We start from the raw sequence: 111,852 nt of genomic DNA on the forward strand, positions 1-111,852 counted from the left end.
GCCTGCGGAACCCCTTCCAGGTCAAGATCCCATGTTTGGACCTTCGGGTCTTGTCCGTTTTGGCCTCAGCCCGTGGCATTCATTTCCCGTTCGTTGTCGACGATAAAGTCCCGGATGATCGGCACGGCTTCGCGCTCTTTCGACAAAAGCAACTGCATCACCATGTTCGATCCGTGCAGGAACCCGAGCTCCGCCGCACACAGATAGAATTCCCACATCCGGCAGAAGCGTTCGTCGTAAAGATCGGCTGCCTCTTGCCACTTGTCCAGGAACCGCACCCGCCAATCCCGGCAGGTATAATAGTAATGCAGACGCAGGATTTCTGCGTCGCACACCCATAGCCCAAGGCGTTCGGTCGATGCAAAGACTTCCGAAAGCGCGGGCACATAGCCGCCGGGAAAAATGTACTTGCGGAAGAACGGACCGGTGGTTCCTGGAGGGGTCATGCGACCGATCGAGTGGATCACGGCAAAGCCGTTGTCGGTCAGGCAGTCCTTCACCTTGGCGAAATACTCATCCTGGTGACCGATCCCGACATGCTCCATCATGCCGACGGAAATCACCCGGTCGAACTGGCCTTCAAATTCCCGGTAATCCTTGAGGACAAACGTGACCTTGTCTTCAACACCGGCTTCGCGAACGCGTTCCTCGGCGATCTTTACCTGCTCAGGTGATACGTTCAGCGAGGTGACTTTGGCGCCGGCCTTCGCCATTTGGATCGCGAGCGACCCCCAGCCGCCGCCGATTTCGAGAACTTCCATGCCCGGTTTCAAGTCGAGCTTTGCGACCAGATGTGTCAGTTTGGCCGCCTGGGCGTCCTCAAGGCTGTCGTCCGGGCTTGTGTAATAGGCGCAGGAGTAATTCATCCCGTCATCGAGAAACAGGCGGTAGAGGTCGGTTGAGAGATCATAGTGATGCCGCGCCTGTTTCTTGGCTTTGTCGACGCTGTTGGCTTGCTGGCGGCGGCGGAAAGCCTTCCAGCCCTTGCGAAGGAGCCCCTGGACCGGATGCGCTCCCAATGGTGCCCGGTTGATCGAAAACAGAAACAAAAAATCGTAGCAGGTCGACCCTTCCTCCATGGTGAGTGTGCCGTCCATGTAGGCTTCGCCTGCTGCCAGCTCCGGATTGAGAAACAGCGACGTGTAAAGTTTTTTGTCATGCAGCCTGATTGTGACAGTCGGTCCGTTCTCGCCGGATCCGAATTCATGCAACGCACCGGACACATCATAAACGCACATGCGTCCGTTCTTGATGAAGGTGCGGAGCAAGCTGGACAGCAATTTCATATGTCAATTCTCCAAGGGATTACAGCCGGTGCGGCGGGTAGGCAGAAGCGGACTAATTCCAAAGACAAGTCTTGACGATACAGCGATTTCGCTTCAGGGAAACCCCATTGGCAAAGACTGTAAACCCGGCTCGGGAGCCCTCGTGTGACATTTGACCTGAAATCCCATCTGGCGGCGCAGGCCGGACGCATCGAGACGGCTCTTACCAGCCTGCTTGAGAACTGCCCGAGCGATGGTGAAATTTCCCGTCCGGAGCGGTTGATCAATGCCATGCGTCATGGCGCGCTTAACGGCGGCAAACGTCTGCGCCCGGTACTGGTCATGGATGCGGCAGGGCTTTTCGGCCGGGCAGATGACGGGGTGGTGCAGGCGGGCTGTGCCCTGGAACTCATCCATTGCTATTCGCTGGTTCATGATGACCTGCCAGCCATGGATGATGATGATCTGCGCCGTGGGCAACCGACGGTGCACAAGGCCTATGATGATGCGACCGCCATTCTTGCAGGTGACGCTCTTTTGACGCTGGCTTTTGATGTCATCACCGATGAGTCGGTGCATCCGCAGGCAGGAACCCGGCTAAGATTATGCCGGGAGCTTGCCCGGGCGTCCGGCATTGGCGGAATGGCCGGGGGGCAAATGCTGGATTTGGAATCGGAGCACCGGGACCGGTCCGAGGCCGAGATCCGCCACCTTCAATCGATGAAGACCGGTGCGCTTTTGCGCTATGCATGCCGGGCAGGCGCCATTTTGGGCGATGCTTCAGATGCCGATGTGGACCGCTTGACCCGCTTTGGAGAAATCATCGGCCTCGCCTTTCAGCTGGCAGACGATCTTTTGGATGTCGAGGCAAGTCCGGAAGCCATGGGCAAGGCAACGGGCAAGGACGCAGAAGCGGGAAAGGCGACGCTGGTTGGCCTTATGGGCATAGAGAAGACCCGTGCAGAGCTGCAGGCGCTTCTTGAGGAAGCCAATGGTCTGATGGCGCCTTATGGGAACAAGGCCACTGCGCTTAACGCATTGGCGGACTACATCGTCACGCGCTCAAATTGATGGGTCCTGACCCTAAAGCCCAATCAGTCGCCTGAGTGGCGACCGAAGTCTGGTGCATCGGTTTCCTGACCTGCCTCGATGATTGAGCGGCGGATGCTGCGGGTCCGCTCAAACATATCGAACAACTTGTCGCCGTCGCCCCAGCGGATGGCCCTTTGCAGGGCCGACAGATCTTCCGAAAACCGTGCCAGCATCTCCAGGATGGCGTCCTTGTTGTTTAGACACACATCCCGCCACATGGTCGGGTCAGACGCGGCAAGACGGGTGAAGTCCCGGAAACCGGAGGCCGAATACTTGATCACCTCTGATTTCGTGACTGCTTCCAGATCGTCTGCCGTGCCAACGATGTTGTAGGCAATGACATGCGGCAGGTGAGACACGATCGCGAGCACGAGGTCGTGGTGCTTGGAATCCATCAGATCGACATCAGAACCGCAGCCCTGCCAGAAAGCCTTCAGCTTTTCCAGCGCGTCCGGGTCGGTGTTTTCCGGCGGTGTCAGAATGCACCAGCGCTGATCAAACAGGGTTGGAAAGCCAGCGTCCGGTCCGGACTGTTCGGTACCCGCGATCGGATGGCCCGGGATGAAATGCACACCTTCCGGCACATGCGGCGCGACCTGCTCGACAACGGATCCTTTGGTCGAGCCGGCGTCTGTCAGGATCGCCCCCTTTTTCAAGGCGGGAGCAATCCATTTTGCGATCGCTTCATTTGCCCCAACCGGCACGCAGAGGATGACAAGGTCTGCCCCTTCGACCGCAACAGCGGCATCGACCGAATAGCTGTCTCCAAGCCCCAACTCCTCAGCCCGCTGTAGCGTCGCTTCGGAGCGGGTGGAGATGGCGATTTCTTTCACAAGGCCGCGCTGGCGGGCGGCCTGGGCAAGGGACGACCCGATCAGGCCAATCCCGATCAGGGCCATGCGCTCAAAAATGGGGGCGTTGGTCATAAGGTCTTTTTGTTTTTAGGCTTGCGCCAGAAAATCCTTCAGATGCGCAACCACGGTGCGGTTGGCTTCTTCGCTGCCAATGGTCATGCGAATTGCGTTCGGCAGGCCGTAATTGCCCACCAAGCGCAGAACACAGCCGCGCTCCAGAAGATAGGCATCCGCATCTGTTGCCCGTTTGCCATCAACGTCCGGGAAATGGACCAAAACGAAATTGCCTACACTTGGAGTGACGGTCAGACCGAGTTTTTCCAATTCGGACGTCACCCACGGCAGCCATTTTTCATTGTGCTCGATCGATGCGGTCACGAAAGACCGGTCGCGGACAGCCGCTGCGCCTGCGGCAATCGCAACACCGGAGACATTGAACGGGCCGCGGATGCGGTTCATCGCGTCAATCACGTGCGCCGGGCCGAAGCCCCAACCGAGACGCAGGTTGGCAAGGCCGTAGATCTTCGAAAAGGTCCGGGTCATGACAACGTTGTCGGCAGTCGCCGCCAGCTCGATCCCGCTTTCATAATCGTTCCGGCGGACATATTCGCCATAGGCGGCATCCAGAACCAGAAGAACATGTGGCGGCAGAGTCTGATGCAGGCGCTTGACTTCCTCAAACGGGATGTAAGTGCCTGTCGGATTGTTCGGATTGGCCAGGAAAACCATCTTTGTTTTGCTGGTCACCCGTTCCAGGATCGCGTCCACATCGGCGGTAAAGTCTTTTTCCGGTGCAACGACCGGTGTTGCCCCAGCGGCGCGGATTGCGATCTCGTATACGAGAAAGCCGTGTTCAGAATAGATCGCCTCATCACCTTCATCGAGATAGGTGTTGGCGAGCATGCTCAGGATTTCATCTGATCCTGCGCCGCAAATAATCCGATCCGGATTGAGGCCGTAAACATCGCCGATCGCGGCCCGCAATTCGGTCGCCCCGCCGTCCGGATAGAGCTCCAAAGACTTTGCAACGCTTTCGACTGCTGCGGACACCGCGTCGCTGAAACCAAGCGGCGTTTCATTTGACGAGAGTTTATGAAGCGTCTTGCCATGAGAGCCCTTGGATTTGCCCGGAACATAGGGGGCAATATCCAACACGCCTTGTTTCGGCTGCGGGCGGCTCTGAACGGCCGTCTGATCGACTTCAGTCACTGCAATCGTCATGTCATTCATCCCAAGTCCCCTGCATCTGCAGGGTCAAACACATCATCTGGATCGCTGGCCCCGTCAATTGGCGCTGCATACCCGCCAACTGGCCTCAAGACGTCTGGTGCGGCACCGGCTTCCAGGCAAGCTGCCAGGACAGCGTCCTCCGGCAGATCGCCGGAAACGGCAAGCAGTGCATCCACACCGGTCGCTGAGCGGTAGAAGCTCAGAACTTCGATCCCCTGGTCCATCAATTTGCCTGGCAAACGGTCAGACCAACGCGCGTCATAAACCGCAATTTCCGGCTTGTCGATAATCCTGTCGGATTTGGCAAGAACCAGCGCCGGCAAATCTGCCGGTCGTTCATCAACAAGAACGAGGGGCAGGCGCGCCCGGATCTGAGCACCGCTCTCATTCAGCCCGCGCCACCAAGGCAGATCCGCCCGGTCGGTCAAGGCCACAAGTCCAATGTCTGAGACGGCATCGCTCACAGCACCGGCAACATCCGCGGCATCACTTCCCGGCACAAGGTCCGCCGAAAACCCGAAATAATAACGGGCAAGATCCAGCATGCCCACGAGATCACCGCTGCCGTCCAGATGGATCGCGGACCCAGCGGGCGGGTTTAGGCTTGTTGCGAGGATTGCGCGCCAGATTTCTTCAAGAGCAACCAACGGCAATGCGCCTTGATTGAGCTCTGCCAATGACCGGATAAGGTCGGTGTCACGGTCAAAGTCTGGGGCTCGGGAGGAGGTGTCTGCGCCCTCCTGCAGAGCGGCGAGATTGGTCTCTGTTTGGTGACGTTCCACCAGCGCATCGTGGATGCGCGCATCGATTTCAGCGAGACGGGCGCGGGCGGTATCGATTGATGCGCCGTTATCCGGGCTCCGGGTCATTCAAAAATTCCTCAAAACAAGCGTGTGCAGGCGCGGCCTAGTCATATGTATCCGGTCGCAAAAAGGCAAAAGAATTCCGGACCTGACGCTACTGCTCCGACCGTTCCCGGCGCACTGGCTTCAGCCCGGTCGCCGCACCATCTGGAATGAACACGGGACGCAGAACCCGGAGGCGGCTCTTCTTGCCATCGACCGGCAAACTGCGGAACACCAGTTTTTCCGCTTCAAGGATCAGGATGCCGGCGAATGCCGGCCAGAATCGGCGCCCAAGGTTCTCCCAGGTCCGCGCCGTTCTCTGTATGCTGACCGCCCGCGATGGCGGCATGAAGAGGGCTTCAGAATCGCTCAAGACATTGAACTGGCAGTTCTTCATGAGTTCCTTCAGCTGGCTTCCCGAATACGGCCGGCCATAGCCAAATGGGGAGAGTTCCGAGCGGGCCCACAAACCGCGCCGGTTGGGCACAACAACGATCACTCGGCCGCCCGGGGCGAGCACGCGCCACACTTCCCGGAGCATCGCCGATGGATCGGAACAATGATCCAGTGCGTGCACCAGCATGATTCGATCGAATGTCGCGTCGGAAAACGGCAAAGCCTCATCTTCGACCAGGGCGCAGGAATTGGCATGTTCCCGCGGCCAGTGGATGGCGCCTTGGGGGGCTGGCATGGCGGAGATCACCCGTTCAGCCGATCCATGATACCGGCGCATGAACGGACCGGCATACCCGAGACCCAATAGGCTTTGACCTTGAATATCCGGCCACATCTGCGCGACCGGTGCGCCGATCAAGCCTCGCAGCAATTGCCCAAGTGGAAGATCATAAAAGGCCCGTAAATGAACGACGTCGAGATACATAAAATTCGCCTGATGGAAGCTTGGACGGCGATTGAACAGGGAACTGTAGTGGAGCGCAAGACTTGAAATCCCGCCAAGCGGATACACCTCAATGGCTTGCCCGCAGCGCCGGTCTTTGCCACTGTGGCGCGCATTCCGATCCCCGGCCGAGGAGCTTCTCATGTCTTTAAGCGACACCACCGAAATTCATCAGTTTGCCTGCCTGGACGACAATTTTGGTGTTCTCATACATGACCGAGCGAGCGGCACGACCGTGGCTGTCGATGTGCCTGATGCGGCAGCCTATGAGGCGGCCTTGGCGGAAACCGGTTGGAAACTCAGCCATATCCTGATCACCCACCATCATTGGGATCACGTGCAGGGGCTCGGAGAGTTGAAGACCAAAACCGGTGCGGTGGTGATCGGTCCGGAGCGGTCGCGTCAAAAGATCTCCGAGCTCGACCGGACCGTCGAAGACGGTGATGATGTCTTGTGCGGACCTTATGAGGTCAAGGCCATTGCCACGCCTGGCCACACGCTGGATCAGATTTCCTGGTACATTCCCTCAATCAAGGTTGCCCATACCGGCGACACACTGTTTGCGCTGGGCTGCGGCCGGGTGTTTGAGGGTGACAAGGAGATGATGTGGGCCTCGCTGTCTCATCTGATGCACCGGCTGCCGGACGACACCACGATCTACTGTGGACATGAATACACCGAGGCCAATGCTAGGTTTGCCTTGACCATCGAGCCGGGCAATGACGCCTTGCAAGCGCGTGCGAAGGAAATTGCCGACATCCGCGCTCTGGGCAAGCCGACACTGCCGACGACAATGGCAGCGGAAAAGGCAACCAACCCGTTTCTTCGCGCTGGTGAAGCGTCGGTTGCGGACGCGCTGGGCATGGCGGGGCAGCCGGCAGAGGCTGTGTTCACTGAAATCCGTACGCGCAAAGACAATGCCTGATCGTGGTGCAGTGTCTTGACGCTGCATTCACCACCCGCTTGATGGTGCGGCTCGATCAAGAAACTTTGACTGGACCGCTAAAAACGCAGGCCAACCGCTCCTATATCCAAGTCGTTATGATCCTGTAAGGGGCAGAAACCATGACGACTGACAGGTCTTTAGACCCATCCGGACGGACTCCGGAACAACGCGCCCAGGATGTGGTGCAGAGAATTGCAAGCCAGGCCGAACCCATTCCACTCACCCACGGCGGTGGCCACCGCCTCGATATGCAAGTGCTCTACGAAGAAATCGTCGCCGCTCTCCGGGAAACCGTCGATGACATCGCGTTTTGCACCGAGTCCAAACCCAATCACTGACATTATTGTCCAACTCCCAATAAATCTCCGGCGCGGATTGGAAACACCTGTTATTCAGGTGTTCCAATTGCCTTAGCCCATGGGACTGGTATGCCGGTTGATCCAACTCTTTCCGCCGACAACATCGTTGACCTCCTGAAGATGCAGCCGCATCCGGAGGGGGGGTTTTATGCAGAAACTTTTCGTGATGATGTGACGGACGCGCAGGGGCGTGCGGCCTCCACGCTGATCTATTTCCTGCTGCCGGACGGCATCGTATCACGCTGGCATAAGGTGGACGCTGTAGAGACTTGGCATTGGTATGCCGGTGCGGCGCTGGAATTGTCCATCAGCACAGACGGCACTAGTACGCAGGTGGTCCGCCTCGGCAATGACTTGCTTGGCGGAGAGCGCCCGCAGGGCATAGTGCCGCGTGAGGCCTGGCAGCAAGCCCGCTCACTCGGAGCATGGACACTCGTCGGCTGTACCGTCGCGCCGGGATTTCAGTTCGAAGGATTTGAAATGGCGTCAGAAGGGTGGGAACCGGGAGGTTAAATAGGAGGTGTAGTTTTTGATTTTGTAATTACGAGGAAACATGAGTTTAACACGTATTTCTATTGTTCTCTTTGGCCTTCTTATGTCCTATGCTTTTGCAATAATATTATTGACGTCTCCGGTTCTATTTTCCTCTGTAAGCGCTTTCCTTTATGCATTGATCCTTATGGCTATGTTTGTGATACCGGCGACATTACCAGTTACGCTCTTACTTCTTGTTTTTGCTGAATGGAGAGGAATTGGGAGTTTTTTATACTATTTTTTTGCGGGTGGATTTGTGGCGCTTTTCGAAGCCATGAGTATTTCGGCTGGAACGGTTCCATTTTTAGTAATCGGATGCATGTCCGGCATTGTGTATTGGATTTCCGCTGGAAGACTGAACTCAAATTCCAAAATTGCCGCCATTGATAGAGACGGCAGATATGACGACCCAGAATACTGGTGATCTCAATTGAAGCTGATTGCCTATTCAGCTTCTTATAAAAATATTGGGAACCGGGAGCGTAACCGTGTCCCGGATCCCGTAGCGATTGAAGGTCTTAACCGGCCATTTCCGCTTCGCGGACCGCCATTTCAATTTCCTGCACCAGACCCTCTTCAAGACCAAGACGGGCGGCCAGCATCTGGAGATAGGCTTTTTCCGCCGGATGGTCCGGGTCAATGGCGAGCCGGGACGCCGCGTAGATCTCGGCGGCCGTTTCCGGACAAGTTGCGCTGGCAACGACCTTGTCGAGATCAAGCGGTGAACGCAGCTCATCCATCAGGAACGCCTTGGCTTCGCTATCGAGACCGGCTTCATCAATCTTTTCAAAGATCCGGTCCTGCTCGTCCCGGTCGATATGGCCGTCAGCCTTGGCGGCTGAAATCATGGCGGTGAGAAGGTTGACTGCGAACTGATTTTCGCCGCCCGGCTGCTGCGCCGGGTCAAAGGCGGTGCCGCGCGGGGCTTCCAGCGGGATCGGCTCGTCTTGCGGATAGTGCGGGCGTGGCGCGTTTTGCTTGTTGGCCTGATGGCCCTGATAAGCCTTGTAGGCAAGACCGGCTACCAGCGCCAAACCGCCATAAGTGACTGCTTTTTTACCGATCTTCCGGCCGGATTTTGAACCAAGCATCAAACCGGCAAGGCTGCCAAGTGCCAGGCCGCCACCTTGTGAGGACAGAAAATCCTTGCCTTGGGAGAGAAGATCACCGGATCCGCCACGCTGGTTCTGACCAGGATATTGGCCGCCTTGCCCGCCGGGGGCGCCGCCCTGGCTACCCAAAAACTGATCCAGCAAGGATTTTGCATCAAACATGTTTGGCTCCCTATGTCCGCCGAGGACGAAATCATCGTTCTTCAGATGGGATTTTTGCGCCCGGTCGCAAGGTTATGCCGTGATTCATGACGGTTTTTCATCAAACAGTTTGGGTAGCGACCGCCGTGTCTATATTCACGTCAAAGGCAGCAAATTGTCGTCCTTCAACGTGTCCATCGCAATGGAGGACTTCACGTGCTGGACAGCTTCTTGGGGCAAGAGCTCGTCGTTGACGATCCGGCTGAGAGCTTTCAGGTCCCGGACGACCACTTTCAGCATGTAATCGACGTCGCCGGTCAGCGTATGTGCTTCTTGAACCTCCGGCATGGCGGTGACCATATTTCTGAATTTACGGGCGTTTTCCCGGCTGTGCGCGCCCAAGGTCACCCCAACGAAGGCTGTCACGGTAAAGCCCAGGGCTTCAGGATCCAAAGCTGCCCGGTACCGGCGGATGATGCCGTTGTCTTCCAGTTTCTGCCGGCGCCGGGAGACCTGGCTGGCAGAAAGGCCGATCGTTTCGCCAATCTCCGCATTGGTTGCTGCTGAATTTTCCTGAAGGGCGGCGAGCAGCTTCATATCAAAGCTGTCCAATGCAATTTGCATGCTAATTTTTCTCCAACTGCGCACGAAACACGCATCACTATACGGCAAATCACGCAGATTGCACACACCCTGCGCGCGGTCCCGGGCATTCTAGACGTAAAGTTTGCACTTTCCAGGAGGATCCGCCATGGGACCGTTCCCGCATAATGCGCCGCCGGCGCAAATCACCCCACAGAACCCGGCCGGCACGGATGGTTTTGAGTTTGTCGAGTTTGCCCATCCGGAACCGGAGAAGCTCGATGCCTTGTTCCGCAAGATGGGCTATGTGCCGGTCGCGAAACACAAGACCAAAGAGATTACGCTCTACCGTCAGGGTGACATTACTTATGTTCTGAATGCGGAGCCTGGCACCCACGCCATGCGTTTCGTTGAAGATCACGGACCGTGTGCCCCGTCCATGGCATGGCGAGTGGTCGATGCGCAAAAGGCCTATGATCACGCCATTTCCAAAGGGGCGGAGCCCTACGCGGACAATGACAAGACGTTGAACGTTCCCGCCATCAAGGGTATCGGCGGCTCGCTGCTGTATTTCATCGAAGCCTACGGCGACAAGGGATCAGCCTATTCGGCGGAATTTGATTGGCTTGGGGACGTGGACCCGAAACCGGAAGGTGTCGGCTTCTATTACCTCGATCACCTGACGCACAACGTCTACCGCGGCAATATGGACAAGTGGTGGGATTTTTACCGCGACCTCTTCAACTTCAAACAAATCCATTTCTTCGACATTGATGGCCGGATCACTGGCCTTGTCAGCCGGGCGATCACCTCGCCGTGCGGCAAGATCCGCATTCCGTTGAACGAATCCAAGGATGATACCAGCCAGATCGAAGAGTATCTGCGCAAGTACAAGGGTGAAGGCATTCAGCACATCGCGGTTGGCTCGGACGACATCTATACCAGCACGGACAAGCTGGCGGATAACGAGCTGAAATTCATGCCGGGCCCGCCGGACACTTACTACGAGATGTCTCGTGACCGGGTGCATGGCCATGATGAACCGATCGAGCGGATGAAGCGTCACGGCATCCTGATCGATGGCGAAGGTGTCATCGATGGCGGCATGACCAAGATCCTTCTGCAGATTTTTTCCAAGACCGTCATCGGGCCTATCTTCTTTGAATTCATTCAGAGAAAAGGCGACGAGGGCTTCGGCGAAGGAAATTTCCGGGCTCTTTTTGAATCGATCGAGGAAGATCAGATCCGCCGGGGCGTGCTGGCAACAGACGCTGCAGAATAAGGGCGGCACCTAAAGAAATGTCCCCTCAGGCCGAGCGACTGAGAGGGCTTCCTTGTCCGATATCCAATCAAAAACGGTAGTTCACGCCGAGGCGCGCGAGAAAGCCTGTGTTGTCGGATTCTGCAGCATAATCGATGCCATCCAGCGCGCCGACCGAACGCACAGCTGCATTCCCGGTGGCTGTGACATTGCTGTCTGCCAGATCATAGTAGAGGCCATCGAGCTTCATTGAAATGTTTTCGGTGACTTTGACTTCCGCACCGCCGCCAAGGGTCCAGCCGAATTTCAACTCGTCATCGCTGCCGTTCCATGCAAGTGCGGGCGCATCGACACCGTTGACGGACGTCTCCAATTCAACCTGACCCATGGCCAGGCCGCCTGTAGCAAAGACCATAAAGCGGTCGGACGCCGCGTAGCCGAGGCGTCCGCGGACTGTACTGAAAAAGCTCATCCGCTTCTTGGCGGATGTTGTAAGGCGGGTTCCGAGAACCGCAGCACCTGTAAACGAGCTGCTTTTGTTGATGTCAGCCCAGGAAATGTCGCCTTCAAGACCGGCCACAAAACTGTTGATCTGATAATCATAACCAGCGGTTAGACCGCCCAGGACCCCATTTCCCGAGAGGCCAAGGGAAGACGGCACAATCGTGCTGCCAAGGGATTGAAAGCCGCTGGTGCCCGTTGTGGTCGCATCATCATCTGACCATCCCCAGCCCAAGAATGCGCCAGCATAAAAGCCAGTCCAGCTGCTGACGGGAGGAACCTCAATAATTGGTTCCAATGTTGGAAAGTCTGCCGCATTCACGGAGTATGGAATCAGGGTTCCGGCGACTATGGCAGCGGCACTCAGTATTTTAACATGATACTGACTGGGCATGTCGTCTCCATGGATTGTGAGTTGTGATATTCAAATCAACTGGGTTCAGATCTTACTCTGCGTCATCTATTTCGATTACGCTAATTTTTCTTGGTTAACAAAACTTTTCCGCTAACGGTTTAGCAACGGTCTTGTTCTCGTTTATTCTTTTTTTTTGGCAGTGAGTTATTCTTCTAATTTGTTCCGCATTAACCTGAGGCGGTTTGTGTCTTGCCGTATGTAGGAGATGGTCAGCCCAAACAGGAATTCGCGTCACATTCTGGAAAAACGACTCAATTCAGTCCTCAAATGCACACGGGCCGCGGTCTGCCCGAATCGTGAAAAGCGACATGGGAAATGCGAACCGCAAACTTTTTTGGATTAAAGAAGGAATAACCAATTCATCCGGGTGTTTTAAACACAGAGGCTCCTGAACAGGCCCTCTATTGCATTGTCTAAGCACACACTTCAGCCCTCACACCTTGGTGTGAGGGTTTTTTTCTTTCTGCTGTAGCCCGGACTGCGGTTCAGTCCTTGATTTTTTGCTCCAAGACATCCCAGACTTTTGCCGCGACATCCGGGCCGCCGAGGTTCTGGATGGCGCGGATGCCGGTTGGGGCGGTGACGTTGATTTCCGTCAGCATGCCGTCGATCACATCAATGCCGACCAGGATCAGGCCTTTTTCGCGCAGAGACGGTCCGAGGCGGGCGCAGATTTCCCGTTCCCGTACTGTCAGATCACTGTCTGTCGGCGCGCCGCCACGCACCATGTTGGAGCGGAGATCACCAGCCGCCGGAACACGGTTCACTGCACCGGCAAACTCACCGTTGACCAAGAGAATGCGTTTGTCGCCGTGTTTGACGTTCGGCAGGAACTGCTGAATGACCCAGGGTTCGCGGAATGTGGCGGCAAAGAAGTCGTACAGCGATCCGTAGTTCAGATCATCTTTTGTGATCCGGAACACCGCCGCGCCGCCATGGCCGAAGAGCGGCTTCATGACGATATCGCCGTATTCTTCCCGGAAGAGATCGATCTCCGAACGGTCCTTGGTGATCAGGGTCGGTGGCATCAAATCCGGAAATTCGGTGACGAACAGTTTTTCCGGCGCGTTGCGTACTTCCGTTGGATCGTTCACCACCAGAGTGTCCGGGTGGATCTTGTCCAAGATGTGCGTTGCCGCGATATAGGACAGATCGAACGGTGGGTCCTGCCGCATCAACACCACATCGATCTCGCGCATGTTTGTGCGTGTTCGTGCGCCGAGCGTGAAGTGGTTGCCCTTTTCATCGCGGACCATAACGGGCTCCAACGCGCAAAACACTTCGTCGCCGCGCATTGCCAGCCGGTCCGGTGTGTAGTGGTAGAGTTCGTGGCCGCGCTTTTGGGCCTCCAGCATCATTGCAAAGGCGCTGTCGCCGGCAATGTTGATGGATTCGATATGGTCCATCTGGACCGCGACTTTTATCGGCATGAGGCCACTCCCGGCGGGGCGCTATCCGTTTGAAACGGCGCGCTTGGGGCAAAAGACTGTTCGCGGCAGATATGCGGTCCGTGAGAGGGTTTGTCCAGAGGCCTGGTGTCAGTCTCTCGCCTCAAAGGCGTTCACGATCCGCTCAGGCAGGGCCCACGGGCGAATGATCATCACGTCGAACCGGAGCGTGAAAAAGCCGGCTTTCGGATGCTCTGCAACGAAGATCTTTGCGGCCCGGACGATCCGCTGTTGGCTGGCCGGTGTCACGGCCTCAAGCGCGGCTTGCCTGGATTTACGAGTCTTGACCTCGATAAAGGCGACGGTCTTGCGTTTCTTGGCGATCAAGTCAATTTCGCCCGCCTTCGTCTTGTAGCGTTGCTTCAGGATGCGCCAACCGGTCAGGCGCAAATACCAGGCCGCATAAGTCTCTGCGGAAAGGCCACGCGTATGAGCTTTGCGGCGGCTTTCTGTTCCGTGGCTGTCGCGCTTTGCCACGGTCAGCTACCTGCCTTGAGTTCCAGCGCGCGTTTGTAGACCTCGCTGCGATCCAGACCCGTTGCCTTGGAAACCTGTTTAGCGGCTGCGCTGACGGGCATATCCGAGAGCGCTTCCCGGAGCAGGGTGTCGAGGTCTTCTGCATCTGCTTCCGGTTTTTCCTCTGGCGGTCCCACCAGAATGACGATCTCGCCCTTCACCGTTTGATCTGCGAACCGGTTGCCAAGCTCTTGCAGCGTTCCCCGCTCAAAGGTCTCAAAGCGTTTGGTGAGCTCGCGCGCGACCACCGCCTCTCGCGTTCCGCCGAAAACCGTTGCCATAAGTTCCAGGGTTGCCGCGGTCCGATGGGGAGATTCAAAGAAAATCAGTGTCGCCGGTGTTTTGGCGAGTTCTTCAAGACGTTTGGTCTTAGGGCCGCCTTTTTGCGGTAGAAAACCGGCAAACAGAACCGTGTCGCTGGGGAGCCCGGACGCAACCAGACCTGCGAGGGGGGCGGAGGCGCCAGGGATCGGAAACACCTTGTACCCGGCGGCCACAACGTCCCGGACCAGCCTGTAGCCCGGATCAGACACCAGCGGCGTGCCGGCATCGGACACAAGGGCAACCGCGTTACCGGCTTCGAGTTCTCCGAGAATTTTCGGCCGCTGCTTGTCGGCGTTGTGTTCGTGGTAAGGAAGAAGAGGGGTCTTGAGGCCGAATTTCTGCGTAAGCGTCGACGTTATCCGCGTATCTTCACACGCGATCATGCTCGTGGCCGCGAGAGTTTCCAGCGCGCGCACGGTGATGTCACCGAGGTTTCCGATCGGCGTGGAGACAACATAGAGCGCGGGTTCCAGATTGGGCGCCGTGAAGGCGTATTCCGACAAGCTGTAACGGTTTTTGGAACCTGTTTGTCCGCCGCCTGGCTCTGTCATCACGGATCCCTTCACCTCAATTCAAATCTTCGGTTCCGATCTCAAGGACGTCCCGATTGTCTTGCGCTACCTGCCCGAAACACGCAATGCAAGGCAAATCCACCATTCATGCCGCGTTGCGCGGCTGAAAACTGGACAGCGCATTCGTTAATCCTTAAGTCTGGGGCAAAGGGTGGATGGAAATCAGACACATGGACGAAACGGACGTCGTTGTTCGGCATCGCCGACGCACATTCTTGAAAACCGCTTTGGCCGGTGCCAGCACACTGGCGCTTGGGGGCTGTTTGGGCTCATCCCTAGGAACGTTGCCCGGCGAACAGATCCAGCCGGGCGCCCAACCGCAGGTAACCGGTGAAACAATCGGTACTGGTGCGGTCCGGGTCGGACTTATGCTGCCGCTGTCCTCAAGTGGGGGCAATGCGTCGATTGGAACTGTTTTCAAAAACTCCGCTGCGCTGGCGCTTCAAAACTTTCCAAATTCGGATGTGCAGCTTCTGGTGAAAGACACCGGAGGGACAACGGAAGGGGGCCGCGCTGCCGCGCAACAGGCGATCTCTGAGGGTGCCGAGCTGATCCTTGGTCCCGTCTTTGCGCCGGCAGTGTCGGGCGCTGGTTCAGCTGCAAGGGCGGCAGGTGTTCCGGTTATTGCGTTTTCGACAGATACGTCAGTCGCCGCGCGCGGCATCTACCTGTTGAGCTTCCTTCCGGAAAGCGATGTGAAGCGCATCATTGGTTATGCCAGCAGCCAGCAGAAACGGTCTTATGCAGCCCTCCTGCCGAACGATTCTTATGGCAGTGTGGTTGAGGCGGCGTTCCGTCAGGAAGTCGGCCGCACCGGAGGACGGATTGCAACGATCCAGCGCTACAACGTCAGTGGTTCGGACACGTCCGACCTGGTCGCCAAAGCCAACGCCCTTCAGTCTTCTTTGACCAGCATCGACGCTCTCTTTGTCCCGGCGGGCGGACCTGTGCCGGGCCTCGTGATGCAGACATTGATGGGGCTGAATGCCGAGATCGGCAACATCAAGTTGCTTGGCTCGGGCCAGTGGGATACGCCGCAGGTCAAGAACAACCCCACACTGACCGGATCCTGGTTTGCGGGTCCTGAAGACAGCGGGTTCCGCGGGTTTGCGCAGCGCTATCAACAGACCTACGGCGCGCCACCGCCGCGGAACGCCAGCCTTGTCTATGACGGCGTCACACTGGCGGCGGGCCTGATCCGCTCCGCTGGGCCGCAACGGTTCCAGCAGAGCATCCTGACAAACCGGGACGGATTCCTTGGAATTGACGGCTTGTTCCGCTTCAAGCCGAATGGTCTTAATGAACGCGGTCTTGCGGTGTATCAGGTGACGGGTTCCGGCAGTCAGGTTGTGTCCGCTGCTCCGCGCGATTTCCGTTCCGGTTTCTGACCTCCATCGCCTCCTGGGAGTATAGTTCCGATGCTTGCCGGCAAAGAGATTGTGCTGATCATTAGCGGCGGAATCGCTGCTTACAAATCTCTGGACCTGATCCGGCGGCTGAAGGAGCGTGGGGCGCGGGTTGTCCCGGTCATGACTGATGGTGCGCAGGAGTTCGTGACGCCGCTGGCGGTGGGCGCCTTGAGCGCTGAGAAGGTGTTCACCAATCTGTTCGACCGGGAGGCGGAGCATGATGTGGGTCACATCCGCTTGGCGCGGGATCATGATCTGATCCTTGTTGCGCCCGCAACGGCCAATATGATGGCCAAGATGGCCCATGGCATTGCCGATGATCTTGCGACGGCCGTTTTACTTGCAACTGACGTACCGGTTTTGTTGGCCCCGGCGATGAACCCGAAGATGTGGCAAAACCCGGCAACACTGAAAAATGCGGACACCTTGCGTGAGCGCGGCATTGCGTTCATCGGCCCTGCCAGCGGTGAAATGGCGGAAAAAGGGGAAGCCGGGGTCGGTCGCATGAGCGAGCCTCTGGACATTGCCGCAGCAGCTGAGCTTCTCTTGCGGGATCAGGCGATTGCAGCCGAGGAACTGCCGTTGGCGGGAAGGCATGTCCTGATCACGTCCGGGCCGACACATGAGCCGATCGACCCGGTGCGCTATATCGCGAACCGGTCTTCTGGCAAGCAGGGTCATGCGCTTGCCGAAGCCGCATTCGCAGCTGGGGCGCGGGTGACACTGGTTTCCGGTCCGGTGACGATCCCCGACCCGGGTCATGTTACGACGATCCACGTTGAATCCGCGGCAGAGATGATGGCAGCTGTTGAGCAGAACCTGCCTGCGGATATCGCAATCATGGCTGCAGCTGTCGCTGACTGGCGCGTTGTCTCGGAAGGCGATCAGAAGATCAAGAAAGACGGCAGTGGCAAACCGCCTGGCTTGGAACTCACTGAGAATCCGGACATTTTGAAGACCGTCGGGCACCACGAAACGCTGCGGCCATCACTTCTGATCGGCTTTGCCGCCGAAACCCAGGACCTCATCAAAAACGCGACCTCGAAGTTGGAGCGAAAACGGGCCGATTGGATCGTCGCCAACGATGTCAGCCCTGCAACGGGCATCATGGGTGGCGACGCTAACACAATCAGATTGGTCAGCGCCAACGGTGTGGAAGACTGGCCGGCGATGGACAAGAAAGATGTTGCTCGCCAGCTGATTGCCCGGGCTGCAGAGAAACTGGGCCTAGAGCCAGAGTGAGGGCGGCGGCAGCTCTATTCAAGTTCAGCTGTGTCGTGGGCGGATCACTGGAACCGATAGTAACTCATGCTGATTGAGCCGTACTCGTAGCTCCGGTGCAGGAGCTCTGGTTTTTTTCCTTCGCCGGCAGCGCCAAACGGGAAGAACAGCGGCAACAGGTGCTCTTCTGTCGGGTGGTTCTGCCGAAAATTCGGTGCAGCTTCCAAATTGTCGAAGTAGCTCAATTGCCCTGCATCCAGTCCCTTGTCGAGCCAGGCATCAAATCCCGTTGCCCAGTCGGGAACCTGCGATCCATCCGGCCCAATGGCTCTTAAATTGTGGGTGGTGCTGCCGGAACCGGCGATCAGGACACCTTTTTCCGACAGCGGTGCCACGGCCGCTCCAAGCGCGTAGATCGTTTCCGGAGAACTGTCGTTTGGAAGCGAAATCTGAATAACAGGGATGTCTGCGTCCGGGAAGGCCAGTGACAAGGGCACCCAGGCCCCATGATCGAGACCCCATTCAGCGTCTTGCTCAGGCTCCAGTCCGGTAGTCTTTAGGACAGAAATCACCTCTTCGACCGCACTAGCGTCTGCCGAAGCGGGGTAGGAGATTTCATAAAGCTCGTCCGGAAAGCCTCTGAAATCGTGATAAGTGCGCAAAGGTCCAGGAGCTGAGACCTTCAGTCCTTCTGTTTCCCAGTGCGCAGACAGGATCAAAATGAAGCGCGGCTGCTGCATATCCTTGCCGAAACTCTTCAAGAAGCGGCTCGCCGGTGTGTCCCGTACAGCCAGTGTCGGCGCGCCATGGGCGAAAAAGACAGGTGAAATTGGCGTTTGATGATCCGGCATTGATCTACTCCATGCTTACGGCCAAGGCGGCCTCATCATAGAAATAAACCGTTCGAGCCTTTTCTGAAGATCAGAGCTGCTTGACACATTGTTCATTAAAGTCAAACAACGAGCACGAAATATCGAAATTAGATATTTTGAGTGACGTAATCAGACGTGCGGCACATGGTAGTGCGGGCGCTGAGCACCCGCACCACTATAACTTAGTTATAGCCCATATTGATGAGCTGCACCCGGCGATTCACGGCGGCAAACGGGTCTGCCGGATCGCGCAATTGCTCTTCGCCAAGACCAACCGAGAAGAGGGTGGAGCCGGGTACCTGGAATGTCGTCACTAGGGCCTCACGAATGGCTTGGGCGCGCCGCTGAGATAGTTCCAGATTGTATGTCCGGTCCCCTTTGGCGTCGGTATGTCCGACGATGAAGAACGTCTGGCCTTGGAGATACGGCGTATGCAGTGCATCGGCGATCAAGCCAACGGCTTCATAGGATTCCGGCCGGATGCGCGCTGAGTCGAAATCAAACGTGATTTCGATGTTGAACTGACGCAAGGACGCGAGCTGCTGATACATCGGGATGGTTTGCGGTGAATCCGCACCCGGATACTTCTGGATGTTTTCCAGAGCGGCGCGCTGAAGCGCATCCGCGCTCACTTCCACCTTCTGTTGGGCGCCTTGAAGCGAGTTGATGATCTGATTGCGGCTTAGTTCAGTTTGAGCGCTGGCAACTGTTACCGAGAAGCAAAGTGCACATGCAGCCGCGCTGGCAAAAAACAGGTTTTTCATGAAAAATCTCCTTAACCCAGCTTAGCGGTATCCGGCGAGGTCAATTGCGGTGTTGCACTTCTCGCTGACCGATGGTTGTGCCTTGAGTAGGCAGCGCAGGATGTGACCGGCACCAGGTTTGACGCCTTTGCAATACTGGGTGGCATCGCGTGCGCAGATCTCCGGCGCAGCGGCTTGAGCGGCCAGCCGTTCTGCAATAAGCCCGGCCACAACGGCCCGGTCTGCATTGCATTTTTGCGAGACCTTGGCCTGGTTTTGATCAAGGCACTGGCCAATTCCGTTGTTGGCAAGGGTCGCAGACTTGCAATACTTGTCGATGTCTGCGCCGCAGCTGACGGCGAGGATCTTGATTGCATCGGCAAACCCAACGGTTTGCGCCTGTGCCGTCATGCCTGCGGCGAAAAACATTCCCGCGGCAATCGCGCTTAGCAAATACTTCATTCTTAAGGTCTCCCAGCTCGAAAAACTTTCCGATACGGCAGATAGTTTCAGGACAGCGTGACGGCTTCAAGTAGCCTTTTGATATTTTTCGCTTATCCGCTTCATGGCCGAGCTGTGCTTGACAGGTTCCTGCGAATGTCGTCAACCGTTGCCAAACGAAATGGGACGGCTGCATGACCATCAAGCTTGAAATCAAACGCCTCGATCATGGGCAGGATTTGCCCCTACCGGCCTATCAAAGTGATTTGGCCGCAGGCCTGGATCTGCTTGCAGCCGTGGACGACGATCTGACGCTGCAACCTGGAAACCGGGCGCTGGTGCCGACGGGCCTGGCGATGTCATTGCCGGCCGGCTTTGAAGCCCAGGTTCGTCCCCGGTCCGGTCTTGCCGCGAAAAACGGCGTAACGGTGCTGAACACACCGGGTACAATTGATGCGGATTACCGCGGCGAAGTTAAAGTGATCCTGATCAATCTCGGTGATACGGCGTTTGAGATTTCGCGTGGTGATCGCATAGCCCAGATGGTGATCGCGCCCGTGCTGCAGGCTGAAATTGAAGAAGTCGAGATCCTGTCCGAAACAAGCCGGGGAACCGGTGGTTTCGGGTCGACTGGACAGCGCTAGGACTGAGACACAAGGGACTTCACCATGAATCCGAAACTTGTCATTTTCGATTGCGACGGTGTTCTGGTGGACACCGAGCGGATGGTGAATGCCAGTCTTGCGGAGATGGTGACGGAACTCGGGTTTCCGATCACCGGTCCAGAGTGCCAGCAGCGCTTCATGGGCCGGACCCTGGAAAACGTCAAAGAGATGGTTGAGGCGTTGACTGAGCGGAGCCTGCCAGACGATTGGCCCGATCAGGTGCGAAAACGCGATCTGGAAGTGTTCGCAGCGGGCGTTCCCGCCATTGCGGGCATTGCAGAAGTTCTGGACGAGCTTGACCGGCGCAACCTGCCGTATTGTGTCGGCTCGTCCGGCAAATACGCCAAGATGAAGACAACGCTTGGCAGTTCGGGGCTTTTGCCCCGCCTTGAGGGCAAACTGTTTTCCGCAGAAGACTGCGCCAACGGCAAACCGGCGCCCGATGTGTTTCTTCTTGCAGCAAGTACGATGGGATATCCGCCGGAAGACTGTGTTGTCATTGAAGACAGTTTGCCGGGCGTGCAGGCGGCGCGGTCCGCCGGTATGGCTGTTTATGCGTATGTCGAAGATCCAGCCTGCGACCGTGAAGCGCTGTCTGATGCCGGTGCGCATCTCTTCGACGACATGGCCGCACTTCCAGGTTTGCTGTTTTCTAAGCCGTGAGCCTTTCGTGAAAAGGCATTTTACGGAGGGCGCGCTCTCTAGGGGTTCTTCCCCTTATATCTCCCGCGGTGCCGTACTATCTTGAAGTCACAATTTAGAAAGGTGCGATTGGCACTGCATTCGTTTTAGCTGGGAGACTTCCATGACAATCAAGACGCACGGACGCGGTAAGATCTACTCCTCGATCACGGACACCATCGGTGACACGCCGTTGGTTCGTTTGGATCGTCTGGCGGATGCTCATGGTGTCAAGGCAACTCTTCTCGGCAAGCTGGAGTTTTTCAATCCGATCGCCAGCGTCAAAGACCGTATTGGCGTTGCGATGATCGATGCCATGGAACGCGACGGCAAGATTGAAGCGGGCAAGACGACCCTTGTGGAGCCGACGTCCGGAAACACCGGGATCGCGCTCGCCTTTGTGGCGGCGGCCAAGGGATATCGCCTCATTCTCGTTATGCCGGAAACCATGTCGGTGGAACGCCGCAAGATGTTCAAGATCCTGGGTGCTGAGCTTGAATTGACGGAAGGGGCCAAGGGCATGAAGGGTGCAATTGCCCGGGCAGAGGAACTCTTGTCCGAGATCGATGGTGCTGTCATGCCGCAACAGTTCGAGAATCCGGCCAACCCGGAAATTCACCGCAACACCACGGCGGAAGAGATCTGGAACGACACCAGCGGTGCGGTTGATGTCTTTGTTTCCGGAATTGGAACCGGCGGCACCATCACCGGGGTTTCGCAGACCCTAAAGGAACGCAAGCCGGACCTTCATGTGGTGGCTGTCGAGCCGGAAGACAGCCCGATCCTCTCAGGAGGCCAGCCGGGTCCTCACAAGATCCAGGGCATTGGCGCGGGTTTTGTGCCAGGTGTGCTGGATACAGGTGTCTTCGATGAGATTGCCAAAGTGAGTAATGAGGGCGCCTTTGCCATGGCCCGCGAAGTCGCGAAAACCGAGGGCATTCCGGTCGGCATCTCTTCCGGCGCGGCACTCTCTGCAGCCATCAAGGTCGGTCAGCGGGATGATATGGCTGGCAAAACCATTGTTGTCATTATCCCCTCCTTTGCAGAACGCTATCTCTCAACTGCGCTTTTTGAAGGACTTTGAGCGTAGCGCCCCTTTAGCGTCATGTCCGGACGTGTTCCGAACATCCATAAGGTATCCGAAACCTGGCTCCTCGGCATTTTGCCGAGGATGACGCGGGAAGGAATGAGACTTTTCTTCAAAAGAAAAGCGCGGTCCCGAAAGACCGCGCTTTTTTTATTCCGTTTAAGTTCGTCAGAACTTAAGCAGCCAGGGCACCCTGAGCCTTGTCAACCAGTGCCTTGAAGGCATCCGGCTGGCTGATGGCGAGGTCGGACAGAACCTTGCGGTCGACTTCTACGCCAGCCTTGTTCAGGCCGTTGATGAAGTTGCCGTAGGTCATGCCGTGCTGGCGGGTTGCCGCGTTGATGCGCTGGATCCACAAAGAGCGGAAATTGCGCTTCTTGGCCTTACGGTCGCGATAAGCGTATTGACCCGCTTTCTCGACGGCCTGCTTGGCGACGCGGATGGTGTTCTTGCGGCGGCCGTAGTAACCTTTAGCAGCCTTCAAAACTTTTTTGTGACGAGCGTGGGCGGTAACGCCCCTTTTGACGCGTGACATCTAGGTGATCTCCTTAAAAGGCTGGCGTTAGGCGTATGGCAGAAACTGCTTCACGATCTTTGCATCCTGATCGCTCAGCGTGGTGGTGCCACGGGCGTTCCGGATGAATTTGTTCGTGCGCTTGATCATGCCATGGCGCTTGCCGGCCTGTGCGGTTTTCACCTTGCCGGTTGCAGTCACCTTGAAGCGCTTTTTAGCGCCGGACTTCGTCTTCAACTTGGGCATTTTGCATCCTTTCTTTGGTGTGCCTGCAAGCAGACACTTCATTGTTGGTGCATTCAGAGCCGACACGGCATGCCCTTGGTTGTTTTGAAAGGTCCTGCGCATGAACGCAAAAATCCAGTCCAAAACGAGCCGGACGACTCTGGACCGGGCGCTTATATGGGAGGTTTCTGGGAAAAGCAACCGGAAAGGGTTGCTGTTTTCGCAAGTCCGGCGAGGACTTTTTGTGCCAACGCAGTCACGTACCTTAGCCACAACTTTTCACAGAAAGAGACTAGCGATAGCCAAATCGGAGAGAAGAACTCTACACATAGTTGAAAAGAACGAGTGTTCAGATATTTCGTAACATTGTAATTAATATCAATATTATAATATTTATTCTTCTATAAGTTGTTTATATTGGCGGAAAAATCTATCATAGATAGTGTTTAATTGTATTTTGTACGCATGTTGATCAAATTGGTGATTCATAGATATGCCGCAACCAACACTTGCCTTTAAATCACTCCGAAATCCAAACATCTGTGACAAACGAAAACTGATTTTTGTCCATAACCCAAAGGCCGCAGGGAAAAGTTTTCGAAAGTGGTTAGGGTTTGAGGGGCGAATAAATCATGGGTTTCCGAGTTATGACACACCGGTCAATCTTTGGGACGAATACACAGTAATTGTATGCGTCCGTGAACCGATAAAACGTGCATTGTCACTCTATAAATTTATGACTCATGAATCATATCAAGGAACAATGTTAAAGGCGTTCCCCGACATCCATTCCTATGATCCGCTAACTTTTTTCACCACGATATTGGCCCGTCAGCGACTGTTTCTAGCCAAGCAATACAAATACACTCATCATTTTGGATCGAACAAAGAGCCAGACTATGTTTTGCGAGTTGAAGATCTGGATGTTAGCGAGATCGCCGAGCGTTTCGGCATTTCCAACCCCTTCCCATGGGAAAATTCGGGCAAGAACTCAGAGCCAGTTGAGCTTGGAGAAGATCTGTACTGGTATTTAGTGAACCATTTTAAGGCTGATTATTTCTTCTTTGGGTATCGGCCGAAACCGTATGACGAGTTCATGGACACTCAAAAACTTGCCGCCTGAGGTTAATGGGTTGGGCATTAGCAGTTGAAAGTTTGCTCGTCTTCCTGCGACTTTCCAGCAAAAATGTAATTGCTGCGAAGAGTTGTTAAAGACTTGGGACCAGCTTGGGTTTTAGACAATACCGTGCATGGTATCCTGGCGCTGTTTTATCGCTCTTCGACATCGCCAGGAGTGCTTGTTGCTGTGCCTTGGACATTTATGCACTCGACATCTTCAGATCTCAGAAATGCCAGCAGGAGTGTTAGATGGGGCTGAACGAAGTTCGCAACTCAGAACGGTTCAGTAGAGTGGTAGCCTTCCGCGCCGTATGTGCGACAACAATCGCACGTCTTGCTTTCACCAATCCCTGGAATCCGTTTTCGTCCATGGCAAATGTGTGTCCAATGCGGCAGATCTGGTCCACCCAAGCCTTGAGGGCTTCCGGAATGGTGAAGTTGTATATCGGAACCGCAAGCAACAGCGTATCCGATGCTTGAATTTCGGCGATCAGCTTATCAGACAAGGCTGTCGCCGCTTTTTGGTCTCCCGACAGATTTTCTTGAGGAGCATAGAACCCTTCTATGGTTGATTGGGCGATGAAAGGAATGGAACCATCTGCGACATTTCTTGTGATGACAGTGCAGGCCGGATGTTTTGCGCGAAAACCGGCTTCAAATGCATCTGCTATCGCGGCTGAATGAGAACCGGTTAAGCGTGAACTGGAGTTGATGCGGAGCAATTGTGTCATGACTTTGCCTCCTTCTTGTCTGGCAAAGGAGACTTAATTTCATGCGCGAACTCGAAAAATAGGTCGCTGATCACTGAAGTCGTGCGTATTGTGCATGAATGGATCTTGCAGCCCTTAAAACCGCATTGCTCGTTCGGGACCTAGGAAGTTTTGCAGCCGCCGCACGGATCTTGGATCTCGACGCCTCCAGCGTTTCTCGTGTCATTGCCCAGCTGGAACAGGATATTGGATTCCGTTTGTTCCAGCGCAGCACCCGCAGTCTCGCGGCAACAGGTGAGGGTGAACTCTACCTCAATCGAATCGCGCCACTGGTTGAAGAGTTGGAGGCAGCAGGCGATGAAGCTCGGACAACCGCTGTGTCGCCACGTGGCACTTTGCGAATGACAGCAAGTATTTCGTTCGTACAAGAGTGCCTGGTGCCGGTTCTCCCGGAGTTTCGGGACAGATTTCCTGATATTGAGATCGAACTCCTGGCTTCTGACGCCAATCTGGATCTTCGTGCCGACAGTATTGATCTGGCCGTCCGGTTCGGATCCATGCCTAAGGGCGACTGGATTGTCAGCAAGTTGATGACGACACGCTACCGGGTCGTTGCGTCTCCGGAATACCTGGAACGTAAGGGGCGCGTTGATGATCCAAACGATCTCTCCGACCGGGATTGTATTCGGTTCGCTATTCCCGGTTTCCGCACGTTGTGGCAATTCAAAAAAGGCAACGATGAGCCGTTCAATGTGCCGGTTGGCGGTGCAACGGTGATCTCAAATGCCTTGTCGATTCGGTCTGCAGCACGTCTTGGAATGGGGGTCGCGCTGTTGCCGATCATGCTCGTTGAGAGAGATTTGAAGCGGGGGAGCCTAATCGATCTCTTTCCGGACTATGCCTGTGCGGCGGCATCCTTTGAGACAGCGGCCTGGTTGGTTTACCCGAGCCGCTCGTACCTGCCGCAAAAAGTTCGGGCGATGATCGACTTTCTAAGGGAGAAATATGGGCGGCCAGAAATCTAGCCGCCCGATGTCTCTTATGCGTTCAAGTCGACGACAACACGGCCTTTGACCTGGCCTTTCAGGATGTCCTTGCCGAGGCCCGGTAGGTCTTCAAGGGTCGCCGGGTGGATCATTCCGTGCAGCTTGTCGAGCGGCAGGTCCTTGGCGATCCGCTGCCACGCGCGGACACGGTCGTCATAAGGACGCATGACGCTGTCGATGCCGAGGAGGTTTACACCGCGCAGGATGAACGGGATGACGCTGGCTGGAAGGTTTGCCCCACCGGCAAGACCTATGGTGGCGACCGAGCAGCCGTATTTCATCTGTCCCAGGATGCGGGCGAGCATTTCACCGCCAACGGCATCAATCGCGCCGGCCCAGACCTCTTTCTCCAGTGGACGCTTGATGGTTTCGGCAACATCATCCCGCGGAACGATGGCACTGGCGCCGAGGGATTTCAGGTAGTCCCAGGTGCTTTCGCGGCCGGTAACGGCATGCACTTCATAGCCAAGGTTGGCCAAGATCGCGACCGCGACAGAGCCGACACCGCCCGCAGCACCCGTGACCAGAACCGGACCGTTTTCCGGCTTCAAACCATAGTCTTCCAGTGCCATGACGGCAAGCATCGCGGTGAAACCGGCTGTGCCGACCGCCATTGCATCGCGGGTGGTGAGGCCATCCGGCAATGGCACCAGCCATTCGCCCTTGACGCTGGCCTTTTGGGCATAGCCGCCCCACCAAACTTCTCCGACGCGCCAGCCGGTCAAAACGACCTTGTCGCCTGGCTTGTACCATTCGTCAGAGGATTCTTCGACGGTGCCGGCAAAATCGATGCCCGGGACATGCGGATAGTCCTTGACCAGACCGCCGCCCGGTCCAACACAAAGGCCGTCCTTGTAGTTCAGGGTCGAGTACTCAACCGCAACCGTGACATTGCCGTCCGGCAGTTGGTTCTCGTCGATTTCCTTGACGGCGGCGCTGGTTTTGCCGTCTTCGTTCTTGTCGACAACAAGTGCTTTGAAAGTCATGTGAAATATCCCTGTTATGCGGTTTCACTTGAGAGTGTCCGGGCCTCTTGCCGCAGGACAAATTTCTGGATTTTGCCGGTGGCCGTTTTCGGCAACTCCGTAAAGATGATTTTCTTGGGCCGCTTGAACCCGGCCATGTTCTCCCGGCAAAAGGCGATCAGGCTGTCTTCGGTTGCCGGGCTACCTTCTTTGAGCTCGACAAAGGCGCAAGGGACTTCGCCCCATTTCTCGTCGGGCAAGGCGACAACAGCCGCAAGGACCACATCCGGATGGCGGTGCAGTACTCCTTCGACCTCGACGGACGAGATGTTTTCGCCCCCTGAAATGATGACATCCTTCAGTCGGTCACGGATCTGCACATAGCCGTTTTCGTGCCGTACGGCGGCGTCGCCGGACTTGAAATGACCGCCGGAAAAGGCCTCATCCGTCGCGTCCCGGTTCTTGTAGTAGCCTTTCATGACCGTGTTGCCGCGAATGACGATCTCGCCCTGCGTTTCCCCATCCCATGGCACCGGTTCGCCGGTCTCGCGATCAATGACATCAACGCTCTCGGTCATTGGGAAGCCAACGCCTTGCCAGGACTGAAGCTCGGCCTGTTCGTCGGAGGAAAGGTCGTCCCATTCCTCCCGCCACAGGCATTGGGCGACATGACCATAGGTCTCGGTAAGGCCATAGACCTGCATCACTTCAAAACCGAGCGCCTTGGTGGCGGCCAGAACCGCTGCTGGCGGCGGAGCGCCGGCGGTCATGATTTTCACTGGGCCAGGCAGGGGTTTCCGGTCTGCCTCTGGTGTGTTGACCAGCATGGAGAGCACAATGGGCGCACCGCCCAAATGGCTCACTTGGTGCTTGGCGATCAGGTCGAAGACGGCAGCGCCAGTCACCTGCCGGATGCAAATGATCGTGCCGGCCATCAAAGTCATGGTCCAGGCATGGCACCAGCCGTTACAGTGGAACATGGGCACGGAATAGAGATAGACCGGATGGCGCGGTAGCTCCCATGCGATTGGCGTCCCCATCGCCATGAGATAAGCGCCGCGATGGTGGTAGACGACGCCTTTCGGTCGGCCTGACGTGCCGGACGTGTAGTTCAGCGCCAGCGCTTGCCATTCATCGGCCGGACCTTGCCAGGGAAACGCCGGATCGCCCCTTTGGACCAGATCTTCGAATACCTCGTCGCCGATCAACGCGCCGCCGGGGCCGTCCGGGTCGGCAATGTTGATGATCGGCAGAGCCTTGCCGTTTATGTCGAACGCTTGAGAGATCACGCCGGAAAAGGCGGTGTCCGCGATCACCAGTTTGGCATCGCTGTGCTCAAGGATATAGGCGACTGTTTCCGGTTCGAGGCGGGTGTTGATCGTGTTCAGCACCGCGCCGGTCAACGGGACTGCATAGTGGAGCTCAAACAGCTCGGGTGTGTTCGCCGCCATCACAGAGACTGTGTCGCCAAGCCCGATGCCGCGCTGCTTTAAGCTCGAAGCGATCCGGCGTACCCGCTCCAGAACATCGTACCAAGTGTAGTGGCGGTCGTTGTATACAACAGCCAGCCGATCCGGGAACAATGCTGCTGTCCGCGCCAGAAAAGAAAGCGGTGATAGCGGAACGTGGTTGGCGGTTTGCGGCGGTGGGGCCTCGTAATGGTCTCTCACTCTAGCCCCCCTGGTTGCAGAACGGGGTTTCCCAAACGGTCGCGCTGCGCATACCGTGCGGCGTGTCGACCTGAACCTTCGTGCCGTCGTCCCAATGGGTCATGCGGACCATGCCGATCGCGACATTGGTTCTGAAATCCGGAGAGTAGGCGGCCGAACTGATTGTTCCAACCTGCCGGCCACCACCGATGATGGGCCATAACTCGTTACAAGGCGGTACGGGATCGCCATCAATCGCCACACTGCGGATCTGGCGGACAGGTCCTTCGACCGCAACACGGAGCAGCGCGTCCCGGCCGACACAGCCGATCGCTTGCTGTGTCTGACAGAACTTTCCAAGTCCACATTCGTGCGGCGTGTTGTTGCGGGTCATGTCGTTGCCGTAGGACAGAAGTTGCCCCTCGATCCGCTCGATCAGGTTGGGGCACCCGGCCCGGACATCCATGTCCGCTCCCGCTTCCATGAAGGCATCCCAGACGGGTTCGCCCCATTTGCTGCCATCGACATAGAGCTCAAACCCGCCCTGCTTTGAGTAGCCGGAACGCGCCAGCACCATGCGCTGCCCCTCAAACTCCACATAGTCATAGTGAAAGAACCGTATGGATCGGATGCGTTCTCCGAAGACCCGGGCGACAAGGTCCTCAGCTTTGGGGCCCTGAATGGCAAAAGGCGAAACGTCCGGCTCATCAACATCGACTTCCAGGCGGAACGCGTGCGCAAGCCCCTTGATCCAGAACAGAAGATCACTGTCGGCAACTGAAACCCAGTATTTGTCTTCAGCAAGTTTCGTTGTGACCGGATCGTTCAGCATTCCCCCGGTCTCATCGACCATCGGCGTGTAGTAGCACCGGTTGAGTGCCATGTCCGACAGGTCCCGCGGTGTCAGCATTTGCGCCAGACGCCCGGCGTCCGGGCCCCAGAGTTCGACCTGGCGTTCGCAGGACACGTCCCAGATCTGAACTTTTGATTTCAGATGCTTATAGTCCTCTTCCACCGACTCAAAGACAGTCGGAAGAAGCATATGGTTGTAGACGGTGTAGGCTTTAACACCGGCTTCCTGGACACGGCGCGAAAACGGTGTCTTGCGCGTGCGCCGGGAGATGGACAGAGACGGGACCTGCATGCCGGGTCCTCCCTATGCGGCCTGTTCGACGGCTGGGCCGGACCAGTCGATCTGACAGATTTCGGCGCTGCGGCCGTCAAAGTCCCAAACACGGCCATAGGCACGGACACGGCCCTGAGTGGCGGTTGCGACCGTGATGTCCGAGCCCATCCAGTACTCGGTGTTTGTGACCACGATATCCTGGTCCGGATCAGATCCGCCAACCGGAACGACTTCGCCCTTGATTGCCTTGCCAACAATCAGGCGGCGCTTCTTGCCTTCGTTTTCGTAAGTCACGGGCGCGCGTTCAGCGCCGAGGAATTCGCTCACCAGGACCTTGAAGAGACCTGTTGTGCCCTTGGCCTGACCGGAGAAGATCTTCAAAAGGCCATCATAGGCGGCTTCCGAAGCGCGTTCGTCGATATAGGCAGCGGCTTTCCAATTCCCGCGGGCCATCAGACCAGGGATTTCGAGGACAAGGCCGACATTCAAACCGGACAGATCTTCGCCCATATAATGACCTTCATCGATCCGGACACCAGCCCAGGCCTGGCAGTAGCCCTCTGTCGGCGCGTGTTTTCCAAGCGAAACGACGCACGGGCAGAAAACGGTGCAATTGCAGTTGAGGATCAATTCCCCTCGGATGGCCCATCCAGTCATTCTTGTCTCCGTTATAGATGTTTTATGAGTTCGATAATGAGGATCGCAGATGCAGATCCCAGAAGTGCAAAACCGACAGGCACGGTCAGGTAACGTCCGAGCTGTGGGAGTTTTTCAAAAGTCATCAGCACCATTGCGAGGCCCATGAAGGCGAGGTTCATGGTGCCGGCAACAAAGGCCAACAGCATGAGGGCCCAGCAACAGCCGAGGCAGATCGCGCCAAGGTGCAATCCCATCCGGAAAGCGCCCGAAGGCCCATCTTGCCATTTGCCCATAAAGAACATCAGCGGGCTCTGGCATTGGTTGAGACAGGCTTCTTTCAGTCGGCTGAACTGGTACGCTCCGGCAAGCGCCAAAAGGCCCGCGGTCAAATAGACTTCGGAACTGCGGCCGAAGGGGTCCAGCCAGCCTTGTGTGTCCAGCGCAGCCTGCAGAAGAGCTGCGGGAACCGAAAAGCCGATCCAGACGAGCAGGTAGCCGGCAAGCAGCGCTGAGAAACCGGTGATTGTGGCGCCTTGCGTATGGGTGAGGTCGAGATAGGTTTTCAGTGCGGGCGCAACGGTTGGCGCCATCATTGCAAGGGACATCAAGCCCCACATTGCGATCAATCCGGCAAGGCTTGTGTCTGCGGCCGGACGGCAGAGAGATGCCAGGTAATCCAGGCCAAGCGCTTGCCAGCCCGCGGGCAGATCGAGATCCGGTTGCATCAGGAAAAGAGCTGCCCACGCGCCAAGAACCGCGACAAAAAACGCGATCCAGGCGGCTTGGCGCCGGTCAACTAATTGAAGGGCGATCTGCACCCAATGTCCTCCCATATCGTTGAGAAAAGGCTGAGCGCATCTGTTGAAAAAGTCAAATAATTAATTGTCTGACATTTAAAATATTTGCATTGACCCTGTTCCAGAGCCGGGCCTAGTCTTGTAGAGAGGCACCGTGGACGGGTGCGTGCAAAGGAGACACCATTGGCAATCGAGTATCAGGCGATCCGCAAGGAGGGTTTGTCGACCCAGATTGCCAATGCGATCCGTAAGGCCATTCTCGATGGCGCGTTGAGCGTAGAAGAGCGTTTGCCGAGTGAAACAGAGCTCGCTGATCGGTTCGGAGTGTCCAGGGCAACCGTACGCGAAGCGATGAAGCGGCTTGCGGCCCAGAACCTCATTCGCTCAGAAAGGGGTGCGTCCGGCGGTGCATTCGTCAATCGCATCACGTTTGATGAAGCTCGCGGCGATCTGGTGGGCACGACCCGGCTTCTCATCGGCATGAACAACATCCCGTTCGAAGATGCCATCGAAGCCCGTTACCTTCTGGAGTCTTCTTGTCTGGCACTCGCTTGCGAAAACCGCAGCGAAGAGGATCTGACCGCAATGGCTCGGGAGATCAGCCTTCAAAGCGGGGATCTGTCGGACGAAGACTTCTGCGATTCAGATGTCCGGTTTCACTCGGTCATTGCCAAGGCAACCGGAAACCCGTTGCTGATGTTTCAGGTCTCGGGCGCAATCGAGGCTATGCAGCCCTTGATGAACATGCTGGTTTACCGGCTTCGAGATAAAAAGCACATTGCCGGCCTTCATAACCGCCTTCGCGACGCGCTGGGCAATCGTGATAGTGTGGCGGCGCAGACGGTTTTGGAAGAAATCGCTGCCTATACCCGGCAACTGGCGGAGTTGCGGCGCGCTCCAAAGGAAGAGCCGGCAAACTGACCGGAATGCCCTTGACGACCATTGAGCCAGAGTTGGAAGTTCAGGGAACGGGGTGTGCCGCCGGCATGCCGATTTCCTGAAAGGACTTCCTCTTGGACAATGCGCATATTCCAATCATCGACCTGGGCGGTTTGGTGGACAGTGCGCCCGGCGGGCTTGAGCAAGCCGCACGAGAGATCGGCCAGGCGGCACGGGAGACCGGGTTCTTCTATGTAAAGAACCATGGCATTGATGCGGACCTGATTGCCGGGATCAATGCGGCTGCCCACGCCGTGTTTGCTTTGCCTGACGCCGATAAACTGGCGCTGACGAAGGACTTCCAAAAGACCAACCGCGGCTATGTTCCGATGGAAGGCGAAAACCTTGATCCATCCAAACCGGCGGATCTGAAGGAAGCTTTTAATGTCGGCCTAGAATTCGCGCCCGATGACCCCCGTATTTTGGCCGGAGAGCCGTTCCGGGCACTAAACCAATGGCCGGATTTGCCCGACTGGCGGGACACTGTTCTCGATTACTTCAATGTTGTTTGGGGGCTTGGCCGGACGATCCATCAGGCCATCGCGCTTGATCTGAAGGCAGCACCTGATTTTTTCGAAGACAAGCTAGACGCGCCAATGGCTACCCTGCGCCTGCTTCACTATCCGCCGCAGCCTACTGATGCTGCGGCCGGTCAAATTGGGGCCGGGACCCATACGGACTATGGCAACATCACCATTTTGCTCCCCGACGAGGTTGGCGGACTGGAGGTCCGGCGCCGGGACGGTGAATGGCTCCAAGCCCCGACAATCGACGGCACATTCATCTGCAATATTGGCGATTGCCTAATGCGCTGGACCAACGATGTCTATGTCTCTACGCCGCATCGCGTCGTGAACAGCAGTGGCCGCGAGCGGTATTCGATCGCGTTTTTTCTGGACCCGAACCCGGATGCCGAAGTCTCCTGTCTTCCAGGGTGCGTGAGCGACGACAGGCCGCCCCGATATGCGCCGATCTCCGGGGCTGATTATCTCTGGTCTCGTCTGGATGCGACTTACGAACACACAAAAAAGGGCAGCTGAGACGAATCCGCACAGGTGGCTGTGTCCTGTGCTCATCCCAATCCATCCCGTTTTTCCGCTCGTAAAAAGATCATCCAGAAACAAGGAGTGGTTTGGTGATCTCGGTCTATTACGACGGCAAATGCGGCTTGTGTTCGAAGGAAATCAATTTCTTCAAGCGGCGGACCCCGAAGCACCCAATCTTGTGGCACGACATCGCCAACGATCCTGCGCAGCTGGAAGGCACGGGCGTTTCCCAGGCAGAAGCTCTGATGTACATGCATGTTCGAGACGCAGAGGGAGTGATGCGGACCGAAGTTGACGCCTTTATCGCACTTTGGCGTCAATTTTCGGGATGGTCATTGCTAAGCCGGTTCGTCTCTCTTCCCGGGATATACCAACTTGCAGGCGTTCTTTATCGCATGTTTGCAAAGGTCCGCTTCAACCGGTACCCGCATTGTCAGGCGAGTTTGGAAAAAGCGTGACCGTCCATTAGGAACTTTGATCAGCCGGCAGTTGGTCGAGATGTTTCTCGATTTCGGCCACGACGGCCTTGGAGGTCGGTTTTGCCGGAGTTCCAAACCAGGAAACCAAGGACCCGTCCGGCCCAACAAGGTATTTGTGGAAGTTCCAGTTTGGCCGCGCGAGCGAGCCGAGCTCCTCAACAGCCCATTGATAGAATGGGTGGGCGGTGTCCCCACGCACGGACGTCTTCGCAGTCATCTGGAAGGTTGCCCCGTATTTCGCTTCGCAATAGGCGGCAATTTCGCCGTCCTTGCGCGGTTCCTGACCGCCAAAGTCGTTCGATGGCACGCCGAGCACGACAAGGCCTTGATCAGCGTATCTCTCGTGCAGCTCTTGAAGTCCGGACAACTGGCCACTGAAACCGCAGGCCGTTGCCGTGTTGACCACAAGGACCACCTTTCCCTCGTATTCCTTCATCGGCAGGGATAGTCCGTTTGCGAGCTCAAAGCTGAAATCATGGGCGCTGCCCGTCTGTGTCGCAGGATCAGCCGCGACAGCGTGGCCGGTTGCAGCAAGGATACCGGAAATGACAACAGCGGCAGGGGCGAAACGCGGCATTACAGATCTCCGAAGCAATTTGCTTTTGTTGCTTACGGAGGTGAGCGTTTAACAGTTCACTGTTCAGCGTGCCGGGCGGATGTAGCGGGCGCCTTAATCGCGAACCACAAAGACAGAACATCCGGCCCGACGAACCACGCGCGATGCGGTTGATCCGAGGAAATAGTCCTGAGCTGTCGGGTGATGCGATCCGACGATGACGAGATCGACATCGTTTTCCTCGGCAAAGGCTGCAATCTGCACCCCCGGCTTCCCGCTCACGACCTTGCACTGGATGCTGTCATCGCCGCCGGTTGCCTCGCGCAGCTTGTTTTCGACCTTGGTTGTCAGATGATTGTCGACCTTCATAGTCACGAATTCAGAAACGAACCCCGGAATATTCTCAAGGACGGTCAAAAGCGTGATTTGCCCGCCGTCCGCCAAAAGATGGCGGGCGTTTTCCAGCTTTCGGGCGATCAATGTCTCATGATCAAGAGCGACCGGTATCAGGACATGCTTGTACATCGGATCGAAATCCTCCCTTTCTGAAGCTTTTGCAGCCGTGCCTGACTTCGCCACTGGTCAGGGCCAGGCATGACCTTCTGCAAGCTTTCGGACCGCATCGACATAGCGGGCCGGTACATCAATGCCTTCCGTTCTGGCCTTGGCGATGGCGGCAGCGCGGCGGCTGCCGGGCAAGCGTGCGCCCTCCATGGTTTCGATCAAGCCGAGCAGAGCGTCGATGCGGGCAGCGAAATGTTCTGTATCCATCGGCTTCATGGCGATCAGGAACTGACCAACTCCGGGAGGTGGTCCGTCGGCGGAGAAGAACGAGGAGGCTTCGGTGCTTTTCGAAGCGCCAGTCATGACCGAAGCCAGGATCTCTATCATCAGGGCCAGCGCTGTACCCTTGGCTTCGCCAATTGGCAGCATTGTGCCTTCGAGCGCAGCTTCGGCACTTGTGGTTGGGTTGCCATCCTTGTCGAGTGCCCAGCCCTCCGGAATGTCTTTTCCGGCTTTGCGCGCATTCATCACCTTGCCGCGGGCTACCCGTGACAAGGACAAGTCCACAACAAGCGGATCCTTGCCCGGCCGTGGGGCGGCAAAGGCGATTGGGTTTGTTCCGAAAACGGGATCCTTGGCTCCGAACGGCGCCATTGCCGCCGGTGCGTTAGCCACCATGATTGCCATCAACCCCTGTTTGGCGAGTTTTTCAACCTGAACCGAGAGCGCCCCGCAATGATGGGACCGCGTAATGCCCATGGTTGCGCAGCCATGTTCCAGCGCCACCTCGGAGCCTCTTTCAATAACAGCGTCCAGTGCGGGATAGGCAAATCCGAAACCGGCATCTGCGAGGAGGCTGCTTGTTCCCTTTTGAGAAATAACAACGTCTGCAGAGGCAGCGATTTTCCCGGATTGAACCTGCGCCGCATAGTCCTCGACGCGGGAGAACCCGTGCCCGACTTGACCTTCTGCTTCTGCGGCGACAAGCGCATTCGCAACGGACTGCGCGGCTATGTCAGGCACACCCACGGCCAGGAAGGCGGACTTGATCAAAAGTTCTGCATTGCAAAGACTGAGGCGTTCGGTCGCTTCCATCGGTGTGTGTGCTTTCAAAAGACAACAGATCGCCGACACTTATTTCAATTTTTAGGGCTTGGCGATGCCCTAGCCGCATGGCCGAGAATCTGGTGGCTGGTTTCCAGCCACCAGACCAGTCGGATTTAAGCGCTGCGGTAGAGTTTGGTCATGGAGAATTCCCGGTGACCCAGCGCTTCGGCAGCCGTGTTCCGGCCATTGGCGGTGCGGCAGATCATTTCAATCAACGCATCGCCGGCTTCATCGATGGTCATTTCCCGGCGCAAAATGCCGGAGACATCAACGTCCACGTGTTCACTCATGGTGCGAACCGTGCGCGGATTGGCGGTGATCTTGATCACCGGCACGATCGGGTTGCCGACCACATTGCCCTGCCCGGTCGGGAAGGTGTGGATCACGGCTCCGCCCGCGGCCATCAGCGTCACGCATTCTGCAGCGGCAGAAGATGAGTCCATGAAGTAGAGCCCATTGCCCGACTTCGGCGCTTCTGCAGGGTCGAGAATGTCGATGTACTGCGATGTGCGCCCGATTTTTTCCAGGTTCCCGAGGGCTTTTTCCTCGATGGTGGTCAGGCCACCTTCGATATTGCCTTTGGTCGGCTGGCTGTCGGAAAGGTCGTCCGTCTGGTGCGCGAAGATGACGTCATCCTGATAGGCCTTCCACATCTTGTACCAGCGCTCACCAACTTCCTCGTTGATCGCACGCTTTTGGCAGATGTGTTCCGCACCGGTGATTTCCGATGTTTCACCGAAGAAGCCGGTGATGCCTTCCGGCAGCAATTTGTCGTACATGTTGCCGACGGTCGGGCAGGAGCCGAGACCGGTGGTGGTGTCGCTCTCGCCGCATTTGGTAGAGACCCAGAGCTCGGAGATGGAGCACTCTTCGCGCTGATATTCCGACGTCTTGTGAACGAAGTCCTTGGCAGCCCAGGAGGCACGGCGAATGGTTTCGAAGTCACCGTTCTGTTCAATGGAGAACTCGGCGACCGGTTTGCCGGTTTCGCGGATCCCGTCGGCGATGCGCTTGGTCCAGCCCGGCTCGATGCCGATGACCACAACGGCAGCGACGTTCGGGTTGGCGCCAGTGCCGATCATGGTCCGGAAGTGCAGTTCCAGATCTTCACCGAATTGCAGACGGCCATAAGCATGCGGGATGGCCAGCGTGCCCTTGACGTTGTTGGCAACGGCTTCACAAGCAGCGTTGGAGATGTCGTCGACGGGCAGAATGACAACGTGGTTGCGGACCCCGACCCGGCCGTTTTCGCGCCGGTAAGCCTTCACCGTCATGTTCGAGTATTTGGTAGACATTTCGGGCGGCTCCTTACCAGCGCTTGGTTTTGCAATTGTGGGTGTGGACGTGGGCGCCCTTTGGGATGTCGGCAATGATCTTGCCGATGTCTTCGCCGTATTTGATGGCGGTGTCGCCGTTGTTGAGATCTTTCAGCGCGATCTTGTGGCCAATCGGCACGTCCGCGCCGGCGGTCAGGCGGAAAGTGGAATTGTCATGGGTGACACAGCACAGCATGTCGGTGCCGGCCGTCAGCCCTTCCACAACCACCACACCGACGTTGTCGGCATGTTCGTGGACGAGAAGATGGGGAATTTCAGACATAATTGTCTCCTCAATTATCGGGTGTGAGTAGTATTTTGGGAACAGCGACCGCGCCTTGGCGCAGGTCGGTGAAAGCTCTGAGACCGTCGGACAACGGCCGGATTTCGGTCCAGTCGAGTGCGCCCAACCGACCATCGAACATGGCTTTGGTGGTCTCGCGGAAGTCTTCAGCGGTGTATGTGTAGGTGCCAATGAAGGTGATTTCCTGCAGCGTCATCCGCCGGATATCGAGACCGCCGTCAGACGACCCAAGCCCGATGTGACTGATAACCCCGCCTGGCTTGGCCAGTTTGGTTGCCGTTGCCCGTGTTGCGGCATACCCGACGCCGTCGACGATCAGGTCATACTGCCCGCTCGTCTCAGCTTGATCCGGGGTCAAAACCTCAATTCCGCAGGATGACTTGAGAAACTGAGCCCGCTCAGCATTGGGTTCGATCAGGCGGACTTGAGTGATGCCCTGCGCCTTCAAGGAAAGCGCGGCCCCAAGACCAATAGCGCCGCCGCCAATCACCAGCGCTTTTGCCTCTGACGGATCTGATATCAAGGCCCGTTTCGCGAGACGTACAGCATGCCAGCCGCAGGCAATGGGTTCGGCCAGTGCCGCTTGGGAATCCGTGATGTTGTCTGGCACCACGACAAGATTGCCTTCCGGCATTGCGAGGTAATCCGCAAACCCACCTTCGCGAGGCGGCATGGAGATGATCTGCCTTTCCGGGCAAAGATTGTCCCGGCCAGACCGGCAGGCTTCACAAATCCCACAAGTGACCAGCGGGTTGACGGTCACCCTTTTTCCTTCAAGTGGGCCCGATACAACGGTTCCGGCAACTTCATGTCCAAGAATGAGCGGTGCCGGGCGGCGTTCATCATGACCAAGGAAGGCATGCATGTCGGAGCCACAGATGCCGGTGTGGGCCACCTTGATAAGCGCATCGCCTGCTGACGGCGCCGGATCAGCAACATCCCGGTAAGCCTGCGTTTCTGGGCCTGTGTAGACAAGGGCTTTCATTTTGCGGTGAAACCCCCGTCGACCATCAGGACTTGGCCTGTGACATAGCGGGACGCATCTGAGCACAGAAAGAGAATTGGGCCGTCGATGTCGTCGAGCGCTCCGTTGCGGCCGATGCAGGTCTGGGCAGCATTGCGCCGCGCCCGTTCTTCGTCGCCAAAAACGGCCGCCGTCAGCTCTGTCGGGAAGAAACCGGGGCCAATTGCGTTTGCCGTGATGCCGTCTTTCGACCAGGCCTCGGCCATGGCCCGGGTCAATTGGCCAATGCCGCCCTTGGAGGCTCCGTAAGCAATACCGCCCGGGAACGCCCGTGTTGTCTGAAGCGAGGCAAAATTGACGATCCGGCCCCAGCCTTTCTCCTTCATGGCAGGCGCAAAGGCCTTGCTGAGGAAGAACGGCACCGTCAGATTGAGCATGATGGTGATGTCCCAACCGGCATCCGTCACATCATCTGCGGCTTCGCGGGTGTTGATCCCGGCCGCATGTACCAGAATTTGAGGTGGGCCGAAGGGTTCCGCGATACTCTCTACAATGCCGGCAAGGCGCTCGCGATCACTCAAATCGGCCGCGACTGCTGCGGTCGAGCCGCCGGCCTCCCGCCGCCACTCCTCGAGATCGTCGGCGCGCCGGGCAACGCCAACCACGGACGCGCCCGCCTGAGCAAGCACCGTGGCAGCGCGCCGGCCGAGACCTGAACTGGCCCCGGTGACGCAAGCAACTTTTCCGGATACGTCAAACAGACCGGACATGGCCTTACTCTGCCGCCTCCGCGCTCAAGTCGAAGTTCTCACCGGGGAAATACTTCCGCAGCCGGATGTCGGCCGTGCGGGCATGCCCTTCCATGCCTTCCAGGCGTGAAATACGCGCCGTTGCCTCAGCGACCGGTTTGGCTCCGTCGCGGGTGGCCCGCTGCCAGGTGACGATCTTCATGAATTTGTGGACCGACAAGCCACCAGTATAGGACGCGGCGCCGGAGGTCGGCAACACATGGTTGGTGCCCGATGCCTTGTCGCCGAAGGCAACAGTGGTTTCTTCGCCGAGGAACAAGGATCCGTAGCAGGACAAACGGTTCAGCCACCAATCCAGATCTTCGGCCTGCACCGTCAGGTGTTCGGGAGCATAAGCATCAGATGTCGCCGCCATCTCCTCGCGGGTATCGCACAGGATCACTTCGGCGTAGTCACGCCAGGCGGCAGCCGCGTTTTGACTGTTCACCTCGGGCAGGTCGTCAATGAGTTTTGGAACCAGCGCCATGACCTCTTCGGCCAGAGACCTGGTGTCGGTGACAAGCCAGACCGGTGAATTGTAACCGTGTTCCGCCTGACCAACGAGATCAGCGGCCACAACTTCCGGGTCCGCTGCCTTGTCGGCAAGGATCAGGCTGTCGGTCGGCCCTGCAAACATATCGATCCCGACCCGGCCAAACAGGATCCGTTTGGCTTCGGCAACGAACTGGTTGCCCGGACCAACGAGGATGTTGGCCTTTGGCAGACCAAACAGGCCGAACGTCATGGCGGCCACACCCTGGACCCCGCCCATGGCGACAATCTTGTCGGCGCCGCAGACATGGGCCGCGTAGATGATCGCCGGGTTGATGCCGATGCCAGGCCGTGGCGGGGAGCATGCAACAATGTTCTCACAGCCCGCGACTTTAGCAGTGGTAACAGTCATGATCGCGCTGGCGATGTGGCTATAGCGACCGCCGGGGATGTAGCAGCCGGCCGTGTTGACCGGAATGCTTTTCTGGCCGGCGATGAGGCCCGGGACAACCTCAACCTCAATGTTCTGGCAGGTCTCACGCTGGGCCTCTGCAAAGCGCTTAACGTTGGCGTGGGCGAACTCGATGTCGCGTTTCAGCTTTTCCGGGACCTTGGCGCTTGCGGCTTCGATCTCGGCATCGCTCAGGATGATTTCGCCGTCATACTTGTCGAATTTGGCGGCATACTCCATCGCAGCGGCGTCGCCACCAGCTTCAATCGTATCGAGGATCTCCTGAACGATCTTTGTGGTCTCGGACGCATCGGTCTTTGAGGTGAGATCTGCTTTCTTCAGATATTCAACGGTCATGGCAGAGCCTACTTGTAGATTTCAGGCAGCAGCGTGGTTGAGATTGCCGGCACATAGGCAATCAGCAAGGTCACGGCGAGCATGAAGAGGACGAAGGGAACGGCCCGGGCAGCGATTTTCAATATCGATTCACCCGTTAGGCCGGAGACGACGAACAAATTGAGACCAAGCGGCGGCGTGATGAACCCGACACCGAGTGCAGTGATCATCATGATGCAGAACTGGATCTCGTTCATGCCGATGTTGTCGGCGAGTGGTTTCAGAATTGGCGCCAGGATCACGATGTTTGGCGTGGTTTCCATGACGCAGCCCGCGGCGATCAAAACCAGGATCATCATCATGATGAGCACCCAGGGCTCATCGCTGATGCCGGTGGCAACCGCCACAAAACCCTGAGGCACACCAATGATGGCAAGGGCTTCGGCAAGGGGGATGGAGAAGGCGATGATCGGAATGATCACACCATTAACCTTGGCTGAACTGACCAGCATGGCCGGAAAGTCCGAGAACCGCAGCGTTCCCAAGATAAAGCCCATGACGATGGTCACGACGACAGCGGTGGCGCCAGCCTCAGTCGGGGTCAAGCGGCCGGAAAAGATGCCGTAGAAGATGATCACCGGAACGATAAACGCATACCAGCCCGATTTGATGGCAACCCACAGACGGGAGAAATACTCATTCATGCTGATGTTGCCGCCACCTTCCCAGCCATAGAGCCGGTTCATGATGATGTTGGTGGCCAGGATCGAGACCAGAATTGCAAGGCCCGGAATAACGGCTGCAAGGAACAGCGTCGATGCGGAGATACCCAGGACTAAGCCGATGATGATGTAGGCGATGGATGGCGGGATCAGAATGCCGGTACAAGCACCGGCTGCGACTAGGGCACAGGCATAGGGGCGCGGATAGCCGCTTTCCACTAACCGGTCGATGGTCATGCGGCCCACAGCTGCCGCACCTGCCGCATCCGAGCCGGAGATCGCCGCAAACATGCCGCAGACAAGGACGGTTGCGGAGCCGAAGCCACCCTTTGCGAATTGCGTGAGCGCTTCCGCTACGTCGAGAAATTTTCGACTGAGCCCGGTTCGGACCAGTGCATCCCCGGTCAGGATGAACAGCGGCACCGCTGTCAACGCGAAGGCGTCAATACCGCTGAAAAGCTTTTCGCCGACCAGGGACAGGGGAAGCGCGCCGGACCAGACGAGCATGAGGCTCGCGGCGGCACCGATGGCCGCCCAGACCGGTACGGCAAGCGCGACTAGCAGAACGAACAGGAGAACCGGACCGTAGAAATCCCAGCCAAGCTCAATTGTTTGCGGTTGCATATGTTGCCAAAGCATAGCCGCCCCCTTTAGTCGAAGAGTTTGTCGCCTTCGTAGACGGGATTGCCATCACGAAGGTCGCGGAAATCGCGCAGGAACGACTGGGCGAGACGGAAAAGGATGAGGGCGAAGCCGAGAGGCACGGCGCTGAGGAACCAGACTTGCGAAATACGCAGGCCGTGTGTCACCGATCCGAACTTTGCCGACACGAGTACGGTTTCCAGCGACCAGTAGAATGCAATCACTGCAACGATCGCCATGATAATGTCGCCGAAGATGTAGAGCAGTGCCTTCACCTTGGGGCTAACGTACTGCATCAGAACATCGATGCGGATATGGCCGCGCTCCTTGACAGCAGCCGCAGCCCCGATCCAGGCAAGGTAGATGAAGGAATAGCGAACGATCTCCTCACCCCAAATGGACGAGTAGGCGAAGACTTCGCGCCGGACCACTTCAATGAACATGGTCAGCACCAGCATGACGTAGAACAGGAGAAGCAGCCAGCGCTCGCCGTTCTTGTCTATAGCTTGAAGGACAGATGACATTGGCACTCCTCGACCGCTCCCATCAGGCGGCATGCCTGATGCGGTGGTCGCGTGAACAGGGAATTGGAAAGCGCACAGTGTGGGCTGCCGGCGCTCTTGAGGGCGCCGGCAGGCAATTCGCCCTTAGGCGTCGTGGACGTAGAGGCGGCCTTGCGTATTGGCCGCTTCTTCCAGGCGGCCGAAGGCCTCCATGGACCCCGCCAGTTCAACCTTGAACTGATCCCATTCCTCGCGTTGGTAGCCGCCGGCGGCTTGCCACTCGGCCAACTGGTCGTCTGTGAGCGAGTGGAATTCCACGCCGGACTTGGCCAGTTCTGCCATTGCATAGGAGCGAGCTGCCGGAACCTTCGCAAGGTTCTGCTGAGCCGTTATTTCACCAGCAAACTCGATGCCTTGCTGAACATCGGCCGGCAAGGAGTTAAACCACTCCAGGTTCATAGAGTACACTTGGCTGTCCGGTACAGCCTGCGTGAATGTCACATGGCTCAAAATGTCTTTGAAGCCAAAGACGTAGAGCGCACCGACGGATGGGTCGAGCGCATCGGCAACGCCCTGCTTGATCGCAGAAGGTGTCTCACCCCAGGCAACCGGTGTCGGGTTTGCGCCGACCATGCGGTAGTACTGTTGCAACATTGCTGATCCTGGTACGCGGAACTTCACACCGGACAGATCAGACGGTGTGATGACCTTGTTTCCACCTTTGCGGACTGCAACTACCCGCGGATCAATCACAACGTAGAAGAGAGCCTTGAAGCCGGAGGCCTCAACCTTCGGGTGGACTTCCTTTTTCCAGGCTTCAGATGTCACGAGGTTTGTGAAGCGCTGGTTGGAACCGCAGAAATACGGCATGTTGATCAAGTCAACTGCGGATGCGAACGGAGCGAAGTTGGACAAGGAGTGCTGGGCTGCCTGGATGGTGCCGCCCTGAACCGCTTGGGCAAGTGCGCCGCCGGCGCCGAGCTGACCGCCCGGTGCGAGTTTGACGTAGACTTTTCCGTTTGTAGCGTTCTGGATGTTTTCTTTGAGGTCCAGCTGCATGATCGGATAGCTGCGGGATGCGCCGAGAACATAGGCGGTTGCCAGTGTCATCGTGTGGTCGGCGGCCTGCTCCCGCTCGCGCTCCTCCTGCGCGGTTTGGGCGACAGCTTCGTCGGACCAGAGAGTACCTGCTGCACCAGCCACCACCGCAGCGGTGAATGCGCCAGCGCTACTGAGCTTCAAGAAATTGCGGCGCTCATGTGAGGCCAAGTCTTCCGTCTTTTTCATGATTTCCTCCCAAGAAATCCTGTCTGAACCTGATGATGCCGGTTACTTTTCTGCTTCCTTCTTGAGCACAGCTGCGGTGAACGCTGCCGAGACAGCGAACAGACACAACATTTCTCCGACATTTCCGAAAAACGGTGTTCCACCAAAGGAACCGATCGATACATTGATCACGAAGACGGCAAAGAGACCGCCTGCCAACGCCAAAAGCATGATCACCTCCCAACGACCAATTCACCCGGCTTTAGAAAATGTAAGCGCTTACATTTTCCATTGCAAGCACAAAAATGGTTTTGTTTAATGTGCAAGCCCTGTAAGGCGGGTCCAACGTTATGTGACTAAACGGTTTCCGAGCGGTTTGACCGATGGAAGAAATTTCAAAATCGCCTGACACTTCAGTGCCAACACTTGCCGATGTCGCGGCGAGAGCAGGTGTGTCGACGGCAACCGTTTCCAGATGTCTGAACACACCGGACCGCGTCACGGAAAAGACGCTCAAGACCGTCATGGACGCCGTTAATCATCTTGGCTATGCGCCGAATTACAGTGCGCGCGCGCTCGCTGCCGGCCGGACCAACATGATCGGCGCCATCATTCCTACGATGGAAAACGCCATTTTTGCGCGCGGCATCCAGGCTTTTCAGGAAGAGTTGCAAAAGAACGGTTGCACGCTTCTCGTTGCCAGCTCCTCCTACAGGCAGGATCTCGAAGAAGAGCAAATCCGGACACTGACCGCCCGCGGTGCAGACGCCTTGCTCTTGATTGGGTACCAGCGGGATCCGCAGATTTATGAGTTTTTGAAAAAGCGCAAAATCCCGGCGGTTCTAACATGGGCATCGGAACCGTCGCAGGACTTTTTGTCTGTCGGCTTTGACAACCGCAAGGCCATGAAGGAGCTTGCCTCAGAAGTCATTGGCAAGGGGCACCGGACACTCGGCTGCATATCTGCAGATACCGCGACCAACGACCGCGCACGGGAACGCGTGGAAGGCATTTGGGCCGCAATGCGGGATGCCGATCTTGACCCAGACACTCTGCAGGTTGTCGAGACGGCTTATTCAATCGAAAACGGGGAGGCGGCGTTCCAACAGTTGATGTCCGGCGCGAATCCTCCGACCGCAGTTATGTGCGGCAATGATGTGTTGGCCGTTGGCGCCCTGAGGGCCGCAGCGAACCTTGGACTCAAGGTTCCCGGTGATGTCGCAATCACAGGTTTTGACAATATCGAGCTGGCGTTCGTCGCGCCTGTTCCGCTGACCACTGTCCATGTCCCACACCGGCGCATGGGACAATTGGCGGCCCGCGCGCTGATCGAAGCGTTGCATGGCCGGTCGCCGGAGAGCGTCGAACTGCCAACGGAAGTCCGCCATCGCGACACCTTGTAAGTCCGGTCAGCTAATCACACGTGTTTCCAATTAGATACGTTGACATTTGTAAATCCCGGCCTGCAGCCCTAACTGTCCAGTCTGTGTGTAGAACGTGCCGGCGCGTTGCAAACGGAATGGCTGTCAGTTTGGAGAATGTTGTTGAGCGATCCGAAGTCGCAAAAATCTGATGTGCTTCCCACTGTATTAGCCGGACCCATCATCCGCCGCATTCAATCAGACCGGTTGGCAATCTGGCTCGCAGTTCGAGCGCAGGGCCCTGTCAAACTTGAGCTTTTCCCGCCAGAGATGGACGCGCGGATTTTCGAACTGGACCCGTCAGCACCAGAACTGCTTTGGCTGAGGGCTGGAGACCAACTCAGTTATCTTCTTATCGACCTCGTCCTGTCTGATCCCTTGCCGGAAGAGGTGTTGATACCCTATCGGCTCAGCCTTTTTGTTGAAAAGCGAGTGGGCGACGGGGGGCGTTGGGAAGACCACACGCATTGGGCAAAGGATCTTTGTTATCCGGGTCGCGAACTCCCGTTCATTCGGATCCCAAAGAAAGTCTCTTCGGTCATGCACGGCTCATGCAGGAAGCCGCATAGCTCCTGCGAAGACGGACTGGTTGCTGCCGACCGGGCTGTCGAGCAGGCGATTTCCGACAACGAGGCGGAGCATCCCATGCCGGAGTTGCTGGTCCTGAGCGGTGACCAGGTCTATGTGGACGATGCTGCGGGCCCGATGGTGCAGGCCATCACCGCCCTCGCCCACGTCCTGGGCCTGCCGGATGAAACCCTGCCCGGGATAGAGCCTGGGGCACCGGCAAGTGGAACTGATCTGCGGGATCAAGGCGGCTTTTTGTACAAGCGGGACCAGCTCTTGCCGAAAATCGATCAGAATGCCTCGGTCTTCGATGTCATGTTTGGTGGGACGCAAAAACCGATCTTCACATCCCTGCACGCCAGAAATCACCTGATGACCCTGGCTGAAATGCTGGCGATGTACCTGCTTGTCTGGTCACCGGCCTGCTGGGATGTGTTACCGGGTCGTGCTGCGCCAGAGGATCTCTCGGATAAAGACCGGCGAATGTATGACCGGGAAGTCCGGGATATTAATGGATTTGTCAGCGGGCTTGCCAACGTTCGCCGGTTGCTGGCCCACACACCGACAGCCATGATTTTTGATGATCACGATGTCACCGACGACTGGAACCTCTCGCTGGCCTGGGAAGAGGCAGCCTACGGGCATCCGCTTGCCCGGCGGGTCATCGGCAATGCGCTCATTGCCTATGGCATCAATCAGGGGTGGGGAAACCGGCCGAAAACCATTCGGGCAGATCTCAAAACCGTGTTCGAAGCGGCCCTGCAGCGGCCCGGGACCGAAGACCATGAAGCCGCGATTGACCACATTTTGGATTACGAAAAGTGGGATTTCGAATGGCCGACCGATCCGCCCTTGATTGCGCTGGATACGCGGACCCGCAGATGGCGTTCTGAGCGCAACAGCCACTTTCCGTCCGGCCTTCTCGACTGGGAAGCTGCAACGGAATTACAGGCCCGGCTTCGAAACAAGGACGCGGTGTTGCTGGTTTCGGCTGCGCCGATTTTCGGGGTAAAGCTGATCGAGTCCGTCCAGAAACTGTTTACGCTCCTTGGCAAACCGCTGATGGTGGATGCGGAATACTGGATGGCCCATCCAGGGACGGCGAGCGCGATCCTCAACATCTTCCAGCATCGGAACACGCCGAAGCACTTTGTCATTCTGTCGGGAGACGTTCACTACTCCTTTGTTTACGATGTGGAGTTGCGCAACGGGCGGCAGTCGCGCACCCGGCAATCCGGTCAGAACCCGGAGATCTGGCAAGTCTGTTCCAGCGGCATCAAAAACAAGTGGCCGGACCGGTTGCTCGCCGTTTTGGATCATGGAAACCGCTGGGCGTTTGCACCGCGCTCACCACTCAACTGGCTGACTAAGCGCCGCGGCATGCGCATCATTCCGCGCAAGCCGGAAGGCACACCCCACGGACGGCGCATTTTGAACGCCCCAGGAATCGGTTTGGTGGAACTCAGTGACGATGGCGCGCCCGTTCGGATCAGCCAGCTGGCCTCAACGGGCGAAATCTACGACTTTGAACGCCGGGAAGACGAAGCGCATTACGGCTGAGGCAGAACACTTTGCCCCAGCTATCGACCGATTTTCATATTGCTACCAAAGACTTGTGCAATCCTACCTCGGCAGATCAGAAGCTCTGGCCGACAAGCAAGTGTTCTGGCGGCAGCGCGGCATAAGCCAAGCACTATTGCGGCGGCCAAGCATCAGTCTTCCGTGACGATCATGTCGACGGAGACGCCGAGTGCTTTCAAGTTTTCGATTACAGCGTCGACCATTTTCTGCGGACCGCAGACATAGAACATTTGATCCGTGGTCCCGAGAATGTCCTTCAACGCGGCCTTGTCGAAATGCCCTTCACGCATGCCGTCTTTGCTCTCGTCGCTCAGCGCATAAATGACCTCAAGACCGGCCATGTCATCCAGTTCATCCCTCAAGATGATATCATCTGACGTCTTGTTGCCGAACAACAGCCGATGCCCGGACAGTTGGCCCTTTTGCTTGAGGTCCCGGAGGATCGCCAGGAACGGCGTAATTCCCGCACCACCTGCAATGAATGTCCCTGGTCCCTTGTAGGTGATTGCGCCCCATGGATCATCAATCAGAAGGTTCTCACCAACTTTTACATCATCGAGCTTGTTGGTCACGCCATCATGGTCCCGGTATGCTTTGATGGTGAATTCCAGAACGTCGTCTTCCGGCAAGGAAGTGAAGGTGAATGGCCGCGGTTCTTCCCGCCACTTTTTACGGTCAATCCGCACTTCGGTCGCCTGACCTGGTTCAAATGAGAACCCATCAGGGCGGGCCGTCGTGAGCGCCCAAACATCATGAGTGACTTTAGTTTTCTCCAGAATTTCAACCTTATCGGTCATCAATTACTCCTTCTATGCTCGGCCAGACTGGGTCTGGTCCAGGCAGGTGTTTGTTTTAATTCAGATGGTTTGGCGGCAGATCAAACGCGCCTGTCAGGCCGCGAGTTCGAAATGTTCGCCGGTGTCGTTCCGATTTTTTGCGGCCCCAACGAGCCATTGGAACAACCGTTGTTGTGTCTTTGAGAACGGCATCAATTCCGGATGCCATTGGACACCGATCACGGGTTTACCGGATGTGGCTTCGATCGCTTGCACGATCTCGTGATCGTCCAAGGCTGAAACCCGCAGACCGCGCCCTGTCTTCTGGATGGACTGATGATGGAGCGCATTGACCCGGCACCGCCGCGTTTGAAGGACAGATGCAAGCCATGCATCACCGGCAATACCAATTTCCTTTTGTGGCAACACCGTGCGAAGTTTGGGCGCAGTCTCAAAGACTTCCCAAATATCCGTGTGCAGTGTCCCACCCAGGCTCACATTGATCATTTGCGCGCCGCGGCAAATCCCGAGCACCGGGATTTCCAGTCTCACAGCCTCGGGGATAAGCTCTGTCTCCAAAGCGTCGCGATCCGGATCAAGGCGCACATTCGGGAGCAATTCCCCACCATAGACAGAGGCGCTGATGTCATCGCCGCCGCCGGCAATCACGCCGTCCAGCTCAGTGATCGAATACCCGGTTTTCGGGGTGATCCGTCGAGACTGCCCGCCGGCCCGCCATATCGCGAAAGATATGGCAAGATAGGACCGCCAGCCGCCGGTTGCCGATGTCGATACGCCAATGAGTGGTTTCATGAGCTCTTTACCCGGTTGATCAATCGTTTGGCAGCCCCCAGAATCCCGTCCGGCTGTTCGTTCTCAGCACGCCAATTTTCTAACTGGTTCATGAGTTCCTGCTGGTCGGCTGCCAGATCTTCGACACGCTTCCATCGTTTCCATTCCTCGGCAACGGACCATGCGGCGTCTCCGATGCGTGCGTCGGGTAACCGGTAATGGAATGCCGGACGGACGGCCTTCGGCTCTTTGCCAATCGCCTCCTCCACGCATCCTGCATTTAGCGACGCCAGAAGCGGCAGGAGATCCAACTCCCTGTTTTTGTTGGGGTTGGCTGCACAATAGTCGCGTATGAATGTTTCCAGGTCAGGCTGATATGCCGGATCAAGAACGGTCCGCTCATAGTCAGACGGGAACCTTGCAATGAACGGCAAAAGCTTTCGGGTCGGATCCGGCTCAATTTCTTCGCGCAACTTCGGGGCCATAAGCAGGTAAGCCTGCAGGACTCTCAATAGGGCTTCGACGGATTCGCTCTTCCATTCGATGTTCAGGTGCAATCCGCAAGCCAAGTGTGGCTGCTCGTTCCCCATCGCGCCGACAGCCGCGAGAGTCCGTACGAGCGTATCCACGGTCCCTAGATCGGATAGGAAGATGGGCGCGGTGATGAGTTCGGTCGGCACAATTGATGTGCCGAGGTCACCAGCGATTTGGCGCGCCTTTTTCTGGGCGTCCGTATCGTCTTGGCTGGTATGGACATACTTGCTGTCAAGCTCGATCGTGACGGTGCCGAGAGACGTGCCATGGATTTTATATCGATGGGCGTCGACTTCCTTGGTTTCTCCACCGACGATTTCGTGGACTACTTTTGCCGCTTTTGAGGCAGACAATCCGCCGAATTCGATTTCGACGCCTACGCGGCGATCGCCTGAATTCAATTCGGCAAAAACCGCCTCCGCATCATGGTCATTGTCTTCACGCATATCTGTCATCATCGCTTTCGTCATTTGACCAGTTAACGCGCGAGGATCGATTCGGTTCCAAAGAGACCTGGCTTGGTCAGGTTCGGATGGAGCAGGTTTTGGGCTTTGCTGACGGAAAATTTGGAACGTATATGCTTTCCGACCGTTTCTTCAGGTGTTTAACTGACCTATTCGCAATCCCGACTGCGCCGCATGACCGGTCAAGCTGCTCATAAAGGTGTGGGGGGCGCGATCCACGGGATGCGGAGACCAACCAATGACGGACAGCATGAATTTTCAAACAAAGTGCCACGCATGCCCCCTTAGGCAGAAGAACGTTTTCAGGCCGTTTGAAGACAAGGAACTGGACTTCGTCACCAAATTCAAAACGGGCGAACTTCAGGTCGAGGCCGGTTCAACCATCATTTTGGAAGACAACAAGACGCCCCACATCTACACCCTCCTTGAAGGGTGGGCCTTCCGCCACACATCACTGGCAGACGGACGGCGCCAAGTCTTGAATTTCGCCCTGCCAGGCGATCTTCTTGGGCTGCAGCTCGCGGTCTTGAATGAAATGCAACACACAGTTACGGCGCTGACTGACACGACGTTGTGTGTCTTTCAAAAGGACAAGGTCTGGTCGGTTTTCAAGGATTATCCCGGCCTTGCATTTTCCATGACCTGGATGGCATCGCGCGAAGAACAGCTGATTGACGGCCACCTTCTGAGCCTTGGTCGCCGCAACGCTCAAGAACGGCTCGCCTATTTGCTCCTGCATCTCCACGACCGTGCAGAAACAGTCGGATACGCTCAGAACCAGTCATTTGATGCACCCTTTACGCAGGCACACCTTTCAGATGCACTCGGTGTTACACCGGTCCACACCAACCGGACCATACGAACATTGCAAAGCGAAAACTATTTCAGTTGGAAACAGAACCGGATCCGTATTCTGGACAGAGAAGGCTTAGAGGATCTCGCTGCCTATGAACGCGATGTCAAAACACTTCGGCCGTTGATTTAACTTAGTGGCCCTTGCAGCTTTGCCCTACAGCAACTCCAGAATTTGTTCCTTTGTGTAGGGCTTGCTGAGAAGAGCGTGGCTTTTGAACTCATGTGGCAGAGTATCAGTATCGCCGTAGCCGCTGGCGAAAACAAACCGCGTCCCACGTTCAATCAAAAGCCGGGCGAATTTTAGGCTCGTTTCGTCGCCCATACGCACGTCCAGGATCACGAAGCTGAAGAGGTTGCCTGTCAGCGCGTCCAATCCATCAGACAACTTGTTCAACACAACCACAGGCGCAAAGCCGATTTCTTCCAGCATCATTTGGGTGTCGAGCGCGATGATTGGATTGTCTTCAACAATCAACGCTGCACCACTCGGCTTTACGTCAGATGCTATCATTTCATCGGTCATTGATGTGCTCGCCATACGCCCGCTGCCAAGACAGCAACGTTGCACAATGCCTCATATCGCGCATTAACATAAGTTATATGCGCCTGATAAATCACCTCTTTTCCACTTATGGCGTGTCAGAGTGACCTGAGTGAAACTTTTTCTTAAGTTGTGCGTTTACTAAGCGGAGGTAGTGATATGATTACTTTTCGCAAGCGAGTTCTTACGCTCAGTACACCTGTAATTATCGCGGGAACTCTATTCACCAGTGCTCTTGCCGCTACAGAATATTTGTATGAGGACGAGGGTGTCGATACAAAGCCAGTTACGGCAGTTGCCGAGGTGCAAGACACGTTCTCTAGCGGGAAAGGTGACTTGAAGATTTCCCTCGACGATGTTCACAAACGCCCGGTCCGCTGTGTGTCCAGCATGCAGCAGACAACATGTACCGGCTGGCCGCTTGCAAATGGTATGATTGCGCTAAACTCAGATTGATTTGCGTGCACACCGCATAAAAACAGCTGCCCGGAAAAGTCCGGGCGGCTTTTTTTTCATCGCAACGACCCGCCCGTCAATCAGACGGATCATTCGAAATTTCATATAGCGTTACCCCTGCCAAAAGGGCTGGAACGGCAATGAAACCACCGATTGGACCCCAAAGCCAAATCCAAAATGCGATTGTCAAGAATACGAGAAATGGGTTGAGCGTCATTGTCCGGCCGAGAACCGTTGGCGTGACGAACTGCGCCTCAAAAAGATTGAGGAGCAGATAAACCAGTGGCGGCAGGAGAATTTCCGGAATTGAGTTGCCGATCGACAGCCCCACACCTGTCATGATCAGCACCATGATGGCCGGGCCGATGTAAATTACATAGTTAAGCACACCTGCCAAAACGCCCCACAAGATCGGTGACGGCACACCGATCAGCCAAAGAGCCGCTGAAACGGCGGCAGCCAGACCGACATTCACGCAAGTAATGGACAACAGGTAAGTCGAGAGCCGCTTTTCGATCCGTTGAAACGCAATTGCCATGCGATATCGTTTTGTTGCCGGAGTTGACCAATCGACAGTCGATCGGAAAACTCGCGGCCGGGTCAGGACGAAGAAATAAAGGCTGGCGAGAAACAATATTATCTGCGCCATGAATGTCGGGGCGAAGTAGAAAACGCTCTCCACCGGCGACGTTTCATCGACGCTAACCTGCATGTTTCCGGATTGGCCCATCGCATTGCGGAGTTCTTCCTGCAGACTGCTGATGGATGCAAACAATCCCTGCCAGGAAACGAGCTGGCTTTGCAGTTTGGCCCAGATCAACGGCAGTTTATCGAGCCAGTCAGACAACGGTACCATAAATGCTGCGCCGGCGGTCGTGATGAGCAAGATAAACAAAACCACCATTAAGGCCGCCGACACCCATGACGGTATGCCAAGACGGCCAAGACGATCCGCCGCAGGTCCGAACAAGGAACCGACCACGATCGACAAACAGACCGGCGCAAGGATGACCTTGCCCACATCCAGCGCAAACACAAGAGCCAGACACGCAAGTATGACAAGGGACATACGCGTGGCTGGATCTGCAATCCCAACTGGTGAGGCTGATACATTTGCGTGAGCTTCGGGTGGAGCGTGGTGTGCCATATCAGGTCCCGTCATCTCCGCCGCCCCGCGCTGCAAAAAACGCAAGTCCGCCCAATGCGGCAAGGGCGATGATGCTCTTTCGATTGGTCAGTTGTGGGAGGACTGAAACTGCTGCTGCTATGGCCAGCCTTTGAGCCGCGCGGCGTTTCGCGCTGCGCCGTTCATCGATTTTCTTCAAGACCGCTAAAACAATGAGAAGGCCGAGACCGACGCCAATCATTCCCAGGGCGATGACCAAAGCAGCGCCCAAGGCTCCGAGCTGTTCAGAAAGATAAATGCCAAGTGCTGCAAGACCTGCCAGATAGGCTGTGCCAAAAGACGCGGCAGCAATCGCGATTAAAACGATGTTGCGCTTCGTCCGGCGAACCATCCCGCGCAGATCGCGGGATGCCGCCGAGACGGCAAGGGGGACGGATTGCATGATCAGCGGCGGATCAAAGCAGCAATCAAGAAACCGACGCCGGCTGCAATTCCGAGGGACTGCAAGGGATGCCGGCGGACTTCATCGGTCAGGGCCCGCTCGTAGGATTTCAGTTCACGGGTCAGATCATCGAGCGCGTCCTGCGACATTTGCGTTAGATCTTCACCTGCCGCGGTCGCACGCGATTTGTATTCCTGGCTTTTGCCAGACCCGTAATTTTTGAGTGAGCCGGCAAGCGCGGCAATGTCCTCGCGGATGCGCTGAATGTCGGCTTCAATATCACTGGCATTCACCGCGTCATTTGCAGCTTTGGTCGAAGAAGTGGAAGTGCTTTTGGCAGTTGCCATGAAATGCCTCCAATTAGCTCCGGAAAACCCGGGGAATGTCCCCGAACCGCCGGTAGGAAATGTTGTGTTCAAGCAGCTCCATGCTGCTCGATTGGGGCTGGAGCGCATAGGTCCAACCCTCTGTAAACTTGGAGGTCAGACAAAAGTTCCCGGCACTTAGGAAAATTCAACTGGAAACATCAATCAGTCCCGAAGGGCGCCAATCAATTCGTCTTTAGACATTTCTGATCGGCCTTCGATTTCCAGTTCTCTCGCCCGCTCGTAGAGCTCTTCCTTGGTCCAATCCTCATAGGGTGGCTGTGACCCACCCTTTTCAGAAGGCGATTGGTTTTCATTCGCCTGTGCGTTGGCGATACGAGCCGCTTTTGACTTTCCGTAGCCCTCACGCCGCAATGCGTCATAGGTTTCTTCGTCCTTAATGCTCGGGCGATCCTTGCTGCTCATTTTCCATCTCCTTTCTTGATCAGCGTCAGTTCACTCGCGGATTTGAGAACCCTGTCGCCATCATCCTGTCGCAGCGTGTAAGCGGGGTCTTCAGGGGTCGCGCGCCGCTTCACATCCGTGCCCTTGATGTTGAGACAGATGTCCTCCGTGTGCGTGTCGACCACCGTGGCCTCACCCGTACCCTCACCCCAGTCCCAAGCGACCCGGTCTCCCTTGCTGAACGGTTCGTGCTTTTCAGTCATTGTTTTTCACTCTCCTTTTCACGGCCGCACCGGGTCAGAAACTTCCGAATGAATGAAACGCATGTGCGACACGTTTGAATGCAGCCAAATTGGCTCCGTCGACGTAGCTGAGCTGCTTTTTGCCCGTATCTGCAGAAACGATCTCGCCGTGGATTTTTTTCATGATGTCCCGAAGCTCCTGGTCGACCTTTTCCGCACTCCAGCTTTGCCGCATCGCATTTTGGCTCTGCTCCAAACCACTGACTGCGACACCACCCGCGTTTGCTGCCTTGCCTGGTGCGTGGAGGATGCCTTTTTGTCGGAAGATCTCCGAAGCTTTTGCAGTCAAAGGCATGTTGGCGCCTTCGCAGACGGCTGAAACGCCGGCCTCTACGAGTGTTTTGGCCGCCTCTTCGTCCAACTCGTTCTGTGTTGCGCAGGGCATGGCAATGTCGCATTCAAGGTTCCAAGGTGTTTTGCCTTTGTGGAACTTGCCAATAGACAGATCCGACAAGCGTCCACCCTTGCCTTTGAGGGTTTTGACCTTGCCGAGATCTTTTTTTGTCAGGCCGTCCTTGAATTCCAGCACCCCATCGGAGTCGCTCACACTCAATACCGTGGCGTCCATATCGATGGCCTTTTCCGCAGCATGAAGCGCGACGTTGCCAGAGCCGCTGATGGCTATCCTCTTGCCCTCGATTTCCATATCGTTGTGGGACAGCATCTCACAGCAAAAGTAGACACAGCCGTAGCCGGTCGCTTCCGTTCGAACAGCGCTGCCGCCGAAATTGCAGCCTTTCCCAGTCAAAGCGCCATGCCATGTGTTGGAAAGGCGGAGATAGTGGCCGTAGAGCAGGCTAATTTCCCGTTGACCTACGCCGATATCGCCCGCCGGCACATCGATGTCCGGGCCGATGTGACGTGATAGCTCCGTCATGAAGGACTGGCAGAAACGTTCGATTTCGGCCGGGCTTTTTCCTTTAGGGTCGAAGTTTGAGCCACCCTTCGCCCCACCCATTGGCAGACCGGTCAAGGCGTTCTTAAAAATCTGCTCGTAGCCGAGAAACTTCAGAATACTTTCCGTAACGCTCGGCGCGAACCGCAATCCGCCCTTATAGGGGCCGAGAATATGAGAAAACTGGACACGCCAGCCTTTGTTATGCTGGAGCACGCCTTTGTCATCGCGCCAACAAACGCGGAACGAAATCACGCGATCCGGTTCCGCGAGCCGCTGAAAAATTCGTGATTTTCGAAAGTCTTTTTGCTTTCCGTACCAGTCACCGATGGACTGAGCCATCTCGTCTATAGCCTGCAGAAACTCTGGCTGGTCAGGATTTGCGCTAGTAATTTCATCTAATAAATCATCAATCACACTGTTTTTCGTCAATCTAACCTCCATGCGTTCAAATATAAGAACGCGCGAAGTTGTTTCCGGTTCCGTATCTCCATTAAATGAGACGGCGTCTATGTTATGTAATTCGCATCTTAAGCCGTCTTCTTTCGATGCGAACTAGCTATATTTTTTCACATGAATTCAAAAACACTTCAGATTTTTTCTGGAACGCTTTTCGTATCTTTGCATTTACACCCCGAGCCCGTTCTAGAAACTCACGCTTAGGAGGTGATCGAAATGGTCACAGAACACACGAAGCGAACTGCAGAAGAAGCCCGTCAGGGTGAACGCGGGCGGCCGGTCGTAAAAGTACTCGCCGCAAGCCTGTTCCTGGCTGTTGTGACGTTTGCCGGACTTGGAATTCTTCAGACCGCAGGTGTGGTCCCGACAATCGGTGCCATTGAGTCGCCCGAAAAATACTAACGCAAAGAACCGCTGCGACCTTGTTTAGAGAACTGAAATTAAAAAGGAAATCTAATGTCTAACGTATTGAAGGTTGAAACACCGAAAAGCAAACCCATCAAAACCGGCGTTTCCGCTGATGTACGCGCTCAACTTGCAAAACATTTGTCGGTGATGCTGGCGGAGACATACATGCTGACGGTGAAGTCTCACCTGTATCACTGGAACGTTGTCGGCCCGCTCTTCAAGTCGATCCACGACCTGACGGAAGAGCATTATGAAGACATGTTTGCGGCCACCGATGAGCTTGCGGAACGCATTCGAGCCCTTGGGCACCGCGCACCGGTAAACGTTCAGGATGGGAAACTAAATCTCACCATCCAGTTGCCATCAGGTGGCATGCCAGACGCCCATGACATGATTGCCGACCTTGTCGAGAGCCATGAAACGATCTCCGCGGAGATGCGGGACATGGCGACTTACGCCGGCGACAACGGTGATGTTGTCACTGAAGATCTTTTGACGGAGCGGATCACGTTCCACGAAAAGGCCGCTTGGATGCTGAGGGCACTTATCACCGAATAAGCTGTGCGGTCAGATAGAACGAATAAAAACCCTGCCGCCATCCGTTTTCCGGGTGGCGGCAGGCCCGGTTTAGAACTGCAAACAAGTGTGCGATGTTATGAATTCAGTTCCCCAACGTTTCGCCGGTTTCCGGTCTGTCGAAGGCCTTCTGAACGATCCGGGATTGAACCGTGCGCAAAAGAAATCAGCCCTGTTGTCTTGGCGGACCAGACTGCTGCAATCCCCCAATGTGACTGAAGGTGCTGCAGACCGTCAGGCAAAGCTGCACGATATTGAAGACGCGCTTCAGCGGCTGAAGACGTAGGTTTGTAAATCGGCCCGAGCCGTTAGCGTCAGCATAATCGGCTCGTTGCTTCAATTGACAAGTTGTTTGGCAGGGAAGGTGATAGTGCATTTTACACCATCCGGTGCAAACTCGACTTTAACTTCCCCATCCAGCGCAGGCCCAACGAGTTGTTCCAGCAGCATACGGCCGAACCCATTCCGCTTTGGGGGCACGACTTCCGGGCCGCCAGTCTCTTCCCATTTGAGTTCGACCACACCCTCATTTTCAGCCCAGGTTACTTTCAGCTTCCCATCCAGCACGGACAATGCTCCGTATTTCGCAGCATTTGTGGTTAGTTCGTGCAGGGCCAATCCCAGATTTTGAGCCGCATCTGCAGTAATGGATTTTCCAGGCCCTTCAAGAATGATTTGCGGGCTTTGCGGATCTATGGATTGAGAAAGATGCGCGACAATCAATTCTTTAACATCCGCTCCGTACCAGGACTGCGAAACCAATAGATCGTGGCTTGCTGCCATGGCCTGAAGGCGCGCAGAGAACACTTCGACGAATTCGTCAGGATTATCGGATCTCGCGGCAGTTTGCCGGGCCATTGCCTGAATGACGGCAAGCAGGTTCTTGGACCGGTGAGTCAACTCCCGCATGACCAAGTGCATTTGGCGTTCATTGTCCCTTTTGTAGGTGAGGTCGACCGCTGTGCCGATCACGCCCGTTATTGTTCCTTCTGCATCCCGCGCCGGATCGAAGCGCACATTGTAAAACTTCGCGGTTCCGTCCATCGCGATATCAACTTCAACAACGGCGCTTTCTCCGGTTTCCAGCACCTTTTTCTTGACCGGAATCAGTTTGAGCTGATCGTCTTCGTTGAAGATCTCGTCATCTGTCTTGCCGATGAAAACGTCTTCTTTCAATCCGTTCGGTGGATTGACCATATGAACATACTTGAGGTCGCGATCCTGCTCGAACACGGTGATGATTGAGCCATCCAAGGCTGTTTCGAACCGTTTGTTCGCTTCCGCCAATTGCGCGGCCATGGACGCAAGCCGGATCTCGTAAAAATTCTTCTCTGTCATGTCCACGGCCGTGCACAACACGCCGTCTACTTTGCCGTCCTCACCATAGGTTGGGTGGACGATCAGGTCGAAGTAAAGGGGCTCAGTGTCTTCCCGCTCTATGCCGATATAGGTCGAAGACGGTTCGCCTGTTTCAACGACCCGGCGTTTCACGGGCACGACTTGGTCGGCAGCTGCATCCGGCAACACATCAACATCTGATTTGCCAAGAATTTCGGATTTCTCAAGCCCGAAACGCGGATTGTGGATCCATGTATACTTGAGGTCCCGGTCTTGAGAAAAAACCGAGATATTACTTCCGGTAAGTGCCGTTTCGAAGAGTTCGTTGGTTCGGGCAAGCTCAGCCTTAGTCCGGCCGACGGCTGTGTTGAGCGCGCGGTTTTCTTTTGCGAGCAGTTCGTTTGCTTGTTCCAGCAGTTTGACCGAGGGCATGTCGATCAACTGGCTCAGCAAACGCCACACTACAAATGCTGTCGCTACCGAAATGATGGCTGTTGTCGCTTTTATGAGACCTTGAGCGCCATAGGCCGGAACCCAAAGCGTTGCCAAAGCGGTGAGATGTGTCAGTGCGCAGGCCAAGATAAACGCAACGAAGAGATAGGCGGTTTTTCGCGGTGTTCCCGTGATATCCGGCCGTTGCCGCAAGAACGTCAAAATCGCCATTGGAATAGCGATATAGGCCAAGGCGATCAGACCATCGGAAATCGCATGCAGTGCGACCAGGTCAGGCCGCCATAAGAGGCAATATCCATGAGGCATGAAGGATGCGGCCCCAATGAGATAGTTGATGATGTCCTGCATGTCGGGCTTCCGTTTTGTTCACCGGATGTTTCTGGAGCGCCGGCTTGTGAACTTTCTGATCTACACCGGCCGCAGCCATGTGCTGTTTTGGAGCAGTTGGCAGATTTCTTCGGGAACCAACCAAGCTGAAATTCGTTTTCTAGTTGTCTGACACCAAAAGGAGTTTCAAAAGATGAACTGGGATCAAATCGAAGGCAATTGGAAAGAATTTAAAGGGAAGGCTCAAGCTCAGTGGGGCAAGTTGACCGATGACGAGATTGACCGGGTTGACGGCCGTCGAACCGAATTGGCAGGTCTGATTCAGCAAAAGTATGGCAAAACACGGGAAGAGGCTGAGCGCGAAGTCGACCAATGGATGTCCAAGCACTGAGCCCTTCGACAAGGCGGGGACACTCCCCGCCTTTGTCTTCCATAATTTCCGCCCTACGCTGCAACCGCATCTGTTCCTTTGAAAAACAGCGCCTGGCTGATGCCCGCTTTCACGGTATTGGGGTTAAACGGCTTGGTAATGAGGAACGTCGGCTCCGGCCGCTCTCCGGTCAACAGGCGTTCCGGGAACGATGTAATGAAGATAACCGGGACCGACATATCGCCCAGGATGGCCTTAACCGCATCAATTCCGGACGAGCCATCCGCCAACTGAATATCGGCAAGCACCAACCCCGGAGCGTTGGCCTTCGCTGCCTTTATGGCGTCGTCTGCGGTCCGCGAGACACCTTGGACAGTGTGGCCTAGCGACTCAACGATCTGGGTGAGATCCATCGAGATCAAAGGCTCGTCCTCAATAATCAGGACATTTGTTTTCGTTTGACGATCAATTTCAGCTACGGCGTCTTTGATCAGTTCAGTGACCTCTTCCGGGCTTTTCTGAATAATCCGCGCGGCTTCGGGCACCGAGAAACCCTCGAGTGTCGTCAATAACAAGGTCTGCCGGCTTTCCGGCGCCATGCTGGCAAGGCGCTGTTGTGCGGTCTGTTCAAAAATTGATGCCGCGCCGTCTGTGGTTGGGGGCGGAACGACAGACGCATTCCAAAGAACATGGAACAGCCTGTAGAGGCCAATCTTCACGCCATCGCCTGTATCGATGATGCTTTGTTCCGAAACCAATGCCTGCAAGCATGCGCGAACATAAGCATCTCCGCTTTGCTGGGTTCCTGCGAGCGCGCGAGCATAGCGGCGCAGGTAGGGAAGCAAAGGTGCAATATCTTGAGAAAGACTCGTGGCCATTCATTTTTTCCTTAATGAAATGCCGCATCTGCGCGGCCATCCAGATGACGTGGACCGTCCCCTTAACCAGAAAATGCGCTAGGCAAAAAAAAGTTCCAGCCAGATGGAACTTTTTTTTGCCTGACACGTTTCTGATACAATTCACATGCCACTGAAGCTGCAAATATCGGGAATTAGCCATGCCAACCAAAAACTTACCGGATCAGGCGATTGCCGGCTCTGGTATCATCCGGCCGAACATGGGCGCAAAGACCAAGGAAGACTGGATCGGTAATCAGCTGAAACAGGTCTACGATGAAGCCCTTTCCGAAGACGTTCCCGATGACATGCTTGAGCTCCTATCCGCGCTTGATGATGCCGATCAGTCTGATGGCAACTCCGGTGGGGAGGCGCAGGGATGAACAATGCAAAGTTCAAACAGGACCTGGTTGACACCATTCCGCGCCTGAGAGCGTTTGCCCGTTCCATCAGTGGCAACCGGGACCGCGCAGACGACCTCGTCCAAGAAACTCTGGCCAAAGCGATTGCCAATAAAAACAAATTCACCGAAGGCACGAACCTGACGGCTTGGCTGATTACCATCCTGCGCAACCAGTATTATTCGGTTGGCCGGAAAATGCAGCGTGAGGTCGCTGATCCCGATGGAGAACATGCCGCAAGCCTTGAATCAAAGCCGCAGCAGGCAGGCCATTTGGAGATGAAGGACTTCCTGAGTGCACTGCAGGTCCTGCCCGATGATCAGCGCGAGGCCCTCATTCTGATTGGGGCAAGCGGCTTCTCATATGAAGAAGCGGCGGACATCTTGGGTGTGAAGCCAGGCACAGTCAAAAGCCGGGTCTCACGGGCACGTGCTCGGTTAGAGGAATTGATGAGCGGTCAGGAGAGCTTTGAGCGCTCGGAGCTCGCGGTCGCTGAATCTGCCGAACTGATCCAAAACGCTCTCTCGGCCCAACCCTAACTTCAAAAAATTCTCTCAACTTCGCGCTACGGACAGGAGGAAAGCTATGGCTCGCCAACCGGAGCGTGTTGCCGGCGAAAAGGCAGACAATAAAAGCCCGATTACCGAAGAGAGGCTCGACAACGAAGGCACGCGGCTCACCTCGGACGATCTTGCCGAGGTAGATGACCGCCTTCGTTTGAAAGCCGCCGTTGTTTACGAAATTATCCGGCAAGAAGGCGAAGAAGAGCTCGCCCGCGGACCGAAAAGTCTGTGGTGGTCGGGCATTGCAGCTGGACTTTCGATCGGGTTTTCCGTGCTCGGCGAAGCGTTGTTCCGAGCCTATCTGCCTGATTCTCCTTGGCGCCATTTGGTCGAAAATCTCGGGTATGGCGTTGGATTTCTAATCGTTATCCTTGCCAGACAGCAACTCTTTACCGAAAACACGCTAACTGCGGTCCTACCGGCAATCAGCACAGGCAAACGTCACACCTATCTGTGCGTTGCTCGTCTGTGGGCCATCGTTTTCTGTGCGAACATGATCGGGACCTCTGTCTTCGGATCCGCGATCGCAAGCGGCTTTTTTCTGCCGCCCGAGGTTTATGACGCGGTTGGATCTCTTTCCATACACATGATGGAAATCCCGCACCATGAAATGTTCCTGCGTGGCATACTGGCTGGGTGGATTGTCGCGACCTTGGTCTGGTTGCTGCCAAGCGCTGAAAACTCGCAGGTCGCCATCATCCTTCTCATGGCATGGCTGATCGCAGCTCTTGATCTTACACACGTGGTCGCCGGATCGGTGGAGGCAGTGTTTGCCGTCTGGATCGGTCATTCCAGTGTTTTGGATGTTGCAGCTTTCCTGTTCCCGACGCTCTTGGGTAACATCGTTGGTGGAACAGCGCTCTTTGCCTTGATTGCGCATGCGCAGGTCCGAAAAGAAATCTGACATCAGGAGCACACGGATTGGCGCTTGCCTACCAGAATAACGCGAAGGAGCAGGCGCTTTACCGCCTGATCAAAGGGTTTCTTTTCATACCGGTCTGCATTGCGCTTCTTGGCGCAGTGCTTGCCCCAATTACTTTGTTTATCGACGATAACGAACTGCTTGCCAAAGTGTTCAATAGTCTCCGGTACAATACACTGAGTGTCGAAGGTGCGCGGAGCGTTCTTTCGACGATTGCCGGCGCGATGATGTCGGTCATCAGTTTGGTCTATTCGCTGACCCTGGTGGTCTTCACTCTGGCGGCCGGCAACATTGCCCCTCGTTTGCTGGAGACCTTTGCCAGCAACCGCACAACCCAGATCACCATCGGTCTTCTGGGCGCCACCTTTTTGTACGCCTTGCTTGTACTATTCGTTGTCGAGGACGGGAAAGAAGTTCGATTTTCCGTTGGCGTGTCAATTTTCTTGGCGGCGGCGAGCTTTTTCTGGCTGGTTTATTTTGTAAACGACGTGGCGGGCCGCATCCGGGTAGATGCCGAGATTGGGCGTATTCAAACGTCGTTGCGCCAGTCCATTGACGCTCTTCTTGCCCATGAGCCACCTGAAAAACCGTCAGACCGTCAGGAAATCCCGGACTTACCGGTAACCAAGGTGCACGGTAAACGAAGCGGTTATGTGACTGCGATTGACATCGATTATCTGATTAAAACAGCCAAGCATTACGATGGGTTCATTGAGGTGCTTGTGACGCCCGGAGCATTTGTGATCGAGGGCATGCCGATCGCCGAGGTGAGATGTCAGGAGGACGGCTGTGACACCGATCCCGTTCTTTTGGCGTTTCAATTCGCCAAAGCCCGGGCCCCGGAGGGAGATATTCAGTTCTCAGTTCATTTGTTGGTGGAAATTGGCCTTAGGGCGTTGTCTCCCGGCATCAATGATTCCTACACGGCAATCAGCGCGATCGACCACTTGTCGGCGAGTTTTGCGCGTATCTTGCAACGCGGTGCGCCAAGTTCCCTTTTATGCGATGAGGATGGCGCTTCGCGTGTGTGGCTGGATCTGATTTCCGTGAAGGACATCCTGCACACTGCGATGGCCCCGCTGCGCCAATGCGCAAGATCCAACGTACTGGTTCTGGACCATCTCATTTCAGCGCTTGGGAAAATGGCTATCGTCTGCCGTCCAGAGCACAAGGCTCTGATCAAACGCCAACTCTATGACATTGCCCGGGATGCAAATCTTGAGTTGAACAGCCCTGCCGATAGATCCCAGATTGCAACCAGTCTCTGGCGAGCACAGCAGCTCAGTCAGAGTGTTTCACGAAGATCATAAATGGCACAAAAAAAGGGCGCCATTGGCGCCCAGTTTCTGATTATACCCTTCTTCCGCGAACCACGTGCATGATCGCGGAGATCAAAAATAGTGCGATCGCGACAAAGAAAATCAGTTTTGCAATTGATACCGCAGTACCGGCAATACCGCCGAAGCCAAGTACTGCTGCAACAAGTGCAACGACGAGAAACATAAGTGCCCAAGAAAGCATTGTATCCTCCTGTTTGAGTAACAGGTCTTCAACGCTCGGGAATGAATTCAGTTCCATTTCTTCTTTCGAAATTTGTTCCCATCTTGCTCAAACCGCTTCGGAGATTCCTTTCCAACAACAGGTGTAATGGAACCAAAACCTCTATCGGACCGTTTCCAAGATGACAGAACAAGGAGTTTCAATCATGGAATATGGTCTTCTCGGTTTGCTGGTCCTGATCGCGAACATTTATGCGATTATAAAAATCATTCAGAGCGGCGCTTCTACCGGCGCAAAGATCCTTTGGATCCTGGGCATCCTTATCTTCCCTGTGGTGTGTTTCATTGTCTGGCTGCTTGCCGGGCCCCGGGGCAGCGGACAGCTTGCTTAATTAGAAAACGCGCCTGACCGGCGCGTTTTTTTTGGAACCATCCCCAACTGATGATGTTTACGAGATGCCAATCACGGCCACCTGATTTTTACAAGCGAAGGAGAAGACTATGATCCGCAACCTTCTTGCCTCTACAGCTGTTCTGGCCATTCTGACTACGCCAGCATTGGCTCAGGACACCGGTACTACTTCAAAGGATTTTCAAAACGACCGCGTTATTTATGAGTTTGACGTGTCGACAGTGAAGCCGGACACGGCAACAGGCTTTCTCGCCTCCAACATGATTGGTAAATCGGTCTTGAACACCTCCACTGGTGAGGCGACTGAAATTGGCACCGTGAACGACCTGGTCTTGAGCCGTGATGGGGCGATCCGAGCGGCAATTGTCGGAGTTGGCGGGTTTCTCGGTCTCGGCGAAAAAGATGTCGCGATCGACTATGATCGCCTGTCTTTCACAGCAAGATCAGACGGTGAGTTTGACGTTGTCAGCGATGTAACCCGAGCAGAGCTGGAAAACGCCAATGGTTTTGAACGCCCGGATTATATTCCGGACTGGATGACGGTTTCTGCGGTTCAGACCGAGATCGACAAAATTTCCGAGAGCGCAAAACAGACCTATGAAACGGTCCGGACCGAGGCGATTGATCCGGCGAAAAAACGGCTCAACGAAACGATTGCCTCATGGACGGCTGAAAAGACCCGTGTCCAGAGCGCCACGGTGTCATCTGAAGCCTTGATCGGATCCTCTGTTCATTCCAGCGCTGATGCGAACATCGGTGAGATATCGCAGGTGCTTTTGAACGAAGACGGCAAGGCTGAAGCTGTTGTTATCGACGTTGGTGGCTTTCTGGGATTCAACGAGAAACCTGTTGCCGTGTCTTATGACAGCCTTCAGATGTATGAAACTGAAAACGGCGCGCTTTTGGTCGTGGCACCGTTCACCAAATCTGAGCTTGAGAACGCCAAGGCTTTTGAACCCGCCGCCTACAAGAAAAATCCCGACGCTGTAACGCTGAACGGATAACCAAGATTACTAGCGAAAGAGCGGGCCGCAAAGCGGCCCGTTTTTCGTTTGTGTTCCTAAATATACCGTCGAAAATCCTGTTGAGCGTTACCTCAAGTCGATATGCAAACAAACGCTTAAACTTGCTGGCTGCTCTAGGCCGGAGGAGTGCTGGTCACGTGAATAGAAATCATCGCCAATCGGTCAGCCAGGATTCTGGGTCCAGAAATTGTTTTTGCGGAACGAAAGTGCTCCGTCAGCGTTCCATGCATATGAACAATTGCGATCAAACCCATCGCTCAGAGCGCGGAAGCTGCGCGCGCTCGGTACGAGACATGCCGTTGAAAGGCTGGTTTGACATTCTTCGGCGGACCTTCGCTCAGGTTCAAGCTGACAATGTATTTCTGATCTCTGCAGGCGTTGCCTTCTTCTTTTTGCTGGCTCTGGCTCCAGCCTTGACGGCTTTTTCGGCGATTGCCAACCTCCTGATCCCGCAAGCGGCCGTGCAGGACCTTGTAAACGAGGTTGGAGCGATCCTGCCTGAGAGTTCCAGCCAGCTCATCAAAGACCAACTTGAAACTGTATTGGATGAACATGAACGGCAGACGGCTCTGACGTTGAAAGCTGTCTTTGGCTTGGCCCTTTCATTCTGGGCGGCGGCGGCCGCTGTGCGGGCGATGATGACGGCAATCACCGTCGCCTACCGGGAGGATGAGGAGCGGTCGCTTTGGGAGTTCCACCTCACGGCACTTGGTTTGACGATCGCGGCATTGCTGATTGGTTTGGTGGCTGTAATTGCGTTTCTTGCGCTGCCAGTTGCCTTATCGCTGTTGCCGCTGTCAGGAAGCAGTGAGTTAATTGCGCGTTTCTTACGCTGGCCGTTGCTGATCGTTGCGGTCATTGCCGGCCTGTCGATCACCTACCGGTTTGCCCCGTCGCGCCGGCAGGCAAAAGCACGTTGGGTCACGGTTGGCGCTGTCGCAGCCGCGGTGATGTGGATTGCCGGCTCTTTGCTCTTTACGACCTATGTCGAGAAAATCGCCAATTACGAAGAGGTTCACGGCGCACTGTCGTCAATCGTCGTTCTCTTGCTGTGGTTCTGGTTTTCCGCAGTGGTCGCCATCTTTGGAGCCGAACTCAATGCCGAGCTGGAACACCAGACGAGCGTTGACACCACAGTCGGCAAGGACCGCCCGATGGGCGAACGCGGCGCATACGTGGCCGACCACATGGCATTGGATCACGAGGCGTGAGGGTTGTTTCCGTTTCCGATAATTGATCGGCCCACTAAGTGATGACGTGTGATACTAATGGCCCTGGCTGACATGAAATGGCAACGAGCTTCGGTTCTGAGCGATCGCAGTTTGCTTACCCTGTGATTATCAGAGCGCAGATTTGGAGTGAAAATTCACCACGGCACACTGTAAGTCATTGAAATAATTGGTGACCCCGACAGGATTCGAACCTGTGACCCTCAGATTAGGAAGCAGGGCCAGTTTGTTGAACTGACTGGAGTTTTTTGCAAAACGGCTTCGTTTGCGCCCAAACGATATCAATACGTTAGTTCAGCGCTTGCAAACTGTTTCCTCCAAAAATTCTGTGAGGTTTAAATGCCTCTTCTATAGCAGAATGACATTCTTTTCGCGCACAAGGCTTTGGGGCTTATGCCTGACCTTTCTGCTGCAACACGTCGGGTCGCCGCGGCAATTGTCGATCATTTCAACAAGCGGACCGGTCAGTGTGACCCCAGAATTTGGAGGCTCATGAAGCTTCTAAAAATCAGCCGCGCAGCTGTGATCAGGGCGACAAACGAGCTCGACGAGTTGGGTTTGATCGAAAAGAAAAGCCATGGCGGCAAATCTCACCGAACAGCCTACTCGCCCAATTGGCCAGTGTTTAGAGCTTTTGTTGACGACTGGGACGCTGGAATGAAATCAGGAGAAGGGCCTGCGCATACGTTTGAAACAGTCTCAGAATTGATACCTTCAAAGTCTCAATCTTGCGACCTTGGGGGTCTCAGAAATGAGACCCAAACCCATCGAAAGAACCCTTCAAAGAAACCCATCGAACACTGCCGTGTTGATAAGCCTAGCACAAGCAATCCCGACCTGAGCAAGACGAAAGACCCCAAAGGGCTTTTGAAAAAGGAACAAAAGGGAACACAGCAATTCATATCACTACCACCTCAAGGAAGACAGTCTCTCACGCGTTCTGAAGTTGCCAGAGATAAGGCGCAACAACGCTGGGAAGGAGACATCATGAAACAGCGGGAAGCACAAAAGGTGGCAATTGTAGAATGGCTGACGGCGGACCGGATGGACAAGGTCACAGACGCAGAGATTGGTCAACCTGGTGGCGGGTTGATATTCATTCTGGGTGAGATGAGCCGAGGAACAAGCCGTGCCTAAGCGCGGGTCCTTTCAAAGCATTTGTCTTCCTACGGGGTCATTCGCCACCGTGGGAAACTCAAGCAAGCGGCGGCTGGCGACATGTCAGGATCATAGTCAGGGTCATGTTTGCCCCCAGTCTCTCCCCCCTTCCGTCAGGGTCCTTTCAGGAGCATTTGGTCCTAGGGAGTATTCTGGCCCCGGAACATGCGGACACACGGGGATTTTGGAACCGCTTTAGGTTTTTCTATGTTTATGTTTTGACGGATCTGTGTTGTCCGGATTTCCCTGCCAACCGGCTTCAAAACCAAAAAGTTTTTGTGGTATCTGTGAACATCAGGTGGCCGACCCCGCTCTGTCTCCGCCTAATACAAACGAAACGTTTGGCACCACATCTCATCTAATTCGGACGCAAATAATTCAACCAGGCATCCATTCGGATCATCACCTTGCGGATCAAGTGTGTTGCGCCCGCCGTTTGCGTATAGATCGCTGCGGTCCCGCCAATCCCGCCGGGCATCGCTGCAAAGCCACCACTACTGTCGTCAATTTGAAGCACCACGCCCATTGTTTCGTTCGGTCCATGATGGGGAGCAAGGGATGGCAGGATCCCGTTTGGCGGCAATTGGCCCGCTGCGGTGATCCTCACAAGTGACTCCACCTGCGCGGTAAACACCTTGCCAGGAAGGTAGGCAAACGTGACTTCAGCCGGTTGGTTTGGTTCAATGAACCGGACACGCGTTTGCGGGATGGAGGCAACAACCCGGCCCGTCGCCACCGGTGCAAATGCCATCCAGGACCGGAGCGGCAGGTTGCTGACCCTTTGACCCGGACGCAAGGTCAACGCGAGGACATACCCATCTGCCGGCGCTCTGACCACAGTTTCGCGCAAATCGAATTCCGCCCGGCGCAGATCTGCTTCCAGGCGTGCAACTGTTGTGTTTTGACCATCAATTTCAGAGGCAAAGGCGAGACGCGCCTGCTCTGCTGTCGCCGCGGCACGGGTCAGCGAGGCTTCGGACGCAAGATAGGTAAGCCGGAGTTGTTCCACGTCGCTTTCCGAAAACGGCGTACTCTGGCGGCCCAAAGCTGTCGCATTCTCGTTGGCCGTGCGCAGCCTATCAAACTCGTCCTTGGCCCGATCCCGATTTGCAGTAGCCTCTGACACCGACGCTTCGGCAGCCCTGAAATTTGCCTCAAGTTGCGGAACCGCTTGTTCCGCTTCTGCAAGCGCAGCCCGGCTGCGGGAAACCGCCGCTTCGAACGGTTCTGGATCAATCTTGAATAGGGCCGTTCCTTCTTCCACCAGCATCAGCGGTTGAACTGGCACCTCGGTCACTTCCCCGGAGACGTTGGGCACAATTTCGATGACCGACGTATAGGAGCGGATGGGCCCGCTGGGGGCCCCCCATTGCATGGGAATGAACAGCACCACCAGCAGCAAAACCAGCCACAGAACAGGCGAGATCTTCCAGAAAGTGGTGAGCCGGATGACACCGGCCTTGATGAGACCGAACAGAACAGCACAGTAACAAAGGGTCAGGAAAACAATCATGCGTTACCCTCCGCACCGCTGTTCTGGACTGGCTCCTCACCGTCTGTGTAGGCCCAGATGAAGGCAATGGGCATCAAAAGGCCAAGGGTAAGCGCGCCCCAATAGCCGCACATCGCCACGGCCTCCGCACGCCGGTGCCCCCGCCGTTTTGCGATTTTTCCGGGCCAGACAGCAAGAAACAACCATCCACCGATGAGCGTTGCCAGCAACACCAGCAGCACGATCAGTGCGAAAATCATGAGAGGATCCAAAACTGCCTCCAGTTAGTTAGTTCACACCGTCACGCGCGATCCGAAAGCCGATGTGATTGGAGCCAAGGCTCCGCTCCGCCGGTTGACGCGCTGAGGGTCGGTACCGAAAACAATACGAGGGTGCACAGAGCCAGGACCCGCCCTTGACCACATGCCGGGCGCCAACTGCCGAATTGGCAAATTGCTCTGCGAGCGTCTTGGACGGGCCGCCCGGGTTGGTTTGATCCTTGGTCGGATGGCCAGGGATCCACCAGTCGGACACGTATTCCCAGACATTTCCGGCCATGTCGTACAATCCATACCCGTTGGGCGCATAGGAACCGACAGGCGCACTGCCGTGATGACCGTCTTCCGCGGTGTCAACACTTGGAAAGACGCCCTGCCAGGTGTTTGCCTTCCAGCCTTCTGATGGGTCGTAATCCTCGCCCCAAGAGAACTGGGCACCATCCAGCCCGCCGCGTGCTGCAAACTCCCACTCGGCTTCTGTCGGAAGCCGGCCACCTGCCCAGGCCGCATAAGCCTTTGCATCCTCGATCGACACCTGAACGACGGGATGGTTTTCAAGGCCTTCTATCGAGCTTTCGGGGCCACGGGGATGCCGCCATTGAGCACCTGGCACATAGCGCCACCATAAATTGATGTCATTCAGCGCAACAGCTTCTTTTGGCTGGGCGAACACCATAGACCCTGCTTTCAGAAGGTCCGGGGGAAGGTCCGGGTAGTCCGCCGGATCCAGGTCCTTCTCGGCCGTCGTTACATAACCGGTCGCTTCCACAAACGCTGCGAACTCGGCGTTTGTCACTTCCGTCTTTTGAATGGAATACGGCCGCAAGGTGACCTGGCGGACCGGCGCCTCTTCCCGGTAGTGCTTGCCCGACCCCATGGCGAAGGTTCCCCCTTCAAGGCCCGCAAATCCATGACTTTCGGCAAGCGCAACCGTTACTCCAGTAGGAACATGAGTCGCAAAAATCAGAGCAGCCATAAGGCCAAGACAAACCAAAGGAATGGTATGCGTTTCAATCCGGAACATAAGATCCCTTCTTAATCCACGAGCAACGACCGCAAGTGGTCCAGGTCATCGTCCGATTGATTGAGACCTTTTCCAATGTAGGCTTTGAGGCTGCCATACCGTTTTTCGGCCTCACTGCGCGACGCATCAATGTAGGACGGCTCCAGGACATAAAATGCCTCGATTGCGGCATCGTTCTTGGCTCTTTCACTTGTCGGCATCTCGATGTCCATCGCAAGCGATTTCAAATGTTCGATGCGCGGGATGACTTCGACCGCTCGGGTTTCGTTGGACCGCAGGTAGTCTTCTTGGACCGTTTCCCAGGGAACACCAAGCGCGGTCAGGATCAAAGCAGCCGCGGTGCCCGTCCGATGGACCCCATGAGAGCAATGAAAGACCACCGGGTAATTCGCTTCGTCAGCCAGGATGTCAAAAAGAGCAGCATATTGGTCATCGGCCAGCCCATTCACGAGCTCTCCGTGTATCTGGGGATTGAACTCGGGCGGAAACCGCCTGAAGTCTCCGGTCTTTCGCGCCTCAATCAGCATGTTTGCCGCATCTGGATTGCCGCCGATATCTCCAGTGATCGGCAGACTGATCTCCCAAACGCCAGCGGGCAACCGGTCGGGTCCACGATATTCGATCTCACCTTCCGTCAGGAAGTTGACGACGGTTTTCACGCCAAGGTCCTTGAGGGTCTCAAGATCGGCATCGGTTGTGCGTGGCAGCTCACCTGACCGAAAAACCAGACCGGTACGAAGGGTCTGTCCATCGGACGTTTGGTATCCTCCAAGGTCTCGGAAGTTTGGCTGACCTTCAAGGCCGTGCTTGAGAGCAGGTTCAGCTGATGCGACGCTACAAGCAACAAGTAATACGACCGGAAGAGCCGACCATGCGCGCTTTAAAGTCATCATCTGCAGTCTCCTCTTTCAGGCCACGGATACGTGGCCTTGTTTCAGCCTTCACCGCTGGGTTGCTTCCGTAAACTCAAGGCTTTCAGGCAGGAAAGTCTCCTCAACTGTCAGGAGCCGGTCCGCAAGGCCCTGTTCGTGCGAATAGCGGAACAGGGTTTCAAGCGTTGTCCGGTTCGGTTCGATCCCGTAGGGGTAAAAATTGCGCCCCATTAACTGGCGGGTGTTGTCGAGTTCCTGACTGTACCAGGGCAACATGTCCGTTGCCCAGGTCAGGCGATCCTTGGTCCTGTACGCTTTGAACTTAGCCTTTGAATAGGCGTTGAAAACGGCTTTGGCGAGCCACGGGTGCTCGGCTGCCGTGTCCCGCCGGATCGCCAGAACATGCATGATCGGAAACACGCCGGTTTTTTCGAAATACGCTTGCTCAACAGACCTGAAATCCGGAAACAAACGGGCGATGCGGGTATCCCCCTCAACGAAGGCCGCCGGTGTTGCCGCATGAAAAAGGGCATCAACCTCGCCAGATAACAGAAGCTCGGACTCATCGAGCCCGGGTTTTCCTTGTGTGACGGTGATACCGGCGGGAATCTGGCTTTCTTGCGCGGACACAGCCCCCGCCACGGCTGCCGAGCTGTCAGCGTTCGAAATCACCCATTCCACATCCTGCGGACGGAGGCCGTATTCCTCTTCGAAGATGCCGCGGATCCAGGTCAAGGATGTCGACGAATAACCTGCTGTTCCGATCCGTTTGCCCGCCAGGTCTTGTGGCTTCTCGATCCCGGCACCGGCACGCACGAAAACGCTCTTGTGCCGGAACTGACGCAGCAGAAAAATCGGAAGAAGGGCGTAGTCGCGAAACCCTTCATTGGCATGGGCCAGCATGAACGGATGGAGGCCAAGCTCGGTGATTTCATTGCCGCCAGTTCCGGAGAAGGCGGCCGTGTTCATGTCCCCGATGGCCCCTTGAACAAACTCAGCGTCTGTCCCTTCGATTGCAACGCTCCCATCAAATAGAGCCTGGGTGCGATCCAAGAGATAACTCGACACCGTGATTGGAAGCTCGCCAGATTGAGCGGATGCCAAGGTTGGCGCAGCAATACCTGCGGCCACGGTCTGCAAAAACAATCGTCGGTCCATCAGACTTCCCCATGGAATGTCCCCGCTGCACAGGCAGCGGGGACATGATCTTATTGGCCGATGCTTGGATCACCTGCCGGATCAAACGGCAGCTCGTCCAGATGCTCGACATACTCCAGCGGATCGAAGGGCAGGTCCTTTAGCACCAGCTGAGGGTTTTGCTCACGCTTCAGTGCCTCGGAAGCGTTGGCAATGCCAGTCCACGGAATGCCGTGCTTTTCCGGACGGTCCGGGTACTTTTCTTTCCAGAGGTTGTGGCGCAAGACCATCCGGTTAAAGGGACGCTTCAGATGGATCAGGTTCGTCAGCATCGGCTGCACTTCCCGCGGGTCCGATGGCAGGAAATAGAACGCTGCCGGAATGCCGCTGGCTTCACCAACCGGGTCGGGTGAGATCATGTGCCGCTTGTAATCACCCTTCACTACGGCACCGAGCGTCGGTCCCGCATAGGTGAAGGTGTAGTCGCGGCGCCCATGCGTGTCACCGTTGAGCAAAAGTGCTGTCTGATCAATGCCATCGATCACGCGATCGGTCGGGATGTTTTCAAGCGCACCACCGAGGCTGGCAAAGGTGGTGAACAGATCGGTGATATGGATCATATCTCCGGGCATCGAGCCGGCTTCGATCATGCCCGGCCACACGGCAAAAGCCGGAACGCGCACGCCGCCCTCAAGGAAATCGCCTTTGCCGCCCCGGAAGATCGTTTCCGCAAACCCGGTTCCCGGGGGCGGGTTGTGGGACATCGGACCATTGTCAGCCATGGCAACAATCAGCGTGTTCTCCGCAACGCCGAGCTCAGCAAGTTTGTCCCGGATCGCCTTGATCATCGGGTCGATCGTGCACTGAAGTCCGTTTTGCAACAAAGCGCGCGCGCGGGTGCATTTCTCGCGGATCGGCATGAAGTTTGCCATGATCGGCCAGTTCGCAACGTAAAAGGGTTTGCCTTCCGCAACGTTGCGCTCCATGAACGCAAACATCCGATCGAGCCCTTCAGCGTCGATGGTCTCATAAGTCTCGGTCGTATTGTCACGCCATTGCAGTGTTTCACCGCCCTTGGTCCCTTCGGCCACCATCACCCAATCTTTGGTGACGAAGGTGTCATCGAGCTTGTAGGGATTTGCAGGCAGCATGTCCTCGAACAGGCCGATCGAGGCATTGCCCTGTTCCGCTTCGCGCGTGTTGAGAGACAGGATCTGGTTGTACCCGGTGAACAGAGCTTCGTCGAAACCCTGGTTGTGCGGGTAGCTCTCTTCAATGTCGCCAAGGTGCCACTTGCCGTAAAAGGCAGTCGCATAGCCCGCATCGCCCAGCACTTCAGCAAGGGTGACTTCCTCGGCATCGAGGCCGTGGCTCTCTTGCAGCATGCCGATATTGTACATTCCGGATCGAACCGCCATCCGGCCCGTCGCTGCTGCTGCCCGGCTCGGCGTACAGCCGACTTCCGTGTACATGCGCGTGAACATCATGCCTTCTTCTGCAAGCGCATTGATGTTTGGCGTTTCAAGACCGCGGACCGCCTGAATACCCGGCATGCCAAGATCGCCGTACGCCGTATCATCCCACATGATGTGGATCAGATTGGGCGGGGTTCCGTGCGTCTCGCGCAGTTCCGCAATCTTCGCCTGAAGCCCTTCGTCCTCTTCCGCCCAACGATCGCCGTTCTGGGCTTTCAGCACATAAAACTCGGCATCATGGATGATTTCTGTCCCATCCTGGGCCGCAGCACTCTGGGGCAGGATCAACGCCGATCCTGCAAGAAGTGCTGCAAGTGCACCGCCGTTTCGGCAGCTTCGTAACCAATGCATAGAATATCCCTCCCAAAAGATTACTCAGTAAGAATGGACCAGTCTTTGTTCGTTCTTGCCCGGCTCGGTTTTAACCAGCCTCCAAACCCCTAGAACCGCGCCACAACGCCGAGCAGCGGTCCGTGCGTAACGGTGTCGTAGGCAAAGCTGTCGATGCCGGACTTGCCGTTGCTGTAATCAACGCCGAGTGCCTTGTACTGAAGATGCGTCGACCAGATCTGGTTGAAGTGGTACCCGACGCCAGCCTGCACGTTCCAGGTGAAGTCGGACGCGGCTCCAAAACCGCCGATGTCTCCGCGGCCACTGACGGACCATTTTTCATTTAGCTTGTGAAATCCACGAACCCCGATCACCGGATCGATCCAGTCGGCGCCACGAGAAATGTCGAAATTGCCGGCAACGGTACCCGTGCGATTGAAATCGAGATTGATGTCCCAGTACCGCGCGCCCGCAATGAGGTCGACATACGATTGTGGTGTTGAGTAGGCCCGGTAGAACAGCATGCCCTCAACGATAAGCTGATCACCGCCAACGCGGATGCGCCCGCCCGGCAAGAGCGCGTCGGTCGAGTTCGCAAGGTTCATGTAAGCCACATCCACCATCGCGCCGAACCGCTGCCGATAGACCGCTTCTGCCCGGCCCATGAAGCCAAAACGAAGGTTCGAAAGGATGTCTGAGGTGCCGACATCGATGTCCGTGGACGGCAGGCGGCCGATCTGGGATGTCCCGACGATATTCGCCCCGACGAAATAGGGTGCCAGCACAAATTCCCACGTCTTGTTGACGCGCTCATTCACCGGAACGGGTTCTGGAACTGGAGCTTGCGGAAGATCCGCTGCAAGAACGGTGACAGGGAGAACGCACGAGACCAGCGTTCCAATGCACAGTTTTGCAGTTTTTGATTTCAGGTTGTGGAATGTCATGTGTCTCTCGTTGAAGTCCTTGGTGTGACTTTCAGCTTATGTGCCGCAACGTCAATTGACCAGTTCGCCGGACAACTCTGCAACCACACCGCTGCAGGCCGGTTCCAGATCTGCCTGCACTTCGGCAAGGCAACTCAACAGGCGCCCCTGACCGAAGCGCGTGTCCGCGCAGTGTTTTTGCAAGTCTGCGTCGCATATCGCGAGCGTGGAGCCGATGGTAAAGAACAGGCCATCTATGACATCGGCAATGTCTTCAAATGCAACGCCACATTCCGTGCTGATCTTGGTCTCATGTGCATAAAGACACGACAAGACGCGTCCATTGCCTGGTTCTACGGCTGAACAGAACTCGACAATTTCAGGTTCGCAGGCCTCCAGCACCCCTTGTGCATGGGTTGGAGAAATGAGACCCAAACCGAGTACGAGGCCTATAACGGACGAGCGCTTCACTGCATTCAACATATCTCATCCCCGCTTACGGATTGACCACAACATAGACCGTGGTGCCGCCTTCCTGAACGGCCTGGTAATAAACCCCGCCGCAGTTGTAATAGGCGCGGTATGGTGTGCAGCCCGCGACTGACGTACGGCGGGCGACCCGCCGGGTCGTGCGGCGGGAGGTTCGCCTGGCTGTCCCATGCACCGTGCCGGGGCCGCGCTGCGCCAAGGCTTTCTTCGCGCCAATCGCGATACCAGCCACAAAACCGCTTTCGACGGTGTCCTCTTCAAGCCGGATGTCTGCCAGCCAGAATGCGCAAGCCGTCAAAAGTGTCGCCAATACAAGTTTGATGCGCATGTTTTTCTCCTGGATCTTTCTGCATCCCGGACGTCGGGTCTTTGGACTGCTGTTCCTCACTTTTGAACGGATGCCTGTTTCACGAGAAAGGCCTCAACGGCCGCTTGGGTTTCAGGGCGGATGTTTTCGATCCCTTCATAGGGAACTCCGCGGGCAGGTCCGGTGTCCGGATACTTCTCCTTGCGCGCCAAATGCCGTCCAAGGATCCGGACGAACTCTTGCCCGCCCCATGCCCCGACCTCTGTCGATACGGGATATTTCTCGTGCGTATCCCGGTAGATGTCATAGAAGTTGGCAAGGATTGCGCTTTCACCGGGCCCCGGAAGGTTCAGGCGCAAGTGGTCCTTTACAAGCGCTTTCGGCGTTGCAACCGAGTAGATGATCACGTGATCGCGGCGGGTTTTGGATTCATCGGCAAAAAGCAGGGCGGCCGACTGGTCGACCCCATCAACAAGCCTGTCGCGCGGTATAAAGCCTTCGGCACCTGCGAACCGCGACAAGGTCGTATAGAGATCAGATACATGGATGATGTTGTTCACCATGGAATCGGCTTCAATCATGCCCGGCCAACGGATAAAGGCATCGACCCGAACACCGCCCTCGGTCGTGTCGCCCTTGCCCCCACGGTAGATCATGGGTGTGAAACCGGATTGCGGCGAATACTTCGTGAAATGGCCATTGTCGCCCATCAGGACCACGATCGTGTTGTCTGCCACGCCGACCGCTTCCATTTCGGCAAACAGATCTCCAAGATAGCTGTCCAGGAGCTGGAGCTTATCGGCGTAGAGACCGCCATTCACGCTTTCCGGTCCGTCCCGTCCGGCGCGGGTATTGTCGAGCGGGATCATGGGCCAGTATTGTAGAAAGAACGGCGCGTCTCCCTCAGAGAGCCGTTTCAGCTCGGAGATCGTTTTCAGCTGAAACGCTTCGTTCATGGCATCATATTTTTCGGCATCCCACCGCTCGCCCGGGGCCATCCGGATTTCACGGATCGGACCGCCGGCTTCACCGGCGATCACGGTCATCATCGCCGCTGGATCAGGACGGAACCAATTGTCGACTATGTAGTCATCTTCAAAGTCCTTGATGCCGACGGACACCTGTTCGCGAATGGCATCGTCGTTGAAGATGGTCAGCTGTCCTTGCTGGTGCACCGCGTGCTGGGCGTAATCAAATCCCTGGTTCATGGCCCAGCTTTCGGCGATATCGCCCATATGCCACTTCCCGACATGGCTCGTTGCGTAGCCCGCCTCCTTGAGAACCTCGGCGAGCGTCACTTCGTTTCCAGGCAGGCCAAACCCTGCGATGTCGACCGTGGTATCCCCCATTCCCATACGGACCGGCAGTCGGCCAGTCATTTGTGCAACCCGCGTTGGCGTACAGGACGGTTCGGTATACATGCGGACCATGCGCATGCCTTCGTCCGAGAACCGGTTGATGTTTGGCGTTTCTATTCCGCGAACCGCATTCAGCTCGGGAATTCCCATGTCACCAAACCCAAGATCATCGACCAGTATAGACACGATGTTGGGAGATTTGCCGCCATTGCCGGCACGGAACTGTTCGAGCAACCGATCAACCGCCGCATCATCCTCGGCCCATTGGGCGCCGTTTTGAGCCTGGAGAATGTAGTACTCGGCATCGTGAATGATATCTGTGTCTTGCGCTGACGCGGTCCCCATCGATATCAATCCAATGAGAACCGTTGCAAGTGATCGTCTTGTCATTCCTTCATCCCCTCCAGCCATTTTCGAACGGGCTCGGTTGTCCCTATGGCTTTTAATGTCTTATGCGGCGGCCTCCGCAGCGTGTCCGGTGCGGTTGATATCGGTATGCGGGTAATATTCGGCCCATACGTGCCAGAACATGCCGGGTTTCAACATTGACGCCCGTTTGAGCGGCCCTTTGTTCGTGTTGCCGAAGAAGTCGATTTCGTCGATCGGGCTGCCGGTGTCGTTGATCCAGACACCCAGGCTTTCAAACTTCGGATCCCAGGCGATTACAAGATCCTGCCCACCGACCGCCGCGTTGACGAGATTGCCGTTCTCGACCACAAAATCGTCTGTCCAGCAGGCTGCATCACCGTTGATGTCGACACCCCAGACATACGTCTTGTTGTGGAGCCGGGTGTCGTGCCGGGTCATATTGTCCATGACCGGCTTGGCTATACGGTGTTGTTTTGCGATTTCGGATGAAAAGACGGTCTCCAGAATCATGTCGAAGAGCGCCAACAGTGGATTCGACGGCGGTTTGTTGATGAAAACGGTCCCGCTCGGATACGCCTTTTGAAATCCTCGGAATGTCATGCGGAATGTTGGCCAGGATTTCATGCGCAGGCCCGGGCGAGCCGGGCAGACAGGGCCATCGGCTGATGGATCGACATCCCTTTCCCGGAATCCATAGATCTGCTGGATCGGTTCACCTGTCGTATTATCGCGCAGGATCAGATTGTTGCCATGCTGGGCAAGAACCTTGAGGTCCAATGGCTGGCCTTCAACTTCCGGCGTGTAGCCAATGCCGAGATTGGCCATGGCACAATAGGTCATGACGACGTTTTCGCCGGCGAGGCCTTCATCATTGCCCGCAAGATGCGGCCGCATGATCTGCGCATCAGGATGCGCACGGGCCACTCCCCTGTTTTCAACGACAACGACTGGGCTGGACGGGCTAACCCACTCCTGGGCGTCTGCGATCGAATAGTATTTGGCACTGTTTTTCTGGTTCCGCAGGCCAATGTGCACCCAAACGGCTGGGAACCCGTACAGAACAGCGCAAAGGACGCTAGCGATCAGCCACAGCCAAAATGGCCCACCACCCAAAGCAAAATGGGCAATGGTCATGACCGCTGCACCGCTCAGACCTGCGGCAACAAACCGGCCCTCGTTCCGGATGAAACGGACCATGTTGGCCCGCTTGACCTTGAGGATCATCTGACTGACATCCCCGAGGTCACGAAAATAGACGGCTCCAATCCCAACGCTTGTCAGAAGACCAAGGTAAAAAGCAATATTTCCAATGACTGCCATCTGCATCGCGCTCCCACTGCCCAAACGTCAATTTTGACAAGACCATAATAGCCTAAGATTTTGTTCCATCGGGCAGAGTTGAAAAAAGTGTAGTTTATGATGCAGTCTGGAGTGATCGAAATTGCGAAACGGAAGGCCGCTCTTTTGAACAGACCCGTGTATCAACCGGCGTTTCAGGCGACATTGGTCGCGGACTTCTGCCACGTGGATCAACTGTGCCACGAGGTTCAGTATTGGGATATTCAGTTCCAGCCTTTGACCGCGTTTTCAGACGACGGCCGTGTTGCCCACATCCTTCAAGGGACGTTCGCGTCTTTCGAGCTGAGTTATGCGCGCTTCCATCAAAATCTGGATCAGCGCGGCGCCCCTCCCCCGGGGAAACTCACTTTCACGATCCCGGGCCCGACAATGTCGAGGTTGTGGTGGTGTGGCAAAGAGACGGCCTCCGACTCCGTTCTGGTTTACTACCCCGGCGTTGAGTGGCGGTCGATCTCCAGCAGTGACTTTGAAGTATATCTCCTTTCGATAAACCTGGCCGATTTTGCGCGTTATGCCGCTCGGTTCGGCGCACCGGATTTAGATCCCTACCGTTTACAGACCATATTCAAGGTACCTGACGCCTTGTTGCGTCGGGCGCAGAACGTGCTTTGCTCCCTCAACTCCCCAGCGCCGCAGTTCGATACCCTGACGCTCGATGCTCTGGTAGAAGACTTGATTGGGTGCTGGCTGGCCCAGGCGGGCCTTCATCCCCGTGCGGCTGGACTTCATACATCACAGCGGGTGCTGACCCGGATCCTGGAAATGGTCGATGCAGGTGAGATCGAAGACGTGCGCCTTCCCGAGTTGTGCGCCGAAGCTGGCCTGTCCCGCCGCGCACTGGAAATCGCTTTCAAGGACAGATTTGGGGTCGGGCCGGCTGCCTTTATCAAGTCATGGAGGCTCGCCCAGACGCGCCGTCAACTGTTGCAGTCCGACCCGGGCGAAATTTCTGTCGCGGACGTCATGGCCGAACAGGGGTTTCTTCACGTCGGGCAATTTGCCACCGACTATAAGCGCTGGTTTCAAGAGCTGCCGTCGCAAACCCTCCTGCGGTCTTCCACGACATCTTCTTGAAAAAAGCCGTGCAAGTCTGCATCCGACCCGTCAGTCTTGTATTTCTTAATTTGGGCAGGCGATCACGGCTGGTATGGCGAAGGAAACTTCAACAAGGATCCCAGGGATCCGCTTTCGAGTGCACCGATATGCTTCTAAGGCGTTAGCAGGCCTGGGGATTCTTGTGTTGCTCGCCGGCACGTCCGGCTGCGCTGCCCGGTACTCTGCGGATGCATTTTTAACGAACGAAACGGCACAATCGGCAGGTACGCCGCACACTATCCTTGTGGCGAGTGCCCGGGCAGAGGCCGAGACGTTCGGCACCCTCTTTGAAGGAGACCGCAGCGATCGGATCTCCTACGCATCCGTAACCCTTTCGGTGCCGCCGGGCCACAAGCCCGGAGAAATCGAGTGGCCCAGAACATTTCCGGGCGATCCAGAACGCCACTTCACTGTTCGCGATACCTCCCGGCTTTCCGGCAACGCCGCATTTAAGCAAGCGATTGAGAAGGAACTCAGCCGGCGCACGCCCGATCAACGCAATGTCTTTGTTTTCATTCACGGCTACAACACAAGCTTTGCCGAAGCCACCTACAGGCTGACCCAACTGGCCCATGATACCGGCTACAAGGGTGTGCCGGTTTTGGTGACCTGGGGCTCCAGCGGGAACACGCTTGAGTACCTCTTTGACATGAACAGCACCATGATTGCGCGGGATGGTTTGGTGGAAACGCTGGCAACGCTCAACGAGACGTCGGCGCGCGAGATCGTTCTTATGTCACACTCGATGGGCAGCCTTTTGCTCATGGAAGGCATCCGGCAGGCGCATCTGGAGAACATTATCGGAGACAAACGGAAATTCTCCCAAGTCATCATTGCGGCACCGGACATAGATGTGGATCTTTTCAAGGCGCAGATGCGGCGGATCGGCAAACCGGACCGTCCGTTCATCATCCTCGTCGCGCGGGATGATGTTGCGTTGCGTTTATCCCGCAAGATAGCCGGTGGCGTCAGCCGGGTCGGCGCTTATGAAAACGACGAGGAGTTGTCGGGACTGGGTGCGATCGTTGTGGACGTGACCGAATTGTCAGCAAATGACCCTGCCCGTCACGGACGCTATGCCGATGCGGGAGATTTCGCACCACTGGTCCGCGACATGCTAGAGGAGCGCGGCATTGAAACGGTTGGACTGCAATTCGACCTGTCAAATGGCCGGTCACTGCCGCTCGAACCATTGATCGACCGCGGCCTCGGGATCGTGATCACGTCACCGGACCGGTAGCAACCTCGCCTTATAAGCAACCCGGTGAGCAGATTTCTTAAATGGTGTCCCGGACGCCCTTGAACACGAATTCCTTCCAGGCCGCTAGCGCATAATGGGCGATGCCCTCTCAATTGCCTTCGCGATTGACCCAAAAAAGCGTCGCTCGCTTATCAACATATCAGCGCCGCTAGCTATAGAGTTTTTCACTTAAGTTCCGTGCGGTTTTTGGTCGTCGAGCATGAGCGGTTTTGATAGTTGGAGCAGCAGACATACATTCCAAATAGATTTGTTTACTGGGACATTCGGTCTACAGCGGTCATCGGTCCATCCTGCAGATTTGCTTCATCTGAATTGAAGGCCAATTTTCAGGATAAGACTCCAACTCATCTAAGAGACAATCCTAGGACGCCAATCAGGGTGGAGACCAATACAGGCCAAAGAAGTGAGGCACATTGAGAATTTGAATAACCTCACATGAGATTTTGGCTTGACGCTTGGGAAACTCATGCGAGGTTCTGTTTGTGAGTAATCGAGTCGACATTGAAGTTCCTGAGTACACCCAGGCGGACGTCATTCGCATCACGGCTGTGAGCGCGAAAACGCTCCAGAATTGGACGGACCCCAATCGGGGGATCCTGCGCCTCAGTCAGGACAGTGTTGGCAAGGGGCGGCGGCGCTTGTATTCGGCGCTCGATATTATGGCGGTGACAATGATCGCGCATCTGAGTGCGCTCGGGGTCTCGCCAAACCTCGTTTCGCAGTTGTTTTATGAACGTGAAGCGAAGGTCAGTGACTGGTTCAAGTCAGCTTCTGAAGACCCGGACAAGGATTACATTTGCCGGATCTTTTTCGATGCTGACGGCCTGTTTGCAAGATTGATTGCAAGCAACGAAGACAATGACAGGTTTGCGTACGAAGAAGATTGGGCGGAACAGCGGTTCGCTTTCATTCAGGTTTCGCTGACCCGGATCGCCTCCTTTGTGGTGTTCGGTATTCGCGACATAACGTTCGAAGAAACGCCAGAAGACCAAAAAACCGAGGCCGAAAAGGCTATCTATGCTGCGAGCAAGGAATTGCTCGGAGATCGAAAAAAGGCAAAGCTCCCTTAAGTTCCGCGTGTCGCTTGCCGGTTTATGGACAGGAAAACATGGCACAGCGTCACCAGAAACTCGGAACAGCAGAGGCAACCCGTTACCTCAAACCGATCAAAGAAGCGGGTTTCAAAAGGGGCCGGGTCATAAAGCATCCGGACGGCAGAATTGAACTGGTCTGTGAAGACCAGCCATCGACACCAGCCTCTGCGCCGCTTTCGCCATTCGAGCAATGGGAAGCCAACCATGCGGACACACCTTAAAGGCATCAACATCATCCGTCGCAGGCTCCCAACCGGTGAATTTCGAACCTACTACTACCATCGCGCCACAAAAACGCGGCTCCAAGGTGAGCCTGGGTCTCCGGAGTTCTTAAGCAGCATCGCGGCAGCTGTCGCGCAGTGTCGGCAACGGGATGCCGGAACGTTGGGCGGGCTGATCCGTGAGTTCCAGAAAACGGCCAAATGGCGGCGGCTTGCAGAATCCACGCAAAATGAATACCGCAGAATTTTCACATTCTGGGAAGATGAGTATGGCACGTGCTCTTATCCGGCCTTGGAGGACAAGGCTTTTCGACGGGCGGTTATCAAATGGCATGATGCGTTTTCTGAATCCAAACCACGAGAAGCGGACAATCGGGTTACAGTTCTGGCCCGTGTTCTGTCCTGGGCGACCCGGGACGGCCCCTTAAAACGCAATGTCATGGATGGGTTCGAGCGGGCTTATCAGAGCGATCGTTCCGACAAGATTTGGCTGCCGGAACATGTCGAAGCCTTTATGGCAGTGGCGAGCCCGGAAATGAAGCTGGCGATGGTGCTCGCGCTTCACACGGGGCAACGCCGTGGAGACCTGCTTCAGCTGAACTGGAACAACTACGACGGTGAGCGGATTTCCCTTCATCAGGGCAAATCGCGGCGCGGGAAACTCAAAGGCCGTTTGGTGACGATCAAGTGCACCAAGGCGTTGAAGGAAACCCTGGGCGCTCTCAAACGGCAATCGACCTTGATCCTGACGACCAAAACAGGGCGCGCCTTTCAGAAACGCTATTTTGCCAATCAATGGGAAAAGACCTGCAAAGAGGCCGGGATTGAAGGGCTCCACTTTCACGATATCCGTGGAACGACTGTAACGATGTTGTTCCAGGCCGGTTGCAATCTCGGCGAGATCGTTTCGATCACCGGCCACTCCCTGCGACGGGCTCAGGACATTCTGGACAAATATCTCGCCAGAACATCGACGATGGCCGACAACGCAATCGCCAAGTTCGAGAACGTTTTGGAAACAGATTCTGCAAAACACACTGCAAAACAGGATAGGCAAAACCATGCTAAGTAGTGGTGACCCCGACAGGATTCGAACCTGTGACCCTCAGATTAGGAATCTGATGCTCTATCCTGCTGAGCTACGGGGCCTATCGCTTGCTCGAGTATCATGAATTGTGCGGGATGGCGAGTGTTAAGGCAGGTGGGCCCGGATCGGCAGATATTTCTACAGTAAATCCATATCTGTCTTAGGTGCGCCGTATTTGCCGCTTAGCCGAAAGGAAGGGCTTTTCGGTAAGGTGCGCTGTCAGAGTCTTCTGCCTGCCTTTCAGGTCAGAAAACAGGAGCGCGGAAACTTTAGAGAACAAGGGAGGGCGTACCGTCGTGGCTTGCTGGCAACGACAATTGTGGACGGGTGCCGTGGTTGCCGCGTTCTCTGTCTTCCTTGCCACCAGCGCTCATGCCGAGCTTGGCTCCTGTATCTCAGAAAACGTCGTGCCTGTCCCGGTCGTTGAGGCCGGAGAAACTGGTGTATTTTCAGATGCCGCCGGGCAGCACTACTACGCCAGTGAAGTCTTGCCGATTCTGACGGGAAGTCGCCAGAGTATTGGAACGACCGCCAATGAGGCCAACTTTCAGGCATTGCCGATTGGTCCTAAAAACCGCTGGCAAATGACACCCGCGATGATCGTGAGGAATGCGAACTCAGCTCCGACGTTGTTTCAAAAAGAACTTCTGGCCGCGGGCGAGGCGATTTTCATGCCGCAAGCCTCCGGTGGTGCGTGTGCAAAACTTCTTCGCGAGAGTGAACAAGCTGCGCGCCGTGCCGGGCATGGTCTGTGGGGGCAGAACCGTGCTGCGCCGGTATACTGGGCGGGCAATCCGAACCTGCTGCTGGAAGCTGCTGGAGACTATGTGATTGTCCAAGGCCGGATTGTTTCCCTTGGAAAAACCCCGCGCACCCGCTATCTGAATTTTGGAAGGTACTGGAAAACGGATTTCACCGTGACGATCGCGCGCAGCGAAGAGGACGCAATTGCCACACATCTGTCTGAGATCGGATTGTCATTTGAGGACCTTGCTCAGAAGGCTGTCGAAATTCGCGGTGTTTTGGATGTGAAAGATGGGCCGCTCATGGCGTGGGATCATCCAGAGCAGCTGATTGTTGTCGAGCAAAAAAGGGCAGGTCGTGACGGCCAAAACCGGGACTGAAAACTTGGCTGATATACCGGCTTCTGTTCCAATAGGCAGCAGGCTTGGTAAGCGTTACAGGGCGCGTTTGCGGATGGCTGTTCTTGCCGGCGCGGCCCTTGCGCTTGCCGGATGCCAATTGCTTGGCGATGGAGCCTCGGTTGGAACTGTCGCGCCTGGCACTCTTCGGCCAAGCCTTGCAGCAGACATCGGGGCGCGGGAACACCCGCGGGTCGTGGCGACCTATGGGGGCGTCTACGAAGACCCCGGGGCAGAGCGAGCCGTTGCCAGCGTGGTCGGCCGTCTGGTTGCTGCTTCACAGGATCCGTCGCAAAGCTACAAAATCACTATTTTGAACTCCCCGGCGATCAATGCCTTTGCGCTTCCGGGCGGGTATCTTTATGTCACGCGCGGGCTCTTGGCCTTGGCCAATGACACGTCCGAAATGGCGGCCGTGCTGGCTCACGAAATGGCGCACGTGACCGCCAATCACGCCATCAAACGCCAGCAACGGGCAGAAGCGCGGGAACTTGCAGATCAAATCCTGACCGATGTGGTTCAGGACACGGAAGTGGCGCGCAAGGCCATTGTCTCCTCCCAACTGTCCTTCGCGCGTTTCAGCCAGGTTCAGGAGCTTGAGGCGGACGCAATAGGTGTCAAAACTCTCGCAAAAGCCGGGTTTGATCCGTACGCGGCGGCCCGCTTTCTGCGGTCCATGGCGAAATTTGCGCAATACCAAACGGCTGGAAAAGAGGGCAGTTCAGCACCCGATTTCCTGTCTTCGCACCCGTCTACGCCCGAGCGCCTTCAAATCGCGGTGCGCTCTGCGCGCCAAATCGGGGCTCCTGGTATCGGTGAGCGGGATCGCACCCGGTACCTCAGCCAGATCGACGGTATGTTGTATGGAGATGACCCCCTTGAGGGGTTTGTGCGTGGAAGGTCCTTCCTGCACAAGGCGCTTGGTATCGGTTTCACGGTGCCGTCCGGATATATCCTGGAGAACTCGCCGGAAGCAGTGCTTGCAAGCAATGGGTCTGGTACGGCGATCCGCTTCGATGGGGCTGACGTCAGCACTTATTCCAGTCTTGCCGATTACATGACGTCCGGCTGGATCAATGGACTGTTGCCGCAAAGTGTGCGCGAAACAACGATAGGTGGTTTGCCGGCAGTGACAGGCGCTGCCATTACCCAAGGTTGGTCCTTCCGGATAGCTGTTGTCCGGATCGGCAAAACCGGATACCGGTTCATCTTTGCAAGCCGGTCTCCGTCGGATCAGTTTGACCAGGATTTCCGGAGAACGATTGAGAGCTTTCGGCAATTGACGCCGACAGAACGTGCGCGCCTGCGATCTCTCAGGATTAAGGTGGTGACCACTCAGGCGGGCGATACGCCGCGGAAGCTCGCCGTAGGCATGAGCGGTGTCGAGCCGTCCCGGCGTCTGGAATTTTTCTCAATTCTGAATGATCTGAGCCCGAACGAGCCAATTCCGGCAGGGACTTCGGTCAAGCTGGTTGTAGACTGACCACCTCGAGAAATACAATCAAAAAAGCCCGGGCGATGGCCCGGGCTTATCTTACATCGAAATGGCGTAAACCGACTTGTCCGGTTGGTTTGCTAGCAGTGCAGACTTCAGCTTCTGAAGTGCACGGCTTTCGATCTGGCGCACGCGCTCCTTGGAAATGCCGAGTTTCTTGCCGAGCGATTCAAGTGTCGCACCGTCTTCAGACAAGCGCCGTTCGCGGACAATCTTGAGTTCCCGCTCGCTTAACACGTCAAGCGCAGATGCGAGCCATGTTTTGCGCCGCTCTGCGTCGATGTTTTCTGTGACGATCTCATCCGGTTGCGGTGCATCAGAAACGAGGAAATCCTGTCGGTCGGCGCTGGACCCTTCTGTATCTGTTACAGGTGCGTTCAGAGACGTGTCGGGTCCGGACAAACGCGCATTCATGACAGCGACATCAGACTGCTTCACGCCAATGGCGTCTGCGATCTTTTGATGCAGCTCGCTGTCTGTCAGCGGTGTCTGATTGTTGGACAGCTTTGCGCGCAAGCGGCGAAGGTTGAAGAACAACGCCTTTTGAGAAGAGGAAGTGCCGCCCCGGACGATAGACCAGTTTCGAAGAATATAGTCTTGGATTGAGGCTCGGATCCACCACGTGGCGTATGTCGAAAAGCGAACCTCACGTTCCGGTTCAAACCTCGCTGCGGCCTCTAGCAGCCCTACGTGACCTTCCTGGATCAGGTCACCGAGGTTCAGGCCGAAGTTCTTGAACCGCGAGGCAACGGCAATGACCAAGCGCATATGGGACAGAGAAAGTTTCTCCAGAGCCTTTTCGTCTTTGTTGTCCCGCCACTGAATGGCGAGCTCCAGCTCTTCCTCGCGGGTCAAATACGGCGCTTTCATCGCCGCTTTCACCAAATGCCTTCTTTCACTCATAGACGTGGACATATGTAGCACTCCAGGCGTGACGTTAGTGATACTACGGACCCAAAGTCAGAATAGATCACTTCGAAAACGCACGGACGCACGAATACGCACAATGTCGTGACAGAAAGGTAGAGATTTGCTGCCGCCTAGATCAGCGGGCGTGAAAGCGTTTCGTCATAACGCCCGCTGATCTTGAAGAGGGTTGTTCGCCGTTGGTTATAAGAAAAAAGGCCCGGATTTCTCCGGGCCTCTTCGCAAATGAAGGATCAGCGATCAGCAGCCTTTCAGGCGGCCTCTTCAGTGTCGTCGCCATCTTCGCCATCTTCTGCCGCAGCAGCTGCGGCGGCTGCTTTAATGCGGCTTGGTGACTTCGCGAGGTTTTGCTCGATTTCCTTGATTGCTTCGGTTTCCGAGCATTTGTTCACTGCGGCAATTTCGCGCGCCATACGGTCCAGGGCAGCTTCGTAAAGCTGGCGTTCGGAGTAGGACTGCTCCGGCTGGCTCTCCGAGCGGAAAAGGTCCCGGACGACTTCCGAAATTGCAATCAGATCGCCGGAGTTGATTTTCGCTTCGTATTCCTGGGCACGGCGGCTCCACATTGTCCGCTTGATGCGCGGACGTCCCTGGACTGTTTCGAGTGCCTTCTTGACAGCAGCCGGGTCGCCGAGCTTCCGCATTCCCACAGATGCGATTTTCGCGACTGGGACGCGAAGTGTCATCTTATCCTGTTCAAAAACGATGACGAGCAACTCCAAAGAGTGACCTGCTACGTTTTGTTCTTCAATGGCGGTAATCTGGCCTACGCCGTGAGCCGGGTAAACAATGTACTCGCCAGTTTTGAAACCTTGACGCTGCGCGGTCTTTTTGGTGTTTGTTGCCATACTCGTAGTTTCTCCTGCGCAGTTAGCGGTCTATTGCAGACCAGAAATGGACCGCTGAAACGGTCCTTGTTTGTGCGGCACGCAATCGCTTTGACGTCCAAATCTTGGAACGCCTGTTGATATGCGGCGTGTCGGGCTGGTCAGTCGTCGAATTCCACTCTAGAACCTTGCTTGGATACATAAGCTGTCGGGATCACTCGCGGCCCGGAAGATCAAGATCACGGGACACGTAAGCACGACTCCGTTTTTGGGGTTATTCTCGTGGTTGGCGACTATTGAAACAATGTAACATACTCTTGTGGAAAATTAAAGAGGAACTCTTTCGCGGGCGCGAAACAGCATTAAGGCCCGAGCGAAGGTTCCGCTCAGGCAGCTGTAATCAATAGTGTTTTGAGCTTATCTCAGGTTGCGGATATCGAGATTTACGAATTTATCGCAACTTCAGATATGCAAATCATGCCGGCGGATTTGGAGAAAAGTACTTCTCCAGTTTGTTCTCCTGCCCATCAAATTTATCTGCATCGGGCATTGGATCTTTCTTTTCCGTAATGTTCGGCCATTTTTCCGAATATTCGGCGTTGATTTCGATCCACTTCTCGAGACCTGGTTCCGTATCCGGAAGAATTGCTTCAGCCGGGCATTCCGGCTCGCAAACACCGCAGTCGATGCATTCGTCCGGGTTGATGACGAGGAAATTTTCGCCTTCATAGAAACAATCAACTGGACACACCTCAACGCAGTCGGTGTATTTGCACTTGATACAGTTGTCTGTGACGACGTAGGTCATCGCAATCCTCTTTAGTCAGAGCATCGGGTACAAAAGTTGTAACCGGATGCAGTCATCTGGCGTCGGTTTGATGCGCAGGCTCTGACCTCTGCTGCCTTTATTATTGCAGTTGGGTATCGCTTTTGGCAGGCGGGTGCAAGCGTTCAACAGGTCGCATCGCAGCTCTGTTTGAGAAAGCTATTTCGTTTTTTTCAAGATTCATAAAACGGATCAGGCTCATAGAGCTTTTAGGGTTCATCCTCTTGCCTGAAAGCATCCATTTTGCGGCGGTCACGTTTTGTTGGCCGCCCGCTGCCAGGCTCCCTCTGGCCAGGGGGGGGAGGTGGCGCTTCGGCCTTTGGCGGCGGTGGCGGAGACAGGTCTTCGTAGAGTTTTTTTGCTTCTTCGTAAGGTCCGCGCCGGGAGCCAAGTGCAACCACTTTCAAAACAAGAATGCGACGTTCCAAGGCAATGGTTAAAACGTCGCCGGTCTTGATGGTCTTGCTGGCGGAGGAAATCTTGTCCTTGTTGATCCGGACATGTCCGCCTGCAGCGAGTTTCTGCGCAAGGGAACGGGATTTTGTGACCCTGGCGTACCAGAGCCACTTGTCGACACGCAGGCTGCCCTGATTTGAGGCGGCAGCCGACTTTTGATCGTCGCCCGGAATTACTTCTTGTCCTTGTCGCCCATGTTCTCCTTCAGCGCCATCAAGGCTGCAAAAGGCGAGTTCGGGTCGATCGGCTTGTCTTTCGGTGCTTTGTCGCGGCGGTTGCCCCCATCAAAGGGCTTCTGACCTGCGCGCCCCTTGTTCGGACCACTTTTGCCAGGTTTGCCGTGGCGACGTTCACCAGGAGCGCCTTTGGGACCTTGCTGCTTGCGATTGTCACCGCCCCGGCGTTGGTCCTGACGGCCGCGCGGGCGGCGGTCGTGACGGCCTGGGCGCCAGATTTCGATGGTAACAGTTTCCATTTCCGGTTCGCTGGCCGGTGTTGGTTCTGCCGTCTGGGCATCCTCGGTTTCTGGAGTTGGTGCCTCTGCGGACGTTTCAGCGCCGGCAGTCGCAGGCGCTTCTTCGGCAGCTTGTTCTACTGCAGAAGTGTCAGAGGCTTCAGCTGTTTCCGTTGCGGCAGCTTCGGTCTCAGCACTTTCGGCAGGCACCTCTTCCTCAGTCGCAGGTGTGTCAGCAACTGCAGCGGGTTCGGCTGTGTTTGGCGTCAGTTCTGTCGCCTCGGTTTTTGGTGCTGCCGGACGCTGCACTTCCTTGGTCTCAAGACGGTAGCCGAGGGACTTCAGAACAGCGGAAAAATCTTCGCCGGCACAGCCCAGCAAAGACGTCATCGCAACCGTCACGGTAAAGCCGCCACCGGTTTCGATTGCCCCTTCCGGCGGAGCGACTTCGCTGTCGAGCGGTTTCCAGGCAATCAGCGGCCGGATGAGATCGGCAAGGCGCTCCAGGATGTCAACGCGTACGGCTCGCGGGCCGCACACGCGGAACCCGACGACCTTGTAGAGCGCCGGCTGGATCTCCGGGTTGACCGGAATGGAAGTCCGGCCTGAAGCGGACAACTGCGGCAGCTCTTCCATGCCGTTCATGTCCAACTCGCCGTGCTTCAGGGCCCAAAGCTGGGCAAGCAACTGGCTTGGAGCCGGTTTCAAAAGTGCCGGGACAAAAATCGTGTAAGCGCCGAAGCGGACACCGTGTTTGCGCAAGGACGCGCGCATGTCCTGGTCCAGCTGACGGATTTCGTCAGACGCGTCCTGACGCTCCAGGATGCCGAGGCCTTCGACAATCCGGAACGCAATACCGCGCGCCAAGCCCTCAAGCCCTTCACCTGACTTCAGGTCCATTAGCGGTTTCAAAAGAGTATCGACCTGGGCCTTTACCCAAAGATCCAGGCGGTTTTGCACGGTGTCGCGCGCCGGGCCTGTCAGGTGCTCGTCGGCCAAGAGCAGAGCTGCCGGGGCCAGAACATCGTCGGTCGGGGACAATTTGGCCACCGGTTCACCGCGCCAGCGGATGACGCCATCCGATGTCAGGACAAAATCACTGTTCTCTGATTTGCCAAGCTTTTCTGCACGGGATTCGATTTCCGTGGTCAGGGCTTTTTGTGCGGCAGCACGGACCGTTTTTCCGTCCGGGCCTTCGGCCGCCGCATCAGGGGCAAACCGGAAGCCAAGCAGATTTCCGATGTGCTGACCTTCGACGAGCACATCCCCACTCGATGTAATTTCCGCTTCCAGCATTGCGTTCTCTCTCAAACGTCGCATCAATACACTTGTCCGCCGATCCACGAACCGCTGTGTCAGCCGGTCGTGAAGGGCGTCAGATAGTTTGTCTTCTATGCCGCGGGTCACGTCCTGCCAATGGGCCGGATCGGCCAGCCAGTCAGGGCGGTTCGCGACATACGTCCAGGTCCGGATGTGAGCGATCCGGTTCGCGAGTGTGTCGATATCACCATCTACACGGTCTGCGAAGGCCAATTGACGGGAGAACCAGTCATCTTCAATCGCATTGTGGCGCATCAGGTGGTTGTAAATGGTTGCCAGAAGGTCCCCATGATTGGCCGGGGCGATCTTCCGGTAATCGGGGACCTGACACACATCCCATAGCAGTTCTACTGATTTTGCGCCCTTTGCCATGTCAGAAATTGCGCTGTCGCGCAATAAATGTTCAAGCGCCGTGATGTCGTCGCCTGTGGGGGCGCGGGCCAAACCCTCTTCCCGAGGCGGCAAGTCAAGGCTGCGGCGCAATGCATTGGTGGATGAAAAATCCAAAGCACTGTTGCGCCATTGCAGCACTTTCAGGCTGTCAAAATGATGGCTTTCGATCTGTTCGATCAAATCATCGTCCAGCGGATCGACGCGGCCGGTGACCCCGAAGGTGCCGTCTTTAGTGTGGCGGCCGGCCCGTCCGGCGATCTGACCCATTTCCGAAGGCGTCAGCTGGCGATACTGATACCCGTCGTATTTCCGGTTGCCGGCAAAGGCGATGTGATGGACATCCAGATTGAGGCCCATGCCGATTGCGTCGGTGGCTACCAGATGATCGACATCGCCGTTCTGGAACAGGTCGACCTGCGCATTCCGGGTTCTTGGGCTCAGCGAGCCAAGGACCACCGCCGCCCCGCCCCGCTGGCGGCGCAACAGTTCGGCGATCGAGTAAACCTCATCGGATGAAAACGCGACGATGGCCGACCTTGCCGGAAGGCGGGAGACTTTTTTCGATCCGGCATAGGAGAGGATCGACATGCGCGGACGGGTGACGACATTCAGGCCCGGGATCAGCTTTTCAAGAAGCGGGCGGGCGGTCGCAGACCCCAAAAGGAGTGTTTCGGAGCGGCCGCGCAGGTTCAGGATCCTGTCCGTGAAGACGTGGCCGCGGTCGAGATTGCCGGCCAACTGCACTTCGTCGATGGCGATAAACTCGGTGTTCAGATCGAGTGGCATTGCCTCAACCGTGGACACCCAGAACCGCGGCTGTTTCGGAATGATCTTCTCTTCACCGGTGATCAACGCAACGGTGTCGGTCCCGGCGCGTTCGGCAATCCGTCCATAAACCTCCCTGGCCAAAAGCCGCAACGGCAGACCAATCAAGCCCGACGGCTGCGCCAGCATGCGCTCGATCGCAAGGTGCGTCTTGCCGGTGTTGGTTGGCCCGAGCACGGCTGTGACCGTGCGGGAGCGGGCGCTCGGCGGTAATTGCAGGGTTTGGGGGCGTGACATAGAGGTGATGTGGTCAGAAATCTCAGTGTTTGGCGCGCCGCTCCGGCGGGCTGCTCTCCCAAGGCACATGCCCTGAACTCGGATGCGCGTGTCTAGCATAGGCCTTGCGGCTCTGTCCTGCCCTTTTTCGCCTTGGTTTTGTTTTCACGCGGCTGGTGCATTGATTGTTTTGGACACATAGACCGCTACGAGCGAAGCATCAAAAAAGGTCGTATTTCTTTAGAATAACAGGCGACTATCTAAAAACTGCGAATAAGCAGTCACATGAAAAAGCATGGAAGCCATAAGTCACTGGTTCGCATATGGACGCCCGGGTTCTTCATCTTGTTTGTCTGTTGGTTGTTTTTCATGTGTCTCTGGGGGGCTTTCTCTAAAGGGAAGCGTCTCTTGTGTGGCGTCATCCCGTTGAAGCATGCGGCCATCGCGATAAAAGGTGTAGTTTCTTGGGTTTCGAGTAATCCAATTCATCATCAACTGATTGCAGAAGTACTCGTAATCAGTATCGCGCACGAGGAAAGTAACATTGAAAAATTCACAGTCTCGAAAATCGCAATCAATTAACTGGATAACGTTTGAAGGCCAGACAGTGTTGTCTATGTAGACCGCTTCACAAGCTATACCTTTCGGTCCTGCAAGATGTGTAGATGCGACCAGCAGTACATTTACTGGCCCAACAATCTGACACTGTACAAAGGTCTTCCCGTTGACGTTATTCGTTAGGGGCCTAGTCATCTCATTGAGATTGATCCGTTTGTTCGTAAAAACTACGTCCAGCGGATTTATAGAGCTAGTATTGGTCCGCGCAATGACTAGTCGTTCGTTCGCTTTCTCAACACTCCTGCGTGTATTCCACAAGCGAATACGAGCAATAGCAAGCATGATTATTAACGTAGAAAAAATACCGACTCCGCCTGTCACTGCCAATCCAAACTGATCTGCCCAGCGACTAATTGAGGTCCAATAGCTCATAGCAACGCCGCCCACTAAACCCCAAATCACTGTCCAGTTGCTGAAGACGGACCATGCTCTCTCGATGACCCACCAAACAAGCGACACGCCAGGTTCAATTCGGAATATTCTGCGAAGCCAATTCATTAAATCACCTCAGGTGTATTGTTGAACGACGCAATTATAGCAGGTGCCGGAGAGTTGAGCCCTGTGCAGTCTCGTTCAGGTTAGAAAGTTGTGGAGAACGACTCTGGAACAAACCGAAACCGAATCGCGGACTCTTGGGGATTCAGGATTTGTTCCCTACGAAATGTGGATTTGAATCCATCTTTTAGTACGAAATGCTGAGTCTGGTCAGGGATTTGCGCCAAATCACCCTGAGGCGGAAGTTCAGGGCAAAAAACCTGTCAATCTCCAAATCAAAAAAAGATTCGTTTTTCGGGCATGCTGCGCCTTTCGCCATTAACCATGGACACATGCAGAACGAATCGCTGACGAATCGGTGGTTTGATCATGTTTTTGATTTGTTCCTACCTGATCTGGTAGGTTGTCTTCTCGAAAGACCAATTGGGCGCCTAAGAAATCTCCCGGGTGTTTACGATTTTCCGCTTCGGTGACGGGAGAGTGTTTCAGATTGGGGCGCGGTTTGGCGTTCGCGCTGGGAAGTGAGACGGGCCGCCAGCAGAAAAATCTCCCATAAGTGCTCATCCCCTGGCGTAGAATTTGTGCCCATTTTTCCAAGGTTTATCGCCGTCAGAGCAAAAATATTTCACTTTCTGGAAAAAGGACAAGCATGCTGCCCCTTTTCAATTGGCTTCGACGTAAGTAGAAATCTTGCCGAAATGTGCCTTGCATGTTGCGGATTATTAGGGGGAGTGGGCGTTTGGCGATAAGAAAAATTCTCGTTGCGAACCGGTCTGAAATTGCAATCCGGGTTTTCCGGGCTGCCAACGAACTCGGTCTGAAGACCGTTGCGATCTATGCCGAGCAAGACAAACTGGCTCTGCATCGGTTCAAGGCTGATGAGGCGTATCAGGTCGGCAAGGGGCTTGGCCCGATCGAGGCCTATCTGTCCATCGACGAGATTATTCGTGTTGCCAAACATTCCGGCGCTGACGCCATTCACCCGGGATATGGCCTGTTGTCGGAAAGCCCGGAATTCGTGGATGCCTGCGAAACGGCCGGGATCACCTTTATCGGGCCAAAATCCGAGACGATGCGCCGTCTGGGTAACAAGGTGGCCGCCCGCAACCTGGCAATCGAGGCTGGTGTGCCGGTCATGCCGGCAACGGACCCGCTTCCTGATGATCTGAATGAGATCAAGAAGCAGGCGCTGGAGATCGGCTACCCGGTGATGCTGAAGGCGTCCTGGGGCGGCGGTGGCCGTGGCATGCGCGTCATTCCGGATGAAGCGACCCTTGAAAAGGAAGTGCTTGCCGCCAAGCGGGAAGCCAAGGCCGCCTTCGGTAAGGACGAGATTTATCTGGAGAAACTGGTTCAACGGGCGCGCCACGTCGAAGTCCAGATCCTTGGGGACGGTGAAACCGTTGTTCATCTCTTCGAGCGGGATTGCTCGATCCAGCGGCGCCACCAAAAGGTGGTCGAGCGGGCCCCGGCGCCTTATCTCGATGATGCCAAGCGCACAGAGCTTTGCGAATACGGTCTTAAAATTGGCCGGGCGGTGAACTATCGCGGCGCGGGCACTGTCGAGTTCTTGATGGATGCAGACACGGGCGCGATCTATTTCATCGAGGTCAACCCTCGGGTCCAGGTCGAGCACACGGTGACCGAAGAAGTCACGGGCATCGATATCGTCCAGGCACAGATCCACATCGCAGATGGAGAAAAAATCGGAACGCCGGAAAGCGGTGTGCCGGCGCAGGAGAACATTCGCCTCAACGGTCATGCGCTGCAATGCCGGATCACCACGGAAGATCCGGAGCAGAACTTCATTCCGGATTATGGCCGCATCACCGCGTATCGCGGCGCGACCGGCTTCGGTATTCGCCTCGATGGCGGGACCGCCTATTCAGGGGCGGTGATCACCCGGTTCTATGATCCGCTTCTTGAAAAAGTGACGGCCTGGGCGCCGACGGCCGAAGATGCGCGCAAACGGATGGACCGCGCCTTGCGGGAGTTCCGGATCCGCGGGGTTGCGACCAATCTGGTTTTTTTGGAAAACATCATTGATCATGCCGATTTCCGCGCCCAGACCTATACCACCCGCTTCATCGACGACACGCCTGCGCTGTTTGAACAGACAAAACGCCAGGATCGGGCAACCAAGCTGCTCACCTATATCGCCGATGTTTCCGTGAACGGGCATCCGGAAACCAAAGACCGGGTCCGTCCGCCGAAGGATGCTGCTGCGCCGGTCGTGCCGGATTTTGGCGACGAAAAACCGAAAGGAACGCGCCAGCTTCTGGATGAGCTCGGTCCGAAAGGTTTCGCCGACTGGATGAAGGCGGAAAAACGGGCGCTTCTCACCGATACCACGATGCGTGACGGCCACCAGTCTTTGCTGGCGACCCGCATGCGCTCCCACGACATTGTCAACATCGCAGATGCTTATGCGACCGGTCTGCCGACGCTCTTTTCCCTGGAATGCTGGGGCGGTGCGACGTTCGACGTGTCCATGCGATTCTTGACGGAAAGCCCCTGGGAGCGGCTGCATCAGATCCGCGAACGGGCGCCGAACATCCTGCTTCAGATGCTGTTGCGGGGTTCAAACGGGGTTGGTTACACCAATTATCCGGACAATGTGGTCAAGTTTTTCGTCCATCAGGCGGCCGAAAACGGCGTGGATCTTTTCCGCGTCTTTGACTGCTTGAACTGGGTTGAGAACATGCGCGTTTCCATGGATGCGGTCCAGGAAACCGGCAAACTCTGTGAGGGAGTGCTTTGCTACACCGGCGATATGCTGGACAGTGCGCGTCCGAAATATGATTTGAAATACTACGTCAATCTGGCGAAGGAACTGGAAGCTGCCGGTGCCCATATCCTTGGCATCAAGGACATGGCAGGGTTGTTGAAGCCGCAGGCGGCCAAGATCCTGGTGAAAGCGCTGAAAGAAGAGGTCGGCCTGCCGATCCACTTCCACACCCATGACACCTCCGGCATTGCGGCCTCCACCATTTTGGCCGCCGTTGAAGCCGGGGTCGATGCGGTTGATGCGGCCATGGATGCCTTGTCCGGTCTGACGTCGCAGCCTTGCTTGGGATCTATTGTGGAGGCGCTGCGGGGCACGGACCGGGATACGGGCCTTGATGCGGCGACCATCCGCCAGATCTCCTTCTATTGGGAAGCCGTTCGCGCGCAATACCGGGCCTTTGAGAGTGACCTGCGCTCTGGCGCTTCAGAGGTTTACTTGCACGAAATGCCAGGCGGCCAGTTCACTAACTTGAAGGAACAGGCACGGTCCCTCGGCCTCGAAACCCGTTGGCACGAAGTTGCGCAAGCGTACGCCGATGCCAACCAGATGTTTGGCGACATCGTCAAAGTGACGCCATCCTCCAAGGTGGTCGGCGACATGGCGTTGATGATGGTGAGCCAGGGTCTCAGCGTTGCCGATGTCGAAGACCCGGCTAAGGACGTTGCCTTCCCGGACAGTGTCGTGAAGATGCTGCATGGTGACCTCGGCCAGTCTCCGGGCGGATGGCCGAAGGCAATTCAGGAAAAAGCGCTGAAAGGGGAAAAGCCGATCACCGTTCGCCCGGGGTCTCTGCTGGAAGAGGCGGACCTTGAAGCTGAACGGGCTGCCGCGGCGGCTGCAACGGGTCATGACATCGATGATACGGAGCTGGCATCCTATCTGATGTATCCGAAGGTCTTCACCGACTTCGACAAGGCGCAGCAGCAATATGGACCGACCTCCGTGCTGCCGACACCGGTCTATTTCTACGGTCTTGAATCTGGCGACGAGATCTTTGTTGACCTGGAACCCGGAAAGACACTTGTGGTCCGTTGTCAGGCGATCGGTGAAACCGATGAGAAGGGCGAGAAGAAAGTCTTCTTCGAGCTCAACGGTCAGCCGCGCAACGTCAAGGTTCCGGACCGGGCACATGGCGCTGTCGGGGCTGCCGCCATGCGGAAGGCCGAAGACGGCAATGCGGCCCATGTTGGGGCACCAATGCCGGGCGTCATCTCCACCGTCGCGATTGCTGCTGGTCAGGAGGTCAAGGCCGGCGATGTGCTCGTCTCGATCGAAGCCATGAAGATGGAAACAGCCCTTCACGCCGAGCGCGATGGCAAGGTCTCCGAAGTGCTCGTCACACCGGGTGCGCAGATCGATGCCAAGGACCTCTTGGTGGTGTTCGAGGCATAAATAAAGGGCCGCGTAAGCGGCCCTTTTACTCCTCTAAGTGATGCACAGAGCGGCTTACTCGGCTGCTTTCAAGCGGTTGTGCTGAACAGGCGCTTCAGCGGTGCCGATCCAAAGGTCCAGAAACCGGTCCAGCCAAGCGCGGACCGCGCTGTCGTAGACAAAACGTCCGGCAAAATGATCGCGGCGTTGCTGCGCCCCGGGAAGTTCCATCCGCGGAGCGCCCTTTGTGGTCCATTTCACCATCATTTGGTGGGTGAGTTCCGGGTGGAACTGAATCCCGTATGCCGCCGGCCCAACGCGAATGGCCTGGTTGGGATAAGTTGGGCTGGTTGCCAGAAGATCCGCGCCCGACGGCAGATCAAACCCTTCCCGGTGCCACTGGTACACTTTCTTGGGCCATTCCATCATGTCTTTGCCCGCATCGGTCGGTTTCAGCGGGTAATAGCCAATTTCGACCAGCTCATCCCTGTGGCCGGAAACAGTGCCGCCAAGCTGCTTCACCATCATCTGCGCACCAAGGCAAATGCCGAGAAACGGCGCTTCTTCCTGAAGCGGAACCTTGATCCAGTCGATTTCCTTGTGAACGAACCCGTCCGGGTCGTTGGCGCTCATCGGTCCGCCAAAGATAACGGCGCCGGCATGGTCGCGCATGGTATCCGGGAGGCTGTCACCGAAGCGGGGTTTACGAATGTCGAGTGCAAAACCGCGTTTCACCAGCTCGTGCCCCACCCGTCCGGGCGAGGAATGTTCCTGGTGCAGGACAATCAGCACTTTGGGGCGATACGTTCCGTGGTTCGAAGAAAAATCCATAGATCCAATATTAGCGAGCAGCTTGAAAAAATCGAGTCTCTTGCGCGGTTTGGTTGCGCCGCGATTGTGATAAAGCCTTAAGATTTATGAGCCTCAAGCCTCGTCAGCTTCCGGCGCGGTTTTGGCCACCTTGTGGCGCAGTGTCATCCGGTCCCGGGACGAAACCCCCAGCAGCTCGGCAACCCGCCAGATGGTGTTGTCTTCGAATTCATGCACGTGGCCGTCTGCATAAACGATTTCCCACATCATCTCGATGATGGCGAGGCGTTCTGCTTCGTCTGTCGTGCGTTTCAAAACGGAGGTGAAGCCGTAAAGGTCGACCGCCTCTTCATCGCGCTGTTTGGCCGCTGCGATCAGTTCGCTGGTCTCTTCGTCCGAGAGCTCATAACGCGCCTGCAGGATCTGCCGAAGTTTCTCGCTTTCGCTGTCTTCAATGATACCGTCGATGTCTACCAGGTGAAACAGCAGTGCGGCTGCTGCGAGCCGCTTGTCGTCCTCGGCAAATGTTTTCTTGCCACTGTCTCCGAACGTGATCTCCCGGACGAAGCTCTTCAGCGCGTTCAGCATACGGTCAGTCCCTGTTGTTTGGCCGGCGGACCAGCCATTCGGCAGTGCACTTAGGTGTACTACGTAGTCTCAAACTCTCTCTTGGCCCGACTGGGCTTATTCCATGTTTAGCATCAAACAGTTGGGAAGCGGTTTAAAACTTTTGAATAGTGCAGAAAAGTGGGTTTTGACCTTCAACTTTTTTGGAATCATTCTAATCAATTGATTTTTCTCAAGTTTATAACTTGACTTTTTTATTCATGAAATGTTTTTCACTGTCCGGGCGGCGCGGGATTGCGCTGCAGATTTTTCAAAAATGCATGCAGATCGGGTCTCCGGCCGGTTGCATTGCCCCGGATTTAGGAACACTCCAATGAAATCCCTCACGCGCGCGCTTCTTGCGGCAACAACCCTTCTGGCAACGCCTGCAATGGCCGCAGCGCCTGCCGATGTTCTCGGCACATACAGCGATATTGCTTATGCCAAGTATTCCGACTCTCTTGAAACAGCAAAAACGCTCCAGGGCGCGATCGACAAGCTGATTGCCGAGCCGACCGACGCCAACCTGGCCGAGGCGCGCAAAGCCTGGATCGAAGCTCGCAACCCGTATCAGCAGACAGAGGCCTACCGCTTCGGAAATGCCATTGTCGATGATTGGGAAGGCAAGGTGAACGCCTGGCCGCTGGATGAGGGACTGATCGATTATGTCGACGTCTCCTATGGCGAGGATTCCGAAGAAAACGCGTTTTACGCAGCCAACGTCATCGCCAATCCGACCCTGAAAGTCGGGGGTGAGACCATCGATGCCAGCGTGATCACGCCGGCTCTTTTGGCCGAATCCCTTCAGGAAGCAGGCGAAGTTGAAGCCAACGTGGCCACCGGTTACCACGCAATCGAATTCCTGCTTTGGGGACAAGATCTCAACGGCACAGATGCGGGTGCTGGCAATCGTCCGGCCAGTGATTTCGATGCAGCCAACTGCACGGGCGGCAATTGTGAGCGTCGGGCGCAATACCTCAAAGCTGCCACGGATCTTCTGATTACAGATCTTGAGGAAATGGTTGCTGCCTGGGCACCAGGCGGTGCAGCGCGCGAAGAACTGGGCGGCAAGGGGGAAGCCGGCGGGCTGGCGACCATCCTGACCGGAATGGGCTCTCTTTCTTATGGCGAACTGGCCGGTGAGCGGATGAAGCTTGGCCTCATGCTGCATGATCCGGAAGAGGAGCATGACTGCTTCTCCGACAATACACACATGTCGCACTACAACGATGTTGTCGGCATCCGAAACGTCTATTTCGGTGAGTACAAGAGCCCGCTCGGCAACGATGTGAAGGGAGCATCTCTTGCCGAGATGGTCGCCGCGAAAGATCCGGCTCTGGCCGAAGAAATGCAAACCAAGCTGGACGCCACGCTCGCTGCATTCGAAGCGATGAAAGCGCGCGCCGAAGCTGGTGAAGCGTATGACCAGATGATCGGCGAAGGCAACGCAGAGGGCAACGCAGTTGTTCAGACGGCTGTTGATGCGCTGGTTGACCAGACCGCGTCGATCGAGCGTGTCGTGAAAGTTCTCGAACTTGATGAGATTGCTTTCGAAGGCTCTGACAGCCTGGACAACCCGACTGCAGTTTTTGAGTAAGACCCTTATGGCGGGTGGCTATGCTGCCCGCCATTATTGCCCGCCGGAATTGGGGCTCTGGCGAGCGTAATTCAGGATGCGAACCTTATGACTGTCCCAGGACAAAGCGCCATTTTGGGCGCTGCTGTTTTATGTGCAGGCCTGATTGGTCAGACCGCCTTGGCCGGTGGGCTGTTGAGCCATCGCGATGATCTGTCAGAGCAGGACCGGACCAAGGTTTTAAGCGTCCTCCCGCTCGCCGATGATTTTTCCAAGGCGGAAACCTTTGAACAGATGCAGGGCGGTGCCGGTACGTCCCGCAAGCGCATCAACCGCGATGCTTTTTCTCATGCCACTGCAAATCTGACGTTCGAGCAAGAGCAAAATTTCAAGGTTGGCAACGGGCTTTTCAAGAAGCTCTGGGCCTCGTCGCCCGCATCCACCAAAGCGTCCGACGGGTTGGGCCCACTTTACAACGCACGCTCCTGCCAGGGGTGCCACCTGAAGGATGGCCGCGGGCGGCCGCCGCGTCCGGGCGATGAGGCGGTTTCTCTCTTCCTGCGCCTTTCCATTCCGCCACAATCGGACGAAGACCGGGCGGCCCTTCAGGACAAAAGACTGCTCCGTATTCCGGAGCCCACATATGGCGGGCAGTTTCAGGCATTTGCAGTACCAGGCCTTGCCGGGGAAGGGCGTTTCGACATTGAGCATGAAGAGATCGTGGTCCCGCTGAATGGCGGCGAGACGGCTATCTTGCAAAAGCCCGTCTACAAGATTCGGGATCTTGGATTTGGCGACATGCATCCCGAAACCTTGATTTCGCCGCGGGTCGCACCGCCGATGATTGGTCTCGGATTGCTGCAGGCGATTCACCCCGGGGATATTGAAGCCTTAGCGGATCCTGATGATCTGAATGGAGATGGGATCTCCGGCAAGGTAAGCCGGGTTCGAGATGGCCGGACAGGCGAGCTCACCATCGGCCGGTTCGGCTGGAAGGCGTCCAACCCGAACATCCGGGATCAAACGGCCGGTGCCTTTTCCGGCGATATCGGCATCAGTTCACCGGACAAGCCGGACAATTATGGCGATTGCACACATCGCCAGACCGAATGCCGGGTTTTGCCGCACGGCGAACAGGCGCATCTGGGGGTGTCGGAAGCGCCTGATCCGGTCATGGAATTGGTGACATTCTATTCGGAGAACCTGGCAGTTCCGGCCCGGCGCGATGTATCTGATCCGCAAGTTCTGCGTGGCAAAGAGTTGTTCTACGAAGTGGGCTGCGCCAAGTGTCATCAGCCGAAATATGTCACGCGACGGGATGCAGATACTGGGGCGCATCAGTTTCAGCTGATCTGGCCCTATACGGATCTCTTGCTGCATGACATGGGCGATGGTCTGGCCGACAACCGCCCAGTTGGCGATGCCTCGGGCCGTGAGTGGCGGACCCCGCCGCTCTGGGGCATTGGCTTGACGGAAACGGTCAACAATCATACCCGTTTTCTGCACGATGGCCGGGCGCGCAATCTGCTCGAAGCAGTTCTGTGGCACGGCGGGGAAGCAGAATCTGCCCGAAATCAAGTGGTCGCCATGGAGCCGGACGACCGCATCTCTCTCATCCGGTTTCTGGAGTCCCTTTAATGAAGCGAATTCTTGTCTCCGCGGCTGCGGCCCTGATGACATGGCCGGCAGTTGCAGCTGATCTCACGCAGCCCATCGAGAAGATGATTGCCGGTTACATTCAGCCTGAGATCAGGGTTTTTGCTGATGTTGCGACCCGCTTGCCGGAAGCTGTCCAAGAGGTCTGCCAAGCACCGACGGATGAGGCGAAGTCGGATTTCAAGGTTGTTTTTTCAGATGCTGTTGGTCAGTTTGCCCGCATCCATTTTCTGCGACTTGGCCCCCTGATTGAGGAAGACCGCATCAGCCGTCTCGCCTTCCAGCCGGATCCACGTGGCATTGCGCAAAGGCAGATCCGCAAGCTCTATGGGGCTCAAGATGAGAGCGTAAGGACGGCGGAAAGCCTGTCGGAAAAAAGTGTGGCTTTGCAAGGGCTGACTGCGCTTCAGTTGATTGCATTCGACAAGACCGGCGCCGTCGTGCTTGGCGAAGTGGGGGAGCGCGGGGATTTCACTTGTTCTTATGCGCTGGCGATCTCTGAGAATGTTGCCGGCATTGCCCAGGACGTCATGCTCTCCTGGTTCGATGCGGATGGTTTTTCGAAAACTCTTCTGGAAACAGGCGGCAGCAACGCCCGTTATCAGACCGACAAGGAAGCATTGGAAGATGTGTTTCAAACGCTGTCCACGGCGCTGATCGTCGTTCGGGATCAAAACATTGCACCTGCGCTTGGAAGCTCTGAAGAGAAAGCGAGGCCGAACCGGATCCCGTTCTCACGGTCCGACAATGGGGTTGTGTTTTTGACATCCGAAATGAACGGCATTCTGGACGCGATCCAGAGCATGGATCTCGAACCCATGATGCCGGAGGAACACGCTTGGCTGATCGGGTCGATGACCTTTGAGTTCGAAAACGCCATGAAAACACTCAATAAGCTCCCGCCGCCATTGCGTGAGACGTTTGAACCCTCCGGCGCCTATGGTCAGTTGTCGCTCTTGGTTATCTCGTTGAACTCCCTTCAACGGCTTGTTGGTGAGCGGGTCGCAGGCGCTTTGGGACTGGCCGGAGGGTTTAATGCCCTTGATGGTGACTAGGCCGACAGAGTTTACCAGGCGTGGGTTTTTGTCCGCGCTGGGCGGACTGGCTGCACTGCCGGTGTTTGCGGGATCCGGTCTCGGGGCGAGTTTGCTGAGCTCATCAGATGCGCCACTCTTTGCCAGCGCTTTCAAAAAGTCTGCGGGCGGATATGGCATAGCTGTGCTCGACGATCTGGGCCAGATCCAGGCGGAAATCTTACTGCCAGGGCGTGGTCACGGCATTGCGGTGTCCGATACGGGAGATTGCCTAGCCGCATTTGCCCGCCGCCCGGGAACCTTCGCGATCGTTGCCTGGCCATTTTCCGGCAAGTCAATGCAGACCATCGTTGCCGCGCCCAGTCGGCATTTTTACGGGCACGGCTGTTTTTCAAAGGACGGGCGAATTCTCTACGCGGTGGAGAATGATTTTGCGTCTGCTCGCGGTGTCGTCGGCGTCTATGACGTGAGCGCAGAGACTATCACCCGGCTGGGCGAACTCGACAGTCACGGCATCGGCCCGCATGAGACTCTGTTGAGCCCGGATGGCAACGTCCTGATTGTTGCAAATGGCGGGATTGAAACGCACCCCGATCACGGGCGCGAGAAGCTCAATCTGGAGACAATGTCGCCATCCGTGGTGTTCCTGGATGTCAAAACCGGAGACCTGCTGGCAGAGCATCGTTTGGACAGATCCCTGCATCAGTTATCCTTGCGGCACATGGTTTTGGACGGGGCTGGCCGGGCCTGGGTTGGTGGGCAGTTTGAAGGCTCAAAGACAGACACCCCGCCGCTAGTCGCCGTCATTTCAAGAGATGAAGCGCCGGTTTTGTTGGACCTGCCCGAGAAGCTTGTGGGCCAGCTTGAAAACTATATCGGGTCTGTCACGGCCACCAGGGATCAAAGTGTCGTCGCAACATCAGCGCCGCGTGGCGGCAAGACCTTGTTCTGGAATGCGGAGACCGGAGACTATCTTGGCCACCAAAACATCTCTGATGGGTGCGGTGTCGCGCCTATCGATCAGGGAAGTTTTCTGATCTCCGATGGAAATGGGGGCGTTTCCTATCTCTCAGAGCCAGGAGAACGCGCAGAAATTCTGGCCCGGCCCGCAGGTTTTGCGTGGGACAATCACATGTCGGCTCTTCGGATCTAAGCAGACCAAATCGGTCCTGCCAAACTTGCCTTGCAACCGAAATTCCTGATAAACCGCCGTTTTTCCACCTTTTGTCAAAATCTACCGGCATGTTGCCGGTCGGTTTGGTCTACATTGTGGCGAATCGCCACGAGGAGACATTGATATGCAACGGCTTTTGATCGGTCTGGGCAGCTTCCTGTTTCTGGTTGTCACCGCTCTCCTTGTGGTTCCGTTTTTCCTGCCCAAGGATCAGATCAAGCAGCAGGTGGTCCAACAGATAGACAACCGCTTCGGTTGGCGCGTCCGGCTTGATGGCCCTGTTTCCTTGTCACTCTTTCCCGGCTTTCAGTTGACGGCGGAAGACATTGGCATTTCCGGTTCCGCTGGCGCGGACGGTATTGAGTTCGCCAAAGCCAAACGCATGGATTTCGGTCTCGCGTGGTCTGGTTTGCTGTCGGGCAATGTGAAAGTCACCGGCATCGCTCTCGACGAACCGCTGATCTATCTTGAGAAAAACGCAAACGGCGCCACAAGCTGGGCACCGCGCCGGTCATTGGAAGTTTTGACCGGTGAAGCTGAAGAAAGCAGCGCTCCGGCAGGCGATAGCGTGCAGTCAGCACCGAACAGCGGTGCAGATTCCACCGCGGCAGACTCCGGGGGGCAGGGATACCTGGAGAGCATTGGTGTCGACAGTCTCCAGATCACCAACGGCGAGCTGACCTACATTGATGCCACAGCAGATCAGAACTTTGTCACACAGTCCCTCAATCTGTCCCTGACTGCCCCGGATTTGACCGGAGATGTCCAGCTTACCTCCGATTTCCAGTTTCAGGACGTTCCTCTCGAGATTTCCGGCACGTTGTCCAACCCTCTCGGATTGGCGTCCGGCGACCAGGTGCCGGTCGATTTGGCTCTGACTTCGTCAGAAAACTCCATCACGATCAAGGGGACCACGGGGCTGGAGCCAGTGCGTGCTGAATTGGAAATTGCGGCGTCAGGGCCCTCGTTGAAAACCTTGGCCGCGCTGGGCGGACAGTCGCTCGATGCAGATCCAGGCGCTTACCAGTTTGATGCACAGGTGCGGGGCTCTGAAGCAGCCGTTTCAGTGTCAGATCTTCATCTGGTTTTGGGACAGCTTTCCCTTGGCGGTGCGGCCGATGCGGATCTCTCTGGATTGGTTCCGGAAGTCTCCGGCCGGCTTGTCCTGAAAGACGGGTCGATTGCGGATTTGTTGCTTCTCGCCGGTCAGGAGCTGCCGGCAAGCGGGCTGCTGAGCGCTGATCTGGCATTTGAGACGGTTGGCCTCACCGGCGAAGAAATGCTGGCAGGGTTGGATGTCAACGGATCGGTGAACATCTCGGAAGGCGAAATTGGCGGACTGGGCCTTGCAGACGCTGTGGGCGGCGACCCGGAAGCCGACCGGATTACCGGACTGTCTCTTGCTGTCGAGATGCAAGGACTTGAAGCCCCCCTGTCTGCAAGCGGTGCACTGACCTGGCGCGGAGAAGGGTTCAGTTTGACCGGTGAAGCCGATACGTCCAAGTTGTTGGCAGGCCAATCCGGTGCAGTTTCTGTTTCCCTAAAGGGCAATCGGTTGAGCGTTGGATTTGATGGGTCGGCGCAACTGCCGAGCACCGTGGATGGCGCAGCTCGGGTTCAAACGGCTGATCTTCGAGGTTTGATGGCCTGGATGGGCCAACCCTTGGCGGCAGGCGGTGGCTTGGGCGCGTTCAGCGCCTCCGGCATTTTCGGTTTTCAAGGGGATACGATTTCGTTCGAGGAGACACGCTTCACGCTGGATGAGACCTCTGGCGAGGCCAATGGCCGTGTGACCCTCGGCGGCAAGCCAACTGTGACGGCGCGTCTTGATTTGCGCGAGCTCGTCTTGGACCCTTACCTTGGCGGCGGATCAGCCGGTGGGCAGCCCGCGGCTCAATCTGGCAGCGGCAGTGGTTCGGCACCAGCGGCGGCGGCACCTCCGGCGGGCAAATCCTGGAGCACAGAGCCGATCGATTTTTCGGGCCTGAGAGCTGCGAATGTCGACTTCAAGGCAACTGCAAACGAGATCCGTATGGACAAGATCCGGATTGGACAAAGCGCCCTCTCGGTTGCGATCCAGGATGGCGTTCTGACGGCGGATCTTGAGAAACTGTCGCTTTACGACGGCACAGGCACGGGCTCCGTCAGGCTGAATGGCGCAGCTGCAACACCCGCATTGTCGGCAAAGTTTGATCTCTCCGGCTTGAATGCCTATCCGCTTCTTCGGGATGCGGCGGACTTTACCTGGATTGAAGGCAAAACGCTCATTGGCCTGGATGTAACAACGTCAGGTGCCAGCGAGCAGCAAATGGTTCAGAACCTCAAAGGCACCGCCAGCTACATGTTTGAAGACGGCGCAATCCGCGGGATCAATATTCCGCAGATGGTGCGCAGCCTCTCAGTTGAGACCTTGCTTGGATGGCAGGCGAGCCCCTCCGAGGAGACGGACTTTTCGTCGCTCGGGGCTTCTTTTCAGATCGAAAACGGAATTGCGACCACCAGTGACCTGTCTCTGATCGGGCCGTTGATCCGCATGAGCGGCGGCGGCACCACGGACATGCCCAATCAACGGCTGTCCTGGCGGGTGGAGCCGAGAATTGTGGCGACACTGGAAGGCCAGGCCCCCATGCCGCGCCCGAAAGGCACCGACAAGAAAATGGCCGGTCTGGGTGTACCTATTGTAGTGGATGGGTCCTGGAGTGATCCGCGCATCTATCCGGATATTGCAGGCATTCTGGAAAATCCGCAGGCGGCCTACGAACAGTTGGAACAAGTCGGTGGTGAACTGATTTCGATCTTGAAGGGCGAAGCGGATGTGCCGGAAAGCCTGACCGACACCGCCAATCAGGTGATCCAACGGGCCACTGGTGGTCAAACCCAGATCGACATCGAAAAGGTGATCGAAGGGGACGTCAACGACGAAGACGTCCTGAAGGCCGTTGAAGAGGGCTTTGGTTTGCCTCCAGGTTTGCTCGGCAACGTCTTTGGCCGCCAGAAGGCGCAAGAGCCGGAGCAAGGCCAAGGCCAGAACTAACTCTGGATCTTGAGTGCCGTCATCATTGCGGAAACCGCCGTCTCTATGGTGCCGGTGTTTTCAATCCGGATGAGGTTCGGAACGTTCTGCGGTTCCAGATCCGCCCGTTTCAAACGTGCTTCGATGTCCTCACGGCTTTCCCGGCCCCGGGCAGCAAGGCGTTCTGCCAAGATCTCAATTGGGGCGGTGATCAGAAGGACGATCGCCGTTTCATATTTGTCTGAGGCTTCTTGCAATACCTTGCGGGAGCCGTTGGCGATCACCGTTTTTCCGCCCCGAATTGCATGGTCATAAGACTGGGGTACAACATACCCCAATCCATGGGCTTCCCAGGAAAGGGCCACGTTTCCGGCTGAGACAAGGGTCTCGAAGTCCGACCAGCTCAGCGTGTCATGATCTTCAGAACCGGCATCGGCATCCCGGGTGACCGCACGTCGGGCAAAAACAACGCTGTCATTGCCCACCAGGAGGTCTTTCAAGGCGGCCATGAGCGTGTCTTTGCCTGCCCCGCTCGGGCCTACAACGAGAACCATCCGTCCCGGGCCGAGTTTGTCCTGCGCGTGCATTTGAGCGTCAGGCAACACGGCGGCCTTCGCGCCAGACACCGCGCACGATCGGCACGTTGCCAACCAGCTTGACCTGAATGAGATCCGCCCGTTTGCCGGGCTCCAGTACACCGCGGTCGGAAAGACCAATGGCAGTCGCCGGTGTTGAGGTCACTGTTGAAACCGCCTTTGGCAGGGTGATGCCATCGATCTCGTCCGCAAGCTGGAACGCAGCCTGGAGGAGGGATGCCGGGATATAGTCTGACGACAGAACATCTAGATACCCAGCTTCTGCCAGTTCACGGGCCGAAACGTTTCCGGAGTGGGAGCCTCCGCGCACAACGTTCGGTGCGCCCATCAGAACGGCCATGCCGGCCTCATGCGAGGCTTTGGCGGCTTCCACTGTGGTCGGGAATTCGGCAATCTTGGTGTTCAGCGCAATCGCTTCATCAACATGGGCAATGGTCGCGTCATCATGGCTGGCAATTGCGATTGTGTTTTTGTCCGCATGTGCGGCAATCGCCTTGCGGTTGCCCGGGGTGTTCTTGTCGGCCCTGGCTTTGCGCATTTCAATGAATTCGGTCATCTGCTCGTCGGTGAAGCCGCGCTTGCCCTGATAGTAGCTGATGTAGGAATCGAGCGACACGAACTGGCGCTGACCGGGTGTGTGGTCCATCAGGGAGACCAGCCGGACGCGGTCGTCCCCTTCAAAATAGTTGTAGGCCCGGATGACATCCGGTGCTGAGACTTCGCAGCGCAGGTGGATATAGTGATCGGCCCGCAGTCTGTTTTCCTTTTGACCCGTTTCAATCGCATCTGCGAGGGCCCGCATGTCCGCGACCTTCATGGTGTCGTTGCTGTCGTCATCTTCATCCATGCCAACGCGAAGGGCATCAAACACGGTTGTTATGCCGGCACAGGCGATCTGGGCATCATGTGCCTGAACGGCCGCAACAGGGTTCCACCGGACCTTCGGCCTCGGAGCATAGTGTACTTCGAGGTGATCGGTGTGCAGCTCGATCAGGCCCGGCAGAAGGAAATCGCCTTCACAGTCGTGCCCCACGGCCTCAGTTGCTGATCCGATATCGGAAATCAGGCCGTCCGGATCGACGGTCAGAGAGCCGTTGATCACGTCTTCCGCCAGAACCAGCTTGGCATTTTTGAAGAGTTTCGGATGCGTGCTCATGAGACTTCCTCGTTGGAGTTTGCCAGCGTATTTTTAAGCGCAGTGATAGGGCTTTGCGGGCCCGTTAGTTCGAATATGCGGTGGACGTCAAACGGTGCGCCGCGCTCTGGTTCGACATAAAGACCGAAGTGGCGGCAGGTAAGCGCTGAATTGGTGACGGTTTCAAAATGCGTTGCCGCGCTCCGTGCCAGGAGTGCAGCCTCCTCGTCGCCCTCCAGCTTGTTGGACAGCGTCATGTGGAAGCGGAACTCGTCGAAAACATATGGATAGCCCCAGGTCTCGACATATGCGTCCTGTTTGGGTGTGAGATTTGCTTGCCGCCGCCGGTCCAGATCCTCGGCGCTCAAAGGCGCGCGGAACGGTTCAAACTGGCGTACACATAGAGACGCAAAGGCTTCCAGATCTGGCTCTGCCTGAGCCGGGGTCAGCGCGAGGAACTTGCCAAGTTGATTGACGCTGAGTCCCTTCAGATCGAAGGGAGACACTGTTTTTGCAAAACCGGTGCAGGCAGCGATCAAGGCGTCTTCGGTTGTATCTTTCGCAAGCGAGAATGGGGCTTTCAACGTGCCATGAAATCCGTACCGCCGGGGGCTGGTGGTCAGATCTTCGAAGCGAGCGGGATCCAGGCCCGGAATGAACGGCTGCTGCAGGCGTGATCCGGTGAAGGGATCACGGCCCAACCAGGTGTTGCCCAGCTGCATGAGCGGTGCATTGGCATCGGCTGCGAAATAGATGGCGTAGCGCATGGAAAAAGTCGCGAATTAGGAGACCGGACTTGGCCGAAGCAAAGCCCTTAACCAGAAGCGATGACTGTTCTGTGACATGCCACCGCTCCGGGCAAGTTATTTCGGTTAAGCAGCCACGTCGGCGCTGAAGCTGGTGACGTCGATGATCCGGTCGGCAATTTCTTGCCGGACATCCTCATCGTGAAGGATACCGACCATGGCAACGCCTTTGGCTTTCTTTTCTTCCACCAGGCGGACAACAACGGCGCGGTTCGCGGCGTCCAGTGACGCGGTGGGTTCGTCCAGAAGAAGGATCGGGTAGTGCGCGATGAAACCCCGGGCAATGTTGACCCGCTGCTGTTCGCCGCCGGAAAAGGTAGCCGGTGGCAATTTCCAGAGCCGCTCGGGAACATTCAGCCGGGAGAGCAGGCTGCGTGCCGTATCGAGCCCTTCCGCTTCGCTTGTGCCTTGGGCAATAATTGGTTCGGCAACCACTTCCTCGGCAGACACGCGCGGAATGGTGCGCAGGAACTGACTGACATAGCCGATTGTGTTGTCCCGTAGCCGCAAGACCTGGCGCGGCTCCGCATCTGCAACGTTGATGATCTCATCACCAACAGTCACCAGGATCTGGCCCTGATCGCAGCGGTAGTTGCCATAGATCATTTTGAGGATCGAGCTTTTACCCGCTCCGGACGGGCCGCCAAGGACTACGCATTCGCCGGCCTCGACAGAGAATTCAACGCTTTCGACAACCGGGATCACCGTGCCGCCCTGAAGGTGCATGGTGAAGGACTTGCCGACACTGTTCAGATAAAGACGCACTGGCATGATCAGACCTGCAAAATGGAGGAGACAAGCAACTGGGTGTAAGGCTCACGCGGGTCGTCCAGAACCTGGTCGGTTAACCCCGCTTCAATCACCCGGCCGTGGCGCATCACCATGATCCGATGCGACAGCAGACGGGCGACCGCCAGATCGTGGGTCACGATCACAACTGACAAGCCGAGATCAGCCACAAGGCGGCGCAGAAGATCGAGCAGCCGTGCCTGGACGGAAACATCGAGGCCGCCGGTCGGTTCGTCCATGAAGACCAGCCGCGGATGGGTTACGAGATTTCGGGCAATTTGCAGCCGTTGCCGCATGCCGCCTGAGAACGAGCGTGGATCATCGTCGATCCGGTCACTGGCGATCTCAACCCGGCCCAGCCAATCATCTGCCGTCTCGCGGATCTTGCCGTAGTGCCGATCGCCGACCGCCATCAGCCGTTCGCCGACATTGGCGCCGGCAGAGACGTTCATGCGCAGTCCGTCGGCGGCATTTTGATGGACAAATCCCCAGTCGGTGCGCATCAGCAAACGGCGCTCGGCTTCTGACAGCTGATAGAGGTTCCGCATCGATCCATCGCGCATGCGGTATTCGATAGCGCCGGCAGTCGGGGCAAGGCGTGTCGACAGGCAGTTCAAAAGGGTTGTTTTGCCTGAACCGCTTTCCCCGACTATGGCCAGTACTTCGCCGGGCCAAAGATCGAAGGAGACGTCGGTACATCCGATCCGGTCTCCGTAATAGCGGGTTACATTATGGACCTGCAGCAGCGGGTCGTCAGCCTGAAAGACGTTCATCGGGACGCCTCCTCTGCGTTTGTGCCGTGTCCGCCGATTTGCTGGGCCGCCGGATTTGCGGCCATCGGCCCGACATGCCCTGCGGCGCGCCGTTCTTCGCAATAGTCGCTGTCTGAGCAAACGAACATGCGCCCGCCCTTGTCATCGAGAATGACCTCGTCGAGATAGACATGCTCTGCGCCGCATAGTCCGCACGGCTTGTCAAACTTCTGAACCTCGAACGGATAGTCCTCAAAGTCGAGGCTCTTCACCTTGGTGTAGGGCGGGATTGCGTAGATGCGTTTTTCCCGGCCCGCGCCATAGAGCTGCAGCGCGGCCATTTCGTCGATCTTCGGATTGTCGAATTTCGGTGTTGGCGAGGGGTCCATCACATACCGGTCATTGACCATCACCGGATAGGCGTATGTGGTGGCGATGTGGCCGTTCTTGGCGATGTCTTCGTAGAGTTTTACGTGCATGAGACCGTAGTCTTCGAGGGCGTGCATCTTGCGAGTTTCCGTTTCCCGCGGCTCCAGAAACCGGAGCGGTTCGGGGATCGGGACTTGGAACACCAAGACCTGGTCTTCGCGCAGGTCCTTTTCCGGGATGCGGTGACGGGTCTGGATGACGGTCGCTTCAGCGGTTTCGTAGGTCGTGCGTACGTTTGCGGTCTTTTCGAAGAACCCGCGCAAGGAGACCGCATTGGTTGTGTCGTCCGAGCCCTGGTCGATCATCTTCAGGCAATCATCCTTGCCAAGGATCGAGGCTGTGACCTGAACCCCGCCGGTGCCCCAGCCGTAGGGC

The 111,852-nt window shown here is 56.2% G+C and carries 117 protein-coding genes and 1 tRNA gene (2 of these 118 running past the window's edge); 44 read left to right on the plus strand and 74 right to left on the minus strand.

All coding sequences use genetic code 11. The features are described from left to right. Window positions 1-79, minus strand: partial view of a monofunctional biosynthetic peptidoglycan transglycosylase gene (gene mtgA, locus ACVDG4_RS20815; protein ID WP_447236519.1) — the 5' portion only. 653 nt of this gene lie to the left of the window's left edge; the window shows 79 of its 732 coding nt (coding positions 1-79); the start codon lies at window positions 77-79; the stop codon falls past the left edge of the window. After that, window positions 66-1,286 (minus strand): class I SAM-dependent methyltransferase, encoded by a 1,221-nt coding sequence (locus tag ACVDG4_RS20820; protein WP_447236520.1) that lies wholly within the window; start codon window positions 1,284-1,286, stop codon window positions 66-68. Before ACVDG4_RS20820 ends, mtgA begins: the two co-directional genes overlap by 14 nt. A gap of 144 nt (window positions 1,287-1,430) precedes the next feature. Between ACVDG4_RS20820 and ACVDG4_RS20825 the strand changes: the two genes are divergently transcribed. Then, entirely contained in the window at window positions 1,431-2,336 is a 906-nt protein-coding gene (locus tag ACVDG4_RS20825) for a polyprenyl synthetase family protein (RefSeq protein ID WP_447236521.1), read from the plus strand. A 23-nt stretch (window positions 2,337-2,359) separates the two neighbouring features. On the opposite strand, the gene ACVDG4_RS20830 is transcribed toward ACVDG4_RS20825, so the two are convergent. From ACVDG4_RS20830 to ACVDG4_RS20845, 4 genes are all read right to left on the minus strand, one after another. Continuing rightward, on the minus strand, window positions 2,360-3,283 hold the full coding sequence (locus ACVDG4_RS20830; protein ID WP_447236522.1) for a prephenate/arogenate dehydrogenase family protein: 924 nt from the start codon (window positions 3,281-3,283) through the stop codon (window positions 2,360-2,362). Between the two features lie 15 nt (window positions 3,284-3,298). Then, on the minus strand, window positions 3,299-4,441 hold the full coding sequence (hisC, locus tag ACVDG4_RS20835; RefSeq protein WP_447236523.1) for a histidinol-phosphate transaminase: 1,143 nt from the start codon (window positions 4,439-4,441) through the stop codon (window positions 3,299-3,301). Further along, window positions 4,438-5,310, minus strand: a complete 873-nt coding sequence (locus ACVDG4_RS20840) for a chorismate mutase (protein WP_447236524.1) — start codon at window positions 5,308-5,310, stop codon at window positions 4,438-4,440. The genes hisC and ACVDG4_RS20840 overlap by 4 nt, the downstream gene beginning before the upstream one ends. Before the next feature lie 88 nt (window positions 5,311-5,398). After that, entirely contained in the window at window positions 5,399-6,328 is a 930-nt protein-coding gene (locus ACVDG4_RS20845; RefSeq protein ID WP_209002598.1) for a class I SAM-dependent methyltransferase, read from the minus strand. Between ACVDG4_RS20845 and gloB the strand changes: the two genes are divergently transcribed. The 4 genes from gloB to ACVDG4_RS20865 all read left to right on the plus strand — a co-directional run bounded on the left by gloB (window position 6,327) and on the right by ACVDG4_RS20865 (window position 8,447). Then, window positions 6,327-7,109: a hydroxyacylglutathione hydrolase gene (gloB, locus tag ACVDG4_RS20850; RefSeq protein WP_447236525.1), complete on the plus strand. Its 783-nt coding sequence runs from the start codon at window positions 6,327-6,329 to the stop codon at window positions 7,107-7,109. The genes ACVDG4_RS20845 and gloB overlap by 2 nt on opposite strands. Window positions 7,110-7,249: 140 nt before the next feature. After that, a complete protein-coding gene (locus ACVDG4_RS20855; protein WP_133952573.1) occupies window positions 7,250-7,468 on the plus strand; it encodes a hypothetical protein in 219 nt (72 codons plus the stop codon). Window positions 7,469-7,558: 90 nt separating this feature from the next. Next, the gene (locus ACVDG4_RS20860; RefSeq protein ID WP_447236526.1) at window positions 7,559-8,002 is read left to right on the plus strand and encodes a cupin domain-containing protein; all 444 of its coding nucleotides are present in this window, start codon (window positions 7,559-7,561) and stop codon (window positions 8,000-8,002) included. Between the two features lie 40 nt (window positions 8,003-8,042). Beyond that, on the plus strand, window positions 8,043-8,447 hold the full coding sequence (locus tag ACVDG4_RS20865) for a hypothetical protein (RefSeq protein ID WP_447236527.1): 405 nt from the start codon (window positions 8,043-8,045) through the stop codon (window positions 8,445-8,447). A gap of 94 nt (window positions 8,448-8,541) precedes the next feature. Here the strand turns inward: ACVDG4_RS20865 and ACVDG4_RS20870 are convergent, their stop codons facing one another. Together ACVDG4_RS20870 and ACVDG4_RS20875 are read right to left on the minus strand one after the other, a co-directional pair. Beyond that, entirely contained in the window at window positions 8,542-9,297 is a 756-nt protein-coding gene (locus tag ACVDG4_RS20870) for a tellurite resistance TerB family protein (protein ID WP_306149321.1), read from the minus strand. A gap of 135 nt (window positions 9,298-9,432) precedes the next feature. Further along, window positions 9,433-9,900: an Lrp/AsnC family transcriptional regulator gene (locus ACVDG4_RS20875; protein WP_447236528.1), complete on the minus strand. Its 468-nt coding sequence runs from the start codon at window positions 9,898-9,900 to the stop codon at window positions 9,433-9,435. Between the two features lie 127 nt (window positions 9,901-10,027). Here ACVDG4_RS20875 and hppD point away from each other — a divergent pair, with 127 nt between their 5' ends. Beyond that, window positions 10,028-11,140 carry a 4-hydroxyphenylpyruvate dioxygenase gene (gene hppD / locus ACVDG4_RS20880; RefSeq protein ID WP_447236529.1) on the plus strand — a complete coding sequence of 371 codons (1,113 nt, stop codon included), beginning with the start codon at window positions 10,028-10,030 and terminating at the stop codon, window positions 11,138-11,140. Between the two features lie 67 nt (window positions 11,141-11,207). Here the strand turns inward: hppD and ACVDG4_RS20885 are convergent, their stop codons facing one another. From ACVDG4_RS20885 to rsmI, 4 genes are all read right to left on the minus strand, one after another. Further along, complete coding sequence (locus ACVDG4_RS20885; RefSeq protein WP_447236530.1) at window positions 11,208-12,014, minus strand: outer membrane protein; 807 nt, start codon at window positions 12,012-12,014, stop codon at window positions 11,208-11,210. A 506-nt stretch (window positions 12,015-12,520) separates the two neighbouring features. Then, on the minus strand, window positions 12,521-13,465 hold the full coding sequence (gene gshB / locus ACVDG4_RS20890) for a glutathione synthase (RefSeq protein ID WP_447236531.1): 945 nt from the start codon (window positions 13,463-13,465) through the stop codon (window positions 12,521-12,523). A gap of 108 nt (window positions 13,466-13,573) precedes the next feature. Beyond that, complete coding sequence (locus ACVDG4_RS20895) at window positions 13,574-13,960, minus strand: YraN family protein (protein ID WP_447236532.1); 387 nt, start codon at window positions 13,958-13,960, stop codon at window positions 13,574-13,576. Between the two features lie 2 nt (window positions 13,961-13,962). After that, complete coding sequence (gene rsmI / locus ACVDG4_RS20900; protein ID WP_447236533.1) at window positions 13,963-14,874, minus strand: 16S rRNA (cytidine(1402)-2'-O)-methyltransferase; 912 nt, start codon at window positions 14,872-14,874, stop codon at window positions 13,963-13,965. Between the two features lie 191 nt (window positions 14,875-15,065). Here rsmI and ACVDG4_RS20905 point away from each other — a divergent pair, with 191 nt between their 5' ends. Then, on the plus strand, window positions 15,066-16,283 hold the full coding sequence (locus ACVDG4_RS20905) for a penicillin-binding protein activator (RefSeq protein ID WP_447236534.1): 1,218 nt from the start codon (window positions 15,066-15,068) through the stop codon (window positions 16,281-16,283). A gap of 30 nt (window positions 16,284-16,313) precedes the next feature. Continuing rightward, complete coding sequence (gene coaBC, locus ACVDG4_RS20910; protein ID WP_447236535.1) at window positions 16,314-17,546, plus strand: bifunctional phosphopantothenoylcysteine decarboxylase/phosphopantothenate--cysteine ligase CoaBC; 1,233 nt, start codon at window positions 16,314-16,316, stop codon at window positions 17,544-17,546. A 44-nt stretch (window positions 17,547-17,590) separates the two neighbouring features. Here the strand turns inward: coaBC and ACVDG4_RS20915 are convergent, their stop codons facing one another. The 3 genes from ACVDG4_RS20915 to ACVDG4_RS20925 all read right to left on the minus strand — a co-directional run bounded on the left by ACVDG4_RS20915 (window position 17,591) and on the right by ACVDG4_RS20925 (window position 19,602). After that, complete coding sequence (locus ACVDG4_RS20915) at window positions 17,591-18,376, minus strand: DODA-type extradiol aromatic ring-opening family dioxygenase (RefSeq protein WP_447236536.1); 786 nt, start codon at window positions 18,374-18,376, stop codon at window positions 17,591-17,593. Window positions 18,377-18,579: 203 nt separating this feature from the next. Beyond that, the gene (locus tag ACVDG4_RS20920) at window positions 18,580-19,161 is read right to left on the minus strand and encodes an OmpA family protein (RefSeq protein ID WP_409686690.1); all 582 of its coding nucleotides are present in this window, start codon (window positions 19,159-19,161) and stop codon (window positions 18,580-18,582) included. A gap of 21 nt (window positions 19,162-19,182) precedes the next feature. Continuing rightward, window positions 19,183-19,602 carry a hypothetical protein gene (locus tag ACVDG4_RS20925; RefSeq protein ID WP_209176316.1) on the minus strand — a complete coding sequence of 140 codons (420 nt, stop codon included), beginning with the start codon at window positions 19,600-19,602 and terminating at the stop codon, window positions 19,183-19,185. A gap of 173 nt (window positions 19,603-19,775) precedes the next feature. On the opposite strand from ACVDG4_RS20925, the gene dut reads away from it, so the two are divergent. The 3 genes from dut (at window position 19,776) to cysK (ending at window position 22,011) form a co-directional block, all read left to right on the plus strand. Next, window positions 19,776-20,225 carry a dUTP diphosphatase gene (gene dut / locus ACVDG4_RS20930; protein WP_447236537.1) on the plus strand — a complete coding sequence of 150 codons (450 nt, stop codon included), beginning with the start codon at window positions 19,776-19,778 and terminating at the stop codon, window positions 20,223-20,225. A 24-nt stretch (window positions 20,226-20,249) separates the two neighbouring features. Then, window positions 20,250-20,909: an HAD family hydrolase gene (locus ACVDG4_RS20935; RefSeq protein WP_447236538.1), complete on the plus strand. Its 660-nt coding sequence runs from the start codon at window positions 20,250-20,252 to the stop codon at window positions 20,907-20,909. A 142-nt stretch (window positions 20,910-21,051) separates the two neighbouring features. Beyond that, on the plus strand, window positions 21,052-22,011 hold the full coding sequence (gene cysK, locus ACVDG4_RS20940) for a cysteine synthase A (protein WP_447236539.1): 960 nt from the start codon (window positions 21,052-21,054) through the stop codon (window positions 22,009-22,011). 178 nt (window positions 22,012-22,189) lie between these two features. Here the strand turns inward: cysK and rplT are convergent, their stop codons facing one another. Both rplT and rpmI read right to left on the minus strand, forming a co-directional pair. Next, entirely contained in the window at window positions 22,190-22,549 is a 360-nt protein-coding gene (gene rplT, locus ACVDG4_RS20945; protein ID WP_133952557.1) for a 50S ribosomal protein L20, read from the minus strand. A gap of 27 nt (window positions 22,550-22,576) precedes the next feature. Continuing rightward, window positions 22,577-22,774, minus strand: coding sequence for a 50S ribosomal protein L35 (gene rpmI, locus ACVDG4_RS20950; protein WP_023002610.1), 198 nt, complete (start codon window positions 22,772-22,774; stop codon window positions 22,577-22,579). A gap of 472 nt (window positions 22,775-23,246) precedes the next feature. Here rpmI and ACVDG4_RS20955 point away from each other — a divergent pair, with 472 nt between their 5' ends. After that, a complete protein-coding gene (locus ACVDG4_RS20955) occupies window positions 23,247-23,876 on the plus strand; it encodes a hypothetical protein (protein ID WP_133952556.1) in 630 nt (209 codons plus the stop codon). A gap of 241 nt (window positions 23,877-24,117) precedes the next feature. Here ACVDG4_RS20955 and ACVDG4_RS20960 read toward each other — a convergent pair whose 3' ends face one another. Next, window positions 24,118-24,603, minus strand: coding sequence for an FMN-dependent NADH-azoreductase (locus ACVDG4_RS20960; protein ID WP_447236540.1), 486 nt, complete (start codon window positions 24,601-24,603; stop codon window positions 24,118-24,120). A 98-nt stretch (window positions 24,604-24,701) separates the two neighbouring features. Between ACVDG4_RS20960 and ACVDG4_RS20965 the strand changes: the two genes are divergently transcribed. Beyond that, on the plus strand, window positions 24,702-25,607 hold the full coding sequence (locus ACVDG4_RS20965; RefSeq protein ID WP_447236541.1) for a LysR family transcriptional regulator: 906 nt from the start codon (window positions 24,702-24,704) through the stop codon (window positions 25,605-25,607). A gap of 14 nt (window positions 25,608-25,621) precedes the next feature. On the opposite strand, the gene ACVDG4_RS20970 is transcribed toward ACVDG4_RS20965, so the two are convergent. The 5 genes from ACVDG4_RS20970 to ACVDG4_RS20990 are packed head-to-tail and all read right to left on the minus strand — an operon-like array spanning window position 25,622 to window position 30,825. Then, the gene (locus ACVDG4_RS20970) at window positions 25,622-26,614 is read right to left on the minus strand and encodes an MDR family oxidoreductase (RefSeq protein WP_447236542.1); all 993 of its coding nucleotides are present in this window, start codon (window positions 26,612-26,614) and stop codon (window positions 25,622-25,624) included. Between the two features lie 14 nt (window positions 26,615-26,628). Beyond that, window positions 26,629-28,263, minus strand: a complete 1,635-nt coding sequence (locus tag ACVDG4_RS20975) for an AMP-binding protein (RefSeq protein ID WP_447236543.1) — start codon at window positions 28,261-28,263, stop codon at window positions 26,629-26,631. A gap of 1 nt (window position 28,264) precedes the next feature. Beyond that, entirely contained in the window at window positions 28,265-29,386 is a 1,122-nt protein-coding gene (locus ACVDG4_RS20980; RefSeq protein ID WP_209180260.1) for a dimethylsulfoniopropionate demethylase, read from the minus strand. Window positions 29,387-29,398: 12 nt separating this feature from the next. Beyond that, window positions 29,399-30,025 (minus strand): DUF1326 domain-containing protein, encoded by a 627-nt coding sequence (locus ACVDG4_RS20985; protein WP_209176307.1) that lies wholly within the window; start codon window positions 30,023-30,025, stop codon window positions 29,399-29,401. Window positions 30,026-30,036: 11 nt separating this feature from the next. Further along, entirely contained in the window at window positions 30,037-30,825 is a 789-nt protein-coding gene (locus tag ACVDG4_RS20990; protein WP_306149341.1) for a DUF2182 domain-containing protein, read from the minus strand. Window positions 30,826-30,987: 162 nt separating this feature from the next. Between ACVDG4_RS20990 and ACVDG4_RS20995 the strand changes: the two genes are divergently transcribed. The 3 genes from ACVDG4_RS20995 to ACVDG4_RS21005 all read left to right on the plus strand — a co-directional run bounded on the left by ACVDG4_RS20995 (window position 30,988) and on the right by ACVDG4_RS21005 (window position 33,247). Further along, entirely contained in the window at window positions 30,988-31,725 is a 738-nt protein-coding gene (locus ACVDG4_RS20995) for a FadR/GntR family transcriptional regulator (protein ID WP_306149342.1), read from the plus strand. Window positions 31,726-31,817: 92 nt separating this feature from the next. After that, the gene (locus ACVDG4_RS21000; RefSeq protein WP_447236544.1) at window positions 31,818-32,783 is read left to right on the plus strand and encodes an isopenicillin N synthase family dioxygenase; all 966 of its coding nucleotides are present in this window, start codon (window positions 31,818-31,820) and stop codon (window positions 32,781-32,783) included. Between the two features lie 95 nt (window positions 32,784-32,878). Continuing rightward, a complete protein-coding gene (locus ACVDG4_RS21005) occupies window positions 32,879-33,247 on the plus strand; it encodes a thiol-disulfide oxidoreductase DCC family protein (RefSeq protein WP_447236545.1) in 369 nt (122 codons plus the stop codon). Window positions 33,248-33,254: 7 nt separating this feature from the next. On the opposite strand, the gene ACVDG4_RS21010 is transcribed toward ACVDG4_RS21005, so the two are convergent. From ACVDG4_RS21010 to ACVDG4_RS21065, 12 genes are all read right to left on the minus strand, one after another. Then, window positions 33,255-33,845 carry a glutathione peroxidase gene (locus ACVDG4_RS21010; protein WP_133952547.1) on the minus strand — a complete coding sequence of 197 codons (591 nt, stop codon included), beginning with the start codon at window positions 33,843-33,845 and terminating at the stop codon, window positions 33,255-33,257. A 93-nt stretch (window positions 33,846-33,938) separates the two neighbouring features. Continuing rightward, window positions 33,939-34,349, minus strand: coding sequence for a universal stress protein (locus ACVDG4_RS21015; protein WP_133952546.1), 411 nt, complete (start codon window positions 34,347-34,349; stop codon window positions 33,939-33,941). A gap of 57 nt (window positions 34,350-34,406) precedes the next feature. Continuing rightward, window positions 34,407-35,441, minus strand: coding sequence for an Ldh family oxidoreductase (locus ACVDG4_RS21020; protein WP_522731725.1), 1,035 nt, complete (start codon window positions 35,439-35,441; stop codon window positions 34,407-34,409). A gap of 107 nt (window positions 35,442-35,548) precedes the next feature. Then, window positions 35,549-36,730 carry a UxaA family hydrolase gene (locus ACVDG4_RS21025; protein ID WP_209176302.1) on the minus strand — a complete coding sequence of 394 codons (1,182 nt, stop codon included), beginning with the start codon at window positions 36,728-36,730 and terminating at the stop codon, window positions 35,549-35,551. 13 nt (window positions 36,731-36,743) lie between these two features. Beyond that, window positions 36,744-37,034, minus strand: a complete 291-nt coding sequence (locus tag ACVDG4_RS21030; RefSeq protein WP_133952543.1) for a UxaA family hydrolase — start codon at window positions 37,032-37,034, stop codon at window positions 36,744-36,746. 10 nt (window positions 37,035-37,044) lie between these two features. Next, on the minus strand, window positions 37,045-38,040 hold the full coding sequence (locus tag ACVDG4_RS21035; RefSeq protein ID WP_306149348.1) for a zinc-dependent alcohol dehydrogenase: 996 nt from the start codon (window positions 38,038-38,040) through the stop codon (window positions 37,045-37,047). Next, complete coding sequence (locus ACVDG4_RS21040; RefSeq protein WP_447236546.1) at window positions 38,037-38,789, minus strand: SDR family NAD(P)-dependent oxidoreductase; 753 nt, start codon at window positions 38,787-38,789, stop codon at window positions 38,037-38,039. The genes ACVDG4_RS21035 and ACVDG4_RS21040 overlap by 4 nt, the downstream gene beginning before the upstream one ends. 4 nt (window positions 38,790-38,793) lie before the next feature. Continuing rightward, window positions 38,794-40,107: a histidinol dehydrogenase gene (hisD, locus tag ACVDG4_RS21045; protein ID WP_447236547.1), complete on the minus strand. Its 1,314-nt coding sequence runs from the start codon at window positions 40,105-40,107 to the stop codon at window positions 38,794-38,796. Between the two features lie 8 nt (window positions 40,108-40,115). Continuing rightward, window positions 40,116-41,447, minus strand: a complete 1,332-nt coding sequence (locus ACVDG4_RS21050; RefSeq protein WP_133952539.1) for a TRAP transporter large permease — start codon at window positions 41,445-41,447, stop codon at window positions 40,116-40,118. An 11-nt stretch (window positions 41,448-41,458) separates the two neighbouring features. Further along, window positions 41,459-41,974: a TRAP transporter small permease gene (locus ACVDG4_RS21055; RefSeq protein WP_306149351.1), complete on the minus strand. Its 516-nt coding sequence runs from the start codon at window positions 41,972-41,974 to the stop codon at window positions 41,459-41,461. Between the two features lie 123 nt (window positions 41,975-42,097). Continuing rightward, on the minus strand, window positions 42,098-43,240 hold the full coding sequence (locus ACVDG4_RS21060; protein ID WP_209176297.1) for a TRAP transporter substrate-binding protein: 1,143 nt from the start codon (window positions 43,238-43,240) through the stop codon (window positions 42,098-42,100). A gap of 42 nt (window positions 43,241-43,282) precedes the next feature. Beyond that, on the minus strand, window positions 43,283-43,450 hold the full coding sequence (locus ACVDG4_RS21065) for a hypothetical protein (protein ID WP_166672832.1): 168 nt from the start codon (window positions 43,448-43,450) through the stop codon (window positions 43,283-43,285). A 185-nt stretch (window positions 43,451-43,635) separates the two neighbouring features. Between ACVDG4_RS21065 and ACVDG4_RS21070 the strand changes: the two genes are divergently transcribed. After that, entirely contained in the window at window positions 43,636-44,622 is a 987-nt protein-coding gene (locus ACVDG4_RS21070) for a LacI family DNA-binding transcriptional regulator (protein ID WP_447236548.1), read from the plus strand. Window positions 44,623-44,757: 135 nt separating this feature from the next. After that, on the plus strand, window positions 44,758-46,767 hold the full coding sequence (locus ACVDG4_RS21075; RefSeq protein ID WP_447236549.1) for a metallophosphoesterase family protein: 2,010 nt from the start codon (window positions 44,758-44,760) through the stop codon (window positions 46,765-46,767). 152 nt (window positions 46,768-46,919) lie between these two features. Here the strand turns inward: ACVDG4_RS21075 and ACVDG4_RS21080 are convergent, their stop codons facing one another. The 3 genes from ACVDG4_RS21080 to ACVDG4_RS21090 form a co-directional block, all read right to left on the minus strand. Next, on the minus strand, window positions 46,920-47,585 hold the full coding sequence (locus ACVDG4_RS21080) for an FAD-binding oxidoreductase (protein ID WP_447236550.1): 666 nt from the start codon (window positions 47,583-47,585) through the stop codon (window positions 46,920-46,922). A 93-nt stretch (window positions 47,586-47,678) separates the two neighbouring features. Next, window positions 47,679-48,377, minus strand: a complete 699-nt coding sequence (locus ACVDG4_RS21085) for a gamma-glutamyl-gamma-aminobutyrate hydrolase family protein (protein WP_447236551.1) — start codon at window positions 48,375-48,377, stop codon at window positions 47,679-47,681. Next, a complete protein-coding gene (locus tag ACVDG4_RS21090; RefSeq protein ID WP_447236552.1) occupies window positions 48,374-49,336 on the minus strand; it encodes an amidoligase family protein in 963 nt (320 codons plus the stop codon). Before ACVDG4_RS21090 ends, ACVDG4_RS21085 begins: the two co-directional genes overlap by 4 nt. Window positions 49,337-49,592: 256 nt before the next feature. On the opposite strand from ACVDG4_RS21090, the gene ACVDG4_RS21095 reads away from it, so the two are divergent. Further along, on the plus strand, window positions 49,593-50,339 hold the full coding sequence (locus ACVDG4_RS21095) for a Crp/Fnr family transcriptional regulator (protein ID WP_447236553.1): 747 nt from the start codon (window positions 49,593-49,595) through the stop codon (window positions 50,337-50,339). Between the two features lie 24 nt (window positions 50,340-50,363). On the opposite strand, the gene ACVDG4_RS21100 is transcribed toward ACVDG4_RS21095, so the two are convergent. The 7 genes from ACVDG4_RS21100 to gdhA all read right to left on the minus strand — a co-directional run bounded on the left by ACVDG4_RS21100 (window position 50,364) and on the right by gdhA (window position 55,185). After that, window positions 50,364-50,732, minus strand: coding sequence for a response regulator (locus tag ACVDG4_RS21100; protein ID WP_209176290.1), 369 nt, complete (start codon window positions 50,730-50,732; stop codon window positions 50,364-50,366). A gap of 550 nt (window positions 50,733-51,282) precedes the next feature. Then, window positions 51,283-52,368, minus strand: coding sequence for an AI-2E family transporter (locus ACVDG4_RS21105; RefSeq protein ID WP_447236554.1), 1,086 nt, complete (start codon window positions 52,366-52,368; stop codon window positions 51,283-51,285). Then, window positions 52,355-52,774 (minus strand): hypothetical protein, encoded by a 420-nt coding sequence (locus ACVDG4_RS21110; RefSeq protein WP_447236555.1) that lies wholly within the window; start codon window positions 52,772-52,774, stop codon window positions 52,355-52,357. The genes ACVDG4_RS21105 and ACVDG4_RS21110 overlap by 14 nt, the downstream gene beginning before the upstream one ends. A 2-nt stretch (window positions 52,775-52,776) precedes the next feature. Continuing rightward, on the minus strand, window positions 52,777-53,121 hold the full coding sequence (locus tag ACVDG4_RS21115; RefSeq protein ID WP_306150467.1) for an ElaB/YgaM/YqjD family protein: 345 nt from the start codon (window positions 53,119-53,121) through the stop codon (window positions 52,777-52,779). A gap of 183 nt (window positions 53,122-53,304) precedes the next feature. Beyond that, window positions 53,305-53,565, minus strand: a complete 261-nt coding sequence (locus ACVDG4_RS21120) for a DUF7218 family protein (RefSeq protein ID WP_447236556.1) — start codon at window positions 53,563-53,565, stop codon at window positions 53,305-53,307. After that, window positions 53,562-53,807: a hypervirulence associated TUDOR domain-containing protein gene (locus ACVDG4_RS21125; protein ID WP_447236557.1), complete on the minus strand. Its 246-nt coding sequence runs from the start codon at window positions 53,805-53,807 to the stop codon at window positions 53,562-53,564. Before ACVDG4_RS21125 ends, ACVDG4_RS21120 begins: the two co-directional genes overlap by 4 nt. A 34-nt stretch (window positions 53,808-53,841) precedes the next feature. Next, on the minus strand, window positions 53,842-55,185 hold the full coding sequence (gdhA, locus tag ACVDG4_RS21130) for an NADP-specific glutamate dehydrogenase (RefSeq protein ID WP_447236558.1): 1,344 nt from the start codon (window positions 55,183-55,185) through the stop codon (window positions 53,842-53,844). 231 nt (window positions 55,186-55,416) lie between these two features. Here gdhA and ACVDG4_RS21135 point away from each other — a divergent pair, with 231 nt between their 5' ends. From ACVDG4_RS21135 to ACVDG4_RS21145, 3 genes are all read left to right on the plus strand, one after another. Beyond that, a complete protein-coding gene (locus ACVDG4_RS21135; RefSeq protein ID WP_133952502.1) occupies window positions 55,417-55,602 on the plus strand; it encodes a hypothetical protein in 186 nt (61 codons plus the stop codon). Between the two features lie 54 nt (window positions 55,603-55,656). Next, window positions 55,657-56,166, plus strand: coding sequence for a Dps family protein (locus ACVDG4_RS21140; RefSeq protein WP_447236559.1), 510 nt, complete (start codon window positions 55,657-55,659; stop codon window positions 56,164-56,166). 97 nt (window positions 56,167-56,263) lie between these two features. Continuing rightward, window positions 56,264-56,470, plus strand: coding sequence for a hypothetical protein (locus ACVDG4_RS21145; RefSeq protein ID WP_447236560.1), 207 nt, complete (start codon window positions 56,264-56,266; stop codon window positions 56,468-56,470). Between the two features lie 50 nt (window positions 56,471-56,520). On the opposite strand, the gene ACVDG4_RS21150 is transcribed toward ACVDG4_RS21145, so the two are convergent. Further along, window positions 56,521-58,323: a sensor histidine kinase gene (locus ACVDG4_RS21150; RefSeq protein WP_447236561.1), complete on the minus strand. Its 1,803-nt coding sequence runs from the start codon at window positions 58,321-58,323 to the stop codon at window positions 56,521-56,523. A gap of 172 nt (window positions 58,324-58,495) precedes the next feature. Here ACVDG4_RS21150 and ACVDG4_RS21155 point away from each other — a divergent pair, with 172 nt between their 5' ends. Continuing rightward, window positions 58,496-58,693, plus strand: a complete 198-nt coding sequence (locus ACVDG4_RS21155) for a CsbD family protein (protein ID WP_008189145.1) — start codon at window positions 58,496-58,498, stop codon at window positions 58,691-58,693. Window positions 58,694-58,746: 53 nt separating this feature from the next. Here ACVDG4_RS21155 and ACVDG4_RS21160 read toward each other — a convergent pair whose 3' ends face one another. Continuing rightward, the gene (locus ACVDG4_RS21160; RefSeq protein WP_447236562.1) at window positions 58,747-59,550 is read right to left on the minus strand and encodes a response regulator; all 804 of its coding nucleotides are present in this window, start codon (window positions 59,548-59,550) and stop codon (window positions 58,747-58,749) included. Between the two features lie 179 nt (window positions 59,551-59,729). Between ACVDG4_RS21160 and ACVDG4_RS21165 the strand changes: the two genes are divergently transcribed. From ACVDG4_RS21165 to ACVDG4_RS21180, 4 genes are read left to right on the plus strand one after another with little or no spacing between them, the layout of a single operon-like run. Next, window positions 59,730-59,951, plus strand: a complete 222-nt coding sequence (locus ACVDG4_RS21165) for a NepR family anti-sigma factor (protein ID WP_133952498.1) — start codon at window positions 59,730-59,732, stop codon at window positions 59,949-59,951. Beyond that, window positions 59,948-60,508, plus strand: coding sequence for a sigma-70 family RNA polymerase sigma factor (locus ACVDG4_RS21170; protein ID WP_447236563.1), 561 nt, complete (start codon window positions 59,948-59,950; stop codon window positions 60,506-60,508). The genes ACVDG4_RS21165 and ACVDG4_RS21170 overlap by 4 nt, the downstream gene beginning before the upstream one ends. A 46-nt stretch (window positions 60,509-60,554) precedes the next feature. After that, complete coding sequence (locus ACVDG4_RS21175) at window positions 60,555-61,436, plus strand: formate/nitrite transporter family protein (RefSeq protein ID WP_447236564.1); 882 nt, start codon at window positions 60,555-60,557, stop codon at window positions 61,434-61,436. Window positions 61,437-61,453: 17 nt separating this feature from the next. Further along, a complete protein-coding gene (locus tag ACVDG4_RS21180) occupies window positions 61,454-62,764 on the plus strand; it encodes a DUF2254 domain-containing protein (protein WP_447236565.1) in 1,311 nt (436 codons plus the stop codon). 40 nt (window positions 62,765-62,804) lie between these two features. Here ACVDG4_RS21180 and ACVDG4_RS21185 read toward each other — a convergent pair whose 3' ends face one another. Then, window positions 62,805-62,975, minus strand: a complete 171-nt coding sequence (locus ACVDG4_RS21185) for a DUF1328 domain-containing protein (protein WP_409686767.1) — start codon at window positions 62,973-62,975, stop codon at window positions 62,805-62,807. Between the two features lie 184 nt (window positions 62,976-63,159). On the opposite strand from ACVDG4_RS21185, the gene ACVDG4_RS21190 reads away from it, so the two are divergent. The 4 genes from ACVDG4_RS21190 (at window position 63,160) to ACVDG4_RS21205 (ending at window position 66,756) form a co-directional block, all read left to right on the plus strand. Next, on the plus strand, window positions 63,160-63,345 hold the full coding sequence (locus ACVDG4_RS21190; RefSeq protein ID WP_447236566.1) for a PLD nuclease N-terminal domain-containing protein: 186 nt from the start codon (window positions 63,160-63,162) through the stop codon (window positions 63,343-63,345). Window positions 63,346-63,454: 109 nt separating this feature from the next. Continuing rightward, on the plus strand, window positions 63,455-64,369 hold the full coding sequence (locus tag ACVDG4_RS21195) for a PRC-barrel domain-containing protein (protein WP_447236567.1): 915 nt from the start codon (window positions 63,455-63,457) through the stop codon (window positions 64,367-64,369). 320 nt (window positions 64,370-64,689) lie between these two features. Next, window positions 64,690-65,601 (plus strand): YihY/virulence factor BrkB family protein, encoded by a 912-nt coding sequence (locus ACVDG4_RS21200; RefSeq protein WP_409686773.1) that lies wholly within the window; start codon window positions 64,690-64,692, stop codon window positions 65,599-65,601. 510 nt (window positions 65,602-66,111) lie between these two features. Continuing rightward, entirely contained in the window at window positions 66,112-66,756 is a 645-nt protein-coding gene (locus ACVDG4_RS21205; RefSeq protein WP_447236568.1) for a hypothetical protein, read from the plus strand. A gap of 379 nt (window positions 66,757-67,135) precedes the next feature. Here ACVDG4_RS21205 and ACVDG4_RS21210 read toward each other — a convergent pair whose 3' ends face one another. The 11 genes from ACVDG4_RS21210 to ACVDG4_RS21260 all read right to left on the minus strand — a co-directional run bounded on the left by ACVDG4_RS21210 (window position 67,136) and on the right by ACVDG4_RS21260 (window position 78,151). Then, complete coding sequence (locus ACVDG4_RS21210) at window positions 67,136-68,290, minus strand: HlyD family secretion protein (protein WP_447236569.1); 1,155 nt, start codon at window positions 68,288-68,290, stop codon at window positions 67,136-67,138. Then, complete coding sequence (locus ACVDG4_RS21215) at window positions 68,287-68,529, minus strand: DUF3302 domain-containing protein (RefSeq protein WP_447236570.1); 243 nt, start codon at window positions 68,527-68,529, stop codon at window positions 68,287-68,289. The genes ACVDG4_RS21210 and ACVDG4_RS21215 overlap by 4 nt, the downstream gene beginning before the upstream one ends. 28 nt (window positions 68,530-68,557) lie before the next feature. Continuing rightward, window positions 68,558-69,571, minus strand: coding sequence for a formylglycine-generating enzyme family protein (locus ACVDG4_RS21220; protein WP_447236571.1), 1,014 nt, complete (start codon window positions 69,569-69,571; stop codon window positions 68,558-68,560). Between the two features lie 11 nt (window positions 69,572-69,582). Beyond that, window positions 69,583-70,464 (minus strand): tyrosine-protein phosphatase, encoded by an 882-nt coding sequence (locus ACVDG4_RS21225; RefSeq protein WP_447236572.1) that lies wholly within the window; start codon window positions 70,462-70,464, stop codon window positions 69,583-69,585. A gap of 48 nt (window positions 70,465-70,512) precedes the next feature. Beyond that, entirely contained in the window at window positions 70,513-71,601 is a 1,089-nt protein-coding gene (locus ACVDG4_RS21230) for an ABC transporter substrate-binding protein (RefSeq protein ID WP_447236573.1), read from the minus strand. 50 nt (window positions 71,602-71,651) lie between these two features. After that, complete coding sequence (locus ACVDG4_RS21235) at window positions 71,652-73,406, minus strand: sulfatase-like hydrolase/transferase (RefSeq protein WP_447236574.1); 1,755 nt, start codon at window positions 73,404-73,406, stop codon at window positions 71,652-71,654. An 89-nt stretch (window positions 73,407-73,495) separates the two neighbouring features. After that, window positions 73,496-74,329, minus strand: coding sequence for a hypothetical protein (locus ACVDG4_RS21240; protein ID WP_447236575.1), 834 nt, complete (start codon window positions 74,327-74,329; stop codon window positions 73,496-73,498). 51 nt (window positions 74,330-74,380) lie between these two features. Beyond that, a complete protein-coding gene (locus ACVDG4_RS21245; protein WP_447236576.1) occupies window positions 74,381-74,791 on the minus strand; it encodes a cysteine rich repeat-containing protein in 411 nt (136 codons plus the stop codon). A gap of 13 nt (window positions 74,792-74,804) precedes the next feature. Then, window positions 74,805-75,125 (minus strand): hypothetical protein, encoded by a 321-nt coding sequence (locus ACVDG4_RS21250; RefSeq protein WP_447236577.1) that lies wholly within the window; start codon window positions 75,123-75,125, stop codon window positions 74,805-74,807. A gap of 56 nt (window positions 75,126-75,181) precedes the next feature. Continuing rightward, a complete protein-coding gene (locus ACVDG4_RS21255; protein WP_447236578.1) occupies window positions 75,182-76,852 on the minus strand; it encodes a sulfatase-like hydrolase/transferase in 1,671 nt (556 codons plus the stop codon). A gap of 60 nt (window positions 76,853-76,912) precedes the next feature. Further along, entirely contained in the window at window positions 76,913-78,151 is a 1,239-nt protein-coding gene (locus tag ACVDG4_RS21260) for a DUF3179 domain-containing (seleno)protein (RefSeq protein ID WP_447236579.1), read from the minus strand. 96 nt (window positions 78,152-78,247) lie between these two features. On the opposite strand from ACVDG4_RS21260, the gene ACVDG4_RS21265 reads away from it, so the two are divergent. The 5 genes from ACVDG4_RS21265 (at window position 78,248) to ACVDG4_RS21285 (ending at window position 82,933) form a co-directional block, all read left to right on the plus strand. Continuing rightward, window positions 78,248-79,264, plus strand: coding sequence for a helix-turn-helix domain-containing protein (locus ACVDG4_RS21265; protein ID WP_447236580.1), 1,017 nt, complete (start codon window positions 78,248-78,250; stop codon window positions 79,262-79,264). Between the two features lie 163 nt (window positions 79,265-79,427). Continuing rightward, window positions 79,428-80,525 carry an alpha/beta hydrolase gene (locus ACVDG4_RS21270; RefSeq protein ID WP_447236581.1) on the plus strand — a complete coding sequence of 366 codons (1,098 nt, stop codon included), beginning with the start codon at window positions 79,428-79,430 and terminating at the stop codon, window positions 80,523-80,525. A 503-nt stretch (window positions 80,526-81,028) separates the two neighbouring features. Beyond that, entirely contained in the window at window positions 81,029-81,616 is a 588-nt protein-coding gene (locus ACVDG4_RS21275; RefSeq protein ID WP_447236582.1) for a MerR family transcriptional regulator, read from the plus strand. A gap of 38 nt (window positions 81,617-81,654) precedes the next feature. Then, window positions 81,655-81,861 (plus strand): transcription factor iiib subunit, encoded by a 207-nt coding sequence (locus ACVDG4_RS21280; protein WP_447236583.1) that lies wholly within the window; start codon window positions 81,655-81,657, stop codon window positions 81,859-81,861. Beyond that, on the plus strand, window positions 81,845-82,933 hold the full coding sequence (locus ACVDG4_RS21285; RefSeq protein WP_447236584.1) for a tyrosine-type recombinase/integrase: 1,089 nt from the start codon (window positions 81,845-81,847) through the stop codon (window positions 82,931-82,933). Before ACVDG4_RS21280 ends, ACVDG4_RS21285 begins: the two co-directional genes overlap by 17 nt. Here ACVDG4_RS21285 and ACVDG4_RS21290 read toward each other — a convergent pair. Further along, a tRNA-Arg gene (locus ACVDG4_RS21290) sits at window positions 82,934-83,010 on the minus strand. It lies immediately after the preceding gene. A 270-nt stretch (window positions 83,011-83,280) separates the two neighbouring features. On the opposite strand from ACVDG4_RS21290, the gene ACVDG4_RS21295 reads away from it, so the two are divergent. Together ACVDG4_RS21295 and ACVDG4_RS21300 are read left to right on the plus strand one after the other, a co-directional pair. After that, complete coding sequence (locus ACVDG4_RS21295) at window positions 83,281-84,072, plus strand: hypothetical protein (protein ID WP_447236585.1); 792 nt, start codon at window positions 83,281-83,283, stop codon at window positions 84,070-84,072. Window positions 84,073-84,145: 73 nt separating this feature from the next. Then, window positions 84,146-85,573: a M48 family metalloprotease gene (locus ACVDG4_RS21300; protein ID WP_447236586.1), complete on the plus strand. Its 1,428-nt coding sequence runs from the start codon at window positions 84,146-84,148 to the stop codon at window positions 85,571-85,573. Between the two features lie 51 nt (window positions 85,574-85,624). Here ACVDG4_RS21300 and ACVDG4_RS21305 read toward each other — a convergent pair whose 3' ends face one another. The 6 genes from ACVDG4_RS21305 to ACVDG4_RS21330 all read right to left on the minus strand — a co-directional run bounded on the left by ACVDG4_RS21305 (window position 85,625) and on the right by ACVDG4_RS21330 (window position 92,819). After that, on the minus strand, window positions 85,625-86,500 hold the full coding sequence (locus ACVDG4_RS21305) for an RNA polymerase factor sigma-32 (protein ID WP_447236587.1): 876 nt from the start codon (window positions 86,498-86,500) through the stop codon (window positions 85,625-85,627). 263 nt (window positions 86,501-86,763) lie between these two features. Then, window positions 86,764-87,360, minus strand: a complete 597-nt coding sequence (locus tag ACVDG4_RS21310; RefSeq protein WP_447236588.1) for a CarD family transcriptional regulator — start codon at window positions 87,358-87,360, stop codon at window positions 86,764-86,766. A 454-nt stretch (window positions 87,361-87,814) separates the two neighbouring features. Next, complete coding sequence (gene fdxA / locus ACVDG4_RS21315; protein ID WP_008192880.1) at window positions 87,815-88,147, minus strand: ferredoxin FdxA; 333 nt, start codon at window positions 88,145-88,147, stop codon at window positions 87,815-87,817. 227 nt (window positions 88,148-88,374) lie between these two features. After that, window positions 88,375-88,746: an Hsp15 family ribosome-associated heat shock protein gene (gene hslR, locus ACVDG4_RS21320; RefSeq protein WP_447236745.1), complete on the minus strand. Its 372-nt coding sequence runs from the start codon at window positions 88,744-88,746 to the stop codon at window positions 88,375-88,377. Window positions 88,747-88,793: 47 nt separating this feature from the next. After that, window positions 88,794-91,850: a helicase-related protein gene (locus ACVDG4_RS21325; RefSeq protein ID WP_447236746.1), complete on the minus strand. Its 3,057-nt coding sequence runs from the start codon at window positions 91,848-91,850 to the stop codon at window positions 88,794-88,796. Window positions 91,851-92,138: 288 nt separating this feature from the next. Beyond that, on the minus strand, window positions 92,139-92,819 hold the full coding sequence (locus ACVDG4_RS21330; protein WP_447236589.1) for a hypothetical protein: 681 nt from the start codon (window positions 92,817-92,819) through the stop codon (window positions 92,139-92,141). 862 nt (window positions 92,820-93,681) lie between these two features. Here ACVDG4_RS21330 and pyc point away from each other — a divergent pair. Next, window positions 93,682-97,122, plus strand: a complete 3,441-nt coding sequence (gene pyc, locus ACVDG4_RS21335) for a pyruvate carboxylase (RefSeq protein WP_447236590.1) — start codon at window positions 93,682-93,684, stop codon at window positions 97,120-97,122. Between the two features lie 54 nt (window positions 97,123-97,176). Here the strand turns inward: pyc and ACVDG4_RS21340 are convergent, their stop codons facing one another. After that, entirely contained in the window at window positions 97,177-97,932 is a 756-nt protein-coding gene (locus tag ACVDG4_RS21340; RefSeq protein ID WP_447236591.1) for a glutamine amidotransferase, read from the minus strand. Window positions 97,933-98,025: 93 nt separating this feature from the next. After that, on the minus strand, window positions 98,026-98,499 hold the full coding sequence (locus tag ACVDG4_RS21345) for a tellurite resistance TerB family protein (protein WP_133952485.1): 474 nt from the start codon (window positions 98,497-98,499) through the stop codon (window positions 98,026-98,028). Window positions 98,500-98,851: 352 nt separating this feature from the next. Between ACVDG4_RS21345 and ACVDG4_RS21350 the strand changes: the two genes are divergently transcribed. The 5 genes from ACVDG4_RS21350 (at window position 98,852) to ACVDG4_RS21370 (ending at window position 106,991) form a co-directional block, all read left to right on the plus strand. Further along, a complete protein-coding gene (locus ACVDG4_RS21350) occupies window positions 98,852-100,114 on the plus strand; it encodes an imelysin family protein (protein WP_447236592.1) in 1,263 nt (420 codons plus the stop codon). An 87-nt stretch (window positions 100,115-100,201) separates the two neighbouring features. Continuing rightward, window positions 100,202-101,731 (plus strand): di-heme oxidoreductase family protein, encoded by a 1,530-nt coding sequence (locus ACVDG4_RS21355; protein WP_447236593.1) that lies wholly within the window; start codon window positions 100,202-100,204, stop codon window positions 101,729-101,731. Further along, window positions 101,731-102,804, plus strand: coding sequence for an imelysin family protein (locus tag ACVDG4_RS21360; protein WP_447236594.1), 1,074 nt, complete (start codon window positions 101,731-101,733; stop codon window positions 102,802-102,804). The genes ACVDG4_RS21355 and ACVDG4_RS21360 overlap by 1 nt, the downstream gene beginning before the upstream one ends. Next, window positions 102,785-103,936 (plus strand): DUF1513 domain-containing protein, encoded by a 1,152-nt coding sequence (locus tag ACVDG4_RS21365; protein ID WP_447236595.1) that lies wholly within the window; start codon window positions 102,785-102,787, stop codon window positions 103,934-103,936. Before ACVDG4_RS21360 ends, ACVDG4_RS21365 begins: the two co-directional genes overlap by 20 nt. 145 nt (window positions 103,937-104,081) lie before the next feature. Then, a complete protein-coding gene (locus ACVDG4_RS21370; RefSeq protein WP_447236596.1) occupies window positions 104,082-106,991 on the plus strand; it encodes an AsmA family protein in 2,910 nt (969 codons plus the stop codon). On the opposite strand, the gene phnN is transcribed toward ACVDG4_RS21370, so the two are convergent. The 6 genes from phnN to ACVDG4_RS21400 form a co-directional block, all read right to left on the minus strand. Continuing rightward, window positions 106,988-107,575, minus strand: a complete 588-nt coding sequence (gene phnN / locus ACVDG4_RS21375; protein WP_447236597.1) for a phosphonate metabolism protein/1,5-bisphosphokinase (PRPP-forming) PhnN — start codon at window positions 107,573-107,575, stop codon at window positions 106,988-106,990. The genes ACVDG4_RS21370 and phnN overlap by 4 nt on opposite strands. Then, entirely contained in the window at window positions 107,565-108,722 is a 1,158-nt protein-coding gene (locus ACVDG4_RS21380; protein ID WP_447236598.1) for an alpha-D-ribose 1-methylphosphonate 5-triphosphate diphosphatase, read from the minus strand. Before ACVDG4_RS21380 ends, phnN begins: the two co-directional genes overlap by 11 nt. Beyond that, complete coding sequence (locus ACVDG4_RS21385; protein ID WP_447236599.1) at window positions 108,719-109,468, minus strand: DUF1045 domain-containing protein; 750 nt, start codon at window positions 109,466-109,468, stop codon at window positions 108,719-108,721. Before ACVDG4_RS21385 ends, ACVDG4_RS21380 begins: the two co-directional genes overlap by 4 nt. 105 nt (window positions 109,469-109,573) lie before the next feature. Further along, a complete protein-coding gene (gene phnL / locus ACVDG4_RS21390; protein WP_447236600.1) occupies window positions 109,574-110,278 on the minus strand; it encodes a phosphonate C-P lyase system protein PhnL in 705 nt (234 codons plus the stop codon). Window positions 110,279-110,280: 2 nt separating this feature from the next. Then, complete coding sequence (phnK, locus tag ACVDG4_RS21395) at window positions 110,281-111,069, minus strand: phosphonate C-P lyase system protein PhnK (RefSeq protein ID WP_133952478.1); 789 nt, start codon at window positions 111,067-111,069, stop codon at window positions 110,281-110,283. Further along, a protein-coding gene (locus ACVDG4_RS21400; RefSeq protein ID WP_447236601.1) for an alpha-D-ribose 1-methylphosphonate 5-phosphate C-P-lyase PhnJ crosses the window boundary here: on the minus strand, window positions 111,066-111,852 show its 3' portion. The gene runs 149 nt beyond the window's last position; 787 of the gene's 936 nt are visible here — the last part of the coding sequence; its start codon lies beyond the right edge, outside the window; the stop codon is at window positions 111,066-111,068. The genes phnK and ACVDG4_RS21400 overlap by 4 nt, the downstream gene beginning before the upstream one ends.

The sequence above is a fragment of the Roseibium sp. MB-4 genome, assembly GCF_053005265.1.

Bases quoted from the DNA above. Each gene is read 5' to 3' on its own strand.
- hisD (WP_447236547.1), bottom strand. From the start codon at position 40,107: ATGACCGTTGAATATCTGAAGAAAGCAGATCTCACCTCAAAGACCGAT.
- ACVDG4_RS20875 (WP_447236528.1), bottom strand. From the start codon at position 9,900: ATGCAAATTGCATTGGACAGCTTTGATATGAAGCTGCTCGCCGCCCTT.
- ACVDG4_RS21040 (WP_447236546.1), bottom strand. From the start codon at position 38,789: ATGTCCGGTCTGTTTGACGTATCCGGAAAAGTTGCTTGCGTCACCGGG.
- ACVDG4_RS21030 (WP_133952543.1), bottom strand. From the start codon at position 37,034: ATGTCTGAAATTCCCCATCTTCTCGTCCACGAACATGCCGACAACGTC.
- ACVDG4_RS21230 (WP_447236573.1), bottom strand. From the start codon at position 71,601: ATGGACCGACGATTGTTTTTGCAGACCGTGGCCGCAGGTATTGCTGCG.
- ACVDG4_RS21195 (WP_447236567.1), top strand. From the start codon at position 63,455: ATGATCCGCAACCTTCTTGCCTCTACAGCTGTTCTGGCCATTCTGACT.
- ACVDG4_RS20970 (WP_447236542.1), bottom strand. From the start codon at position 26,614: ATGACTTTCAAAGCACTTGTTGTCGACAAGAACGAAGACGGCAAAACC.
- ACVDG4_RS20885 (WP_447236530.1), bottom strand. From the start codon at position 12,014: ATGCCCAGTCAGTATCATGTTAAAATACTGAGTGCCGCTGCCATAGTC.
- ACVDG4_RS21385 (WP_447236599.1), bottom strand. From the start codon at position 109,468: ATGCGCTACGCCATCTATTTCGCAGCCGATGCCAATGCACCGCTCATG.
- ACVDG4_RS21285 (WP_447236584.1), top strand. From the start codon at position 81,845: ATGCGGACACACCTTAAAGGCATCAACATCATCCGTCGCAGGCTCCCA.
- ACVDG4_RS21225 (WP_447236572.1), bottom strand. From the start codon at position 70,464: ATGATGACTTTAAAGCGCGCATGGTCGGCTCTTCCGGTCGTATTACTT.
- ACVDG4_RS21065 (WP_166672832.1), bottom strand. From the start codon at position 43,450: ATGCTTTTGGCGTTGGCAGGCGGTCTCTTTGCCGTCTTCGTGATCAAT.
- ACVDG4_RS21365 (WP_447236595.1), top strand. From the start codon at position 102,785: ATGCCCTTGATGGTGACTAGGCCGACAGAGTTTACCAGGCGTGGGTTT.
- ACVDG4_RS21085 (WP_447236551.1), bottom strand. From the start codon at position 48,377: ATGAAACCACTCATTGGCGTATCGACATCGGCAACCGGCGGCTGGCGG.
- ACVDG4_RS20915 (WP_447236536.1), bottom strand. From the start codon at position 18,376: ATGCCGGATCATCAAACGCCAATTTCACCTGTCTTTTTCGCCCATGGC.
- hppD (WP_447236529.1), top strand. From the start codon at position 10,028: ATGGGACCGTTCCCGCATAATGCGCCGCCGGCGCAAATCACCCCACAG.
- ACVDG4_RS20925 (WP_209176316.1), bottom strand. From the start codon at position 19,602: ATGAAGTATTTGCTAAGCGCGATTGCCGCGGGAATGTTTTTCGCCGCA.
- ACVDG4_RS20870 (WP_306149321.1), bottom strand. From the start codon at position 9,297: ATGTTTGATGCAAAATCCTTGCTGGATCAGTTTTTGGGTAGCCAGGGC.
- dut (WP_447236537.1), top strand. From the start codon at position 19,776: ATGACCATCAAGCTTGAAATCAAACGCCTCGATCATGGGCAGGATTTG.
- ACVDG4_RS20865 (WP_447236527.1), top strand. From the start codon at position 8,043: ATGAGTTTAACACGTATTTCTATTGTTCTCTTTGGCCTTCTTATGTCC.
- ACVDG4_RS21115 (WP_306150467.1), bottom strand. From the start codon at position 53,121: ATGGCAACTGCCAAAAGCACTTCCACTTCTTCGACCAAAGCTGCAAAT.
- ACVDG4_RS21370 (WP_447236596.1), top strand. From the start codon at position 104,082: ATGCAACGGCTTTTGATCGGTCTGGGCAGCTTCCTGTTTCTGGTTGTC.
- ACVDG4_RS21175 (WP_447236564.1), top strand. From the start codon at position 60,555: ATGGCTCGCCAACCGGAGCGTGTTGCCGGCGAAAAGGCAGACAATAAA.
- ACVDG4_RS21240 (WP_447236575.1), bottom strand. From the start codon at position 74,329: ATGACATTCCACAACCTGAAATCAAAAACTGCAAAACTGTGCATTGGA.
- ACVDG4_RS21060 (WP_209176297.1), bottom strand. From the start codon at position 43,240: ATGAAAAAGACGGAAGACTTGGCCTCACATGAGCGCCGCAATTTCTTG.
- ACVDG4_RS21120 (WP_447236556.1), bottom strand. From the start codon at position 53,565: ATGAGCAGCAAGGATCGCCCGAGCATTAAGGACGAAGAAACCTATGAC.
- ACVDG4_RS21280 (WP_447236583.1), top strand. From the start codon at position 81,655: ATGGCACAGCGTCACCAGAAACTCGGAACAGCAGAGGCAACCCGTTAC.
- ACVDG4_RS21140 (WP_447236559.1), top strand. From the start codon at position 55,657: ATGTCTAACGTATTGAAGGTTGAAACACCGAAAAGCAAACCCATCAAA.
- ACVDG4_RS21245 (WP_447236576.1), bottom strand. From the start codon at position 74,791: ATGTTGAATGCAGTGAAGCGCTCGTCCGTTATAGGCCTCGTACTCGGT.
- ACVDG4_RS21355 (WP_447236593.1), top strand. From the start codon at position 100,202: ATGACTGTCCCAGGACAAAGCGCCATTTTGGGCGCTGCTGTTTTATGT.
- ACVDG4_RS21325 (WP_447236746.1), bottom strand. From the start codon at position 91,850: ATGTCACGCCCCCAAACCCTGCAATTACCGCCGAGCGCCCGCTCCCGC.
- ACVDG4_RS21360 (WP_447236594.1), top strand. From the start codon at position 101,731: ATGAAGCGAATTCTTGTCTCCGCGGCTGCGGCCCTGATGACATGGCCG.
- ACVDG4_RS21160 (WP_447236562.1), bottom strand. From the start codon at position 59,550: ATGGCCACGAGTCTTTCTCAAGATATTGCACCTTTGCTTCCCTACCTG.
- ACVDG4_RS20960 (WP_447236540.1), bottom strand. From the start codon at position 24,603: ATGACACAATTGCTCCGCATCAACTCCAGTTCACGCTTAACCGGTTCT.
- ACVDG4_RS21035 (WP_306149348.1), bottom strand. From the start codon at position 38,040: ATGAAAGCCCTTGTCTACACAGGCCCAGAAACGCAGGCTTACCGGGAT.
- ACVDG4_RS20820 (WP_447236520.1), bottom strand. From the start codon at position 1,286: ATGAAATTGCTGTCCAGCTTGCTCCGCACCTTCATCAAGAACGGACGC.
- gloB (WP_447236525.1), top strand. From the start codon at position 6,327: ATGTCTTTAAGCGACACCACCGAAATTCATCAGTTTGCCTGCCTGGAC.
- ACVDG4_RS21055 (WP_306149351.1), bottom strand. From the start codon at position 41,974: ATGTCATCTGTCCTTCAAGCTATAGACAAGAACGGCGAGCGCTGGCTG.
- ACVDG4_RS21235 (WP_447236574.1), bottom strand. From the start codon at position 73,406: ATGCATTGGTTACGAAGCTGCCGAAACGGCGGTGCACTTGCAGCACTT.
- ACVDG4_RS20980 (WP_209180260.1), bottom strand. From the start codon at position 29,386: ATGCAGGTCCCGTCTCTGTCCATCTCCCGGCGCACGCGCAAGACACCG.
- ACVDG4_RS21015 (WP_133952546.1), bottom strand. From the start codon at position 34,349: ATGTACAAGCATGTCCTGATACCGGTCGCTCTTGATCATGAGACATTG.
- ACVDG4_RS21345 (WP_133952485.1), bottom strand. From the start codon at position 98,499: ATGCTGAACGCGCTGAAGAGCTTCGTCCGGGAGATCACGTTCGGAGAC.
- ACVDG4_RS21150 (WP_447236561.1), bottom strand. From the start codon at position 58,323: ATGCAGGACATCATCAACTATCTCATTGGGGCCGCATCCTTCATGCCT.
- rplT (WP_133952557.1), bottom strand. From the start codon at position 22,549: ATGTCACGCGTCAAAAGGGGCGTTACCGCCCACGCTCGTCACAAAAAA.
- phnK (WP_133952478.1), bottom strand. From the start codon at position 111,069: ATGAACGTCTTTCAGGCTGACGACCCGCTGCTGCAGGTCCATAATGTA.
- ACVDG4_RS20840 (WP_447236524.1), bottom strand. From the start codon at position 5,310: ATGACCCGGAGCCCGGATAACGGCGCATCAATCGATACCGCCCGCGCC.
- ACVDG4_RS21165 (WP_133952498.1), top strand. From the start codon at position 59,730: ATGCCAACCAAAAACTTACCGGATCAGGCGATTGCCGGCTCTGGTATC.
- ACVDG4_RS21190 (WP_447236566.1), top strand. From the start codon at position 63,160: ATGGAATATGGTCTTCTCGGTTTGCTGGTCCTGATCGCGAACATTTAT.
- rpmI (WP_023002610.1), bottom strand. From the start codon at position 22,774: ATGCCCAAGTTGAAGACGAAGTCCGGCGCTAAAAAGCGCTTCAAGGTG.
- ACVDG4_RS21025 (WP_209176302.1), bottom strand. From the start codon at position 36,730: ATGTCTACCAAATACTCGAACATGACGGTGAAGGCTTACCGGCGCGAA.
- coaBC (WP_447236535.1), top strand. From the start codon at position 16,314: ATGCTTGCCGGCAAAGAGATTGTGCTGATCATTAGCGGCGGAATCGCT.
- gshB (WP_447236531.1), bottom strand. From the start codon at position 13,465: ATGCCGATAAAAGTCGCGGTCCAGATGGACCATATCGAATCCATCAAC.
- ACVDG4_RS21185 (WP_409686767.1), bottom strand. From the start codon at position 62,975: ATGCTTTCTTGGGCACTTATGTTTCTCGTCGTTGCACTTGTTGCAGCA.
- ACVDG4_RS21050 (WP_133952539.1), bottom strand. From the start codon at position 41,447: ATGCTTTGGCAACATATGCAACCGCAAACAATTGAGCTTGGCTGGGAT.
- ACVDG4_RS21010 (WP_133952547.1), bottom strand. From the start codon at position 33,845: ATGCCGCGTTTCGCCCCTGCCGCTGTTGTCATTTCCGGTATCCTTGCT.
- ACVDG4_RS21220 (WP_447236571.1), bottom strand. From the start codon at position 69,571: ATGTTCCGGATTGAAACGCATACCATTCCTTTGGTTTGTCTTGGCCTT.
- phnL (WP_447236600.1), bottom strand. From the start codon at position 110,278: ATGCCAGTGCGTCTTTATCTGAACAGTGTCGGCAAGTCCTTCACCATG.
- ACVDG4_RS21080 (WP_447236550.1), bottom strand. From the start codon at position 47,585: ATGACCGATAAGGTTGAAATTCTGGAGAAAACTAAAGTCACTCATGAT.
- ACVDG4_RS20830 (WP_447236522.1), bottom strand. From the start codon at position 3,283: ATGACCAACGCCCCCATTTTTGAGCGCATGGCCCTGATCGGGATTGGC.
- ACVDG4_RS21305 (WP_447236587.1), bottom strand. From the start codon at position 86,500: ATGTCCACGTCTATGAGTGAAAGAAGGCATTTGGTGAAAGCGGCGATG.
- ACVDG4_RS21075 (WP_447236549.1), top strand. From the start codon at position 44,758: ATGTTGTTGAGCGATCCGAAGTCGCAAAAATCTGATGTGCTTCCCACT.
- ACVDG4_RS21110 (WP_447236555.1), bottom strand. From the start codon at position 52,774: ATGCAATCCGTCCCCCTTGCCGTCTCGGCGGCATCCCGCGATCTGCGC.
- ACVDG4_RS21330 (WP_447236589.1), bottom strand. From the start codon at position 92,819: ATGAGCTATTGGACCTCAATTAGTCGCTGGGCAGATCAGTTTGGATTG.
- rsmI (WP_447236533.1), bottom strand. From the start codon at position 14,874: ATGACAGAGCCAGGCGGCGGACAAACAGGTTCCAAAAACCGTTACAGC.
- ACVDG4_RS21350 (WP_447236592.1), top strand. From the start codon at position 98,852: ATGAAATCCCTCACGCGCGCGCTTCTTGCGGCAACAACCCTTCTGGCA.
- gdhA (WP_447236558.1), bottom strand. From the start codon at position 55,185: ATGGAGGTTAGATTGACGAAAAACAGTGTGATTGATGATTTATTAGAT.
- ACVDG4_RS20905 (WP_447236534.1), top strand. From the start codon at position 15,066: ATGGACGAAACGGACGTCGTTGTTCGGCATCGCCGACGCACATTCTTG.
- ACVDG4_RS21210 (WP_447236569.1), bottom strand. From the start codon at position 68,290: ATGATTGTTTTCCTGACCCTTTGTTACTGTGCTGTTCTGTTCGGTCTC.
- ACVDG4_RS20935 (WP_447236538.1), top strand. From the start codon at position 20,250: ATGAATCCGAAACTTGTCATTTTCGATTGCGACGGTGTTCTGGTGGAC.
- ACVDG4_RS21340 (WP_447236591.1), bottom strand. From the start codon at position 97,932: ATGGATTTTTCTTCGAACCACGGAACGTATCGCCCCAAAGTGCTGATT.
- ACVDG4_RS21300 (WP_447236586.1), top strand. From the start codon at position 84,146: ATGGCTGTTCTTGCCGGCGCGGCCCTTGCGCTTGCCGGATGCCAATTG.
- ACVDG4_RS20965 (WP_447236541.1), top strand. From the start codon at position 24,702: ATGGATCTTGCAGCCCTTAAAACCGCATTGCTCGTTCGGGACCTAGGA.
- ACVDG4_RS21170 (WP_447236563.1), top strand. From the start codon at position 59,948: ATGAACAATGCAAAGTTCAAACAGGACCTGGTTGACACCATTCCGCGC.
- ACVDG4_RS21265 (WP_447236580.1), top strand. From the start codon at position 78,248: ATGATGCAGTCTGGAGTGATCGAAATTGCGAAACGGAAGGCCGCTCTT.
- ACVDG4_RS21155 (WP_008189145.1), top strand. From the start codon at position 58,496: ATGAACTGGGATCAAATCGAAGGCAATTGGAAAGAATTTAAAGGGAAG.
- ACVDG4_RS20845 (WP_209002598.1), bottom strand. From the start codon at position 6,328: ATGAGAAGCTCCTCGGCCGGGGATCGGAATGCGCGCCACAGTGGCAAA.
- ACVDG4_RS20985 (WP_209176307.1), bottom strand. From the start codon at position 30,025: ATGACTGGATGGGCCATCCGAGGGGAATTGATCCTCAACTGCAATTGC.
- hisC (WP_447236523.1), bottom strand. From the start codon at position 4,441: ATGAATGACATGACGATTGCAGTGACTGAAGTCGATCAGACGGCCGTT.
- ACVDG4_RS21090 (WP_447236552.1), bottom strand. From the start codon at position 49,336: ATGCGTGAAGACAATGACCATGATGCGGAGGCGGTTTTTGCCGAATTG.
- ACVDG4_RS20955 (WP_133952556.1), top strand. From the start codon at position 23,247: ATGCCGCAACCAACACTTGCCTTTAAATCACTCCGAAATCCAAACATC.
- fdxA (WP_008192880.1), bottom strand. From the start codon at position 88,147: ATGACCTACGTCGTCACAGACAACTGTATCAAGTGCAAATACACCGAC.
- ACVDG4_RS21310 (WP_447236588.1), bottom strand. From the start codon at position 87,360: ATGGCAACAAACACCAAAAAGACCGCGCAGCGTCAAGGTTTCAAAACT.
- ACVDG4_RS21125 (WP_447236557.1), bottom strand. From the start codon at position 53,807: ATGACTGAAAAGCACGAACCGTTCAGCAAGGGAGACCGGGTCGCTTGG.
- ACVDG4_RS20860 (WP_447236526.1), top strand. From the start codon at position 7,559: ATGCCGGTTGATCCAACTCTTTCCGCCGACAACATCGTTGACCTCCTG.
- ACVDG4_RS21095 (WP_447236553.1), top strand. From the start codon at position 49,593: ATGACGGACAGCATGAATTTTCAAACAAAGTGCCACGCATGCCCCCTT.
- ACVDG4_RS21145 (WP_447236560.1), top strand. From the start codon at position 56,264: ATGAATTCAGTTCCCCAACGTTTCGCCGGTTTCCGGTCTGTCGAAGGC.
- ACVDG4_RS21255 (WP_447236578.1), bottom strand. From the start codon at position 76,852: ATGACAAGACGATCACTTGCAACGGTTCTCATTGGATTGATATCGATG.
- ACVDG4_RS20920 (WP_409686690.1), bottom strand. From the start codon at position 19,161: ATGAAAAACCTGTTTTTTGCCAGCGCGGCTGCATGTGCACTTTGCTTC.
- ACVDG4_RS21260 (WP_447236579.1), bottom strand. From the start codon at position 78,151: ATGGCAGTCATTGGAAATATTGCTTTTTACCTTGGTCTTCTGACAAGC.
- ACVDG4_RS21105 (WP_447236554.1), bottom strand. From the start codon at position 52,368: ATGACGGGACCTGATATGGCACACCACGCTCCACCCGAAGCTCACGCA.
- ACVDG4_RS20855 (WP_133952573.1), top strand. From the start codon at position 7,250: ATGACGACTGACAGGTCTTTAGACCCATCCGGACGGACTCCGGAACAA.
- ACVDG4_RS21250 (WP_447236577.1), bottom strand. From the start codon at position 75,125: ATGCGCATCAAACTTGTATTGGCGACACTTTTGACGGCTTGCGCATTC.
- cysK (WP_447236539.1), top strand. From the start codon at position 21,052: ATGACAATCAAGACGCACGGACGCGGTAAGATCTACTCCTCGATCACG.
- ACVDG4_RS21135 (WP_133952502.1), top strand. From the start codon at position 55,417: ATGGTCACAGAACACACGAAGCGAACTGCAGAAGAAGCCCGTCAGGGT.
- ACVDG4_RS21100 (WP_209176290.1), bottom strand. From the start codon at position 50,732: ATGACCGATGAAATGATAGCATCTGACGTAAAGCCGAGTGGTGCAGCG.
- ACVDG4_RS21205 (WP_447236568.1), top strand. From the start codon at position 66,112: ATGAAGCTTCTAAAAATCAGCCGCGCAGCTGTGATCAGGGCGACAAAC.
- ACVDG4_RS21215 (WP_447236570.1), bottom strand. From the start codon at position 68,529: ATGATTTTCGCACTGATCGTGCTGCTGGTGTTGCTGGCAACGCTCATC.
- ACVDG4_RS21380 (WP_447236598.1), bottom strand. From the start codon at position 108,722: ATGAGCACGCATCCGAAACTCTTCAAAAATGCCAAGCTGGTTCTGGCG.